The sequence below is a fragment of the Nonomuraea sp. NPDC049152 genome, assembly GCF_040648355.1.
GTDB lineage: Bacteria > Actinomycetota > Actinomycetes > Streptosporangiales > Streptosporangiaceae > Nonomuraea.
Genome location: NZ_JBEZDO010000014.1, coordinates 1 through 115,343 on the forward strand (window position 1 = coordinate 1; position 115,343 = coordinate 115,343).

Here is a 115,343-nt window from a genome sequence, read left to right on the forward strand (position 1 = left end):
GCGGGCTCCGTCACCCTCGACCAAAGTGACGGTGTCGAACCATCCCCGGCCCTTGAACCGGGGGTAGCCGGGCCTCTGCCCGGCCTTGACGCGGCGGAAGAACGCCTCGAACGCCCGGTTCAGGCGGCGCAGTGTCTGCTGCTGGGAGGTGAACGACCACCGCCCCTGACCTTCCGGATCAGCGGCTCGGATCTCCTTCAACTGGGCGGACTGCTCGCCGTAGCCGATGCTCACCTTGTGTCGTTTGTAGGCTTCCCGGCGCTCTTCGAGAGCGGCGTTGTAGAGCGCCCGATGATCGTCCAGCATCGCTGTCAGTGAGATTTCCTGATGCCGGGTCGGGCGGAGCACGAATTTGAACGACCTACGCACGATCGGCCCCCGCCTTCTTGGGGACGCGCTCGTGCTGGGTCTGGATGTAGCGCTGGATCGTCGCGGCGGAGACCGCGCCCACGCTGGCCACGAAGTAGGACCGTGACCACAGCGTGGGCAGCCGGGAACGCAGGTGCGGGAACTCGGCGCGCAGCACGTGCGAGGTGTAGCCCTTGAACTGGTTGGCCACATACGACGGCGAGTTCTTCGGATGCGGCTTGACGAACACATGCACGTGGTCGGGCATCACCTCCAAGGCGGTGATCTCCCAGCCGTGCTCTTCGGCCTTGGCGTGGATCAACTCCTCCAGCCGGTCCTTGACCCGCCCGACCAGAACACGGCGGCGGTACTTGGGGCACCACACCACGTGGTAGCCCAAGTCGTAGGCCGCAGCTGGGGAGGTGCGTACCTGACGAACCACACGATCATTATATGAGCGCTGTTCCTATAACTCGAGTGAATGCGTGACAATCGCCCTGGCCTGCGAGTCAGGGCACACTCAGGCCCGGACGGAGGCTCGCACGAATCGAAGGCAACCCACCCCAGGACGAAGCTCGTGCGAATCGATGGAGACCCCCGTCAGCGACGGAGAACCCGGGAGCGCGATCGGCGCAAACCGACAGAGAACCATCCGGAGATCGCGTCTGACCTGCCGCGACCGATGGAGATCCACCCATGGCGGCGCGGCCGGGCGAGATCTTGGAAACGTCCACCCCAAACCGGATCAAGAACCACCGGTACGGGTGGAACGGGATGGGGTTGGGATGCGTCGGATGAAACAGAGATCAAAGAGGCAGAGACGCGCAGGTAGGGCACATGGTTTACCCGCGACCAGCGAGATCTTTGTTACGAAAGGGACACATGGAGCCCCAGATTTTCGTGGTTTTTTCGTGACATTTCGGTTCTGCGCACACCAGAATGCCTCTTCGACCCAGTCTCTAACCCCCACGGAGGACAACGTGCGCAGACAGCTCCAGGCACTCGCCTGCCTCGGAAGTCTGGCGGCATTGAGCACTCCGGTCACCGCCGCACACGCGGAGACCCAGCCGAACTCCTGCCGCGTTGTCGCGGCTAAGCCATACCTCGACACCAACGGCGTCGTCAGGGGCGGCGCCGCCCGGACGGGCTGCGACGACCAGGCGCGGTTGCGCGTTCGCATCGTCGAGGTGCGTCCGGGGCCCGACCGGCTGGTCAAGAGCGGTTCGCAGCTCGTCACCAACGGCCGTGTCGTGGCCGGTGTCCGCTGCAGCGACGTGCCCCGCCGCCTCTACGTGACCGCCACCGACTACCGCGGCAACGCGCATCGCTCCGGCGTGGCCGCGCTGTCCTGCGACAGCACCCCCACCCCCACGCCCACGCCCACGCCCACCGCCACGCCCACCCCGTCCCCGACGACGACCAGCACCGCCACGCCGACGGCCACGCCGACGAGCACCCCCACCGGTGGCGGCTCGACCGTCGAGGACGAGGTCGTCAAGCTGACCAACGCCGAGCGCGCCTCCGGCGGCTGCAAGCCGCTCACCCACGACCCGCAGCTGCGCGCCGCGGCCGAGGGCCACTCGGCTGACATGGCGGCCAAGGGCTACTTCGACCACACCTCCCCCGACGGCCGCAACCCCGGCGACCGCATCAAGGCCTCGGGCTTCTCGCCCGTCAGCGCCTGGGGCGAGAACATCGCCAAGGGCCAGCGCACCGCCGCCGACGTGGTTCGGGGCTGGATGAACAGCCCCGGGCACCGTGCGAACATCATGAACTGCAACTACACCCACATCGGCGTCGGCCACGACTCGAAGGGCCCGCACTGGACCCAGGTCTTCGCCCGCCACTAACGCCACTCCCCTGCGTCGGGTAACCCACCACCCACCCGACGCCAGCGGGCCCGCCGCGCCTCCCCCTCCGCACGTGGGAGCCGCAGGCGGGCCCGCACCTTTTCCCTGGGTACGGCTTCCGCCATCCCGCCGACGCCACTCCCCCAGCCACCCCCAACCTCCGTGCCCGAGCGGAAGACAGAACGCGGCCAGATCACTGTGTTCCAACGCAGACCGCCTGGACCGCACGCCGCAGACGGAACGCGGCCAGACCACGTCTCCCAACGAAGAACGGCCAGACCACGCGCCACAGACGGGACGCAGTCGGACCACCGTCTTCCCGAGGAGACCGCCGGGAATGCGAGCGCGACAATTCACAACCCCCACCCACTGGATCTGCCCTGGGCCGCCGCCTCACAACCCGGCCTGCTGAACACAGAGTGGGCGCGATGCCTCACATCGTGACCGGATCCCGGGCGCCCGCCCTGAACTCGGCCATGAAGAGCTCCTCGTCGAGCGCCTCCACGGACCGAACCGTGATCCGGTCGACGTCTTTCCGCTCGGCCATCGGCAGCGGCCTGCCCACCGCCTCCCGCGCCGCCGCGGCCGCCCCGAGCAGCCTGGCCGCTCGCCGGTGGTCGCCCGCCAGCGACGCCGCCCCCGCCATCCCCTCCAGCGCCAGCGCGATCGCCCGGGGGTCGGAGGTGGCGCGGGCGTGGGCGTGGCTCTCGCGGTGGAGAGACATGGCCAGCTCGGCATCGCCCCGCAACTCGGCGATGAACCCCAGCTCGGCCAGCAGCAGTGCCGCTCCCGGCTCCCCCTCCGCCTTCATGATCCAGTCGAGCCAGGTGCGCAGGTGATTCTCCGCGGTGTCGAGCCTGCCCTGCCGCCTCGCGCTGAGCGCGAGCCCGATCTCGGCGAACTGCTGGGCATAAGGGTGCGCCTGCGCCGCCGCCAGCCGCCTGGCCCGTTCGTGCAGGTCGTCGGCCCTGGCGTAGTCACCCTTGAGCAGCGCGATACGGCCCAGCCCCGACATGCACCTGGAGACCTCGAACCACAGCTCCAGTTCCTCGGCCATCGCCAGCCCCTGGGAGTGAAGCGTCGCGGCCCTGTCGTAGTCGCCGTCGATCTCCGCGAGCATCGCCAGCGGCTCGACCGCCTGCAGCACGCCCCAGTGGTCGCCGAGCTCCTCGAACAGCGCCGCGCTCCGCTTGCCGTCACGTTCGGCGGCGGCAAATTCGCCCCTGATCATGGCATGGACGGAGCGGGCGGCCAGCGCGGCCGCCGTGCCCCACCGGTCGCCGATCGTCTCGAACGTCGCAAGCGAGCTGCCGACCAGCTTCTCGCTGCCGCCCAGGTCGCCATGGCCCCACGTGGTGAACCCGAGGAACCACTGCGCCCTGGCGAGGGCTTCCGGGTCTCCCGCCGCCTCGAGTACGGCGAGCGCGCACTCCGCTCGCTCGCCGACTTCGACGGCGATGCCCAGCCGCATCGTCAGCCCCATCTCCCAGATCTCGGCCTGCGCCCTGAGCGCCTCGTGTCCCTCGATCAGGACCGCCTGCCCGTCGCCCTGGACCGACGAACCGTGAACCAACGAGCCAGGGACCGAGGACCCGCGAGCCAACGAGCCAGGGACCAGCGAGCCCGGGACCGACGAACCCTGGAGCAACGAGCCCGCGGCCGACCCGCCGTGGGCAGGCCGCGTCTCACCCCGCACCGACAGCGCCAGCGCCAGGGCTCTGCGGCCCTCGTCGAAGCGGCAGCGCAGCAGGAAGTACCTGGCCATGGCGTTGGCCAGCCGCAGCGCGATCTCCGCGGCCCCCTGGCCGGCCGCGGTGTCGAGCGCGGTGCGGAGGTTGGCGCTCTCGGTGTCGAGCGTCGCCAGCCAGCGCGACTGCCCCTCCACCCGCTGATCGCTCCCCTCCGCGAGGGCGAGGTAGTGGCGGGCGTGGCGACGCCGTACGCAATCGAGCTCGGCCTCCTCCTCCATCCGCTCCAGGCAGTAGGCGGCCACGGACTCCAGCAGGCGGTAGCGGGTGCCCTGAGGTCCCGTCACGGTGACGACCAGGGAGCGGTCGACGAGCCTGGCCAGCAGGTCGAGCACGTCGGCGGGACGCACGCCCTCTCCCGAGCACACCGCCTCGGCCGCCTCCAGCGTGCAACCGTCGGCGTGGACGGCCAGGCGGCGCAGCACGACCCGCTCGGCCCCCGTGAGCAGCTCCCAGCTCCAGTCGATCATCGCGCGCAGTGTCTGTTGCCTGGCGGGCGCGTCGCGCCTGCCGGCGCCGAGCAGGCGGAACCTGTCGTCGAGCCGTTCGGCGAGTTTGGCGGGGTTGAGCACCCGCATGCGCGAGGCGGCCAGCTCCAGCGCCAGCGGCAGCCCGTCGAGTCGGCGGCAGATGGCCGCGACCGCCTCCGCGTTGTGCTCGTCGAGGGCGAACCCAGGCGCGGCGGCGGCCGCCCGCGCCGCGAACAGCCGCACGGCGCTGGAGGCGGCGGGGTCGCCCGCGCCCGAGGGCAGGTCGAGCGGCTGCACGGCCCACAGCCGTTCGCCGTCGATGGCCAGCGCCTCCTGGCTGGTCGCGAGGACGCGGAGCGAGGGCGCGGACCTCAGCAACGTCTCGGCGACGGCGGCGACCTGGTCGATGACGTGCTCGCAGTTGTCGAGCACGAGCAGGGCGCGTTTGGCGCGGAGCACGTCGACGAGCCGCTCGGTCGCGTCGGCGCCTCGCTTGCCCGCCGCCCTGTCGTCGCGGACGCCCATCACCGCGGCGATGGCGTCGACGACGCTGACGGTGGAGGGGCGGGCGCCCAGTTCGACCAGCCAGACCCCGTCGGGATGCGCCTGTTCGAGCTGCGCCGCGACCTCCAGCGCGAGCCGCGTCTTGCCGACCCCTCCAGGGCCGCTGAGCGTGACGAGCCTGTGGGAGGCGACCAGCGAGCGCACCTCGGCCGTCGCGCTCTCCCTGCCGATCAGGCCGGTCATGGGCACGGGCAGGTTGGTGCGCGTGGCGGGCGCGGGGTCGAGCGCGGGATCCTGCACGAGGATCGACTGGTGGAGCGCCACCAGCTCGGGCCCGGGATCGAGGCCAAGCTCCTCGGCCAGCAGGGCGCGCATGCGGGCATAGCTGTCGAGCGCCTCGCTCTGCCTGCCCGCGCGGTAGAGGGCGCGCAGCTGGACGGCCCGCAGCCGCTCGCGGAGCGGATGCCCGGCCACCAGGTCGGCGAGCTCGGCCGCGAGCTGGGCGTGTTCGCCGAGCACCAGCCTCGCCTCTGCCTGCTCCTCGATCGCCACCATGCGCTGCTCGGCCAGGCGGGCACGTGCCGGCCCGACGAACTCCTCGTCGGCCACGTCGGCGAACGGCTCTCCCCGCCACAACGCCAGCGCGTCGGCCAGCAGCGTGACCTTGGCGGCCGGGTCGTCGCTCGCCAGGGCCTGCCCGGTGAGCGCCTCGAACCGGTCGGCGTCGAGCGCGCCGGGGTCCACCCGCAGCACGTAGCCCGCCGGGGTGAAGGTCAGCCGTTGCCTGCCGTCCGGCTCCGCCTCTTCCAGCACCCTGCGCAGCTGGGACACCTTGACCCGCAGCGCCGCCGCCGGTTTGCCCGGCGGGCTGCCGCCCCACAGGTCCTCGATCAGGCGGTCGGCGGAGACCGGCCGCCCTGCGTGCGCGAGCAGGTCGGCCAGCAGGGCGCGGACCTTCGCCTCAGGTATGCGGACAGAACGCCCCTCCGTCGACCAGACGGCCAGCGGGCCGAGCACCCCGAATCGCATGTCGCTCAAGCTAACAAAGGCCACCGACGATTTCGGAGCGGCTACGGGATCGCCATAAGCCATCCATAACCACTCTTCTCCAGGCTGATCACCATGAATCAGAGCAAGAGGGCTGTGGTCACCGGCGGCATCCACCGCAGCGGCCTCGCCGTGGTGAAGGCTCTCCTGTCGGAAGGCGCCGAGGTGGTGCTCACCGGCGCCGACGAGAAGAACGTCATGGCCTGACCATGACCAGCAGCCGTTGGAAGGCACTGCCCATCCTGCTCGTCGCCGCGTTCGTCACCACGCTCGACTTCTTCATCGCCAACGTCGCGCTCCCCGCCATCCGCGCCGACCTCGGCGCGGGCGAGTCCGCGACCCAGTTGGTGATCGCGGGGTACGGCCTGGCCTACGCGGCCGGTGTGATCATCGCGGGACGGCTCGGCGACCTCCACGGGCCCCGCCGGGTCTTCCTCGCGGGCCTCGCCCTGTTCACGCTGGCCTCAGCCGCGTGCGGGGCGGCGCCTGGCCCCGCGTTCCTGGTGTCGGCGCGGATCCTGCAGGGCTGCGCGGCGGCGCTGATGGCGCCGCAGGTGCTGACGCTGATGAGAGCCCTCTACCAGGGCGCCGACGGGGCGAAGGCCTTCGGCTGGTACGGCACGGCGGTCGGCCTCGCGGGCGTCGGCGGCCAGGTCATCGGCGGCACGCTGGTCGCGACGGACCTGGCCGGGCTGGGATGGCGGACCTGCTTCCTGGTCAACGTCCCGATCGGCCTCCTCGCCCTAGCCTCCGCCCGACGCCTGCTCCCCAACCCGTTCACCACAGCTCCCGGAAGCCCCGCGCCCGTCACGAACGTCCCCGAACCGGTCACCGCCACCTCAAAACCCCCGGAACTCGCCAACCCCAGACCGACGCGCCACGGGCCAGCCCACCCCAGACCTGCGCACGTCAGCCCGACGCACCCCGAACCCACACACCCCCAACGCAAGCACCCCGAACCCATGCACCCCGAACCCACGCATCCCGGGCCGACGCACACCGGGCCGTCGGGCCGGAGGCTCGACCTCGTGGGAGCGGCCATGGTGGCCACGGGCCTGGTGGCGATCGTCTTCCCGCTTGCCCACGGCCGAGAAGCCGGATGGCCCGCCTGGTCATGGGCCTGCCTGGCCGCCTCGTTCCCGCTCATGGCCGCGTTCGTCGCCAGGCAGAAGCGCCTCGACGACCCCCTGCTCGACCTGGCCGTGTTCAGGAACCGCGGGTTCGTGCTCGGGCTGGCCGCCGTAGCGCTCCTGTTCGGCACCTCGTCGGGTCTGTCGTTCCTGCTCGCCCTTTACCTGCAGGACGGCAGGGGACTGAGCCCGATGGCCTCCGGCGCGGTGTTCACAGCGGTCAACGCCGGATTCTTCGCCGCCTCGCTCTGCGCCGGCCGCGGCACGAGCACCAACCGCGACACGGGCTCCAAGCGCGGCACACCGGTCCGGCCGGGCGGACGGCTCCCCGTGGCGGGTGCCCTCAGCCTCGCGGCGGGACTGCTGTGGAACTTCCAGGCGGTCGGCGGCCCGGCGGGCGCGCTGCTCCCCGGGCTCTTCATGGCGGGAGCAGGGATGGGCCTGGTGATGTCGCCGCTGCTGTCGATGGTCCTGGCCTCGGTACGGCAGGCGCACGCGGGCGCGGCGGCCGGTGTGCTGGGAACCGTGCAGGAGGTCGGCGGCGTTCTCGGCGTCACGGTGGTCGGCCTGGTGTTCTTCGGCGCGCTCGACGCCACCGGCTGGACGGACGCGGCCAGGGCAGGGCTCGCGGTACTGGTCGTGCTGGCGCTGGGATCCTCGGTGCTGATCTGGCGGCTGGTGGAGACGGGGGCCGCGGTCCGTGACGGCGAGCGGCCCCGCGCTCCCGAGGAGCGTCCCTTGGACAGAGGGCTGTCAGTGACCGCGGAGGCGCCAGGGCCCGCTTGCCGTACAGACGGGAGGAGGGAGAGCGGCGCGGACCTCGTCGGCGCCGCCCACCGGTGACCGGACGCCCTGGGAAGGGACGCCCGGATTCCGGGCGCCCTGAATGGGGCGCCCGGGTGGGGATCAGCCCTCGGCCTTGAGCCAGCTCATCATCGGCCGCAGCTTGGCGCCGGTCTTCTCGATCGGGTGCTCGGCCAGCTCCTCGCGGTAGCGCGTGAACTCCTTCTGCCCGCCCTCGAACTCCTCGACCAGCTGGCGCGCGAAGGTGCCGTCCTGGATCTCGGCCAGGATGCGCTTCATCTCCTTCTTGGTCTCCTCGGTGACCACGCGCGGGCCGCGGGTGTAGCCGCCGTACTCGGCGGTGTCGGACACCGACCAGTACATCTTGGAGATGCCGCCCTCGTACATGAGGTCGACGATCAGCTTCATCTCGTGGAGGCACTCGAAGTAGGCGACCTCGGGCTGGTAGCCGGCCTCGATCAGCGTCTCGAAGCCCGCCTTGATCAGCTCGGACACGCCACCGCAGAGGACGGCCTGCTCGCCGAACAGGTCGGTCTCGGTCTCCTCGGTGAAGGTCGTCTTGAGGGCGCCCGCGCGGGTGCCGCCGATGCCCTTGGCGTAGGACAGGGCCAGGTCGAAGGCCTTGCCGGAGGCGTCCTTCTCCACCGCGACGAGGCACGGCACACCGCGGCCCGCCTGGTACTGGCGGCGGACGAGGTGGCCGGGACCCTTCGGGGCGACCATGGCGACGTCGACGCCCTCGGGCGCCTCGATGAGGCCGTAGCGGATGTTGAGGCCGTGGCCGAAGAAGAGCGCGTCGCCCTCCTGCAGGTTCGGCTTGATGTCGTTCTCGTAGATGCCGCGCTGGAGGTGGTCGGGCGCGAGGATCATGATGAGGTCGGCCTCGGCGGCCGCCTCGGCGGGGGTGACCACGCGCAGGCCCTCGGCCGCGGCCAGGTCCCTGCTCTTGGAGGTCTCGGGCAGACCCACGCGGACGTCCACACCGGAGTCGCGCAGGGAGAGGGCGTGGGCGTGGCCCTGGCTGCCGTATCCGATGACGGCCACGACCCGCCCCTGGATGATCGACAGGTCGGCCTGGTCGTCATAGAAGATCTCGGTCACGTGCATATACCTTTCAGGCGGTACGGTCCAGTGCCCTGAGGGACCGGTCGGTGATGGAGCGGGCGCCGCGGCCGATGGCCACCATGCCCGATTGGACGAGTTCCTTGATGCCGAACGGCTCCAGCACCTTGATGAAGGCCTCGAGCTTGTCCGGGGTGCCGGTGACCTCGATGGTCACCGCGTCGGACGCGACGTCGACGCAGCGGGCCCTGAACAGCTGGACCAGTTCGAGGACGTGCGACCTGGTCTCGGCGTCGGCCTTCACCTTGATCAGCATGAGCTCGCGCTGCACCGACTGGGAGTTGTCGAGCTCGACGATCTTGAGGATGTTCACGAGCTTGTTGAGCTGCTTGGTGACCTGCTCCAGCGGGAGCTCCTCGACGCTGACCACGATCGTCATGCGGGAGATGTCGGAGTGCTCGGTCGGCCCGACAGCCAGGGAGTCGATGTTGAAGCCGCGCCTGCTGAACAGGGAGGACACACGGGCCAGGACGCCCGGCTTGTTCTCCACGAGCACGGACAGGGTGTGCCTACTCATCTTCGTTCTCCCACGTCGGCGCCATGTCCCGCGCGATCTTGATGTCGTCGTTGCTCGTGCCGGCGGCGACCATCGGCCACACCATGGCGTCCTGGTGGACCACGAAGTCGACGACCACAGGGCGGTCGTTGATCTCCATGGCCTCCTTGATGACGGCGTCGACGTCTTCGGGCCGCTCGCAACGCAGGCCCACACAACCATAGGCCTCGGCCAGCTTGACGAAGTCGGGGATCCGGAGTTTCGCCTGCAGGTCGGTGTTGGAGTAGCGCTGGTCGTAGAAGAGCGTCTGCCACTGCCTGACCATGCCGAGGTTACCGTTGTTGATGACCGCGATCTTGACGGGCACGCCCTCGATCGCGCAGGTCGCCAGCTCCTGGTTGGTCATCTGGAAGCAGCCGTCGCCGTCGATCGCCCAGACGGTCGCGCCTGGCTGTCCCATCTTCGCGCCCATCGCGGCGGGGACGGCGAAGCCCATCGTGCCGAGGCCGCCCGAGTTGATGAACCTGCCGGGGTTCTCGTAGTCGATGAACTGCGCGGCCCACATCTGGTGCTGTCCGACGCCGGCGACGAAGTAGGTCTCGGGGCCGGAGATCGCGCTCAGCCGCTCCATGACGTACTGCGGAGCCAGCGAGCCGTCGGCGAACTCCTCGTAGCCGAGCGGGTAGGTCTCCTTGTAGCCGTTGAGCGTCTTCCACCACTCGGTGTAGTCGCCCTTGCGGGCCTCCGCCTCGACGGCCCCGATCATCTCGGTGATGACCTCGCGGCAGTCGCCGACGATCGGCACGTCCGCGTGACGGTTCTTGGAGATCTCCGCGGGGTCGATGTCGGCGTGGACGATCTTCGCGTGCGGGGCGAAGGTGGACAGCTGTCCCGTGACGCGGTCGTCGAACCGCACGCCCAGTCCGATGATCAGGTCGGACTGCTGGAGCGCGCCGACGGCCGAGACGCTGCCGTGCATTCCGGGCATGCCCATGTGCTGCGGGTGGCTGTCGGGGAAGGTGCCGCGCGCCATCAGCGTGGTGACGACGGGGATGCCGGTCAGCTCGGCCAGCCGCAGGAGCTCGGCCGACGCGCGCGCCTTGTGGACGCCGCCGCCGACGTAGAGGACGGGCCGCCTGGACTCGGCGATGAGCTTGGCCGCCTCGCGGATCTGCTTGGAGTGCGGTCTGGTCACCGGGCGGTAGCCGGGCAGCTGCATGACGGGCGGCCAGACGAAGGCGGTGTCGGCCTGCAGCGCGTCCTTGGAGATGTCGACGAGGACGGGGCCTGGGCGACCCGTGGAGGCGATGTGGAACGCTTCCATGATCGTGCGCGGGATGTCGGCCGCGTCGGTGACCAGGAAGCTGTGCTTGGTGATCGGCATGGTGATGCCGGAGATGTCCGCCTCCTGGAAGGCATCCGTGCCGATCATGCTGCTGGCGACCTGGCCGGTGATGGCCACGATGGGCACCGAGTCCATGTAGGCGTCGGCAATGGGGGTCACCAGGTTCGTGGCGCCGGGACCGCTGGTCGCCATGCACACCCCGACCTTGCCCGTCGCCTGGGCATAGCCCTCTGCCGCGTGGCCGGCGCCCTGCTCGTGCCTTACAAGCACGTGACGGACCTTGGTCGAGTCGTAGAGGGGATCGTAGGCGGGAAGGATGGCGCCGCCAGGGATCCCGAACACGGTGTCGACTCCGACGTGCTCCAGCGCCCTCACAAGGGCCTGTGCACCTGTCATCCGTTCGGTCATCGCTCGTTCCTTGCGTGGCTTTGAGCACTGAGGACATAAAAAATGCCCCGCCCGCACAGTGGGTGCGGGGCTGGGGCGGCGCGCAGGTCGAAGTGCTTCGCTAACGGCCTGCGCGCCGGCGAAGTACTACGAGAATCTCACTGCGAAGCATGAGACACACCATAGCCGTTCCTAGGGCCACTGTGTCAATTTGGTGGAACACGAGTCTCACGATCCGAGACTGGTGAGATTGGTCCGCATGAGCGAGTCGACACCGCGCGCCGCCATCGGCCTGGCCACGAGGTAGCCCTGACCGCGGGTGCAGCCCATCTCCCTCAGCAGCTCCAGCTGCTCGGGCCGCTCGATGCCCTCGGCCACGACGATCAGCCCGAGATCGTGGCCGAGCCTGACGATCGTGCGGGTGAGCAGGGTCAGCGTCTCGTCACGGCCGAGGCCCGAGACGAACGAGGGGTCAATCTTGATCATGTCGACGGGCAGCTGGCGCAGGAACGCGAGCGAGGCGTAACCCGTGCCGAAGTCGTCGATGGCCAGCCGCACGCCGAGGGCGCGCAGCTCCGACAGCCTGCTGATCGTCTCCTCCGCGTCCTCGACCAGCATCTCCTCGATCACCTCGAGGGTGAGCGCGGAGGCGGGCAGGCCGCTCTCCTCCAGCGCCTCCGAGATGGTCTCGACGAAGCGGGGCGCGGTGATCTGCCTGGCCGACAGGTTGAGCGACAGCCCGATGTCCCACGAGGACGCGCGCCACGCGGCCACCTCACGGCAGGCCTCGCGCAGGATCCACTCGCTCAGCGGCACGATCAGCCCGGTGTCCTCGGCGGGGCCGAGGAACTGCTCGGGCGGCACGAACACCGACCCTCGCCACCACCGCACCAGCGCCTCGACCGCGGTCACCCGCGAGGTGGCCAGGTCGACGACCGGCTGGTACTCGATCGCGAACTGCTCTTCCACCAGCGCGCGGTGCAGGTCGGCGGCCAGTTCGAGCCTGCGCACCACGTCGGCGTGCATGTGCGCGGCGAACACCTCGACCCTGCGCCCGCCCAGCTCCTTGGCTCGTGCCATGGCCACGTCGGCGTTGCGGATCAGGTCGCCGGCCGGCACGCCGTCCTCGGCGAAGGCCACGCCCACGCTCGCGGTCAGGGCCACGTCGCGGTCGGCCACCCTGAACGGGTCCTGCGAGACCGCCCGCACCAGCCGCTCGGCCACGTCGACCGCGACCTGCGCCGCCTCGGGGCCCGTCTCCACCAGCACGGCGAACTCGTCGCCGCCCCAGCGCGCCAGCGTGTCGTCGGGCCGTACAGCGCCGCGAAGGCGACGCGCGGCCTGCCCGAGGAGGTAGTCGCCGCTGGCGTGCCCCACCGAGTCGTTGACCGAGGTGAACCCGTCGAGATCGAGGAAGATCACCGCGGTGCGCCCCGCCTGCCTGCCCTCCAGCACCTCGCGGGTGCGCTCCTCGAAGTAGGAGCGGTTGGGCAGGCCCGTGACGCCGTCGTGGAAGGTCAGGTGGGCGACCTGGTTGCGCAGCGCCTCCTCGTCGCTCACGTCGCGGGTGGTGACCAGCAGCAGCTCCTCGCCGTGCACGTGGCGGGTCGCCACGGACTCGGTGGGCCGCCAGGTGCCGTCGGCCGCCCGCACCCTGCAGGCGATCAGGCAGGCGCCGGGCGCCTCCGAGTCCTCCTCCAGGCCCATCTGGCGCAGCGCCAGCTGGATGCCGGGCACGTCTTCCGGGTGGATGTAGTCGAAGATCGACCCGCCGACCAGGTCGTCGGGGTGGTAGCCGTAGGTCACCTCGACGCCCGCGCCCATCTCGCGCACGACGCCCTCGTAGTCGCACAGCAGGACCACGTCGCCGGTGCTCTCGGCCAGCTCACGCAGCTGGCGGTCGCCGAGCACGACGAGGTGGCGCATGCGGGCGGTGGCGGTGATCAGCACGAACACGCGCACGGCCAGGATCACCACCACGGAGGCGGCGATCAGGGCGACGCCCGTGACGGGCGGGCCCTTCAGGTTGAGCAGCATCGCGCCCGCGGCGATCACGACCAGGCACAGCGGCACGGTGGCGATCAGGGTGGCGGCGACCTGGCCCGTGGGCGCCTTCGACTCCTCGTCGGCGACGTCGAGGAGCCTCGACGACCTGCCGCTCCACGGCAGGGCGGCCAGCAGCAGGAAGACGACGGGCGCGAGCAGGAGGGCCCACCTGGGCGGGTCGACGCCGCCGAGCCTGGCGACCGCGCCGGCGAGCTCGCCGATCGTCGCGGCAGCGAGCACGGCGAGGCCCGCGAGGGCGAACGGCCAGAGCGGGGACCGCGCGGTGACGACCACGGGCCCCACGGCGCAGGTCACCAGCAGGCTGACCAGCGCGGGCAACAGCGTGATCATGAAGGTCGAGGAGTCGCCGACGTCGACATAGAGCGGCTTGAGCGCGATCACCCAGCTGATCAGGAAGAGGGCGGCGGCGCACAGGTAGGCGTCGGTCAGCTGTCTCAGCACGACGCGCGCGTGCGTGGGCCGTCCCGCCGCCAGCACGCACCCCCCTGCGAGCAGCACGGTGGCGACGAGGACGAGGAGGTCGGAGAAGTTGACCGCCAGGCTGGAGCCTGCCGCGACGGGGCGCAGCACCACACCGAAGAGCCAGACCACCGCGGCCGAGCCGAGCCATCGCACGGCGGGCCTGTGCTGGGGCGCCATCCGCACCGAGGCGACCAGCAGCGAGACGGCGGCCAGCAGCGCGGCCAGCCCTCCCGCGACCGCGGCGGTCGCCAGGGCAGGCGCGCCCGCGAGGAGGGCGGCGGCCAGGCCCGCCACACCTGTCGCGGCTGCGCCGGCCAGCGGCGCCCGTGGATCACGCCAGCGGATCAATGTCGTTGCCCATCCCGTGTCAAGTCAGCTCACGTGACTGCCGGAGTTCGGCAGTCGCACATCGCCAGTGTGTGCTCTTCCGGGTGTGCGGGGGACGACAACCGGGGAGTCGTCACCGATCTGATAACCATGAGGACCACTTTGCTCCGAAGATCGCCTTGACAACGGGTCATGGATGGCTGTCGCGGAATCATCGATGACGACCACCGTACGCACCGAAGGTCACGAGGCAGACACGTTCGGGAATCCCTTTGTCAGTACGACTCCGTGATCACGTGATTCAGCGGCTCGCCCGCCAGGTATCGCAGCAGCTGAGAGCGGATCAGGCGCAGCGAGCGGCGGGTGGAGGCGGGTGTGCTGCCCGCCACGTGCGGAGTCAGCAGCACTCCTGGCGCGTTCCAGAGCGGGTGCCCCTCGGGCAGCGGCTCGGGGTCCGTCACGTCGAGCGCGGCGCGCAGCCGTCCGGAGACGAGCTCGGCGACCAGCGCGTCGGTGTCGACCACCGCGCCCCTGGCGGCGTTGACCAGCAGCGCCCCGTCCTTCATGCGAGAGAGGAAACCGGCGTCGACCATGCCTGTCGTGGTGGAGGTCGCGGGGACCAGCAGCACCACGACGTCGGCGTCGGGAAGGAGCGTGTCCAGTTCCTCCATGGGGTGGACGCCCTCGCGGGCCGTCCTGGCCACCCTGACCACCTCGACCTCGAACCCCTCGAGCCTGCGTTCGAGCGCCGCGCCAATGGATCCGTAGCCGACGATCAGCACCCGGGCGTCGGCCAGCACGTCGGTGTAGTGGTAGGTCCACTCGCCCCTGCGCTGCGCGTCCACGAAGGCAGGGAAGTCTCTCAGCACCGCGATCATCGCGCCGACCGCCCACTCAGCCGTGCCCGCGTCGTGCACGCCTCGCGCGTTGCACAGCGTCACGCCATGGGGCAGGTGCGGCCGGTACGGCTCCACGCCCGCCGTCACGGTCTGCACCAGCCGGAGCCGCTTCATCCTGGCCATGAGCCCGGGGGTGTCGCGCACGGGGATCAGCGGCGGGATCCACACCTCGACCTCGTCGGCCCCCTCGGGAGCCGGACCACGGCCGTCGAAGACGACGCACTCCACATCGGGCAGATCGGCCAGGACTTCAGCGGCGGCCTCGGACGGCACCCAGATCTTCATACGCGGAACTTTATGGGGAAGAGGCGAGTATGGGGCACATGAGGTCCATCTTCACGATCATGATCGTCGCGACACTGGCCGCGGGGTGCGCCGCGGCGCCCGCCGAGGTCGGCGGCGAGGTGCGCCCCGCCGGTACGGCGACGCCGACGACCACGCCCGGCCAACCCCGCACGATCGCCAAGGGACTGCGGGTGCCGTGGTCGATCGCGTTCCTGGACGGTGGCGACGCGCTGGTCGCCGAGCGCGACCGCGCCCGGCTGCTGCGCGTGACGGCCGCGGGCAGGGTCACCTCGCTGGGCGCGATCAAGGGGGTCCAGCCCGACGGCGAGGGCGGGCTCATGGGCGTGGCGGTGAAGGGCGAGCGGGTCTTCCTGTACTACACCGCGGCCTCCGACAACAGGATCGTCCGCTACCGCCTCACCGGCGGCCGGCTCTCGGACGCCAAAGTGATCGTCAAGGGGATCCCGAAGGGAGCCATCCACAACGGGGGGCGGCTCGCGTTCGGACCCGACGGGTTCCTGTACGCGACCACGGGCGAGACCGGCGACAGGAGGCTGGCCCAGGACCGCGGCTCGCTGGGCGGCAAGATCCTGCGCGTGACCGAGGACGGCGCGCCCGCGCCAGGCAACCCGTTCGGCACCCTGGTCTACAGCTACGGTCACCGCAACGTGCAGGGCCTGGCCTGGGACCCGGCAGGACGGCTGTACGCCTCGGAGTTCGGCTCCAGCTCCCACGACGAGGTCAACCTGATCAAGGCGGGAGGCAACTACGGCTGGCCGGAGGTGGAGGGCGTCGGCTCCGACCCCGGCTTCGTCAACCCGATCGTCACCTGGCGCACCTCGGCGGCCTCCCCTTCGGGCATGGCCTACGCGAAGGGCTCGCTGTGGGTGGGCGCGCTGCAGGGCAAGCGGCTGTGGCAGGTGCCGCTGGGCGAGGACGGCGAGGACGGCGCGGCCGGCACGCCGGTGGCCCGCTTCAAGGGCACGTACGGCAGGCTGCGGGCCGTCACGCCGGCCCCTGACGGGACCCTCTGGGTGGGGACGAGCAACTACGACGGCAGGGGCGACCCCCGTCCCGGCGACGACAGGATCCTCTCGGTCCCGCTGAGCTGAGGCCGGGCCCCTGACCGCTACTCCAGGTCGTCGGTCTGCGGCTTCACGCAGGTGACCTGCGGCGACATGCGGTAGGTGGTGGTCTTCCTCTCCCGCTTGACCTCGGCCCCGTCCTTGGTGATCACCCGCGTCACGTCGATCGTGAACCCGTCGTGCGCCTCCTGCGGCTTGCAGTCGGGGCTGTCGTCCTCCTTCTTCGTGAAGGGGACGTAGTTGCGCTTCGGCGAGGTGATGGACTCGACCTTGTCGTACCGCTTGGTGCTCCAGAGCGAGACCGTGATCGAACGGGCCGTGTAGGAGGTCTTCACCAGCACGCCGTACGGGGAGTCGTTCTTCCACTTCAGGTCCACGGTCGGCCAGAAGACCGTCGCCTCCCGCCCCGGCGGGTACCTGGAGATCCAGTAGATGTGCGCCAGGTGTTCGACGTCCTCGAACCCGCCGAAGTAGGCCGCGTTGTACATCGTGGTGGCGAACTGCGAGACGCCGCCGCCGACGCCGTCCTCCATCTTGCCCGCGACGATCTGCCCCGCGGGGACGTAGCCCTTGGCCGCGGTCCGCTCGCCGACGACGCCGTTAATGGAGAAGGTCTCTCCCGGCTTGACGATGTAGCCGTCAAGGGTCCTGGCCATCAGCTGGATGTTGGTCACGCGCGCCGCGCAGCAGGGGTGCTCGGTCGTGGAGAAGCTGACCTTCTCCTTGATGCCCATCCCGCGCAGCTCGCTGTCGGTCATGCGCGGCGCGACGACCGCCAGCTCCACCGGGATGGTACGGCTGCCGCCCGTCTTCAGCGCCTCGGCCACGTCGGCGGCGAGCTTCTTGTCGTCGACGCCCTTGCCCTTGCGCGCGTGAACGAGCTTGAGCCGGTCGCCCACGACGTCGTAGGTGGCATCGCGCGGCGCCTGGGCGGCGTCGATCAGCTGGCTCTCGATCCCCGCGATCGCCTGACGCGCGTCGAAGCGGGGTTCGAGCCCGCCCTCGCCGTCGGAGACGAAGGTGAGGTTGGCGGCGATGCCGGCGACGGGGATCTGCGCCTGCTTGCCGTCCCTGGTCAGGGTGATCGGCCCGGACAGCGCGTTGGCCGCGGTGGCGGCGGCGGCCTTGACCTCGGCGGGTTTGGTCGTGGGCTCGTCGGTCTTGACGGGCAGGGTCACGCTCCCGTGCGAGCCGAGGAAGGCCTCGCCGATCAGCTTGACCGCGGCCGCCTGGTCGAGGACGCGCCCTTCGCGCGGGGTGACGGTGACGGGCTGGAGTCCCTTGAAGGCGACCTTGCCCTCTCTCGCCTTCTGGTCGTACTTGGCGGCCAGCGCCTCGACCGTCCTGGCGAGCTGGGCGGACTCGATGGTCACCTTCGGCTCGATCTCCGTGGTGCCGGTCAGCGCCCGCCACACCTCGATGGGGCTGGGGAAGCCGCTCGGCGCCTGCTCGATCGTGCCGACGACGTTGAGCTCGACGCCCGCCTCGTCGGACTCGATGGTCTCCTTGCGGCCGTTCACCTCGACCTTGAGCGGCTGATCGATCTTGGGCGCCAGCTCGTCGCGGAGCTTGTCGGCGGCCTCGGTGACGGTCAGCCCGCCGATGTCGACGCCGTCGACCTTGGTGCCAGGCAGCACCGAATCCGACATGATCACCGCGGGGACCAGGTATGCCAGGGCCACCAGCACCGCGACCACGATGGCGATCGCGGGCAGCAGGCGGCCGCGCCTGGGCGGAGGCGGCGGCGGAGGCTCGGAGAAGGACTGGCGTTCCTGCAGGCCGAAGACGGGCGGTGGCGGAGGTGCAGGCTCGTAGTCCTGCCCTCCGGCCATCGGCCACGGCTGCGGCGGCGGCGCGACGGGAGGTAGCGCGGTGGGCCCGACGGGCCGTGGGTCCTGGCGGCCGGTGGAGCCGTAGATGTCGGGCGAGACGCCTGGAGGCAGCCCGCCGACGCGCGGCTTCCTGCCGCCGCCCGGCGGAGGAGTCGGCACCGAGGCGAACGGGTCGGTCGGTGGGTCGATCGGTCGGGCGTTCGCCACGCCTCAATCTCCTCCCAATCCGCTGCCTTTCCTCAGGAAACACTAAGGCACCGGTGATGCGATATGTACCTTGAATCAGGACATCCAGCGGTAGCGGTGCTCCGGTCGGCCCGTCGTGCCGTACCTGGGGCGTAGCTCCGCCTTGCCCGCGGCACAGAGGTATTCCAGGTAGCGGCGGGCGCTGACTCTGGACAACCCGGTCAGCGTGGCGGCCTCGCTGGCCGAAAGATCGCCCCCGGCCTCGCGCAACGTGTCGGCGACGAGTGCGCACGTCGCCGAGGACAGGCCCTTGGGCAGGGGCGCCCTCGTGACGCCGAACAGGCGGTCGATGTCGTCCTGCCGTACCTCGGGGCCGATGGTGGTGAACTGCTTGCGCGTGTCGGCGTACTGTGCGAGCCGCTCGGCCAGCGCGGCCGAGGTGAAGGGCTTGATCAGGTAGCTGATCGCGCCGCCGCACATGGCCGCTCTGACGGTCGGCAGGTCGCGGGCCGCGCTGATCATGAGGACGTCGACGCCGCTCAGCCTGTTCAGCACCTCCAGGCCCGACATGTCGGGCAGGTAGATGTCGAGCAGAACCAGGTCGGGATGGTGCTCGGCCACCGCGTCCAGCGCCTCGGCGCCGGTGTGGGCGCTGCCGACGACCTCGAAGCCCTGCAGCTTCGCCACGTAACCGCTGTGGATGCGGGCCACCATGAAGTCGTCGTCGACGACGAGCACCCTGACGGTCATGGCAGCAGCGCCGTGAACACGGCGCCTCCCGAGTTGTGGACACGCACCCAGCCGCCCCTGCGCAGGCACGCCTGCCTGGTCAGGGCGAGGCCGAGCCCGCGCGGCCCAGAGTGCGCGGCCTTGGTGGTGAATCCTTCCCTGAAGACCTCTTCGACCAGGTCGGGGGTGATGCCGGGACCGGAGTCGCCGACCCGCACGCGCAGTCCCTCCCGTGTGGCCACGACGGAGACCTCGATCGTGCCGGGCGCGCCGTCGAGCGCGTCGAGCGCGTTGGCCACCAGGTTGCCGACGACGAGCACGGCGTCCTGCGGGTCGTCGATCGCGTCCTGCGGCACGCAGGTGTCGTCGGCCAGCACGAGCGTCGCGCCGCGCTCGGCCGCCTCCGCCGACTTGGCCAGCAGCAGCGCGGCCAGCGTGGGGTCGGCGACGCGCTCGCGGATGCCCGTCGCGTAGGTGCTGCGCGTGGTCCTGGTGATGAAGCTGATCGCCGCGTCGTGCTCGCCCAGCTCCAGCAGGCCGACGACCGTGTGCATGCGGTTGGCGAACTCGTGGGCCTGCGCCCTCAGCGCCTCCGTCGTGGAGCTGGCCGAGTCGAGCTCGCGGGCCAGCCGTACGAGCTCGGTCCTGTCGCGCAGGGTGATCACCCAGCCGCGCTGCCGGCCTCGCACGGACACGGGGGTGCGGTTGAGCACCAGCACGCGCTCGCCGTGCAGCACGATCTTGTCCTCGCCCGGGTCGGCGCCGCCGAGCACGTCGCGCATGCGCTCGGAGACCGGCATGTCGGTCAGGTCGCCGCCCACCTCGCCGAGCAGCTCGCGGGCGGCGTCGTTGACCAGCGTCACCCCGCCCTTCATGTCGAGCGCGAGCACGCCTTCCTTCACGCCGTGCAGCACGCCCTCTCGCTGCTCCAGGAGCTTGGCGATCTCGCCGGGTTCGAGGCCGAAGATCTGCCTGCGGACCCTGCGGGCGAGGAGCGCGGCCGCGACCGATCCCGCCACCAGCACGGCCAGCGCCGTCCACAGCAGCGGCGCGAGTACGGCGGCGACCTGCGCGTCCACCTTCTCCACGAGCACCCCGACCGAGGTGAGCCCGATGATCGTGCCGTACTCGTCGAGGATCGGGGCCTTGCCCCGCACCGTCGTGCCGATCGTCCCCGTCTCCACCCCGACCCACTTCTCGCCCGTCCTCAGGACCGTCGAGCCGTCGGTGGACAGCCGCTTGCCGATGAGCGCGGCGTTGGGGTGGGCGTAGCGCTTCTGCTCCCTGTTGGCGATCACGACGTAGTCGGCGCCGGTCTCCAGCTGGACCCCGGCCGCGATCGGCTGCAGGAGCGCGGACGGATCCTGCGCGGCGAAGGCCTCACGCACCTGCGGCATGCCCGCCACCGCTTCGGCGATGGCCAGCGCCCGCTGCTGGTACTGCGAGTCGAGCTGCCTGCGGGTGTGCTGAGCCCACACGACGGCCGTGCCGCTGACGGCGAGCACGACGATCACCATCTGCAGCACGAAGAGTTGCGTGCCGAGTCTCACAGGGCCCATGGAAGCACCCGCAGGTCACACGAGGGTCGCGACCAATATGACCTTTACGACGGCAAACGCGTAAAGGCTGGACTGGAGGGGATGTCCGTTTCACCATCCAGTATTCGAGATTGTGACACCCCCCCTCCTTGGAGTGATCATGCGACTCCGCATACTCGCCACCATCGCCGCCCTCTCCGTCGCGGCACTGACCGGCTGCGGCCAGCAGGGCGCGGGCGGCGGCGGCACCGGCTCGCTGCGCATCATGGCGCCCGCCGCCGTCGGCGGCGGATGGGACCAGACCTCCCGTACGGCGGAGCAGGCGCTCAAGTCCGTCGACCCTCAGCGCAAGATCGAGGTCTTCAACGTGCCCGGCGCGGGCGGCACGATCGGCCTGGCCCAGCTCGCGGGCGAGAAGGGCAACGGCAACATGCTCATGACCATGGGCCTGGTCATGGTCGGCGCGATCGAGCAGAACAAGTCCAAGGTCACGCTCGCGGACACGACGCCGATCGCCAAGCTGACCGAGGAGTACGAGATCGTCGTCGTGCCCGCGGACTCGCCGCTGAAGACGCTGGCCGACCTGGTGGCCGCGTGGAAGGCCGACCCCGCGAAGGTGTCCGTCGCGGGCGGCTCGGCGGGCGGTACCGACCACATCCTGGCGGGTCTGATGGCCAAGGCAGGCGGCGTCGACCCCAAGCAGGTCAACTACATCGCCCACTCGGGCGGCGGCGAGGCGCTGAACGCGCTGCTCGGCGGCAAGGTCACGATCGGCGTGTCCGGTGTCGGCGAGTTCGCCGAGCACGTGAAGTCCGGCAAGCTGCGCGCGCTGGCCGTCTCCGCGCCCGACCGCATCGACTCCGTCGACGCGCCGACGCTGAAGGAGGGCGGGCTCGACGTCGAGCTGGCCAACTGGCGCGGGTTCGTCGCGCCCGCCGGGCTGAGCGACGCCGACAAGAAGGCGCTCACCGACCTGGTGACCAAGATGCACGACTCGAAGGCGTGGAAGGACGCGGTGGCCAAGAACGGCTGGATCGACGCCTTCCAGACCGGGCAGCAGTTCGCCGACTACCTGAACGCCGAGCAGGTCCGCGTCAAGGCCGTCATCGCCGAGATGGGGCTCGTCTCCTGATGTCCTCCCCGCACGAGCAGGACGGCGCCACCCCCCGTGGTGCCGTCCCCGCGCTCCCTGACTCGGGTTCGGCCGGCCGTACCGGCCCGCCGAACCCCCCGTCGGGCGACTCCCCCGCCCACCACGCATCCTCCGATGCCACCTCGGCCGGTGACCGGGGAGAGGCGCAGGGCAAGAAGCACGGGTGGTGGCGCCCGGAGATGGGACTGTCCCTCATCGTCCTCGTCCTCGGCGTGCTCGTCATCGTCGGCACCCTCGACGTCTCCGCCGCCAGCTCCGCTCTCGGCCTGGGCCCCAGGTTCTTCCCCATCCTGGTCGGCAGCGCCCTGATCGTCATCGGCGCCTTCTACACCCTCGACGTCGCACGCGGCGGCCGGGGCGACCCCGAGGAGAGCGAGGACATCGACGCCGACGCCCCCGCGGACTGGAAGAGCGTCGGCCTGGTCAGCGGCATCTTCCTGGCCTTCACCGCCGTCCTCACCACCCTCGGCTGGGTCATCTCCGCTTCGCTGCTGTTCTTCGGCCTCTCCGTCGCCCTCGGCGCCGAGAGCAAGGTCAAGGCCGCGATCGTCGCCGTCGTCATCGGTCTGGTCTCCTACCTGGCCTTCGTCAACGGCCTGGGCGTCACCCTGCCGGCCGGCCTGCTCCAGGGGGTGATCTGAGTGGATTCACTCCAGCTCCTCCTGGACGGCTTCGCCACCGCCCTCACGCCGATCAACCTGCTCTACGCGCTCGTCGGCGTCACCCTCGGCACGCTCGTCGGCGTCCTGCCGGGCATCGGCCCGGCCATGACCGTCGCGCTCCTGCTGCCGATCACCTTCACCGTGCCTCCGGCCAGCGCGTTCATCATGTTCGCCGGCATCTACTACGGCGGCATGTACGGCGGGTCCACCACCTCCATCCTGCTCAACACGCCAGGCGAGTCGTCCTCAATGATCACCGCGCTGGAGGGCAACAAGATGGCCAGGCGGGGCAGGGCCGCGCAGGCGCTGGCCACCGCCGCCATCGGCTCGTTCGTCGCGGGCACGATCGCCACGGCCCTGCTGGTCGTCGCCGCCCCCGCGGTGGTCGACTTCGCGATCTCCTTCGGCCCCGAGGACTACTTCGCGCTTGCCGTGCTGGCCTTCACCGCGGTCTCCTCGGTGCTGTCGCGCTCCATGGTTCGCGGCCTGGCCTCCCTCGGACTCGGCCTGGTCATCGGACTGATCGGCATCGACGAGCAGACCGGGCAGGCCCGTCTCACGCTCGGCATCCCCCAGCTGCTCGACGGCATCGACGTGGTGATCGTCGCGGTCGGCCTGTTCGCGCTGGGCGAGGCGCTCTACGTCGCCTCCAGGCTGCGGCACGCCAGCCCCGAGGTGGTGCCCGTGGGCCGCGCGTGGATGGGCCGCTCGGACTGGGGCCGCTCGTGGAAGCCGTGGCTGCGCGGCACCGCGCTCGGCTTCCCGTTCGGCGCGCTGCCCGGCGGCGGCGCGGAGATCCCGACGTTCCTGTCCTACGCCGCGGAGAAGAGGCTCGCCCGCGGCGTGGCCAAGGAGGAGTACGGCAAGGGCGCCATCGAGGGCGTCGCGGGGCCCGAGGCCGCCAACAACGCCTCTGCGGCCGGCACGCTCGTCCCGCTGCTCACCCTCGGCCTGCCCACCTCGGCGACGGCGGCGATCCTGCTGGCCGCCTTCCAGCAGTACGGCCTGCAGCCGGGCCCGCAGCTGTTCGACCACAACCCCGCCCTGGTGTGGGGCATGATCGCCTCGCTGTTCATCGGCAACACGATGCTGCTGGTGCTGAACCTGCCGCTGGCCCCGCTCTGGGCCCGTGTGCTGCGCATCCCGCGTCCCTACCTCTACGCGGGCATCGTGCTGTTCGCGGCGCTGGGCGTCTACGCGCTGAAGTCGTCGGCCGTGGACCTGGTGGTGCTGTTCGTGCTGGGCCTGCTCGGCTATTCCATGCGCCGCTTCGGGCTGCCGATCGCCCCCGCGGTGATCGGCATGATCCTCGGCCCGATGGCGGAGATCCAGCTGCGCAGGGCCCTGGCCATCGGTGCGGGCGACGTGACCGTACTGGTCAAGAGCCCGATCGCGGCCGTCCTGCTGAGCCTGGCCGCGCTCGCCCTCCTGACACCCCTGTTCAGGCGACTGTGGGCGCGACGTCATCCCGACGCGGTCATCGGTAACTCCCGATGAGACCCCGGGCATCAGCCCTGGGGAGGCATCGGGAGCGCGGGAGGGCCGTCAAGGCCCGAGCGGTGCGGCGACCTTTCCTGTTCCGCATCACAGCGACCCCTCTCTTGGTATGGTTCAGGTGTTCGGACGGGCTGGTGATAACCAAGCCGGCCTGTCCGGGCCTACCGCCGGGCTGGCGGGATGTGAAGCCTGTGGAGGCCACGTAGGACCGGTCGCCCACCTTCGGGTGTGTGTGGGCAGTCGCCTGTGAAGCAGGAAGATCCGATCCGTGAGGCTTGGAATCCCCCGGATTCATCCATGGGGAGGATGTCAACACACCTGGGTCGCAGCTGGAGTGACCGGCGGTCTTCCTGGGCATCACCCTGGTGGTTCTCGGGATGCGAACGTCGAGGCCCCGCCGGTCCGTCCACCCGGCGGGACCTCCGTCACGTCACCGTTGCCCCCCGCTCTACCGCCGGAAGGCGGTCAGGGTCGCGGGAAAGGTGACGGGTCCGTCCTCGGTTCCCACGGTGACGGTCCCGCCGTCGCAGGTGACCTGTGCCTTACCCGGCACGACGACGGTCAGCAGCGATCGGGCGGCGGGCGAGGTGATCGTGACCGAGGGGACCCGCTTGAGGTAGCCCGGTGAGATCTCGCCCTTGCCCTCCCGCCGGCCACCGATCTGCTTGCACGCGGGCATCTCCAGCTGCACCAGCGTCGGCCTGCTGCCGGGCGCGAGATGCCACAGGTTGCGCAGCGTGTGCCCTTCGGGCACCTCGTCCAGGACGGCCAGCACGTCGCGCCCGTGATTGACCAGCACCTTCCTGGTACGGCTCACGCCGTACGCGTCGTCGGTGAACTCGTAGCTCTGCCTGGTGCGGGTGATGGACGAGCCCACCAGCCGCGTCGCCGTGCCCGGGCGGAACGGCTGCCCCTCGACCACGGGCACGTTGTGCGCCTCGGGGGTCACGGTCCACTTGGGGTAGGCGCCCTTCTCGTAGGAGTGGAAGCCCGCCTCGACCAGGACGTCGCGCCCCTTGGCCTGGTAGGTGACACTCATGTGGTCCTCGTGACCGTGATAGCGGCGCGGCGGGCCGAACCTGATCGAGTAGAACGCCGAGTCGCGCGTCCAGCCGGTCCTGCCGAAGACGTAGCCGCCGTCGAAGACGCCGACGGTGGTCCTCGGGCGGGGGAAGCCGGTGGGCCGCATGTCGGCAGGGCCGTCCCCGATGGCGGTGAGCCGGCCGTCGGGTTGGATGGCGTGCCCGATGTAGGACTCCAGTGCCGCGCGCCTGGCCGACAGCGCGGACGGCACGCCGACGCCGCACTCCTTGATGCTGTGGAAGGCGACGCCGAGCCGCTGGTGGACGTAGACGCCGTAGCGGGGAGCCTGCTCGTGGAGCGTTCCCTGGCCGTCGATGGCGCGCTGCGCCGAGTCGGTCATCCTGCGCAGCGCCAGGTCGCGCCACTCGGCGACGCCGAGCCTGCAGCCGATCCCCAGCAGCGCGATGTCCTGGTCGAGACCGTGGTTGTGCCCGCCCTCGTAGAGCGCGGGGTCGGCCAGGACCTCGGCGTGCTCGACGAGGGAGTCGGACAGCCAGTCGGCCTTCACGTACGTGCTCAGGCAGACCAGCGCGGGCGCGCGCAGCGCGATGGCGTGCTCGGCCCACGCCCACTCGCTGATGCCCGCGCCACCGCGCGGGTTGTCCTTCACCCAGTCGTGGGCCGTCTGCTCGGCCCGCCGCAGAGGTGCGGCGTCGCCCGTGGTCTCGAAGGCCACGACAAGCCTGCCGATCCAGCGCAGCGAATGCAGGTTGAGCGCCCACGAGCGGTTGCGGTACGGATCCATCCGCCAGTCGACGTCGGTGCCGAGCTCGACCGGCGGGAGGCCGAGGAAGGAGATCGGGCCCTTCATGGCGTCGGCGGCGGCGAACTGGCTCCTGTCGCACATCGGCTTGCCTCTGGCGTCGGCCAGACTCGGGCCGCTCGGCCTGACCAGGCAGGAGGTCGCGAGCACGGCGAGCAGCGCCAGGACGATCAGGCGCTTCATGGCTTCTCGTCGGTCCATTCCGCCTCGAGGACGACCTCTGTCATGGCGCCCGTGATCGCCTTGATCACCTGGCCGTCGGCCTGGCTGACGGTCAGCTCGCGCTTCTCCCCACGCACCTCGTAGCTGAAGGTCCAGTTCCCCAGGTAGCGCACGCCCGGCAGGCCGGCCAGCGCCCGATAGGCGGCGGCCCGCACGTCAGGCGGGGCGGGCTTGCTCCACAACAGGCCGCTGAGCGCGTCGGCGACCACGCCGTCACGGTCCTTCTCCGGCACGTCGCGAACGATGCGCTCCACCTCGTCGCGCAGCGTGTCAGGGTCGCGGGGCAGCGCCTCGATCTGGGCCAGCGTCAGCTCGTGCCCGAACATCGTGAAGGGGCCCTTGCCGGTGAACGGAACGGGCTTGCCACCGCCCGCGCCCGGCACGCCGTGCTTGGGCCTGGTGGCGACCCAGGCGCGGCCGTCCCTCGCCACCCACAGTTCCGTGACCTCGGTGCCGTTGATCACACGCTTGATGTGCCAGTAGGCGCCCTTGGTCGCGGGCTGGCGCTCGGTCACGCTCGCCGCGGCCCGCAGGACGTCCGAGCCCTGGTCGGCCGGCCTTCCCGGTACCGCGAAGGCCACGGCGGCGACGGCCGCCACCGCGAGGCTCGCCAGGACCGGCGTCCAGCGCGGGCGTCTCCTGCCGGGTGCGGCCTCGAGCCTGGCCATGACCCTGTCCCTGGCACCGGGGCTCTCCTCGGGCTCGCCGTACAGCTCGCGGATCCGCCGCAGGTCATCCATGGTCGCCCTCCATCGGGTTGGTGCCGCCAAGGGCCTTGCGGAGCTTCTTCCTCGCGCGGTTCAGGCGCGAGCCGACCGTGCCGTACGGAATGCCGAGCGCGGTGGAGATCTCCTCGTGCGACAGTCCGGCGAGCGCGACGAGCAGAAGGACGTCGCGGTCGCCCTTGCCGAGGCGGGCGATGGCGCCGGCCAGGCTGGGTCCGAGGCTCTGCGCGCTGACCCGCACCGCGACCACGTCGGCGAGGCCGGAGACGTCGCGGTCGGCGGACACGCGGTCCATGGCACGCAGCGCCCTGATCTCCGCACGCCTGTGCTTGCCGACCAGGTTGGTGGCGATGCCGTACAGCCAGGACCTGACGCTCGCGCGGCTGGGGTCGTAGCGGTCGCGTTTTCGGAAGGCGGTGAGGAAGGTCTCGGCGACCACGTCCTCGGCGTCGTCGGGGCCGAGCCGCTGGGCGACGTACCTGTGGATCTCCCCGAAGTAGGCGTCGAAGATCTCTCTGAACCCCTCGGGCTCGGTGAGATCAGGGTCGCGCACCGCGGCTGCGGTCATGGGTGGCCCTCCGTGGACGAAAATGTCGATAGGTATCACCCGATCGACGGATTCGCTTTCACGGTCGTCTTCCAGCGGGCCCTCTCCCTTGGGCGCTCACGATCGTCGGCCTGGTCCGCGACGCCAAAAAGCGGGGAACGGCGACCGTTCCCCGCATCTGGCGCACATCATGACAGATGGGCGACTACCGGAGCCTCGGAACCCACCGAGAGCGTCTGAAAGCGGGGCGCGACCCACAGGCCCACCAGCGCCATGACGAGCGTGGCAGCGTAGACCGCCCAGTACCCCTGGCCGACAGCGACGAACAGCGCGCTGGTCACCGCCACCGACACCACCGAGAACACCGACTCGCCGACCTGGAGCGCCGCGCTGTTGACGCCCTGCTCGCCCGGCTTCGACAGCTCCAGCGTCAGCACCGACAGCGTCGGATAGAGCAGGCCCATCCCGAACCCGGTGATGATCCACGCCGGGTAGGCGAACGCGACGGGCACGGCGTCGAAGGTGACGACGCCCATGCTCAGGATGCCGAGCGCGACCGCCGCGGCGCCGCCCAGCAGGTTCGCCGTCCTGCTGAACACCTCACGCCCCTGCAGCCAGGAGGCGATCGACCAGGTCAGCGCGCCACCGGTGAGCGCGAACCCGGCCAGCAGCGGTGACATGCCGCGCTCACTGATCAGCATGAGCGGCACGATCACCTCGGCGGCGAAGAAGGCGCCGACGGCCAGCCCGCGCAGGGCCACGACGGACGGCAGTCCCCTGGCCGCGCGCAGCGTCCCCGCCGGCAGCAGCCTCGGCAGCGCGACCAGCAGCACCACGAGGCCCACGATGAGCAGCGGGAGCCTGCCGTCGCTGCCGTACTGCATGAGGCCCGCGCCCACGGCCGTCAGCGCCGCCCACGCGACCTTCTTGCCGAGGCCGGGGGCGGACTCGGCCTGCCCTCCCATGACCGGCTGGCCCGCCAGCCCGCGCAGCAGGATCAGCGCCGCGATCACGGTCAGCACGGGAACGGACAGGAAGACCCAGCGCCAGCCGAGCGTGTCGACCACCAGCCCGACGATCGCGGGACCGACCATCGACGGCACGACCCACGCCGTGGCGAACAAGGAGAAGATCTTCGGGTGCGACTCCTCGGGGTAGACCCTGGCCACCACCACATAGAGGGCCACACTGACCAGCGAGCCGCCGAACCCCTGCACGAGCCTGCCGACGATCAGCATCTCCATGCTTGAGGCCAGCCCGGCCAGCAACAGGCCGCCGATGAACCCGGCCACTCCCGTCCACAGCGGTGCGGTCGGGCCCTTCAGGTCCGCCCACCGGCCGCCGAGGACCGTGCCCACCACCGCGGCCGCCATCGCGCCGCTGAACGCCAAGCCGTACAGGTGGAGGCCGCCGAGCTCGCGGGCCACGACAGGCATGGCGATCGCCACCGCGATGTATTCGAAGGCCACCAATGAGACCAACGCCACCAGGCCCGCCGTCAGTGATTTGTGCGTCATGCCGATGACGCTACGGTCGAGCCCCTGGTCAGCACATCGTGCGCAGGTCCTAGGCCGCCTACGTACATGGCCCTAGGCACCCCGGCCTCCAGCCGTCCGGGTTCTCGCGCATGGCGACGGAAGGAAGACGACCGGCCCCGGCGCCGCCGGGCGCCGGGGCCGGTCGTCTCGCGGGTCACCTGACCCGCGTTTCCGGTTTCTCGGGGTTACTCGGAGACGCCGAGCTTCTCCAGGATCAGCTCGCGGGCCCGAGCGGCGTCGGCCTTGCCGCGGCTGGCCTTCATGACACCACCGACCAGCGCGCCCACAGCGGCGATCTTGCCGGAGCGGACCTTCTCCACCGCGTCGGCGTTGCCGGCCAGGACGCCGTCGATGATCCCCGCCAGCTCGCCCTCGTCGGCGATCTGCAGGCCGCGGGCCGCGACGACCTCGTCGGGGTCGCCCTCGCCGGCCAGCACGCCGTCGAAGGCCTCGCGGGCCAGCTTGTCGTTCAGCGCGCCCGAGGCGACCAGCTCGGTCACCCTCGCCACCTGCGCGGGGGTGATGGGCAGCTCGGCCAGCGACGTGCCGGTCTCGTTCGCCCTGCGGGCCAGCTCGCCCATCCACCACTTGCGGGCGTCGGCCGCGGGCGCGCCCGCGGCGATCGTGGCCTCCACGATCTCGATGGCGTCGGCGTTGTGCATCGACTCCATGTCGTGGTCGGTCACACCCCACTCGGCCTGCAGGCGCTTGCGGCGCACCGACGGCAGCTCGGGCAGCTCGGCCTTGAGCTTGGCCACCCAGGCGGTGTCGGGCGCGATCGGCACCAGGTCGGGCTCGGGGAAGTAGCGGTAGTCCTGCGCCTCCTCCTTGGACCTGCCGGGCGTGGTCGTGCCGGTGTCCTCGTGGAAGTGGCGGGTCTCCTGGATGATCCTGCCGCCCTCGGCGAGGATCGCCGCCTGCCGCTGGATCTCCCCGCGGACCGACCGCTCGACGCTGCGCAGCGAGTTGACGTTCTTGGTCTCGGTACGGGTGCCCCACTCGGAGGAGCCGCGCGGCATGAGCGAGACGTTGACGTCGAAGCGCATGGAGCCCTCCTCCATGCGCACGTCGGAGACGCCCAGCGAGCGCATGAGCTCACGCAGCTCGATGCCGTACGCGCGGGCCACCTCGGGGGCGAGCTTGTCGGTGCCGGGGATCGGCTTGGTGACGATCTCCACCAGCGGGATGCCCGCGCGGTTGTAGTCGACGATGGAGTAGTCGGCGCCGTGGATGCGGCCGGTCGCGCCACCCACGTGGGTGGACTTGCCGGTGTCCTCCTCCAGGTGAACGCGCTCGATCTCGATCCGCACGGTCTTGCCCTCGACCTCGACGTCGAGGTAGCCGTCGAAGCAGAGCGGCTCGTCGTACTGCGAGATCTGATAGTTCTTCGGCATGTCCGGATAGAAGTAGTTCTTCCGGGCGAAGCGGCACCACTCGGCGATGGAGCAGTTCAGCGCCAGGCCGATCCTGATCGTCGACTCGATCGCCTCGACGTTGGCCACGGGAAGCGACCCGGGCAGCGCGAGACAGGTCGGGCAGGTGTGGGTGTTGGGCGGAGCGCCGAAGGTGGTCGGGCAGCCGCAGAACATCTTCGAGACGGTGCCCAGCTCAACGTGGGTCTCCAGGCCGAGGACCGGTTCGAACCGGTCGAGGGCCTCGTCGTACGCCATGACGCTCACAGTGCGGGAGCCTCCTTCAGCAGCGGGCCGCCCCAGCGGCTCTCCAGGGCCTTCTCGACTGCGGCGCCGACCCTGTAGCAGCGGTCGTCGCCCAGGACCGGGGCCATGATCTGCAGGCCGACCGGCAGGTTGTCCTCGTCGGCGAGGCCGCACGGCACCGACATGGCCGCGTTGCCCGCCAGGTTGGACGGGATCGTGCACAGGTCGGCGAGGTACATCGCCATCGGGTCGTCGGCGCGCTCGCCGATCGAGAACGCCGTCGTCGGCGTGGTCGGCGAGATCAGCACGTCGACCTGGTGGAAGGCGGCCTCGAAGTCGCGCGCGATGAGCGTGCGGACCTTCTGCGCCTGGCCGTAGTAGGCGTCGTAGTAGCCGCTCGACAGCGCGTAGGTGCCGAGCATGATGCGCCGCTTGACCTCGGGGCCGAAGCCCGCCGCCCTGGTCAGCGCCATGACCTCTTCGGCGCTGCGGGTGCCGTCGTCGCCGACGCGCAGGCCGTACCGCATGGCGTCGAAGCGGGCGAGGTTGGACGAGCACTCCGAGGGAGCGATCAGGTAGTAGGCCGGCAGCGCCGTCGTGAACGACGGGCAGGAGACCTCGACGACCTTCGCGCCCAGCGACTCCAGCAGCTCGACGGCGTCGTGGAAGCGGTTGAGCACGCCCTGCTGGTAGCCCTCGCCGCCGAACTCCTTGACGATGCCGATGCGCATCCCCGCGATGTCGGGGTTCTTGGCCGCCGCGACGACGTCGGGCACGGTCGCGTCGATGGAGGTGGAGTCCATCGGGTCGTGGCCCGAGAAGGCCGCGTGCAGCAGCGCCGCGTCCATGACGTTGCGGGCGAAGGGCCCGGGGGTGTCGAGGGAGCTGGCGAAGGCGATCAGGCCGTAGCGGGAGGATCCGCCGTACGTCGGCTTCATGCCCACGATGCCGGTGACGGCGGCGGGCTGCCTGATGGAGCCGCCGGTGTCGGTGCCGGTGGACAGCGGCGCCTCGTAGGCGGAGACGGCGGCGCTCGACCCGCCCGACGAGCCACCGGGGATCTTCGCGAGATCCCAGGGGTTGCGCGTGACCTGGTAGGCGGAGTTCTCGGTGGAGGAGCCCATCGCGAACTCGTCGAGGTTGGTCTTGCCGAGGATGACCAGACCCGCCTGGCGCAGCCGCGCGGTCACGGTCGCGTCGTACGGCGGCCGCCACCCCTCGAGGATCTTGGACGCGGCCGTGGTCGGCATGTCCTTGGTGGTGAAGATGTCCTTGTGCGCGATCGGCACGCCGGCGAGCGGGCCGAGCTTCTCCCCTGCCGCCAGCCTGGCGTCGACGGAGCGCGCCTGCTCCAGCGTGACCTCGCGGTCGACGTGGAGGAAGGCCTGGACCTTCGGCTCGACCTGCTCGATACGGTCGAGGTGCGCCTCGGCGACCTCGACGGCGCTGGCCTCGCCCGTGGCGATCAGCGCGCCCAGCTCGGCGGCGGACTTGTGGATCAGACTCATGCTTCCTCCCCGAGAATGCGCGGAACCCGGAAGCGGTCGTCCTCGACGGCCGGAGCACCCGAAAGCGCCTGCTCGGGCGTGAGGGACGGTCGCACCTCGTCGGCACGGAAGACATTGGTCAGCGGGAGCGCGTGCGACGAAGGCGGGACGTCTTCAGCGGCGACCTCGGCCACCTTCGCGACAGCGGCGATGATGTCATCGAGCTGGGTCGCGTAGTGGTCGAGCTCGTCGTCGGAGATCGCCAGCCGGGACAACCGGGCCAGGTGCGCGACCTCGTCGCGGGTTATGGCGGACATGAGTCGTTGAACCCGTTTCGTGGATGGAGTTTGGACAGTGTCATCCTAGGGCTCTTGACGGAGGGTGGCCGAACCATTAGCGCGCCCGCAACATGATCACCCGGGCGCTCGCCCCTGGCCACCGCCCCCGACGCCCTCCACCCCCGAGACCGACACCACCCGACCCCGAACACCGTCGCCCCGAAGACGCCACCACCCCCAAGGAACGACGGCCACCCGAAAGACGCCGCCGCCCCCGAGGGATGAAGGAGGGGCGCAGCTCAGACGGTTTGGGAGATCTCCACGTAGTCGATCTCCCGGACCCCGACCCGCTCCCTCAGCCACGCCGTCGCGTCGGCCGGCGCCATCGCCCGGCCGAACAGCCAGCCCTGGCCCATGTCGCACCCCATGTCGGCCAGCTTGAGCGCGATGTCGTCCGACTCCACCCCCTCAGCCACCGACCGCAGCCCCAGCGACCGCACCAGATCCACGATCGAGCGCACGATCCGCTCGTCGTCCTCCGAGCACGACAGCCGCTGCACGAACGACGCGTCGATCTTCACCTCGGACGCGGCCAGCCGCTGCAACCTGATCAGCGACGAGTAGCCGGTGCCGAAGTCGTCCAGCGCCAGCGGCACTCCCAGCGCCGCCAGCGCCTTGATCGTCTCGTGGGTGTAGGCCTGGTCGCCCATCAGGATCCGCTCGGTGACCTCCAGCTGGATCGCCTGGGGCGGCAGCCTGAAGCGGGACAGTCCCGCTTCCAGCTGGTCGGGCAGGGCGCAGTCGAGCAGGTCGCGGGCGGAGACGTTCGCCGAGATCTGGACCTGCAGCCCGGTGTGCCACCAGCGGGCCGCCTGCTCCATGACCGCGTCGATGACGTACTCGGTGATCTGCCGCATCAGGTAGGACTGCTCGGCCAGCGGGATGAAGTCGGCGGGCGAGATCGGCCCTCGCACGGGATGGCGCCAGCGCAGCAGCGCCTCCATGCCGCGCACCTCGCCCGTGGTCAGATCGATCTTGGGCTGGTAGTGCAGGCGCAGCTCGCGGTTGTCGACCGCGCGGCGCAGGTCGCCGAGCAGGCTGAGGCGTTCGGGCGAGTTGCGGTCCTTGTCGGGCTGGTAGAGCTCGACGCCGGTGCGCCCCTCCTTGGCCAGGTACATCGCGACGTCGGCCCGCTGCAGCAGCAGCTCGAAGTCTGGCGCGTGGTCGGGGAAGAGCGCGATGCCGACCGAGCCGTCCATGTCGAACGTCATGCCTTCAAGGCGCACGGGCTCGGTGAGCGCGGCCCTGAGCCTGGCGGCGACCTCCCTGGCGGCGTGGATGTCCCTTATGGACGGCAGCAGCACCGCGAACTCGTCACCGCCGAGGCGCGCGACGACGTCGCCAGGCCGTACCGAATGGGTCAGCCGGTGGGCCACCATCTGCAGGAGCCGGTCGCCGACCGGGTGGCCCATGGTGTCGTTGACCTCCTTGAACCTGTCGAGGTCGATCAGGAACAGGCCCACCCGCTCGTCCTGGCGGCACTCGGCGAGCGCCTCCTCCGTCGAGACGATCAGCATCTTGCGGTTGGGCAGCCCGGTCAGCTCGTCGTGCATGGCCTGGTGGTCGCGGCGCATGGACAGGGTGGCGGTGAAGTAGACGGCCGCCAGCGGCGCCACGAACAGGGGCACCAGCCCCGGTGAGTCCTGCATGACGACGACAACCAGCGGCGCGAGCCCGAGCAGCCCGGTGTAGACCAGCGCCTGCGGGCCCACCGTCGCGCGCAGGACCCTGCTGATCGAGCGGCGTTCGTGCAGCGCGACCGCGCCGCACACCAGCAGCGCACGCGCGGTGAAGTAGGCGACCCCGGACAGCGCGATCGGAACCAGCGCGAAGCCGGCGGGCACCCACGGGGCCGAGGGGCTCGGCACGATCCCGAACAGCCCCAGCACCACGGCGCCGGCGGTGAACGCCAGCGTCGCCTGTGCGACGTTGAACATCACCCTGTGCCAGGCCTTGCGGGTGACGATCCCGTTGACGGCGATGCCGACCACCTGCAAGAGCACCGCCACCGGCAGCCCGAAGTGCAGTAACACGGCGAAGGTGAACATGGTCGCCGGGTACGTCCCGCCCACGGCGGTCGCCGAGGACACCATCACGGGGCGCAGCTCACCCAGCACCACCAGCACGGCCAGCACCCAGAACAGCGGTGTCCTCGCCAGCTGGACCAGGTCGGCAGGGTCGAGCCGCAGCTCGGCCACGAGTAGGGCGGTGAAGCCGAACACCGAGACACTCGCGAGGAAGGCCCAGAGCGGGCTTCCTACACGTGGTCCCGTGTCGCGCGTGTCATTTGGGTCGGTCATCGGTAACAGAACCCCCAAGAGGTCACTATGGGAGGGTACGACCTCCACCCCACTTCCCGAAACCACCCGCCTACGTTCCGTCACGCCAATCGCCCGGATTTACTAGCAAGAAGCCGCTTTTTTGCGTTCTTGTACGACACAAGTGCCCCCTGGTCACCACCGCCCCATCCGCCAGGGGCGCCCCGTTGACCTCAAGGGGCGACCGTGATCACAGCCGCCCCACCCTCCGGCTCACCCCACGAGCCGGACGAACTCCTCGAAGGAGATGCTCCCGTCGCCGTCGGCGTCGGCGTTCTGCTCCAGCGAGGCGAGCGCCTCGCCGGGAAGGCCGGGGAAGTGGCGAACGAACTCCGCCTGGCTGATGAAACCGTCACCGCTGACGTCGATCGCGTCAAAGGTCCGGCGGAGCTCCGCCAGCCGCTCACCGCTGAGATCCGACATATATGCACCCTTTCCGGTGGAGAGGGCTATTGTTCCGGTTTTACCGCTGCCTCGGCAGCGGCTTCCGCACCTTGGTCCAGTAGGACGTGGAACCCGGCCTCGTCGAGGATGGGCACCCCGAGGCTGACCGCCTTGTCGTACTTCGACCCCGCGTTCTCCCCCACCACCACGAAGGCGGTCTTCTTCGACACCGATCCTGCCACTTTGCCGCCCCTGCTGGTGATGGCCTCAGCGGCGGAGTCGCGGGTGAAGCCCTCCAGCGTGCCGGTGACCACGAAGGTGAGGCCCTCCAGGATCTGCGGGCCCTTCTCGGGAGCGGGCTCGTCCTCCATGCGGACCCCCGCCGCCTTCCAGCGATCGACGATCTCGCGGTGCCAGTCGACCTCGAACCACTCGCGGATGGTGGCGGCCACCCGCGGGCCGATGCCCTCGACCGCGGCCAGCTCCTCCTCCGAGGCGTTCATGACGGCGTCCATCGAGCGCAGCGCCCCCGCCAGCGCCTGCGCGGTGGGCGGCCCGACGTGGCGGATCGACAGCGCGACCAGCACCCGCCACAGCGGCACCAGCTTGGCCTTCTCCAGCTCGTCGATGAGCTTCAGCGCGTTCTGGCTGGCCTCGCCGTTGACGTTGGAGAAGAACGAGACGACCTTGGGCTCGCCGGTCTTCGGGTCGATCTTGGGCAGACCCGTCTCCTGGTCGCGCACCACGGACCTGATCGGGATCAGCTGCTCCAGCGTGAGGTCGAACAGGTCGGCCTCGGTGCGCAGCACCGGCTCCTGCTCGGGGACGGGCTGGCTGAGCGCGGTGGCGGCGACGTAGCCGAGGCCGTCGATGTCGAGCGCCCTGCGCCCAGCCGCGAAGTAGAGGCGCTCGCGGATCTGCGCGCGGCACTGAAGGGCGTTGGGGCAGCGCAGGTCGGCGTCGCCCTCCTTCTCGTACGCCAGCTCGGTGCCGCACTCGGGACAGTGGGTCGGCATGACGAACGGGCGCTCGGAGCCGTCGCGCAGCGCCGTCACGGGCCCGACGATCTCGGGGATGACGTCGCCCGCCTTGCGCAGCACGACGGTGTCGCCGATGAGCACGCCCTTCTTGACCACGATCGCGGCGTTGTGGAGCGTGGCCCGCTCGACCGTGGACCCGGCCACGACCACGGGCTCCATCAGCCCGTACGGCGTGACGCGGCCCGTGCGCCCGACACCCACGGCGATGTCGAAGAGCTTGGTGTTGACCTCCTCGGGCGGGTACTTGTAGGCGATCGCCCAGCGCGGCGCCCGCGAGGTGGAGCCGAGCTCCCGTTGCGTCCTGATCTTGTCGACCTTGACCACCACGCCGTCGATCTCGTAGGCGGGCTCGTGGCGGTGCTCGCGGTAGTGCTCGATGAAGTCGTCGATGCCCTTGACGTCGGGCACGACCTGGTAGAGGTCGCTCACAGGCAGGCCGAACTCGCGCAGCCTGTCGTAGACCTGCGACTGGGCCTGCGGCTCCGCCGCGCCCTCCCAGACGCCCACGCCGTGGACGAGCATCCGCAGCGGCCGCTGCGCGGTGATGCGGGGGTCCTTCTGCCGCAACGTGCCCGCCGCGGCGTTGCGCGGGTTGGCGAACGGCGGCTTGCCCTGCTCGACCAGCTGCTCGTTGAGCTTCTTGAACTCCTTGACCGGGATGTAGACCTCGCCGCGCACCTCGACCAGCGAGGGGATGTCGTCACCCTTGAGCCGGTGGGGGATGCCCTTGATCGTGCGGACGTTGGCCGTCACGTCGTCACCTGTGCGCCCGTCGCCTCGGGTGGCGCCGCGCTCCAGCTTGCCGTCCCTGTAGACGAGCGCGATCGCCAGCCCGTCGATCTTCAGCTCGCACAGGTAGGGGCCAGGGTCTCCCTCGGCCAGCCGCTCCGCCCTGACCTGCCAGGCCGCGATGTCGGCGTCGTTGAAGGCGTTGTCGAGGCTCTCCATCTTCTGCAGGTGCTGCACCTTGGCGAAGTCGCCGGAGACGGGCGCCCCGACCTTCTGCGTCGGCGAGTCCGGCGTCTGGAGTGTGGGATGCGCCTGCTCGAGCGCGAGGAGCTCGTTGAACCAGGTGTCGAACTGCGCGTCGCTCACGGTGGGCTGGTCGAGGACGTAGTAGCGCCAGCGCGCCTCCTCGACCAGCTCGCTCACCTCGGCGTGGCGCTTCAGCGCGTCCACGGACACGCCCTCGACCTCGGCGCTCATCGGCACACTCCCTCCTTCAAACCTGAGAGAACGCTATCTCGGAGCACCGACAGTTGGCTCCAGGCCGACCCTGCCGTTTACCCTCTCAGACCAGCCGCGTCCACGAGGTGGAGCACGCCTGGCCGGGGGGTGAGGCCGCGGGCCTGACGCACAGCTGCGCCCACGCGCGCTCGACGCCGTTCCTGGTGAAGGTGGGCAGCCCCTTGGGCCTGTTCGAGCAGTTGCGGTTGGTGGCGGCCTGCCACACGGGCACGACCCGCCTGGCCGAGTCGTCCTGGAGGCGGACGAGCAGGATCACCCAGGTGCACTTCACGTCGTGGACGTCGCTGACCCTGGGCAGCCTGACGGTCAGCCTGCCCGCGCTGATGGAGGCGTTGACGCTGGCCCAGTTGCCCGACGGCCCGTGGACCGTGGTGGCCGACGACGCGTGCGCGGGGGCGGTCGTGAGGACCAGGCCGGTCAGCAGAGCGGTGGCGAAGAGTCGCTTTCTCATGTCATCTCCTAGGGACACGATCGTTGGTGGGGAAGGCCGCCGGTCAGGCGCGTCCACTCCCCTTCGTCGAAATCTCCGTGGGCGATCCCGCAGGCGGCCGCCACGGGGTCGCGCAGCACGCCGGCATAGGGCGTGAGGTCCCACACCACGGCTCCGATCTCCGGGCCGACGGCGAACATCCGCCTGCCGTCGGCGCTCAGCGTGACCTCGTCGGCCGCCGGCAGCGCGGTGTACCTGCGGGCCTGGCCCGACGCCTCCAGGCGCCACAGGCTGACGGGTCCTCCGCCCGCGCCCGTGTACGCCACGGCCGAGCCGAGCGCGAAGCCGACGGACGAGACCACGGCGCCGTCGTTCCCCAGGTCGGCCAGGTGAGCGGGCCGTACGGGGTCGGAGACGTCCCACAACCTGGCCAGCTTCGCGCTGCCGCCGGTCAGCAGCCTGCGCCCGTCGGGTGACAGGGCGGCCGAGACGATCCCCGAGGGGTCGGCGGCGAACGCCCCCGCGGGCACCGGCTTCCCCGGGTTGTCGAGGTTCCACAGCCTGACCAGGCCATGGGCGTCACCCGTGGCGGCGAGCCGCCCGTCCCCGCTGAGCGCGACGGCGTCCACCGAGCCGGGGACGCCCGCACCCTGCGGCAGCCGTACGGGATCCGAGGTCGCGGTGGGCCACAGCGTCGCGGTGCCGTCCTCCGCGCCGACCACCGCCAGGCCGCCCACGGACGCGGCCGCGGTCACCCTGGCCCCTGGCGGCCGGGTCAGCGGGGTGGCGCCCGCCTTCCACATGACGGCGCTGCCGTCCTCCCTGCCCGCCAGCACCGCCGTGCCGTCCACCGCCAGCGCGGACACCTCCCCCGCGTCCTCGGCGAGGGCCCCGGCTCTCGTGAGGGAGGGGCCCAGCTCCCACAGCGTGACCGCGTGCTCGGCCGTCACCGTCACCAGGCGTCTGCCGTCGCGGGCGAGCGCGCCGCGTCCGACGTCCCGCTGCGGCACTCTCGCCAGTACGGCAGGCGCCCGCAACCTGCCGGTCTCCCACAGCACCGTCATGCCGTCGTTGTCGGTGGTCACCAGGTCGGAGGTGACGGGGTCGAAGGCCGCGGCCACGATCCCGCCCGTGCGCCCGCCGACCACCGCCCGTTGGACCGGCGCGCCCTCGCTCACCTCCCAGACGATCGTGCGCCCGTCGCCGCCTGCCGTGGCCAGAAACCTGCCGTCCCCGTCGAAGGCGACGGCGTTCACCGCGGAGGCGTGTCCCGCGAGATCGGCCACCAGCCTCGGACGGGCGCCCTCGATGTTCCACAGGTAGGCGCGCGAACGCTTGCCGCTGGTGGCGATCGACCTGCCGTCAGGGCTGACCGCGATCGCCCAGGTGACCTGCGCCTGCTCCCCCTCGACGGGCGCGGGCGAGGAGAAGCGCACGGCGCTCCCGTCGGCGGGCGTCCACAGCGTGCAGTCGGTGAACCTGTTGGAGGTGACGACGCGCCGCCCGTCCTCGGTGAAGGCCACGGACCTGACGGGGTCGTCCTTCCTCGTCTTCAGCACGGCCTCGGCCCTGTCGCCGCCGATCGGCCACACGAGCGCGCCCTCCGCCGCGCCGAGCGCGAGCCGCCTGCCGCCGGGGTCGAAGGCCAGCGCGTAGATCCTGCCACGGCCCGGTTCGAGCGTGGCGGTCCGCGCCCAGTCGGACACCCGCCAGATGATCACGGTGCCGTCGTCGCCGCCGGTGGCGAGCGTGCGGCCGTCGGGGCTGAACGCCGCCGCGCGCACGTGGCCCGCGTGTCCCCGCAGCGCGGCGAGCCGTACGGGGGCGTGGCGCTGCGAGGTGTCCCACACCTCGGCCGTCCCCTCCAGGCCCACGGTCGCCAGCATCCGGCCCGCGGGGCTGTAGGCGAGGCCGAGCAGGTCCTTGCCCGGCCCCTTCAGCCTGGCCGCGTAGGAGGTGCCGGCGAGCAGGCCGACCAGCGCGGCCTCGTGGCGTTCGCCTGGCTCGATGGCGAGCGCGGCGAGGGCGAGGCGGAGCGCTGCCGGCGGATCGGCCTGGAGCTGGGCGTTCGCCTGCAGGACGAGGGCGCGGGCGGTCGCGCTCCTTCGCGCGGCTTCGGCGCTGCCGTACAGGTGGAGCGCGACGCCGCCCGCGGCCACGGACAGGACCAGCAGGACGCCCAGCGCGGCCGACAGCAGCACCCTGCGTCTGGCGCGGCGGCGGGCGGCGAGGCTCTCGCGCTCCTCCATGGCGATCGAGGCGTCGAGGAAGGCGCGGGCCGCCGAGCCCACCGGCCTGCCCGCGGCCCATTCGCGGGCGAGCGACAGCCTGGTCCCCCGGTACAGGCCCGAGTCGTCGCCGTCCCACGCCGCCGCGGCCTCCACCAGGTGCTGCTCGACGAGCAGGCCCGTCCTGTCGGAGTCGAGCCAGCCGCGCAGCGCCGGCCAGGCCGTCAGCAGGGCCTCGTGGGTGATGGCGACGTCCGGCCCGTCGATGGTGATCAGCCTGGCGGTGTCGGCGGCGAAGGCGTCGACCACCTCGCAGGCCGCCAGCGCGTCGGGTACCTCGGCCAGCAGCCGGTCCAGCTCCACCCGCCGCCGGGTGTCGTCGGTGCCCTCGCCCACGTGGACCAGGCGCAGGAACACCGCGCGGGCCGCCTCCGGCGAGGGCAGGGAGGCGAGGACGTCGTCGGCGGTGGCCGCGAGGGCGCCGCGGATGCCGCCCGTGGCCTGGTATCCCGCCACGGTCAGCGTGTCCCCGCGCCGTCGCTGCCAGGTGACCAGCAGGGCGTGGGAGAGCAGCGGGAGCCGTCCGGGCTCCGCCCCGAGGTCGCTCAGCAGCAGCTCGACCAGGCCGGGTTCGAGGGTCAGCCCGGCGGCCAGCGCGGGCCGTTCGACGGCCGAGCGGAGCTCGTCGGCGCTCATCGGGCCCACGACGACGGGTCCGCGCTCCAGTCCCGCCCTCAGCTCGGGCACGGCGGCGCACCTGCCGAGGAAGTCGGCCCGCACACCCAGCACGACCTGCCCGCGGAAGCTGGGGAAGGTTCCCGCGGTGAACGCCTCCTCGAACTGGTCCACCACCAGCACGTCCACGTCAGGGGGGACGGGCTCCGAAGGAGTGATCACCGCCACCGAGGTGCCCGCCGCGCGCTGCCGCAGCGCGGGCACGAGGCCCGCCCGCAGCAGCGAGGACTTGCCCGAGCCCGACGCCCCTGTGACGATCAGCGGCGCCGGGTCGTCCAGGCGCCTGACCAGCGTCTCCACCAGGCGCTCCCGGCCGAAGAACAGCGCCGCGTCCGCCGTCCCGAACGCCTCGAGCCCCTTGTACGGCGAGCCGTCGAAGGGCGTCGCGGGCGCCTGCCGTACCGGGGAAGGGGCGGTCGAGGGGGCGCGGAGCAGCACCAGGTCGCCGACCCGCCCCGTGGTGCGGACGCGCGGCCTGGGGAAGCCCGCGGCGGGGAGTTCCCTGCTCAGGTGGCGGTGCAGGTCGGCGAGGGTCAGCACGGGCGGCGGCGCGGACAGCAGCCGCAGCAGCGCGCCGCTGAAGGCGGTGTGCCGCATCCCCTCGGGGGCGAAGGAGGGCTCGCTGCGCCCCGCCGAGGTCAGCACGTAGGCGCCGGAGATCTCCGCCACGTCCCACGGGTCCGACATGCCGTCGATGGCCCGCCCGGAGAAGCAGCAGTCGAGGACGACGACGAGCGGCCCTTCCACGTTGTCGAGCAGATAGCGGCGTAACAGGTCGTACGGCAGCGCGGTGTGCTCGAGACCGAGGGGGCGCGAAACGGTCTCCGCCGCCGCCAGGTGGAGCGCGCCACGCCTGCTGACCAGGCCGTGCCCGGCGTAGTAGACGATCAGCGGCCCTTCGCACGACGCGGCTGAGGCGATCGCGTCCCCCATCTCGCGCGGCGAGGCCGGATCGAGGACGACGCGCGCCGACGCGAGCCCGCACCTCGTCAGCAGCGCCTCGCGCAGGTCGTCGAGCGTGCGCGCCACCGAGGGCAGATCGGGCAGGTCGGACTCGGGGCCGTGCGTGCCGGTGCCCAGGAGCAGCGCGCTCGCGCCCGCGAAGTCACCGGCCATCACGTCGGCTCCCCTGCGCCTGGACCCCGTCCCAGCCGGAGCACCTGCCGGAGATCCTGGTGGGCGTGCCGCGGCAGACCCTGCCCTCGATGGAGGGAGCATCATGCCCTCATGGATAGCTCACCCCGCTTGCAGGGCTCTTGCCGTCTCCCTCAACTTCGACAAGGCCAGGCGGGCGTACGCCGGTGACGCTCCCGCCAGGCCGCAGGCGGGCGTGAGGACCACCCTGTTCGGAAGCTCCTCGGCGGCGAAGCCGAGCCGCTCCCACAGCTCCGCGGCGGGCTTGGCGATCACCTTCGGGTCGGGCAGCCTGCTGTCGACGCCCGGCACCACTCCGAGGAAGAAGCCGACGCCCGCCTCGACGGCCTCGCCGATCGGGTCATCGTCGCGCCGGGACAGCAGCGACGCGTCCAGCGAGATCGCCCGCACGCCCGCCCTGCGCAGCAGGGTGATCGGCACCCTCGGCGCGCAGCAGTGGACGACCGGCTCGGGGAAGAGCCGCAGCGAATCCTCCACCCGCCACTCCTCCACCGCGGCCAGGCGCCCGAATCCCGAGGCCGTCGGCACGGTGCCCGCCAGCACTCCCGGCAGCCCCGGCTCGTCGAGCTGCAGGACGATCTCCGTGACGCCGGGCACCCGCCTGCGCAGGCTCGCCACGTGGTCGGCCACCCCCTGCGCGAGCGAGGCCGTGAGATCCCTGACTGCGCCCGCGTCGGAGAGCATCTTGTCGCCGGAACGCAGCTCGATCGACGCCGCGAGCGTCCACGGCCCGCACACCTGCACCTTCAGCGGGCCCGCGTAGCCGTCGGCGACCTCTTCGAGGCCGTCGAGGTCGCGCGCCAGGTGGTCGACGGCCCTGCGGTGGTCGCCGCCCGGCCGGGAGGCGAGCCGCCAGCCCGAGGGCTGGACCTCCACCGGCAGCTCGACCAGCAGCGAGGCCGTGCGGCCGACCATGTCGGCGCCGACGCCCCTCGCCGGCAGTTCGGGCAGGTACGGCAGGTCGGGCAGCTCCCCGAACACCGTCCTGAGTGCCTCGAAGTGATCCTCGCCGGGGTGCGATCCGATACCGGTTGCGCCAAAAGACATGGGCCCAGCCTAGAGCGGCAGCCGGGCCGTCACTTCCGTGTCGCCTCCCGCGCGGGAGCCGTCGCTCCCAGCAGGTTCCTCCCCCATGTCGCGAATCCTGGAGGCGGGATGCCCGCCGTCATGGGACAGCAGCCCTGACCTATCGTGGGGAAGATGAAGCTCACCAAATACGGTCACGCCTGCGTCAGGATCGAGAAGGACGGCAAGGTCCTCGTCATCGACCCCGGCGTGTTCAGCGACGCCGCCGCCCTCGACGGGGCCGACGCGGTGCTGATCACGCACGACCACTTCGACCACGCCGACCGTGACAAGCTGCTGACCCTGTCGCCCGAGGTCACGGTGTGGACGTGCGAAGGAGTGGCGAAGGGCGCGGCCGAGGGACTGCGCGTCCAGACGGTACGGCACGGCGACGCGTTCGAGGACATGGGGTTCTCGGTGAAGGTGTTCGGCGAATGGCACGCGCCGAACCACCCCGACCTGCCGATCGTGGACAACGTCGGGTTCCTGGTCGACGAGGAGTTGTTCTACCCGGGGGACGCGTTCACCGTGCCGCCGGCCTCGGTCGGGACACTGCTGGTGCCGACGGGGGCCCCGTGGTTGAAGCTGTCGGAGGTCATCGAGTACCTGCGCACGGTGAAGCCCGCCAGGGCCTACTCCACGCACGACGCGTTGTACAGCGAGCCGGGGCTGGGGCTGGTGGACAACTGGCTGAAGATGGAAGCGGAGAAGCAGGGCGCCGACATTCGCCGCCTGACGGTCGGGGACTCCGTCACGCTGTCGTGACCCGCTGGTCAGGCGGCGGTGGAGATGGTGGCGGAGCCGATGACCGTCTCGCCCGCGTAGAGAACGGCCGCCTGCCCCGCCGCCACCCCGGTAGCGGGCCTGTCGAGCGTGATGACGACCTGTCCTTCCCGCTCCTCGAAGCGGCAGCCGTACACTTCGCCATGCGCCCGCAGCTGCACCGACAGGTCGTCGAACCGATCAGGCCCGTTCCACACGGGGCGGGTGCAGACGATCTCGGAGACCTGCAGCGCCTCCCTCGGCCCTACGGTCACCGTGTTGGACACCGGCTCGATCGAGAGCACGTAGCGCGGCCTGCCGTCGGCGGTGGGACGGTCGATGTGGAGGCCCTTGCGCTGGCCGACCGTGAACGCGTAGGCGCCCTCGTGCGAGCCGACGACCGCGCCCTCCTGATCGACGATGCTGCCCGGCTCCTGGCCGAGCCGCTTGGCGAGGAACCCACGCGTGTCACCGTCGGCGATGAAGCAGACGTCGTGGCTGTCGGGCTTGTCTGCGACGGTCAGACCGCGCCTGGCCGCCTCCTCGCGCACCTCCGCCTTGGTGGAGTGACCGAGGGGGAAGATGGCGTGCTTGAGCTGCTCCCTGGTGAGCACGCCGAGCACGTACGACTGGTCCTTGCCCTGGTCGACGCTCCTGGACAGCACGCCTTCCTCGAGCTTGGCGTGATGACCGGTCGCCACCGCGTCGAACCCCAGCGCCAGCGCCCTGTCCAGCACCGCCGCGAACTTGATCTTCTCGTTGCAGCGCAGGCACGGGTTCGGGGTACGGCCCGCGGCGTACTCGGCCACGAAGTCCTCGACCACGTCACGCTGGAAGCGCTCGGCCATGTCCCAGATGTAGAACGGGATGCCGATCACGTCGGCGGCGCGGCGCGCGTCGCGGGAGTCCTCGACCGTGCAGCAGCCCCTGGCGCCCGTGCGGTGGGATTGCGGATTGGCCGAGAGCGCCAGATGCACACCGGTGACATCGTGACCGGCCTCGGCGATCCGAGCGGCGGCCACGGCGGAATCGACGCCGCCCGACATGGCGGCAAGCACACGCAGTCCCATGACGTTTCGAGACTACCGTCCGTCGGCGGCTTCCCGACCACGCGGGGCGGGCGGTGGCGGGCGCCCTCGGCGGACGAGACCGCGTGAGCGCGCAGGTGCCTGAGCGGCTCGCCGTACGCACGGGATGGGAGAGATGCGGGCCCGCGCGGTGCGAGAATGCTGGGTTATGCGACTGTTCGGGCGCAAGGACGACGAAGAAGAGGCCGGCGAGACCGGCGACGGGCTGGCCGAGTTCTGGGAGTGGTGGCAGCAGGCCAGGCCCAGGATCGACGCGATGGTCGAGGCCGGTGAGGCCGAGCGGCTGTCGGAGTCGATCGCGCCCGCCGTCGCCGCGATCCATCCCGGCCTGGTCTGGGAGGTCGCGCCGGGCAAGCAGGCCCAGCAGGCGCTGGTGGTGACGGCCGCGGGCGACCCCGAGCTGCGTTCGCTCGCGCACCGGTGGGCGAAGGGCGCGCCGGAGAGCGACGCGCTGTGGGAGTACCACCCTTCGCGCCAGGCCAACCCCGAGGCGATGGAGCTCACGCTCGACGTCGGCGGCTACGAGTTCGCGCTCGACAAGCTGCTGCTCGGCCTGCGCGTCCCGAGGGGGAACCCGCGCATGGACATCGCGGCCTTCCACCCCGTCTTCGTCATGCTGGACGAGGACACCCGCATGGAGGCCACGCTGCTGTCCCTCGACTGGCTGCTCGGGGAGGACGACGTGGCCAGATGGGTCGGCGAGATCACCGCGGCGACATTCCAGCCGATCGACTCCGTCGAGGCGGTGCACCTGCCCGCGGTGATCGCCGACCTGGCCTCGGAGTTCGCCGAGGAGCAGTGGGCGCTGCTCGAAGGACAGACCGCGGGCGGCGCGCAGCTCATCGCGACGGCCCGCTATCCGCTGCGTCCCGTCGACTACCCGCTCTACGACCAGCACATCCAGATCACGCTCCCCTACGCGCACGCCGACGAGAACGGCCTGCCGGTGGGCGAGTCGCTGGTGTCGCTGCGAGAGTTCGAGGAACGGCTGGCGGCCAGGCTCAGCAGGCTGCACGCCGACGGGATACTGGCGGCGCACCTGAGCGCGGAGGGCGCCCGGGTCATCCACGTCTACGCCGACCCGACGGGTGAGGCGGCCATCCACGCGAAGGAACTGATCGTGAGCTGGGAGGAGGGCCAGCCGCTCGTCGACGTGGTCACCGATCCCGGCTGGACCTCGGTCGCCCCGTTCCTCTCCTAGGACGCGGTCACGCGGGCAGGTCACGCCGCTCCGACGGGAACGTCCTCCGCCATGATGCGCAGGGCCTCGACCAGTTGCCGGTACAGCTCGTCGGACTCCAGCAGCTCCTCGTGGGTGCCCTGGGCGCGCACGCCTCCGTCCTCCATCACCACGATCGTGTCCGCGTCGATCACCGTCGAGAGCCGGTGGGCGACCGTGACGACCGCGCCCGTCTCCGCGCGGGACCTGACGCACTCCTGGACGGCCGCCTCGGTCAGCCCGTCGAGCTGCGCCGTCGCCTCGTCGAGGAGCAGCACGTCAGGAGTGCGCAGCAGCGCCCTCGCCAGCGCGATCCGCTGCCGCTGGCCGCCCGACACCGAGGTGGAGGACAGCGGCGTGTCCAACCCGTCGGCGAGCTTGTCGACCATGTCGGCCAGCCGTACCTCCGACATGACCCGCAGCAGCTCCTCCTCCTTCGCGTCCGGGTGGGAGAAGAACAGGTTGTCGCGGATCGTGCCCGGCACGATCGGCGTGTCCTGCTCCACGTAGGCGAGCCGTTCCCGCACCCGCTCGTGCGTCAGCCCGGTGTACGGCACGCCGTCCAGCAGGATCTCCCCCTGCTGCGGCTCGAGGAAGCGCAGCAGCAGCGAGAACAGCGTGGTCTTGCCCGCGCCCGATGGCCCGACGATCGCGGTGTGGCCCCTGCGCGGGATGACCAGGTCGACGCCGCGCACGGCGGGGCCGACGCCTGGCCCGTAGGCGGCCGAGACCTGGCGCAGCTCCAGGATCGGACCGCCGGACGCGGCAGGCCCCTCCTGCCGCGTCACCGGCACGTCGCTCTCCAGCTCGAGGTCGTCGACCGCCCGGATGCGCTCGGCGGCGGCGAGCCCCGACTGGAGCTCGGTGATGTTCTGGCTCAGCTCGGTGATCGGGTCCATCAGCGCGAACGCGTACAGCAGGAACGCGATCAGGCTGGACACCTCCAGCAGGCCGGCCCCGACCCGCCAGGCGCCGATGCCGAGGATGAGGATGATCGCGAGCTGGATACCCGCCCACGCCAGGGTCCAGGCGATGGCCTCCCTGCGCACCGCCCGCACGCTGTGCCGGGTGGAGGCGCGCGCGTCGGCGATGATCCGGTCGGCCTGGCGGTCCTCCGCCCTGCTCACCTTGACCGTCCTGATCGCGCGCAGGGCGCTTTCCAGGACGCCACCGAGCCTGCCCACGTGCTCCTGAGCCTGCTCCTGCGCCCTGGCGATCGCCGGCATGAGGACGGCGAACAGCACGCCGACCACCAGCACCGCGGCGACCGTGGTGCCGAGCAGCACGAGGTCGAGCACGCCCATCAGAACGAGCGTGCCGATGAGCATGATCACTCCGTTGATCAGCCCGATCACGCTGGAGGACGCGGCCTCGCGCAGCAGGACGGTGTCGGAGGTGACCCTGGTGACGAACTCACCCGTCGGACGCCTGGTCACCTCGGGCACCTTCGCCCTGAAGAGCCTGCGGACCATCGACTCGCGGGCCTCAAGCACGACGCGCTCGCCGAGCGCGCCCAGCAGGATCCACTGGCACGACCAGATGACCGCGCCGATCACCAGCAGCACGAGCAGCGCCGTGACCGGGCCGTTGAGCGAGGCGGAGGCGCCGAGCGAGTCGAGCACCCACTTGGTCACCATGGGCGTCGCCAGGCTCAGCCCCGAGCCGACCAGCGCGAGCAGCAGGCCGATCGCCAGCCTGCCCTTGTGCGGCCTGGCGAACGACCACAGAACGCGGAGTCGCGGGAACATGAGAACACTCATGCTCTCCAGTGGAACATATCTGTTCCATTGTGGTCAATCAAGTCCTATTAAGGTTCACGGTGAGCTATCGTGGAACACATGACTGCCGTTGAGACCGGGATGCGCGCACGGACCAGGCGGGCGATCCTCGACGCCGCGGTCGCCACGCTGTCGAAGGACTCCGGCGCGTCACTGAGCGACGTCGCCGCCGCGGCAGGGGTGGGCCGCACCACGATCCACCGCTACTTCCCCGAACGGTCCGACCTGATCACGGCCATCGGCGACGACCTCCTGGAGAAGATCGCGGCGGCCACCGAGCGGGCCAGGCCGGGCGAAGGGCCCGCCCTCCAGGCGCTCGACCGGCTCTGCCAGCAGTACTTCGAGCTCGGCGACGGGCTCATGCTCGTCTACGCCGAACCGCACCTGATGACGGGCGAGAAGTGGGAGGTCGAGACCCCTGCGGACCTGGCGCTGATCGAGCTGATCCAACGCGGCCACACCGAGGGCGTCATCGACGCCCAGCTGCCCGCGGACTGGGTGCAGCAGCTCGTGTGGTCGATGCTCTACACCGCGTGGCAGCACATCCGCGACTCCGGCGCGTCCAAGCACGAGTCGCTGGGGCTGTGCCTCCGCTCGCTCAGGAAGTCCCTCGCGACCTGACACCCTTTGACGACGGCCGTAAGCGCTCTCCGGCCGCCGCGCCCCACCCGAAAACCGCGATTAGTTGAAATCCCACCCAAATCTCCCTTGGGCTGCCGGACTCGCCCCGCCGAATGGGCACAGCACACCCAAGAGGAGAGCCACCATGAAATCCGTCGATTCAGCCAGACCGTACGTCCTGTCCCTGTACCGCATCGTTCTCGGGCTGCTGTTCGCCTGCCACGGCGTGGCGAAACTCTTCGGCGTGCTCGGCCCCGCCACGGTGAGTCCCGGCGAATGGCCGGGGTGGTACGCGGGCATCATCGAGCTCGTCGGTGGCGGCCTGATCATTCTCGGCTTCTTCACGCGCATCGCGGCGCTCATCTGCTCGGGCGAGATGGCCTTCGCCTACTTCACCGTCCATCAGCCGAAAGCCCTGTGGCCGCTGCAGAACGAGGGCGAGCTGGCGGCCGTCTACTCCTGGTCGTTCCTGCTGATCGCGGTGATGGGCCCGGGAGCATGGGCGCTCGACACCTGGATGCACCGCGCCCGGGAACGAAGCACACCCGCAGCCTGACCTGTTTCCCGCAAAAGTCCGCATTGTCTCCAGCGGCACACCGAGGTGTCGAGCATCGTGGAGATCGACGCGATCAGCGGACCACCCTCTTGGTGGGCTCGGCCGTCAACCATCGCCCGGGTGACCAGCCACTGCGATCGAAACGGCCTACGACGAGGAGAGGTCCCCGCATGAAGATCATTGTCCCGGGCGGCCTGGCCGACACCGCCCGGCTGTTCGACGACATGGAGGGGACACCTCATGAACACGATCTACAAGTCCGAGGCAGGCGCGAGCGAGGAGGTACCCAGCTCTGGTTCGTGTCCGACAGCACTGCGTTCACGACTCACACAGAACTGACCGCGCCCCCGTCAGCCAGCCTCATGGACTCCTCCACAAGTGGATCGTCCTCCAGCCTCCTGGGGTCGAGTGCGAGATCGCTGTCCTTGGTCGTCTCAGCGAGTGCGACCGGGCTTCCGGCTGTGCGCAGATAGACGGCTTGTGCGCCGATCACGATCACCGCGTCTCGGTGGGCGTCCAGCGCACCCAATGCGTCGAGAAGAGCAGATCGAGAACGAACAAGGATGTCACTACTGCCTACGCCAGGAGGATTCATTGCGAGTCATCCATTCGATGAGTTCTTCGGCTTCGGATGGGCTGCGCCCAGGACCTGTCATCAAATCGACGGCAACCTGCGTCGGTGCCGCGATCGTGAGACCGGAAGCGGTGGCAAGAGTGCGGGTGAAGACGACGTCAGTTTCGGGCTCGGCCAACATCACGTTCGCTCCAGCATCGGCAGGGCGAAGATCCCAGAGCTGCGCGGCTCGCTCGGCATCCGCCGCGTAGATCATCGCGGAGCGAGCAGGCGCATACGAGGCCCATTCGGCAGCAGCCAAGGTCCCGGTTACAGCGTATTGAACGGGACTGCCCGCCCCCCGCTCCACAAGGTTCGATAGACCTCTCGGCGCTATCCAACGTGTGACCCGGCTGCTCCGTACGAACCCGTAGTCCTCGCTCCAGCGCCTCAGCAAGGCGACCCAATCGGGTACGACCATCGCACCCGAGTTGTTCCGCCTCGCGAGATCCTCGCTCTCGAGGAACACGGTCACCCGATAGGTCGACCCCGTAGAAACGCCGGCGACCCCGACCAGCTCGCGAATCGCCCACACTCTGTCGTGATCCAGCAGTGCACGGACGATCTTTGCCGCGGGAGCGCCTTTCAATGTCCCGCGTGGTCTGCCGGGGCCACGCCACGGGTCGCGGTCAGCTCCCCGGTCCGCGACGTACAGACCGGGCCGAAGCACGTTCAGGTGCATGTTCCCCGTCGCGTCGATGTAGGACAAGCCCGCATCTGAGAGCCGCTTACGGACGGGTGGCGACAAGTACCTGGCGACGACCACCCCGCAGCTGCCGGAGATCTCCCGCGTAGTGCGTTCAAGTCGGTGAAGCAACGCAAGGGCGTCGCGTTTTTCCACTACGCGCTTGGCCTCGACCACCAGCGTGGCCGAGGTTCCGTCCGGTGCCACCACCTCCCACAGTGCGTCGTAGTAAGCATCGTGGACCCCGTCGCTGAGCGACTGTACGGTCCACCCGGTCGGCAACCGATTGGCCAGCGCAGCTATCGCGGCGCGTAGAACTTCCGCCTCGTTCTGAGGCTGCGGCAACGCCTCCATGAGCTCATCAGCTCCCTTACGTTCGGGAAAAGGCCTACCTCCGCCGCCGACGGAAAGTAGTCATTTCCCGAACGCCTAATGATGAGCACGTTGGGTGGGGGCACTTGAGAGATCGAACCATTACGGGCCGGCTCGTGGGTCTCATCCGCCGTTCACCCACAGGTGGCCGGGGGTACGGGGTGGTACTTCGCCGCGGGGACCGCCCGACCGCCGAGGTCGGCGTCTCTTTGCGCGCGGGGAACATCCGGGCGGTCAAGGAACGCGCCGGATCGCGCGCACGAAGCAAGATGAGCGCGGGCACCGTGGTCCTGGACTGCGAAGCTCTTGTCCTGTGGCGCGAGGCCGATCAGAGGGTGACCGCGATCGTGTGAGGCCCAGCACAACGACTTCCCCGTCGTCGTCAGCGCGATGACACCCGATCGAGGCTTACGACGTCCGTGTGAAGGGTGACCGTCGCACGTGGCATCTGTCCAAGGTCGAGCCGGTGACCGAGGACGTCCGTTCGCGGGCGATCGAGCTTCTTCGCGAGGCCCGTTACACCGTCGGTGACCTGGTGGCCGCCGCCGCCCTGCGCACGATCAGACCGGTGATCATCACCTCGGACGAGGATGACGTGGACAGGCTCTGCGGAAAACGTCAAGGTCGTCGGAGTCTGAGCTTCAGGGGTCACCTGACAATGAACATCGGGCGGCATCGCAACGCCCGGTCGGCGTGCCCACCGATAAGGCGTAACCAACGGATAGCGGCGATTCGGCTGGCCACCATCGGTCTACACGATCGCGCGTGTCAGAACGTGTTCTGACTTACACTCGTGGAGTGAGCGCTAGCCATGCCGACTCGGTAACCTTCTCCGACTTGTCGAGAAATCCCCGGGCTGTTGCCGAACGTGCGGCAAGCCTGGGACGCGTGCGCGTCACTCACCGTGACGCCCCAGATTTCTACCTGACCGCAGCGGACCGTGAAGAGGAGCGCGAACGCACGCTGGCTACAGCGTCCCGACTGTTCCTCGCCTTGATCAAACATGACCCAACAGCGCGTGCGCTGGTCATAGCCATGCCTGAGGTCTTCCCTTGGGTGCGCCACCTTTCTTCGACCGAACTGCGTGCCTTCACGCTCGAACTGGTCGAGGCGCTCTCCGACGCCGCGGAGTTGGATGTCGATGCCACCACTCAGGAAGTCATCGCGGGCTGGCGGGCGACTGCACGGATCAAGGCCGACCCCGCGCACTACGCCGCGGCCCGCAAGCCCACGAGTGGCGACTATGGGTCGGTAGAGGTTTCGGCATGAGTCCGAAGCGCGGAGATCGAGTTTCCGTGCCACCGCCGGACGACGAGTGGGACGTCCGGTTCGTACCAGCGACGCGGTCAGGGGCTGGGAAGAGCTTTGCCGTCATGCTCTGGCCAATACGCGCCGATGCTTTGATGTGCTGCGTGCTGATCCCCGCTCACGCGTCAGCCACGACCGTCAACATCGCCTCCGCGGCGATCTCGCGACTCATCGTCACAATGGCAAGGACTTGGAGCAATGGGAGTTCGAGGTCACCAGCGGCGGACGTGTCCGCTACGCCATTGACGACGCCACTCGTATCGTCTGGGTGATCTACGCGTCGCCTCGACACCCGAAGGACACCGACTAGACGATCCCGTTTGCAGCAGTCAAGGCGCAGCTCATGGCGAACGGCCGGACCATGCGGAACCAGTGTGACGACCGGGGGTCCGGGGGCCGGAAGGCCACCGGCGAGGGGGCCGGGGGAGCTCGGCTCCCCGTTGGCGGAGCCCGGCCCGTGCGGTTAGCTGAGGCCGGCCCTGCGAGCTCGCTCGACCGCCGCGGGTAGCACCTCGATCAGCTGGTCGACGTCCTCCTGGGTCGAGGTGTGTCCGAGGGTGAACCGGAGGGACCCGCGGGCGGCCGCGACCTCCGCGCCCATCGCCAGCAGGACGTGGGACGGCTGGGCCACGCCGGCCGAGCACGCCGACCCCGTCGAGCATTCCACGCCCTTGGCGTCGAGCAGCATCAGCAGCGCGTCGCCCTCGCATCCGGGGAAGGAGAAGTGCGCGTTGCCCGGCAGCCGGTCGACGGGGTCGCCGTTGAGGACGACGTCGGGTACGGCCTGCCGTACCCGCTGGATGAGGTCGTCGCGCAGGGCGGTGAGGCGGCGGGCCTGATCCTCCTGGCTCTTCACGGCCGTGGACACGGCGGCGGCCAGGCCCGCGATGGCGGGGGCGTCGAGGGTGCCGGAGCGGACGTCGCGTTCCTGTCCGCCACCGTGGAGGACGGAGACGGGCGTCACGCCGCGCGCCAGGAGCAGCGCGCCGACGCCCATGGGGCCGCCGACCTTGTGTCCTGTGAGGGTGAGCGCCTCGGCGCCGGAGTCGGCGAAGGAGACGGGCAGCATGCCGACGGCCTGGACGGCGTCGGTGTGGAAGGGGATGCCGTGCTCGTGCGCGATCGCGGACAGCACGGGGATCGGCTGGACGGTGCCGACCTCGTTGTTGGCCCACATGACGCTGACCAGGGCGACGTTGGACGGGGCGCGTTCGATGGCGGCGCGCAGCGTGTCGGGGTGGACCCTGCCGTTGTCGTCGACCTCGAGCAACTCGACCTCGGCTCCCTGCCGGTCGGCGAGCCACGCGGCGGGGTCGAGCGAGGCATGGTGCTCGACCGAGCTGACGAGGATGCGCCTGCGCGGCTCGCGCGCCCAGTAAAGGCCCTTGATGGCGAGGTTGTCGGCCTCGGTGCCGCCGGAGGTGAAGACGACTTCGCTCGGGCGCGCGCCGAGGGCGTCGGCGATCGCCTCTCGGGATTCTTCGACCACCCGCCGAACCTGCCGTCCCGCGGCGTGGAGCGACGAAGCGTTTCCCACGCGGCCGAGCTGTCGGGTCATCGCTTCGATGGCCTCGGGAAGCATCGGAGTGGTCGCCGCGTGATCTAGGTAGGCCGGGCTCACCCGATCAGCGTATCTCGTTTGCAACTGTACCGTCCGGACGGTACAGTACACGGCATGAAGCGTGATGAGTTGCTGGATGCCGCGGAGGAGCTCCTCTGCGACCAGGGCTCTGCCGCGCTCACCCTCGCCGCCGTCGCCGACAGGGCCGGCGTGAGCAAGGGTGGTCTTCTCTACCATTTCAACAGCAAGGAAGCCCTGATCAAGGGCATGGTCGAGCGGCTCATCGCGGAGTTCGACGACCTGATGGCGGCACAGCCAGGCGATACCTACACCAAACGGTATATAGGCGCCACGCTCGCAGCCGTCCGCTCGGGCCGGCTGCGACGATGGGCGGTCGTGACGGGCGCCTCCGGCAACCTGTTCCTGCTCGCGCCGCTGCGCGACGCGATGGCCAGGTGGCACCGCGAGGGGCTGGCCGACGAGTCCGACCCCGTGGCTTCCCAGATCGTACGGCTGGCGTGTGAGGGCCTGTGGGACGTGGCGAGCCACGACCCCGACCTCAACACCGAGAGCGACCTCCAGGCCCTCGAGGCCCGCCTCCTCGCCCTGCTGTAGCGCGCCCTCCGCCGCGCCCCATCCCCCGAACCACCAGAACGACCACGCCCCCGCGCGCTGCCGCAGGGGCGTCATTAACGATCCCGAGAGGTGTTGACGATGACCCGCGACCTGAGGACTGCCCGTTATGGGTCGATCCTCACTTTTGTCCTTGCTGGCTTGATGGTGGGCACGATGACCGTGCGCATCCCCGCGCTGGCCGACAAGCTCGGCCTGTCCGAGGCGACGATCGGCGCGGTCCTCCTCGTGTGGGGGCTGGGCGCGCTCGTCACCATGCAGGCGATGCGCGGCATCATGAGCCGCGCGGGCAGCAGGACGGTGCTGCGGGTCGGCGGCCCTGCGACGGCGCTGTCACTGCTCGGCGTCGCCTGCGCACCCAACCTGCCGTCGCTGCTGGTGGCGGTCGCGGTGTTCGGCATGGCGTTCGGCACGGTCGACATCGCGATGAACGCCCAGGGATCCACGGTCGAGCAGGCCTACGGCAGGCCGCTGATGAACGGCATGCACGCCGGATGGTGCGTAGGCGCGATCAGCGCGGGGGGCGTCGGCAGCCTGTCGATCGCCCTCGGCCTGTCCTTCACCGCCAACCTCGCGCTCATCGCCCTCGTCTCGCTCCCGCTGGTCATGATCATCGGTCGCACCTACCTGCCCGAGGCCCCCGTGACCGTGACTGTCACGAAGGCACGCAGGCGGATGCCGCCGATCGTCTACCTGCTGGGCGCGATCATGTTCTTCGCGTTCATGGTCGAGGGCACGGTCGCCGACTGGAACGGTCTGTTCATGCGGAACGAGCTGGGCGCGACCGAGGCGGTCGCCGCGCTCGGCTACCCGATCTTCGAGGTCGGCATGCTGGTCGCCAGGATCGGCGGCGACAGGCTGCGCTCGCGCTTCGGCGTGCGGGGCATCATGACCGTCTCGGGACTGGCCACGGCCGCGACGTTCGCGATCGTGCTCACCGCCGCGACGCCGTTGATCGCCGTCCTCGCGATGTTCTTCGTCGGCCTCGGTGTGGCGACGATCTCGCCGATGACGCTCTCGCTGGCCGGCACCTCGACCGACAACCCCGGGCCCGCCATCGCCCAGGCAGGCGCGATGGGGTACGCGGGCCTGCTCCTGGGCCCCGTGGTGATCGGCTTCCTCAGCGACCTCACCTCGCTGCGGATGGCGCTGGGCATCGCGGTCGGGCTCGGCCTGCTCATCGCGCTGGCCGCCCGCTTCCTGCCGCGCGCCGAGCCCGAGATCGTCACGATCGCCCCCGTCGAGCGCCGCGAGCCCGCCGAGCTCGCCGCCTGACGCCCGGCCGTCACGGGGCCGCCCGATCTCCCGTACGGCCCCGCCCGCAGGGCAGAATCGGACGATGATCCGTTCCGAACGCATGGACCTGGACGCCTACGTCGAACGAACGAGAAACGGCCCCTGCTTCATCTGCGCGATCGTCGCCGGCGATCCCGCGCACGACCTGGAGGAGATCCTCTACGAGGACGAAGGACACCTGGCCTTCCTGGCCAGGTATCCCACCGTTCCCGGCTACACGCTCGTCTCGCCCAAGGCGCACGTCGAGCACGCCGTACGGGATCTCGACGAGGACGCCTACCTGGCCCTGATGGCGGTGGTCCGCAAGGTCGCCCTCGCCGTCGAGGCGGTCGTGCCGTCGGAGCGGACCTACCTGCTCACGCTGGGCAGCCAGCAGGGCAACGCGCACCTGCACTGGCACGTGGTGCCCCTCCCGCCGGGCACGCCGTACCGCGAGCAGCAGTATCACGCTCTGATGAGCGAGAACGGCCTCATCCCGTGGAGCCACGAGCAGGCCCGCGAGCTGGCGGACCGCATCAGGGCCGTCCTGGCGGGCCGGACAGACAGAAAGGCGGCGGCTCCCCTTGGGGGGGAGCCGCCGCCTTTCTCGTGAGCTACTTGCGCTTGCGGACCTCGTCGGCGAGCTGCGGGACGATCTGGTGCAGGTCGCCCACGACACCGAAGTCGGCCAGCTCGAAGATCGGCGCCTCAGGGTCCTTGTTGATCGCGATGATGGTCTTCGCGGTCTGCATGCCGGCCCTGTGCTGGATCGCGCCCGAGATGCCGGCGGCGATGTACAGCTGCGGCGAGACGGTCTTGCCCGTCTGGCCGACCTGGAACTGGTGCGGGTACCAACCGGCGTCCGTGGCGGCGCGGGAGGCGCCGACAGCCGCGCCGAGGACGTCGGCGAGGTTCTCGATGACCGAGAAGTTCTCCGCCGAGCCGACGCCACGGCCACCGGAGACGACGATCGCCGCCTCGGTGAGCTCGGGACGGGCGCCCTTCTCCTGCTTGACCCTGTCGACGATCTTCGAGGCCTTGGCGGCGTCGGAGAGGGCGACGGACACCTCCTCCTCGGCGCCCGCGGCGAGAGCCGGGGTGGGGGCGGTGGAGTTGGGGCGGACCGCGATGATCGGCGTGCCCTTGGTGACGCGGGAGTGGACGTTGACGCCGCCACCGAAGATGGACTGGTCGGCGACGAGGCCCTCGCCCACGCCGACCGCGTCGGTGATGACGCCCGAGTCGGTCTTGACCGCCAGGCGGCCCGCGACTTCCTTGCCCTCGGCCGTGGCGGCGACGAGGACGGCGGCCGGGGAGGCCGCGCCGACGAGCTGCGCGAGCAGTTCGGCCTTCGGCGCGACGACGTAGTCGACCACGTCGGCGGAGCCTGCGACGTAGACCTTCTCCGCGCCGTACTCGGCCAACTTGGCCTTGGCGTCGGCCGAGAAGCCCGGCCCCGCCCATACGGCCGAGGGGGTGCCGAGCGAGCGGGCCAGGGTCAGCAGCTCGAGCGTGACCTTCTTGACCTCACCGTCGACCTGCTCGACGAGAACGAGAATCTCCGACATATCAGCAAAACCCCCGTTCTCAGATGAACTTCTTGGACGCGAGGAAGTCGGCGGCCTTCGCGCCACCGTCACCCTCGTCCTTGACGATCGTGCCGGCCGCGCGCGGAGGAGCGGCGGCGAAGTCGACGACCTCGGACCAGGCCGCGCCCAGACCGACCTGCGCGGCGTCGATGGAGGCGTCGGCCACGGAGAGGGTCTCGACCGGCTTCTTCTTGGCCGCCATGATGCCCTTGAAGGACGGGTAGCGCGGCTCGTTGATCTTCTCGACGACGGAGACGACGGCGGGCAGCGTGGCCTCGACCTTGTCGTAGCCGTAGTCGGTCAGGCGCTGGATGGAGATCGAGGAGCCCTCGACGTCCACCTTGTTGGCCAGCGTGAGCTGGGCGGCGCCCAGGCGCTCGGCCAGCATGGCGGCCAGCACGCCGGTGCGGGCGTCTGTCGACTCCGAGCCGAGGATGACCAGGTCGAACCCGATCTTCTTCAGGGTCTGCGCCATCGCGTAGGAGGTCGAGAGCGCGTCCGAGCCGTGCAGGGCGTCGTCGCTGAGGTGGACTGCCTTGTCCGCGCCCATGGCCAGGGCCTTGCGAATGGTCTCGGTGGCCTTGCCTGGACCCATGGTGAGGACGGTCACCTCGCCGCCATGAGCCTCCTTGAGCTTCAGGGCCTCCTCGACCGCGTACTCGTCAAGCTCGTTGACGACGCCGTCGACGGCGTCGCGGTCGAGCGTCTTGTCATCGGACCGGAGCTTGCGCTCGGTCGCCGTGTCGGGGACCTGCTTCACGCAGACGACGATGTTCATGGCCGGTGGCCGACCTCCCGTAATCGCACGCTCGGATGAGTGCTGTCCAGACTGCCAGACTGCCCGGGGCGCCAGCTGCACGGCCCCTCGGGACGTCATGTTACCCATGAGTAGCTTTGACGCAAACCCGCAGCTCGCCCCACCCTACCGAACTATGTTCCGGAAGCCGGCTATGGCCCCGATCGGAAATCCCGATCAGGCGTTGAGCAGGAAGATCACACCCACGACCAGGGCGGTTACCGCGAAGAGCGCCAGCGAGAACGGGCTGAACAGAGCGCTCAGCGCCAGCCACAGCGCCACGGCCCCCGCCACCGACGTGAGGTCCGTCACCATGCGGCGAACCTTGAACAGGCCGCGCGACAGCAGCGCCACCGCCGCGTCGGCGACCACGACCAGCGCGTAGGTGGCCAGCAGGAGCAGCGAGACCTCGGGCAGCGGGGTCCGCGCGGCCGCCGCCAGCAGCGCGACGAACACCGCCGAACCGATCACCCACCGCCTGCGGACCTTCTCCCTGTGCAGGGCCCTCGACTCCTCGGACGACCTGCGGTGCTCGTCCGTGCCGGGCCGCCACTCGCGCGTCGACAGGTCGTGCACGTCCTGCTCACCCTGATGGGAGGGGCCGATGCCCGATCGCCTGCCCACCGAGAAGAACCGGCCCACGCCGGGAGCGCGGCCGCCCGACGCCTCGAGCACCGCCGCCTCCTGCTCCTGGCTCAGCGCGGGGCGGCGGCGTGCCGTACCCGCGCCTGTGACGCCGTGACGACCCCGGGCCGGGGCGTCCGCGCCCAGCACGGCGCAGATCTGCGCGGCCGTCGGCCGCGCCTCGGGGTCCTGCAGAAGGCAGTCGCGCAGCAGCGGCTCCAGCCACGCGGGCACCCCGTCCAGGTCCGCCTCGTGATGGACCACCCGGTAGGCGACGGCCGACAGCGGCCCCGTCCCGTACGGCTGGCGCCCCGTGGCCGCGTAGGCCAGCGTGGCGGCGAAGGAGAACACGTCGGCGGGCGCCCCGGCCTCGTGCCCCTCCAGCACCTCGGGCGCGAGATAGCCGGGCGTGCCGATCACCGCGCCCGAGGCGGTGACCGACAGCGAGTCGAGCGCGGAGGCGATGCCGAAGTCGATCACGACAGGATCGCCGTCGGCCATCATCACATTGGCCGGCTTGAGGTCCCGGTGGACGACCCCCGCCTCGTGCACGGCCAGCAGCGCCTGAGCCAGCCCCCTCGCCAGCCGCCGCAGGTCGGCCACGGGCACGGGGACGACGCTGAGCGGCCGCCCCTGCACGTACCGCGTCACCAGGTACGGCCTGCCGCCCGCGAGGGAGGCGTCGAGCACCTCGGCCACGAACGGCCCTGCGACCAGGCGCATGGTCTCGACCTCGCGTTCGAGCCTGGTCAGCGCCGAGGCGTCGGCGGCCACGTGCGGGTGCAGGAGCTTGACCGCGACCGTGCGCCCCTCGGGGTCGAGCGCGAGATGCACCTCGCCGAACCCCCCGGAGCCCAGCGTGGACAGCAGACGATAGGGGCCCAGGTGCTCACCGTCCGGCTCGCTCATGTCTCCATAGTGCCCCGCCAGGGGGCGGGAGACCACGCGTTATGACCAGGGTGACAGGAAGCCGAGCCCGAGACTGGTCATGAGCGAGTCGATGAGGCCTGTGACGAGGCCGCTCACGCTGTCCCTCGCGCTGCGGGTCAGCTCCCTGACCACGTCGGAGGGCTGCTCCCACGGGTGCCACGTCGGCTCCTGGCCCATCGCGAACATCACCGCGAGCAGCGCGGCCGTGCCGACGACCAGGGCCACCACCAGGCCCGCCCCCGGACTGCGGATGGTGCTGCTCAGCGTGCGGGTGACCGCCTTGCGCGGCGCTCCTCCGCCCGGCAGCACGAACAGGCCGGCGGCGAAGGCGCCAGCGGCGTAGGCCACGGCCTGATCGCTGTGGATCTTCAGCCCGTAGTGCAGCACGCCCCACACGCACACGCCCCACAGGATCGACAGCGGCACCTGCACCAGCGACACCAGCGCCGCCTTGATCAGCGCCCATGGCGTCCCGAGCAGGATCAGCGCGGGATCGGCCGCGCTGCTGCCGCGCAGCTGGCGGCGCGCGACGAGGTCGCCGAACAGGTACTCGCCCACGCGCAGCACCAGCGCGATCACCACGGCCGCCGCGCCCACCATCACCGGCATCATGACCGCGAGCGCGACCAGCAGGGTCAGCAGCAGCCCCGCGATGAGCGGGTGCCCGACCCGGTACCTCGGCCGTTCGGCCGCGGGAGGCGTGTAGGGCCTGGGCGCGGCTGCGGGCGCCGGCGGCGGCGTGTACGGCCTGACCGCCGCCTGCTGCGGCGGCGGGGCGAAGCCCGCCACCCGCTGGTCGGGGTACGGCGCGGGCGGCCGGTACTGCGGCACGTTCGCGGGCACGTACGGCGGCGGCTTGGGCTCGTCGCGCCGCCTCTGCTTCGGCTCCTTGCGGGGCTCGGGCCTGGGCGGCTTGGCGTACTCGACCGGCGGGAGCAGGTCGGAGTAGCTGTCGTCACGCCCGAAGGTCTTGGTCTGGCCCGGCTGCTCCAGCACGCGCGTGCCGTTCGGCGAGTGCGGCGGGGTCGGCGGCGTCTCGTTGAAGGCCGTCACCGACGGGTCGAGCTGCCGCGCCATCCGTAGCAGCTCCTGCGCGCTCGGCCGCGACTGAGGGTCGACCGCCAGCGCCCTGGCCAGCCAGCCGCGCAGCCACCCCGGCGCCTTGTCGAGCTGCGCCCGGCCTTCCATGATGTTGAAGCAGATGACCTCGAACGTGCCGGTGCCGAACGGCGGCGCACCCACCGCCGCGAAGAACACCGTCGAGGCCAGCGCGTGGACGTCGGCCGCCTGGGTGATCTCCGAGTCGCGGATGATCTCGGGGGCGAGATAGCCCGGCGTGCCGACGAACATCCCGGTCTGCGTGAGCCTGGTCGCGTTGACCAGGTGCGCGATGCCGAAGTCGATGACCAGCGGCTCGCCGTCGACCAGCATGACGTTGGACGGCTTGAAGTCACGGTGGATGACGTCGGCCGCGTGGATGGACACGAGCGCCGCGCACAACCCCTGCGTCAGCCTGATGAGCTCCTGGGCGGGCAGCGGCCCGTCGGTGAGCACCGTCTCCTCGAGCGTGCGCCCGGGCGCGAACCTGGTCACGACGTACGGCTGGCCCCCGACCAGCTCGGCGTCGAGCACCTCGGCCACGTGCCTGCTGCGCACCCTGCGCATGGTCTCGACCTCGCGCGTCAGCCTGTCGCGCGCCTTGAGGTCGGCGGCCACATGGGGGTGCAGCACCTTGATGGCGACCTCGCGCCCCTCCTCGTCGATCCCGAGGTGGACAACCCCCATGCCCCCCTCGCCGATCTTCCTGACGAGCCGGTAGGGTCCGAGACGCTCGGGCGCCTGGGTGTTGCCGGTGCTCATCTACTCATCCCCCTCCTTGGTCCGCCTTCCCCCTGAGGCCCTGGAGCTGGTCCGTGATCGGACTCACGCCGACCGGTGCCCATACGGACCGCCTGCCCGTATCCGGCACCGTGCCGTACGCCAGGACCAGGGAGAGCGCGGCTCCGACCGCGAGCACGCCCGCGAGCCCCATGGCCACGGTACGCGACGGAACCAGGGACGCGAGCGTCCTCCGCATCTGCCGCCCTGGAGCTTCTACCCCCGGACCGGCGCAAACCGTCCATAGCGCGATCGCTCCGCCCCAGGCCAGCGCGTTGGTCAACGGCATCCGGGTCAGCACCGTCAGCAGCAGCGTCACCGGCAGACCGAGGATCAGCGCGTACGGCACGAGCGCGATCGTGATGCCGATCGACTTCAGCAGCGCGGCCGGCTGGGCGAACACCCTCAGCACGTCGGCCGCCGCGGCGCCCGTCGGACGCCTGGCGTTCAGCTGCGGCTGGGCCAGGTCCGCCGCGCGCAGCAGCACGGCGAACGGGATCGCCACCGCGCTCACCACCACGGGCGCGAGGACGGCCAGCACGATCATGATGACGAGCAGCATGGCGCCCGCGACGCCGTACGCCTTGGAGCGCTGCAACGCCAGGCCAGGGCGCGCGCCGGGGATGCGCGGCTCACGCCACGTCTCGGGGTCGTGCGACGCCTGGTGGGCCTGCTGGGGCGCCTGCTGACGGCCCTGCAGGGGCACCGGCTGGTACGGCTGCTGGCCGTAGGGCGAGGGGAGGTCGGGCGCGTCGGGGCGGACCCTACGCGTGGGGATGTCGCCGTCCCTGTGCGGGTACGGCGGAGCCTGCGGAGGCACGCCCTGGTAGCCGGAACGCCCGCCCTGCGCGCCGGCCTGGCCGCCGGAGGGCGGGAACGAGCCCGCCCCTTGCTGGTAGCCGCCCGAGGGGTGGCCGGTGCCCTGGCCACCTGACGGGTGCCCGGTGCCCTGGGGCGGGGCGTTGTGCTGGGACGGGCCCGCCGCCGGCCACGGGCGGCTGGAGGGCGGGTCGGTGGCCGCGCGGGTCGGCACGTCCCACGGCTGCGCGGAGGCCTCCTCGCGCATCTGGCGCAGCTCCTCGGGAGTCACGCGCCGGGTCGGCCACGGGTCGCCGCCCGTGGTCGCGTGCTCGCCCTGCTGTCCTTGCTGACCCTGCTGACCGGCCGGCTGACCCGGTGCGCCGGCCTGCCGGCCCTGGTCGCCCGCGGGGGCCTGGCCCGGCCGGGCCTGTCCGCCGACCTGGTTCTGGCCACCCGTCGTGCCCTGGTTGCCGGTCGGCGGGCGCGCGGGGCTCTGGTTGCCCAGCAGCGAGACGTACTCCGGGCTGCCGGGGGCGGGCGTGCCGTACGGCCTGGACGAGGACGGCGGCCCGAGCGGCGGGCGCGCGGGCGGGATCGCCGGGGTGGGCACGTCGGCGGGGTCGGAGACAGGACGCTCGCTCTGCCGGTCGGGGCGCGGCACGGTGGAGATCTCGTCGGGCACCTTGGCCGGACCTGGCCCCAGCCCGGCGGTCTGCTCGGCCAGCTCCGCGGCCTTGGGCCGCTTGGCGGGGTTGCGCTGGAAGGCGGCCTTGAGCAGCGGCTGCAGCTCGCGCGGCGCCGCCGAAACCTCGGCCTTGCCCGCCGTGATGTTGTAGAAGATCATCTCGAGCGTGCCCTTGCCGAAGGGCGGCTGGCCGGTCGCCGCGAACAGCAGCGTGCCCGCCCACGCGTGGACGTCGACCTCGGGGCCCGCCTCGTGACCCTCGATGATCTCGGGCGCGAGGTAGCCGGGAGTGCCGATGAACATGCCGGTCTGCGTCAGCCTGGTCGCGTCGACCGCCTGGGCGATGCCGAAGTCGATCAGGACGGGGTCGCCGTCGAGGATCAGCACGTTGCCCGGCTTGAGGTCGCGGTGGATCACGCCGACGGAGTGGACCGCGGCCAGCGCGGACGCCACACCGTGGGCGACCCTGATCAGCGCGGGCAGCTCCAGCGGCCCGTCGTGCTTCACGATCTCGTCGAGGGGGCGTCCCGGGACGTAGCGGGTCACGATGTAGGGCCGGTGGCCCGTCACATCGGCGTCGAGGACCTCGGCGATGTACCTGCTGCGCACCCGCCGCATCGTGTCGACCTCGCGCGAGAGCCGCCGCCTGGCGACGTCGTCGCCCGCGACCTCCGCGCGCAGGACCTTGACCGCCACCTGCCGCCCCTGCGGGTCGACAGCGAGGTGGACAACGCCCATTCCGCCTTCGCCGAGCCGCCTGAGCAGCCGGTAAGGCCCTAGTCGGTCATCGTTCATGGCATGAAGCACCATACCGGCTCAAACCCCGCCCCAGAGATGAACCTCGAGGTCACATTCCCACGCATATGTAACGTCTGAAATGCCCCCATGGGTTTCCCAATCATCGGTATCGCATTGGTCTCAATTCGCTAGGTCAAGGACCTCCGCGGTTTTCAACCCGGCCAGCGCGGCCCCTGACAGGGCCAGCTTCGATCGCCTCACCCCACTGCCGATGACCACGTCGGGATGCGCGGCCACCCTGCTGTCGACCAGGATCGGCCAGTCGTCGGGCAGGCCGAGCGGCGTGATACCTCCATACTCCATCCCCGTGAGCGAAACCGCGTCGTCCATGGGGGCGAAGCTGGTCTTGCGCGCCTCGAGGTGCCTTCTCACCACGCCGTTGACATCGGCCCTGGTCGTCGCCAGCACCATGCAGGCGGCGTAGCGCACCTCGCCGCCGCGCTTGGCGGCCACCACCACGCAGTTGGCCGACGCGTCCATCGCCACCCCGTACTTGTCGCAGAAGGCCGCCGTGTCGGCCAGGTCAGGGTCGATCTCGGCCACGCGCACCTCCTCCTCCATCTGACGTACGGCGAGCGCCACCGGTTCGGCGAGCAGGTCGAGCCGGTCGGGCGCGGGAACCCAGTGCAATGTCATGACCAGGACCCTACGCCTCACGCGGACCTGACGGCCCGCTGGTGGAGCAGGGTCACGGCGCTCCTGGCCGACTCCATGGCACCCGCCTGCCAGGCCACCAGGTGAGTGAGCCAGTCACCCGCGAAGTACACCCTTCCCGACGGACGTTGCAGGAGAGTGAAGGACGAATCAAAGGCCGGCCAGCGGACCCAGCCTCCCTGCACGTGAGGCTGGCGCTCCCACGCGATGGAGACGCTCGACAGCAGGTCCGAGCGGTACTTCTCACCGTGGATCTTCTTGCCCTGGGTGAGCGCCCTGCGCTTGCGGTCCTCGGGGATCAGCGCGCCGTACAGCTGCGCGGCCTCGTCGGAGTTGTAGTAGCCGACGAGCAGGCCGCGCTGGGCGTGGTAGTCGTGGGAGGGATACCAGATGTGCGTGATGTCGAGGTCGGTCTCGGTGACGCCGCCGTAGATGCGGTCCTCGAGCTCCCACCAGCGCCTGCCGTACTCCAGTCCGATCTTGCCGGCGGCGACCGGAACGGGGGTTTTGAGGGCGATAGTTACCTTTTCCCCGAGATTGTGGAAAATCTTCGCCATCACGTGCGGTGGGAGCGTGGCCACGCAGAAGTCGGCGGTCAGCTCGCCGCCCTCCCATGCGACGGTGACACCGTGGTCCAGGTTGGTGATCTTGGTGACCCTGGCGCCCGTTCTGATGCGGTCGCGGCCGACGGCCTCCGTCAGCTTGACGACGATCGCGTCCATGCCGCCGACCGGCTGGAACATCGGGGTCGCCTGGTCGTAGCCGAAGTCGTTGGTGATCGCCCTGCCCACGCCCGCGGCGAGGACGTCGTGGATGCCGGCGGGCCCGGTGATCTCCGTGCCGCCGTCCATCCCCGGATAGGTGGTGAAACCGCGCCGCTCCGAGCCTTCGTAGGCCAGCCTGGGCCCCAGGTCGCCGAACCTGCGCAGGAACTCCAGCAGGCGCTCCCTGTCGTCCCGATTGAGCCTGCGGTCCAGCGTGCCCTGATGTGTGGCCTTGGCGAGCAGTTCCGCGATGTATCCGTACATGTCGGCACGAGCGGTCTTGTTGCGGACGGTGCGCCCGTTGGTGTGGACGTAGGCGGCGGCGTTGGTGTTGACGAATGTCTCAATGGGGATGCCGAGCTCGCGGCAGTAGTCCATCGTCACCATCCACGGCGCGATCCTGCCGGGGCCCGCGTTGAAGTAGACGCCCTCGCCGAAGCGGACGTCCTGCGCCGGGCCGTTCAGCTCCGTGAGCCGGTCGCCGCCACGCAGCGTGAGGTTGCGCCCTCCCGTCCTGTCGCCGGCCTCCAGCACGGTGCAGTCGTAGCCCGCCTTGCCCAGCTCGTAGGCGGCCGTCAGCCCGGCCACTCCCGCGCCGAGGATGACCACCGAGGCGGCGCCCCTGCCCTTGAGCGTGAAATCTCCCTGCCTGGGCGGGGTGAACGCCTTGTCCTGCTCCGAGGGGGCCAGGCCGAGCGCGCCCATCGCCGCGTACATCGCGCCGGCGCCACCCGCCGCGCCGATCCCGACCAGCAACCCCCGCCTGGTGAGCGCGGCCCGATCAGCCATAGGGGCCGCTGCCGCAGGCCACCTGCCCGCCGATCGTCGCGAACAGGCCCATCAGCGCCATGATCTCGGTGAAGTCGTCCGTCACGAACTCGATCTCCCGCGAGCCCGCCTGCTTCACCCCCGGGATCAGCGCGCACGCCGCCGCGATCGCCGTGGAGTTCCACTCCACACCCAGCGTGTACGGCCTGGCCGCCGCATAGGGCGTGAAGTCGCTCAACCTGTCCAACGCCCGCGCCGCGCTCTCACGGATACGCGACTGGGCAACGCTCGGCGGCAGCAACTCGGCGGAGAACTTGTCGATCCCCTTCTTCACCGAGACCGTCTCCACGTCGCCGAGCACGTCCCTGGCCTCCTCGCCGACCGCCTCGTCACCCGTGATGAGCGCGACGGGAACCCCGTGGAAACCGGCGCAGGCCGCGACCAGCCTGGTCTCGCCGCACGGCTCGCCGTTGAGGAAGATGTTCTGGATCTCCTTGCCCATCCACGTGTGGTTGAGCACGCCGTGCTGCACGCCGGCGCGGGCGTGGTAGCCGACGAACATCGCCGCGTCGAACGAGGAGTCGAGCCCCTGCGCCATGCGCTGCGACTTGCCGGGGCCGCGGATGAGGGTGGCGCGCGGGTCGAGCAGGTCGATCCGCAGGTTCTTGGTGGAGCCGTGGGCGTCGTTGACCAGCACGCTGGTGGCGCCCGCGTCGAAGGCGCCCGCGATGGCGGCGTTCGCGTCGGCGGTCATGAGCTCGCAGCCGCGCTCGTAGCCGCGCTTGCCCGCGTGCATCTCCTCCGGGTCGGTCAGCCCGGTCACGCCCTCCATGTCGACCGACAGGTAAACCTTCACCTCACCGCCTCCTCTCACTCACGGCCGAACCGCACGCTCTCCCGACGGACCCCGGCACGCCGACTGTCACGCGCCCCACGTCTCGACCCGCCGCGCCTGCGCCTCGTCCATGAACCCCACCCGCGCCGCCATGAACTTCGCCACCTGCCCCCGCCATGCCTGCGGGACCTCCTCGATCGCCGGCCGGTAGCAGTGGTCCAGCCACGCCGTCGACTCCTCCGTCGCCCGAAGGTAGTGGGCGGCCTTCGCGAAAGGCGTCTTCTCGATGCCCGGGATGCGCGCGCAGCCGTACTCGATCATCTCCTGCCCGCCGTACGGCGGCGGCTCCTGCCACTTGCGCGCCACGGGACGGCTCGCGGTGATCGGCGTGTCCATCGGCCTGCGTTCGACCGCGGCCTGGATGAGCTCCTTGTACAGGCACTTCCCGCACGTGCGGCACGGCCCGCCGGTGCCCCGCAGGCACCACCTGACCTGCGCCTTCAGCGGCGACTCCAGCGCGATGCGCATGGTGACCGCCTCGCTCACGCCGCCCACGGGCAGCACGATGTGCACGCCCACCGCCGCGAACAGCCGCCCCCACGCCCCGTGCGGCGCCCACATGAGGTTGTCGGGGGTGTAGCGCAGCAGGTAGCGGTCGCCGCCCAGCCAGCGCGAGCCCAGCTCGTAGCCGAACGCGAGCCCGCCCAGGTCCATGCGGTCGGCCAGCAGCAGCGCGCCCGCCGCGACCGCGTGGTGCTCCGGGTAGCCGGGCCTCGGCTCGGCGAGGGTGAACTCCAGGTCGGACTCGACCGTGGTCACCTCACGTCCGGTCTGTACGGCGAGCCTGGCCAGCACGTCCGACCTGTAGTGCGGCCACCGGTTCGGGACCCGCTGGTGCGACACCCTCCTGAAGTGCACGAACGGCGCATCAGGGAAGATCGTCGCCGCGGCCACCGAGTCGGCGCCGCCACTGTAGGAGATCGCCAGCGTCCCGCCCGCCTCGCGAGGCGTCCCGCCGACGGGCCCCGCCTCGACCCCCCACCCGTCGTGCAGCGCCCGCGCCAGCTCCGGCGAGACCGGCCGGTCGAACGTGATCCGCCTGCGCGTCCAAGGGGCCACGATCGTCCACGCGGCCACCGCCCACAGGTCGTCGTGCGCGTCGCCGGGCACGTCCTTGATCTCGCACGAGTTGGTGGCCAGCTTCACCGGGTGGTCGTCGGCGGCCCTGCCGGTGATCTCGTCCTCGGGGTCGAGCCTGAACGTCAGCTCGCCGCCGTTCCACCTCACGCGCACGAGCGCTCCCTGAGCTCGTCGATCGCCTGCCAGACGAGGACCTCGTTCTGGAGCACCCTGTCGAGCGCCTGCGCGGTCTCGAAAGCCAGCCGGTGCGCCTCCTCCGCCTTCGGGTCCTGCTTGTGCTCGGACCGGGCCTCGGACGGCCTGGGGGTGGTCCTGAGCCGCTGCACCTCGGCCTGGAGGGTGGTCACCTCACGTCGGAGCGTCTGGACTTCCCACAACGCGTCCTTGATGTCCTGCCGGTGGTCGGCGACCGAGATGTAGCGGGAGTCGAACCACGAACGCACGGCCTTCCTCAGCCGCGCCGGGACCAGGACGCGCATCATGAAACGCCACGATAGCGGCAAACCCTCTTCATCCTGGGCCGGTCGCCCACGTTCGCCCGCCCCACCTTCGAGCCGGCCCCCGACCCACCTGCGCATGATCGTCGGGCTCACTCCGGCCGTTCCTCGCCGGTGGGATCGGTTCCGCATTCGCCCTTCGGCCAGCCTGGGTCCCGGGGAGCTCGGCCCCCGGACAGGGGAGCCCGAGCCCCCTGAAGCGCGGAGCGCGAGACGGGCGAGGCCCATGCGGTGCGGCGGGTCAGCGGCCGGTGAACTTGGGCTTGGACTTCTCGGCGAAGGCCCGCATGCCGATCTTGGCGTCGTCCGTGGCGAACAGGCCGGAGAACTGCAGCCGCTCCACCTCGAGCCCCGTGTCCAGGTCGACCTCCAGGCCCTGGTCGACTGCCTGCTTGGCGGCGCGCAGGGCGACGGTGGGGCCGCCGACGAACGTGGCCGCCCACGTCAGCGCCGCCTCGTAGACCTCCACGTCGGGGACGACCTTGTCGACCAGGCCGATGGACAGGGCCTCGGCGGCGGTGATGTGGCGTCCGCTGAAGATGAGGTCCTTAGCGCGGGCGGGGCCGATCAGGCGGGGAAGGCGCTGGGTGCCGCCCGCGCCGGGGATGATGCCGAGCTGGATCTCGGGCTGGCCGAGCTTGGCGCCCTCACCCGCCACCCGGAAGTCCGCGCACAGGGCGAGCTCGCAGCCGCCGCCCAGCGCGTAGCCGGTGATCGCGGCGATGACCGGCTTGCCGATGCGCGTGACCGCGGTGAAACAGTCCTGGAGGATCTTCGAGTGGGCTGCCATGTCCGCATAGGACATGTCGGCCATTTCCTTGATGTCGGCACCGGCGGCGAACACCCGCTCCCCGCCGTACAGGACCACCGCATGGACGTCCTGGTCGGCGTCCACGGCGCGCGCGCACTCGGCGATCTCGCGCTGGACCTGCCCGTTGAGGGCGTTCATCTTCGGACGATCGAGCCTGATCGTGGCGATCTGGTCGGACACCTCGACGCGTACAAACTCACCCATGGGGCGACCCTATCCGGCGACGGCGAGAAACAGCACGGGCCGTCCACGCACGTCTTCCGGCAAAGCGGTGAATCTTTTGTGAAACTCGGAAATACCTCCGCGAGGTCGTCCCCCGCGGTGCATCGTGAGCTCAACAGGTGACAGTGGAGGCGCGATGTTACGGCTGGCACAGCTGGTCGCCGTGGTGGTCAGCGCGGGCTTCTCCTTCGGCGGGGTCATCGGCATCGTCTACTCCGCCGACCCTCCGGCGCGGAAGGCGGTCGCGTTCACGCTGCTGGCCGTCCTGCTCGCGCTGCACCTGCGCAACTGTGTGCGGCGGACCGACGGGCGCAGGCCGCGCTGGTGGCCGTGGACGCTCGCCGTACAGGCGGTGCTGACCGCGGCCGGCCTGATCTGGTTCGCGAGCACGTGGTACGGCAACACCGGCTTCCTGGCCGCCGCCGTCCTGCTGCTGATCAGAAGGCCATGGGCCAGGTGGACGGCGTTCTCGCTGGTGCTGCTCGCCCAGTTCCTCTCGGCGCTGACCGTGCGGCCCACCCTGAGCGAGGCGCTCTACCTCGTCGTCGGCCAGGCGGCCTTCGTCGGCGTCGCGCTGTACGGCGTGGTCCGCCTCTACGACCTGATCGTCGACCTGCGCAGCACGCGGGCGGAGCTGGCCGCGGCCGAGGTGGCCCGCGAGCGGCTGACCTTCGCCGAGGAGCTCAACGAGCGGGTCGGCGGCAGCCTGGAGCGCGTGGTCGGCGCTCTGCAGCGGCCCGACCTGACGCGCGACGAGCTGGAGACCAGCCTGGCGACGGCGCGAACGGCGCTCACGGAGGTCCGCTCGGTCTCCCACGCCCACCGCGAGAGCACGCCCGCCAGGACGCTGGCCGGAGACCTGACCATCAGGGTCGTGACCGTGCTCGTGGTCACCACCGTGCTGCTGATGATCGTCCCGCACGAGGTGCGCCACCTCCTCCAGATCCGGCCTTCGGGCCTCCAGCTCGCGGTGTTCGTCGCCGCGCTGGCCGCCTTCGTCGCCCTGTACCTGCGGGCGTGCCTGTCCGACGGGAGGCACCGGCTCTGGACGCTGGCCGCGATGGTGGTGCTCACCTACGCCCCGACGCTGGTGCTCGGCGTCAAGCTCTGGTACGTCGCCACGCTCCTCCCCGGCGCCGTCGTGGTGCTGCTGCGCGGCCACGCCAGATGGATCGGGGCGGCCGCGGTGATCACGGGTGACACGGTCTTCCACCTGACGCTCTCCGGGCTGGCCGGCAACACACTCGACGTCGCCTACGGCATCGTCTACGTGGTCGAGCGGGCGATCATCGTCTACGCGCTCTGGCGGATGGCCAGGCTGACCGTCGAGCTGCGCGAGGCGCGGGCCGAACTGGCCAGGGTCGAGGTGGCGCGCGAGCGGCTCCGGTTCGCCAGGGACCTGCACGACCTGCTCGGGTACGGCCTGTCCGTGGTGGTGCTCAAGGCTGAGCTGGCCTTCCGCCTGCTGGAGCGGGATCCCGTTGCGGCAGGGCGGCAGCTGTCCGACGGGCTCGACGCGGCCCGCCAGGTGCTCGCCGACCTCGGCTCCGTGGCCGCAGGGCGCACCGAGATCTCGCTGGCGGCGGAGGCCGAGTCGGCGCGGGCGGTGCTGGAGGCCGCGGACGTCGAGGTGAGCTGGTCCTTCACCGCCGTGCCGCTGCCCGAGGACGTGGACGCGGCGTTGGCGACCGTGGTGCGCGAGGGCGTGACCAACGTGATCAGGCACAGCTCGGCGCGCCACTGCACGCTGGAGATCACCGTCGACGACCTGCTGGTACGGCTGCGCCTGACGAACGACGGGGTGGCGGCGGCCGTACCCGGTCACGGTCCGGGCTCCGGGGTCGGCAACCTCACGCAGCGGCTGGCCGCGCTGGGCGGGCGGCTGCGCACCGAACGGGCGGCGGGCTCGTTCGAGCTGGTGGCGGAGCTCCCGCTAGAGCCAGCCCTCGTCGGCGGCGATGCGGATCGCGTCGACCCTGTTCCTGGCGTTGAGCTTCATGACCGCTGACGACAGGTAGTTGCGGACCGTGCCCCTGCTGAGCGAGAGCCGTACCGCGATCTCGTCGGCCTCCGCTCCGGTCGCGGCCAGCCGCAGCACGTCGACCTCGCGGACGGCCAGCGGGTTGTCCGCCTTGCGCAGGGCCGCGACGGCCAGCTGAGGGTCCACCACCTGCTCGCCCCCGACCACTTTCCTGATGGCGTCGATGAGGTCGCCCGGCGGCGAGTGCTTGAGCAGGAACCCGCTGACCCCCGAGGCCATCGCGCGGCGCAGGTAGCCGGGCCTGGCGAACCCCGTGAGCACCACCGTGCGGCACCCCGGCACCTCCTCGCGCAGCAGGGCGGCCGCGCTCAGGCCGTCGAGCTCGGGCAGCTCGATGTCGAGCACGGCCACGTCGGGCCGCGACTCCAGCGCGGCCGGCACGATCCGGTCGCCCCGCCCCACGGCCGCGACGACGGCCAGGTCGTCCTCCAGCTCGAGCACGGCGGCCAGCGTTTCACGCAGGATGCGCACATCCTCCGCGATCAAGACCCTGATCATCTGAATCCTTCACACGGAACCGGTGAACGTGGCACTACAGCGGTGCTTCCCGGATTGCGAATATAACGGCAAGAGAAGAGGAGCACACCATGCAGAAGATCTCCACGTACCTCTGGTTCGACAACCAGGCGGAGGAGGCGGCCAACCACTACGTCTCGATCTTCGACGACTCCAGGATCGTCGAGGTCACCCCGATGATCGTGACCTTCGAGCTCGAGGGCCATCGCTTCCTCGCACTCAACGGCGGTCCGCAGTTCAGGTTCAACGAGGCGATCTCCCTCTACGTCGACTGCGAGTCGCAGGACGAGGTGGACGAGCTGTGGGCGAAGCTCACCGCCGACGGCGGCGAGGACGGCTCCTGCGGCTGGCTCAAGGACAAGTACGGCCTCTCCTGGCAGATCATCCCCAAGGCCCTCCCCAAGCTGCTCAGCGACCCCGATCCGGCCAGGGCGGAGCGCGCCATGCAGGCGATGCTCAAGATGTCGAAGATCGACGTCAAGGCACTCGAGGATGCCGCCAACGGCTGACGGCTCAGCCCTCGACCACGTGCTCGGCGATGCGGGCGCGGGCCCCCGTCCAGGCGGCCCGCGCCCCAGCCCTCCCGGGTCAGCGCGTCAACGGCCCTCTTGGCCGGGGTCGCGAAGCACAGCACCGTGCGCTCGACCGGCCGACCCTGTGGTTGGCGGGCTGGAGGTCGTCGGCGAGCGCGTGTGACGGCGTGGCGGGATGCAACCGGTGGCTGCTGTGGTCCACTCTGATGCCTGCGACCTCGAAGCCGGCTGGTCGGAGCGTTACAACGCGGTGACTCGCACCCCCCTCAGGGCCGCGCGCCACGTGGCGCGGTCGCCCTGTCGGGTGAAGTCCTGAAAAATATCTTCTCAATCCTCTTCTAGAGGAAGGAAAATGTTGAGACGCTGACTCCCGTACGACCCCCCAGTCAAGGAGTCTTCGATGCGCAAAGCGTTGGCGGTCGCGTGCTTCTTACCGCTGCTGATCCCCGTAGGGGTCGCGCAGGCCGACGCGCCGGAGGACCGGCAGAAGGCGTTCGCGGCCGCGGCCGAGACCTACCAGGTGCCGGAGAGCGTCCTGCTCGGTGTGTCCTACCTGGAGTCCCGCTGGGACGCCCACGCGGGGCAGCCCAGCAACGACGCCGGTTTCGGCCCGATGCACCTGACGGACGCGGCGGCCTTCACCGGCTCCAACCACCACGGTGAGGGCGAGGAGGACCCGCGCGGCGACGACACCCGCCCGCTGGCCCTGCCTGCCGAACCGCCGGCGGTGCCGCAGGACATCCCCGTCTCGCTCAGGACCATGGAGAAGGCGGCGGAGCTCACCGGCGAGTCGCACGAGACGCTCAGGAGCGACCCCGCGGCCAACATCCGCGGCGGCGCGGCGCTGCTCGCCGACTACCAGAAGCAGCTCGGGGCGCCGCTCAGCGACGACCCCGCGCAGTGGTACGGCGCGGTGGCCCGCTACTCCGGCGCCACCGAGCGCGACGCCGCCAAGTTCTTCGCCGACGAGGTCTACTCGGTGATCGCCGAGGGGGCGACGCGCAAGACGGACGACGGGCAGCAGGTCACGCTCAAGCCGGTTCAGGGGCTCGGCAAGATCGTGGCGTGGCTCGACAAGCTCGGGCTCTCGCTCCCCCGCCGTGACGGTGTGGAGTGCCCGCTCTCGATCTCCTGCGAGTGGATCCCCGCGGCGTACGCGCAGCTGCCGAACAACGACTACGGCCACTACGACCTGGCCGACCGGCCGAACAACCAGAAGGTCGACTACATCATCATCCACGACATGGAGGGCTACTGGGCCCCGTCCGTCAAGCTGAACCAGGACCCGAAGTGGCCGGGCAGCTGGCACTACTCGGTCCGGTCGAGCGACGGTCACATCGCCCAGCAGATCAAGACCAAGGACGTCGGCTGGCAGGCGGGCAACTGGTACATCAACGCCAAGTCCATCGGCATCGAGCACGAGGGCTTCCTGGCCGAGGGCAGCACCTGGTACACCGAGGCGATGTACCGCACGTCCGCCAGGCTCGTGCGCTACCTGGCCATGCGCCACGGCGTGCCGCTCGACCGCGCGCACATCCTCGGGCACGACAACGTGCCGGGCACGCTGCCGACCACGGTCAAGGGCATGCACGAGGACCCGGGTCCGTTCTGGGACTGGGCGCACTACTTCCAGCTGATGGGCGCCCCGCTCCACCAGTTCGGCGGCCCGCGGTCGGGCTCCATCATGATCAAGCCTGACTTCGCGACCAACAAGCCGTACTTCTACGGCTGCGACCGCAAGAACCCCTCGGCGGCGTGCCCGCCGCTGCCCGCCTCCACGGTGTGGCTGCGCACCGAGCCGCGCGCCGACGCGCCGCTGGTCAAGGACATCGGCAAGCACCCCACGGGTGACTCCCTCTACAGCGTCTACGACCACAGCGCCCGCGCCACCACCGGCCAGCGGTACGCCGTGGCCGACCGGCAGGGCGACTGGACGGCGATCTGGTACCTCGGGCAGAAGGCGTGGTTCCACAACCCCGCCGACAACCCGACCGCGGTGCCGTCCATGGGATTCGTCGTGACCCCGCGCCCGGGGCTGGCGACCATCCCCGTGTACGGCAGGGCGTACCCGGAGCAGGAGGCCTACCCCGCCGGTATCCCGTACCAGGCGGTGACGCCGCTGCAGTACACGTTCTCTGCGGGACAGAAGTACACGCTGGGCGGTCCCGCGGCCACCGAGTACTACCGGGCCGTGACCTACGACCCCGCTCCGCACACGGTGGTGCGGGGCAAGACGCGGTACCTGGAGATCCAGTTCGGGCACCGGGTGATGTTCGTCAAGGCCGACGACGTCCAGGTGTCGTTCCAGTGAGCCGGTGATCGTCCGGGACCTCGCCCGCCAGGGCGGGGTCCCGTTCTTCTCACCGGCTGGTGAACCGGCGGCCCCTGGACCCGCGGGCGCTCGGGCTTCTGCCCCACCGCGTCGGGTCGGCGGGCGAACCCTCCAGTGGTGTCAGCGCTTGCGGGTGAATCCCGAGACCGCGCGCCTGGTGCTCTGCAGCGCCTCCTGGGAGGTGTCGAACGTGCGCTGCGCCACTCCCACGAACACGCAGTCGACGACGAGCAGCTGGCTGATCCTGCTGGCCAGTGCTCCAGGGCGGAACTCCGTCTCCCGCCCCGCCGAGATCAGCACGTGCTCGGCCAGCCCGGCGAGCGACGAGCGCGGGTTGTTGGTGATGGCGACGGTCGTGGCCCCCGCCTCACCGGCCATCCGCAACGGCTCCAGCACGTCGGGCGTCTCGCCCGAGGTGCTGATGCCGATCGCGACGTCGCCGTTCTTCAGCAGGACCGCGCTGGTCAGGGCGAGGTGGGCGTCCTGGAAGGCGTGGCTGGACAGGCCGATGCGCATGAGCTTCTGCGCCATGTCCTGGGCGACCAGGCCGGAGGCGCCCACGCCGTACGAGTCGATCCTGCGGGCGCCCGCGATGGCGTCGACGACCAGGCCGAGCCGTTCGGAGGTGAGCTGGGCGACGGTGTCGTTGATCGCCTCGGACTCCGCGCGGGACACCTTGAGTATGACCTCCGACAGCGGGTCGTCGGGGGCGAGGTCGCCGGGGACCAGGCGGTCAGGTTGCGCGGCGGCGGCCGCGAGGGCGAGCCTGAGCTGCGGGTATCCGGCGAAACCGAGCAGCCTCGCGGTGCGGACGATCGTCGCCTCGCTGGTGCCCGAGGCGGCTGAGAGCTCGGTGATGGTGCTGCGGGCGACGGTGGCGGGGTCCTCGAGGATGAGCCTGGCCACGGTCTGCGCGGCGGGGGTCAGCGACGGGAGGACGCCGCGGACGGTGGCCACGAGTGTGTCGGCCCTGAGACCGTTCCGGGTGTCTTCCACATACCGATTATGGGGCCTGTACGGGCGCGTCGACCGCTGCCGGGCTTCCTTCCCACAAACCACCAAAGCGGGACGCGCCTGCGGTCCTGATGCGCGGGACCGGGATCCGGTCCTGGCCCCGCGCGATCGTCAGCGGAGTGTGCCGTTGGTCATGCCGGCGGGCTCCTCGGGCAGGGCGATCAGGCCCAGCTCGGCCGGGTTGGCCATCAGCGGCTGGGAGGGAACGACGCGGACCGTGTACCCGAACGCTCCCGTGCTGTCGAGCGGGATCTTCCCGGCGAAGTGGGCCTTGCCGTCGTCGTTCGTCCCTTCCAGGGTCATGGCGTGGTAGCTCGGGTTCAGCAGTTCGTCGTGCGGGCCGACCTTGCCGTACGCCACCTGGACAAGCAGGTCGGACGGCTCGAGCTCGCCGAGCGCGATCGTCGCCCGCAGGTCGAGCGCCGCGCCGACCTCGGGCGTGTCGCCGACGCCCGAGGCTTCGACGTGCTCCACCCGGACCCCTGGCCATGCCTTGGCGACGCGCAGCCGCCAGGCGGCGAACGCCTTGGCGGGCGCGAAGGAGTCGGCCGACAGCGCGCGGGCGGAGGCGGAGGCGGGTGTGTAGAGCTCGACGACGTAGTCGCGGAGCATCCGCCCCGCCAGCACCTTGGGCCCGAGCGAGGTGAGCGTGTGGCGAACCATCTCCAGCCACCTGCGGGGCAGGCCGTCGGGCGCCCTGTCGTAGAAGCGGTCGGAGACCTCGTGCTCGATGAGGTCGTAGAGCGCGGCGGCCTCGAGCTCGTCGCGCCTGTCGGGGTCGGCGACGCCGTCGGCGGTGGGGATCGCCCAGCCGTTGGTGCCGTCGTACCACTCGTCCCACCAGCCGTCGCGGATCGACAGGTTGAGCCCGCCGTTCAGCGCCGACTTCATGCCCGAGGTGCCCGACGCCTCCAGCGGGCGCAGCGGGTTGTTCAGCCAGACGTCGCAGCCCTGGACGAGCAGCTGGCCGAGCGCCATGTCGTAGTCGGGCAGGAAGACGATGCGGTGCCGCACGTCCTCCTCGTCGGCGAACCTGACGATCTGCTGGATGAGCTTCTTGCCGCCCTCGTCAGCCGGGTGGGCCTTGCCCGCGATGAGGATCTGCACGGGCTTGTCGGGGTCGAGCAGGAGCTCCCGCAGCCGGACCGGGTCGCGCAGCATGAGCGTGAGCCGCTTGTAGGAGGGCACGCGCCGGGCGAACCCGATGGTCAGCACGTCGGGGTCGAGCGCGTCGTCGACCCAGGTCAGCTCGGCGTCGGAGGCGCCGCGATCGCGCCACGACGCGCGCAGCCGCACCCTCGCCGCCTCGACCAGGCGCTCGCGAAGGTGGCCGCGGATCGACCAGATGTCGGCGTCGGAGATCTTCTGGACGCCTTCCCAGCCCTGCGCCTTGTCGATCAGGGACGGCAGCTCGCGGCCCGCCAGCTCCATGATCTCGCGGCCGACCCACGTGGGTGCGTGGACGCCGTTGGTGATCGACCCGATCGGCACTTCGTGCAGGTCGAATCCTGGCCAAAGTTCCTTGAACATCTCCCGGCTGACCTCGCCGTGCAGCTCGGAGACGCCGTTGACGCGCTGGGCCAGGCGCATGCCCATGATCGCCATGTTGAAGCGGCCGGGCTCCTGCTCGGCGCCCAGCGCGAGGATGCGCTCGACGGGCACGGTCGGCCACGCGTTGTCGCCGCCGAACTGCCTCTCGATCATGTCGGAGGGGAAGCGGTCGATGCCCGCGGGAACCGGCGTGTGGGTGGTGAACACCGTGCCCGCGCGGACGGCCTCCAGCGCCTCGTCGAAGGACAGGCGGGACTCCGTCAGCTCGCGGATGCGCTCCAGGCCGAGGAAGCCCGCGTGGCCCTCGTTGGTGTGGAAGACCTCGGGCTCGGCGTGCCCGGTGATCTGGCAGTAGGCGCGGATCGCCCTGACGCCCCCCACGCCGAGCAGCAGCTCCTGCATGAGCCTGTGGTCGGTGCCGCCGCCGTACAGGCGGTCGGTGACGTCGCGCGCGGCGGCGTCGTTGTCGGCCACGTCGGAGTCGAGCAGCAGCAGCGGCACCCTGCCGACCTGCGCCACCCACACCTGCGCGTGCAGGGCCCTGTTGCCGGGCAGGCCGATCCTGATGTGTACGGCGGTGCCCTCCTCGTCCTTCAGCAGGCTGAGCGGCAGGCCCCCGGGGTCGAGGCTGGGATAGTGCTCCAGTTGCCAGCCTTCGGGCGACAGCGACTGGGTGAAGTAACCGTGGCGGTAGAGCAACCCCACCGCGAGGATCGGCACGCCCAGGTCGCTGGCCGCTTTCAGGTGGTCGCCCGCCAGGATGCCGAGGCCGCCCGAGTACTGCGGGAGGGCAGCGGCGATGCCGTACTCGGGCGAGAAGTAGGCGATCGCGTTGGCGGCATCAGGCAGCGTCTGGTACCAGCGCGGCGCGGTCATGTACTCGCGCAGGTCGTCGGCGGCGTCGGCGAGGCGACGCAGGAAACGGCGGTCACCCGCCAGCTGGCGCAACCTGGCGGGGTCGACGGCGCCGAGCAGCGCGACGGGGTCGTGCCCAACACGTTCCCAGACGGCCGGATCGACCTCGGAGAACAGGTCGGTGGTCTCTGGATGCCACGACCATCTGAGGTTGTGCACGAGCTCGCCGAGGGCGGCCAACTCCGTAGGGAGGACGGTGCGGACGGTGAACCTGCGGATAGCTCTCACGATTCCGACCCTAGGTGGTGAGCGGTGGTGGGCAAGGCGTACTCACGTAGATCGATCACTTCCCTCTCACAACCCTTCCATGAAGAGGCATTAATGGGGACTATTGGGGCACTCCCCACTTTGAGCCCGAAGCACCGTCCCGGGATGGCGTCCTCAGCTTCACGCGTGAAGGTGCGAGGATCGTCATAGCGACAGTCGGCCACTCGACCATGAGAACAGGACGCGATGATCGGTCGAATTCCCATCACGGACATCTTCCCAGTTGTCGACTGCGGGCAGTGGCCCGCGAAGGCGGTCGCTGGCGAGACCTTCGAGATCGCCGCGAGCGTGTTCCGCGAGGGACACGACGCGGTGGCCGCGGGGGTGGTGATCACCTCTCCCGACGGGAAGCGTGGCCACCTGAAACATATGCGAGAGATCGCCAAGGGCACCGACAGGTGGACCGTGCGCGTGTCGCTGCCCGACGAGGGCGACTGGCTGTTCAGGGTCGAGGCGTGGAGCGACCCGATCGGCACGTGGCTGCACGACGCGGAGATCAAGATTCCCCGCGGCATGGACGTCGACCTGATGTGCGAGGAGGGCGCGCGGCTGTTCGAGCGTGCCGCCCGTGCCGTACGGCCCTCGGACTGCCCGGCCCCGCACGCGGGCAACGGGACCACGCGCAACGGCAACGGCACGCTCAAGACCGGCGCCGTCAGGACCACGGCCCTGAAGACGGGCACGGTGAAGGCCTCCGCGCTCAAGGCGGGCGCGGAGCTGAAGCCCGCCGAGGTCTGCGGGCACAGGGCGGCGCTGCTGTCGGTGGCGGCGACGCTGCGTGACGAGGCGCTCGATCCCAGGGCGCGCCTGTCGATCGCCCAGTTGCCCGAGACCGCCGCGCTGCTGGAGGCCCATCCGCTGCGCGACCTGCTGACCAGGAGCAAGCAGCAGAAGGTCAGAGTGGAGCGGCGCAGGGCGCTGTTCGGCTCGTGGTACGAGTTCTTCCCCAGGTCGGAGGGGGCGATCGTCGACGAGGGCGGCGTCTCCAAGTCAGGAAATTTCCAGACCGCCGCCAAGAGGCTGCCCGCCATCGCCCGCATGGGCTTCGACGTGGTCTACCTGCCTCCGATCCACCCGATCGGCACGACGTTCCGCAAGGGGCGCAACAACACGCTCACGCCGCATCCCGACGACCCGGGCTCGCCGTGGGCGATCGGCTCGGAGGACGGCGGGCACGACGCCATCCATCCGGATCTGGGCACGATCGACGACTTCGACGACTTCGTCGGCAGGACCCGCGAGCTGGGAATGGAGGTGGCGCTCGACTTCGCGCTGCAGTGCTCGCCCGACCACCCGTGGGTCAAGGAGCACCCCGAGTGGTTCACGATCCGCGCGGACGGGTCGATCGCCTACGCGGAGAACCCGCCCAAGAAGTACCAGGACATCTACCCGCTCAACTTCGACAAGGACCCCGAGGGGATCTACGCCGAGGTCAAGCGCGTGATCAAGCACTGGATGGACCACGGGGTGCGGATCTTCAGGGTCGACAACCCGCACACCAAGCCCGTGCCCTTCTGGGAGCGGCTCCTGGCCGACATCAGGACGACCGACCCCGATGTGATCTTCCTGGCCGAGGCGTTCACGCGTCCCGCGATGCTGCAGACGCTCGCCAAAGTCGGATACCACCAGTCATACACGTACTTCACGTGGAAGAACTCGAAGTATGACGTGGAAACGTATTTTACGGAATTGTCGCATGAAACGTCGCACTTCCTGAGGCCGAACCTCTTCGTCAACACGCCCGACATCCTGCACGAGTACCTGCAGCACGGCGGCGTGCCCGCCTTCAAGATCCGGGCCGTCCTGGCCGCGCTCGTGTCCCCCACCTGGGGTGTCTACTCTGGGTATGAACTCGCCGAGAACCTCCCGGTACGTCCGGGTAGCGAGGAATATCTCAACAGTGAGAAGTATCAGTACAGACCGCGGGACTGGGTGGAGGCGGAGCGTGAGGGCCGCACTCTTGCCCCGTTCATCACGCATCTGAATTTGTTCCGAAGAGCGCACCCGGCACTTCAGGAATTGCGTAATCTGAGCTTCCACAGGGTCGACCACCCAGACCTGGTCTGCTTCTCCAAGCGGCTTCCCGGCGCCTACGACACGGCCACACGACGGCACGGACTCGGCGACGTGGTCCTGGCGGTCGTGAACCTGGACCCGCACAATACTCATGAGGCGACAGTCGATCTCGACCTGCCGGCCCTCGGTCTCGACTGGAACGCCGAGTTCGTCGTGGACGACGAGATGTCGGGCGAGTCGTACCGGTGGCGGCAGAACAACTACGTGCGCCTCGACCCTCACATCAATCCGGCGCACGTCTTCACCGTGCGAGCGGCTCATCGGTAATCAGCGATCGGGGAGTCCAACTTTGTCCGACACCGTGAACTCCGCTGCCATCCCGAACACCTTCGACGAGGACAAGCCCCGCGATCCCCAGTGGTACAAACGGGCCGTCTTCTACGAGGTGCTCATCAGGGGCTTCGCCGACTCCAACGGCGACGGCACAGGCGACATCAAGGGGCTCACCAGCAGGCTCGACTACCTGCAGTGGCTGGGCGTCGACTGTCTCTGGCTGCTGCCGCTGTACGAGTCACCGCTGCGTGACGGCGGCTACGACATCGCCGACTTCATGAAGATCCTTCCCGACTTCGGCGATCTCGGCGACTTCGTCAAACTGGTGGACGAGGCGCACAAGCGAGGCATGCGGGTGATCGCGGACCTGGTGATGAACCACACCAGCGACGCCCACCCCTGGTTCCAGGCGTCACGGCACGATCCCGAGGGCCCGTTCGGCGACTTCTACGTCTGGTCCGACACCGACGAGACGTACAGGGACGCCCGGATCATCTTCATCGACACCGAGACCTCCAACTGGACCTACGACCCGGTCCGCGGGCAGTACTACTGGCACCGTTTCTTCCACCACCAGCCCGACCTCAACTACGAGAACCCCGCGGTTCAGGAGGCCATGCTGGAGGTGCTGAGGTTCTGGCTCGACCTGGGCATCGACGGTTTCCGCATGGACGCCATCCCCTACCTGTTCGAGGAGGACGGCACCAACTGCGAGAACCTGCCCAGGACCCACGCCTACCTCAAGCGCGTCAGGGCGGAGGTCGACAGGATCTACCCCGACCGCGTGCTGCTCGCCGAGGCCAACCAGTGGCCCTCCGACGTGGTCGAGTACTTCGGCGACCCGGTCAACGGCGGCGACGAGTGCCACATGGCCTTCCACTTCCCGCTGATGCCGCGCATCTTCATGGCCGTGCGCAGGGAGTCCCGCTACCCGATCTCCGAGATCATGGCCCAGACGCCCAAGATCCCGGAGAACTGCCAGTGGGGCATCTTCCTGCGCAACCACGACGAGCTCACGCTCGAGATGGTCACCGACGAAGAGCGCGACTACATGTACTCCGAGTACGCCAAGGACCCGCGCATGCGGGCCAACGTCGGCATCCGCCGCCGCCTGGCCCCGCTGCTGGAGAACGACCGCAACCAGATCGAGCTGTTCACCGCGCTGCTGCTGTCGCTGCCCGGCTCGCCCGTGCTCTACTACGGCGACGAGATCGGCATGGGCGACAACATCTGGCTCGGCGACCGCGACGGCGTGCGCACCCCGATGCAGTGGACCCCCGACCGCAACGCGGGCTTCTCCGACTGCGACCCTGGCCGGCTCTACCTGCCGGTCATCATGGACCCGATCTACGGCTACCAGGCGATCAACGTCGAGGCGCAGCAGAAGAACGCCGGCTCGCTGCTCCACTGGACCAAGCGGATGATCGACATCCGAAAGCGGCATCCGGTCTTCGGCCTGGGCGAATTCATCGAACTCAACTCATCCAACCCCAGCGTGCTGGCATTCGTGCGCGAGCTGGGCGATGATCGCATTCTGTGCGTGAACAATCTGTCCCGGTTCCCGCAGCCCGTAGAGCTGGATCTGCGTAGGTTCGTCGGCGTCTCGCCCGTGGAGACCATGGGCGGAGTTCCATTTCCACCGGTTGGCGAACTTCCGTATCTTTTGACGCTCCCTGGGCATGGGTTCTACTGGTTCACCCTTCCGCCCGCTGTACCCCAGGAGGAGTAAGTCGTGCTTGAGGACCTCCTTGCCCGCTGGATCACCCATCAACGCTGGTTCGCGGGCAAGGGGCGCCCTCTGGACGACCTCCGCGTCGAATCGAGCACCACCCTGGGCACCGCCCAGGAGGCGGAGCTGTGGCACCTGGTCCTGTGCGTACGGCAGGCCGACGCGCTCGACCGCTACCAGCTCCTCCTCGGCCGCCGCTCCGAGCTGCCCGACAGGCTCAAGCACGTCCTGATCGGCATCACGCAGGACGGCGTCCACGTCTACGACGCCGCGCACGACTCGTCGCTGACGCACCTGCTGCTCGAGGGCATGGCCGAGGGGCAGGACCACGGGCCGATCAGGTTCCGCCACGCGCACGGGGTCGAGATCGACACCACGCAGCGCAGCCTGGTCCTCGGGGCCGAACAGTCCAACACCTCGCTCGTGTACGGCGACGCCTACATCTGCAAGCTGTTCCGCCGACTCATCCCCGGCATCAACCCCGAGCTCGAAGTGGTCGCCGCGCTGGCCGAGCGCGACGCGCCGCACATCGCCAGGCCGTACGGGTGGATCGAGACCGACCTCGACGGCGTCGCGACCACGCTGGCCTTCACCCAGAAGTACCTGTCCACCAGCAACGACGGCTGGGACCTGGCGCTGGCCAGCGTCCGTGACTTCTACGGGCAGTTGGACGACATCAGCGCCGCCGACGCGGGCGGCGACTTCGCCGCCGAGTCCCACCGCCTCGGCGCGGCGACCGCGGAGATCCACCGGCAGCTCGCCGCGGCCTTTCCCACCGACGTCGTCGAACCGCACGACGTCAAGCGGATGGTCGAGGGCTTCCGCCGCCGTCTGGCCAGGGCGATCGCCGAGGTGCCCCAGCTGGCCGAGCACGCCGAGATCGTGGAGCGGGCCTTCCACCAGGTGGAGGAGCTGACCGGCGAGGTCCGCGTGCAGCGCGTCCACGGCGACTACCACCTGGGCCAGGTCATGCGCACCCCCGCCGGCTGGTTCATCCTCGACTTCGAGGGCGAGCCCGGCCAGCCGCTCGACGAGCGAAGGGCGCTGGCCTCCCCGCTGCGGGACGTGGCGGGGATGCTCCGCTCGTTCGACTACGCCGCGGGTCACCTGCTCGCCGACCGCCCCGACGGCGCCGAGCTGCGCCCCAAGGCGAGCGAGTGGGCCGCGCGCAACAGGTCGGCGTTCCTGGAGGGGTACGCCGACGTCGACGAGGAGGACTCGGCGCTGCTGCGGGCGCTGGAGTACGACAAGGCGGTCTACGAGGTCGTCTACGAGGCCCGCAACCGCCCTTCGTGGCTGCCGATCCCGCTGGCCGCCTTCCGCTGAGGCAACTCAGGCGTTTTCCCCTCCGGAGCGCATCGAGCGCACTACTCTTCGCATGCATACATAAGCGAAGAGTAAGGGGGCGGCATGCGGCGAGGTTTGGTGTTCGCGGCCGCGGGGCTCGGCACGGCGCTCCTGGGCGGCTCGCTCCTGCTGGTCACCGGCGGGGAGGGGCCCGAGGCGGCGCAGGCCGTACAGGAGTCCCCCGCGCCCGGAGACCCGCTGACGCCTGAGGAGATCGCTCGCGCCGGTGAGATCGCCACGGCGACCACGCACCTGAAGAAGGGGCAGACCGAGCTGCTCTACGTCGAGCGCGACGACGACAAGGACGCCGAACAGGCGCGGCGCGCCGAGGCCTACCTCTACGACTACGCCGACGACACGCTGATCGTCAGGACCGTCGACCTCGGCCAGAGCAAGGTGGTCGAGGAGACCAAGGGCAAGGGGGTGCAGCCGCCGCCGTCCAAGCGGGAGGAGCTGCGCGCCGCCGAGCTGCTGCTGGCCGACCCGAAGCTGGGCAGAGGGGTGCGCCAGTCGTTCAGGAAGGCGGCGGGCAGGGAGCTCGCCTCGCCCTCCGACCTGGCGCTGCGCGGCCTGATCTACTCGCCGGGGCGGGGGCCCTGCGCGACGCACCGATGCCTGCGGCTGTTCGTGCGGCTGCCCGACGGCACCTTCCTCGACACCAGCCGCATCGCCATCGATCTGTCCGCCAAGAAGGTCCACACACTGGAGTGGTGAGTTGATCCTCCGTCTCATGCTCGCCGGCCTGCTCGCCGCACCCTTCGTGCCGCCGGCTCCGGTCTCGTTGGCGGCCCCCGCCGCTCAGCCGTGCGGCTCGCCGTACCTCGTGGACAAGACGCTGCCCAACGGCGCGCGCTGGCGGCTGTGCTGGGAGATGCGCACGATCGAGGGCCTGACCGTCACCAAGGTCGTCTACACGCCCAAGGGCAACAGGTCCATCAGTGTGCTGCGCAGCGGGGCGCTGGCGCAGATCCACGTGCCCTACGACAGCGGCGAGCCGCGCTATCACGACATCGGCTCGCTCGGCTCGGCCGCGGTGACGCTGACGGCGGCCGACTGCCCCGGCGGCGAGCTCGCCAAGAGCAAGGTGTGCGTGACGACCCGCCCGCGCGGCCACGCCTACCTGAAGGACGGCTGGGGCGACGAGACGCAGCGCGAGTCGGCGCAGGGTCAGGAGCTGGTCGTGCTGGCGGCCTACCAGGTCGGCTGGTACACCTACGTCTCCGAGTGGGTCTTCGGCGACGACGGCTCGATCACGCCGCGGGTGGGCGCGACAGGCTCGCTGGCGGGCACGACGACCGCGCCGAAGCACGGCTGGCCGCTCGGGGTGGGACGCAAGCACTTCGAGGAGTCCCACAGCCACAACATCTTCTGGCGGATGGACTTCGACATCGAGGGCAAGGCGCGTGACGTCGTCGAGCAGTACGACTTCGCGGGCGACCGCACCAGCAAGCGGTCACTGGCGCGCACCGTGCTCCGTCGCGAGACCAAGGCGCTCAACAGGAGGATGCGCTGGTGGCGGGTGGTGGATCCGCAGGTGCGGAACGCCGACAGGCACCCGGTGTCCTGGGAGATCAACAACGCCGAGAGCGCGGAGTACCGCGGGCCCGCCGACGAGGCGTTCACGCACGCGGACCTGTTCGTGACGCAGTACCGCGCGTGCGAGCGGCTCGCGACCGAGAACGTGGCGCCCAGGTGCGGCAAGTCCGTCGACCGGTACGCCAACGGGGAGCGGGTGACCGATCCGGTGCTGTGGGTGAACGTGGGCTTCCACCACGTCGCCAGGGACGAGGACGCCGACCCGATGCCCATCCACTGGCAGGGGTTCCGCGTCACCCCGCGCGACGTCACCGCCACCAACCCCCACTGATCTTCTCGGTACGGCCCGCACCCACGCGCCGCGAGCGGGGCTCGGCGACAAGCAACCCGTGTTGACTAACTCGAGATTAGTCAACTAGGGTTGCTTGCATGTCCGCTGATGAGATTCCCGCCTCCCAGGAGCGCGGCGGCAAGCGGCCCATCGCCGCGGGCGTCACGCTGAGGAGACGCCGACGATGACCACATTCGACAGATACCTCCAAACGATCATCGAGCAGGGTGCGCACGAGGCCCACAGGGACGGATCGGCGACGATCGAGGCGCACCACCTCCTGCTGGCGATCGCCGCCGACCGGGAGACCACCTCCACCCATCAGGTCCTGGCCTCGGCCGGGCTCGATCATCGAGCGATGCGCGCCGCGCTGGACCGGGAGTTCGAGCACAGCCTGAGCGCGGCGGGAGTGTCCCTTGCCGCCTTCGACCTCCCCCGGCCGAGCGGCGGCCGCGAGCGCCCTGCGAAGCTGGGGGCATCGGTCAGACTCGCGCTCGATCGCATCGCGTCCGTGTACCGCAAGAGAGATCTGCGACCGGCGCATCTGCTGCTCGGAATCGTGCAGGCGCAGGTCGGCACCGTGCCGCGCGCGCTCGCCCTGGCCGGGGTCGACCAGGCCGACCTGCTGACGCGCATCCTTCAGACGATCGCCGACGAGGGCGCGTGACGAACAGCCGCGGCTGAGCCCCGTAGGTTCGCACCACCCACTCTCAGACCCTCGAACTCCCCTGCCCGCGCCGAGACGCGGGCCGCCTTTCCCCTCGCCGGTCACCCGGTTCGAGACCGCGCGCCTGGCCACCACGCCCGCGCGCCGACACGGCTGTCCACGGCACGCGCCGACTCCCGGTCACCTGGCAGGCGCCGCCCATGGACCTCCTCACCCACGCGCGAGGCCGTGCGCTCCCGCACGGCTCGCGCCATCCGAAGGGAACGACCTCATGCGTACACGCACGACTCGAGCGGGCCTCGGCCTGCTCGTCACCGGGGCGATGATGGCGGGAACCGCCATGACGAACCCCGCTGCCGCCGCGACCACGCCCGGCCACGCCGGGGTCCAGGGCGTGCTCGCCCGAGCCGTGAAGGAAGGCAGTGTTCCCGGCATCCTCGCCGAGGTCCGCGACGGCCATGGGCGATGGTTCGGCTCGGCGGGCGTGGCCGACACCAAGACCGGTCGCCAGCGCCGGCCTCAGCACCGGTTCCGCGTCGGCAGCACCACCAAGACGTTCGTGGCCACCGTGATGCTGCAACTCGTGGCCGAACGCAAGGTGAGCCTCGACGACACCGTGGAGAAGTGGCTGCCCGGCCTGGTCCGCGGCAACGGTCACGACGGCGCCGCGATCACCGTCAGGCACCTGCTCAACCACACCAGCGGGATCTTCGACTACCTCCGGGACCAGGAGGCGGTCAACCGCCACGACAACCCCACGCCCGAGCAGCTCGTACGGGTCGCCATGTCCCATCCGGCCACCTTCCAGCCCGGCGCGAGCTGGGAGTACTCCCAGACCAACTACGTCCTCGCCGGAATGGTCATCGAGCGGGCGACCGGCAGTACGCTGGCCGGCGAGGTCGCACGGCGGATCGCCCGCCCGCTCGGCCTGTCAGGGACCTACCTGCCACGCGGCGCCGACACGAAGATCCGCGGCCCCCACTCGCGGCACTACTCCAGGCTCAACCAGACCGGCCCCGACGCCAAGACGTACGACCTGACCGAGCTGAACCCCTCGCCGTTCTGGGCCGCCGGCGGCATGATCTCCACAGCCGGGGACCTCAACCGCTTCTTCGGAGCGCTGCTGGGCGGCCGGCTCCTGCCGCCCGCCCAGCAGCGGGAGATGTTCACCATGGTCCCGACCAAGGACTGGATCCCCGGCACCGGCTACGGCCTCGGCGTCTCCTCGGTGAAGCTGCCGTGCGGCACGACGGTCTGGGGCATGGGCGGCGCCATCTTCGGTTCGTGGTCGTACACCTACGGCACCCGTGACGGCAGGCACATGGTCGCGACCAACACCAACGGCGACTGGGCCGGCGGCGGCTGGAAGGATCCGATCGGCATCTTCACCGATGTGCTCCAGGCCGAGTTCTGCCCGGACGACTCCCCGACGCCCTAGCCTGCCTCAGCGCTCTTCTCCCGCCGGACCGCGCATTTCCGGGCACCCGGCGGTCGGGTGGTGAACGTCCGCCGGGTCCGCGGGAAAGCCACGTCGTAGAGCGGACGTTCGTTTGCGGGGTTATCGCGGGGGTTATGGGTGTGGCGGCGGCCCGAGCGGGCGAGCGGTGGTTAGCATGGCCACAGGCGATCATCGGCGCCCGCACCGGGTGTGAGCTGCGGCGGCCGACGAGCCGCGCAGGTTTCACGTAGTGATCATCGGGGTTAATCCGATTTTTCTGAAATGCCCGGCTCCAGAATTCGCATGGTGAGAGCGGGCAAGGGCATGGGTTGGAAGGTCGCTGTAGGGCAGGGTAAGGGGCATGCCGATGAGGACAGAGCTCGACCGTCTCGCGGGCGGGGCGCACCACGACCCGCATTCGATTCTCGGAGCGCACCTGGGCCAGGACGGGGTCACGTTCAGGACGCTGCGCCCGCTTGCCGAAGAGGTCGAGGTGATCTTCGACGACGAGGCGCGGCCGATGAAGCATGTCGCTCACGGCGTGTTCGAGACGACGGTGCCGGGCCTGGACAAGGTCCCCGACTACCGCCTGCGGGTGCGCTACAGCGGCGGCGAGCCGTACGAGATGCGCGACCCCTACCGGCACTGGCCCACCCTCGGTGAGGTCGACCTGCACCTGGTCGGCGAGGGCAGGCACGAGCGGCTGTGGGAGGCTCTCGGCGCGCGGACGATGCACCACGAGGACGTCGACGGCACCGCGTTCTCCGTCTGGGCGCCCAACGCGCGCGGCATCAGGGTGGTCGGCGACTTCAACCACTGGGACGGCGTGGCCCATCCGATGCGCTCGCTCGGCAGGTCCGGCGTGTGGGAGCTGTTCGTGCCCGGCGTGGACGTCGGCGAACGGTACAAGTTCCAGATCCTCGGCGCCGACGGGCTCTGGCGCGACAAGGCCGACCCGATGGCGCGCAGAACCGAGGTGCCGCCGCAGACCGCGTCGGTGGTCGAGCGGTCCGACTACGTGTGGGGCGACGCCGACTGGATGACCGAGCGCGAGACCACGGCGGCGCAGAAGCAGCCGATGAGCACCTACGAGGTGCACCTCGGTTCGTGGCGGCCGGGGCTCGGCTACATGGAGCTGGCCACGCAGCTGGCCGACTACGTGCAGGACATGGGATTCACGCACGTGGAGTTCCTGCCGGTGGCCGAGCACCCGTTCGGCGGCTCGTGGGGCTACCAGGTGACCTCCTACTACGCGCCGACCTCCCGCTTCGGCACCCCTGACGAGTTCCGCCACCTCGTCGACGAGCTGCACCAGCGCGGCATCGGCGTCCTGCTCGACTGGGTGCCCGCACACTTCCCGATGGACGAATGGGCCCTGGCCCGCTTCGACGGCACGCCTCTCTACGAGCACGCCGACCCGGCCCGCGGCGAGCACCCCGACTGGGGCACCTACGTCTTCGACTTCGGCCGCAACGAGGTGCGCAACTTCCTCGTGGCCAACGCGCTCTACTGGATGAAGGAGTTCCACATCGACGGGCTGCGGGTCGACGCGGTCGCCTCGATGCTCTACCTCGACTACTCCAGGCGCGAAGGCGAGTGGACGCCGAACGTCTACGGCGGGCGCGAGAACCTCGACGCGGTGGAGTTCCTGAAGGAGATGAACTCCGTCTGCTACAGGGAGGCGCCCGGCATCACAACGATCGCCGAGGAGTCGACCGCGTGGCCCGGTGTCTCGCGCCCCCTGCACCTGGGCGGGCTCGGGTTCGGGTTCAAGTGGAACATGGGCTGGATGCACGACACCCTCGCCTACCTGCGCCACGAGCCGATCTTCCGGCAGTACCACCACCACCAGATGACGTTCTCGCTGATGTACGCCTACAGCGAGAACTTCGTCCTCCCCCTCTCCCACGACGAGGTCGTCCACGGGAAGGGCTCGCTGCTGGGCAAGATGCCTGGCGACGAGTGGCAGCGGTTCGCGCAGCTGCGTGCGCTGTTCGCGTTCATGTGGGCGCATCCGGGCAAGCAGCTGCTGTTCATGGGCGGCGAGTTCGGCCAGGGGTCGGAGTGGTCGGAGGAGCGGGGGCTCGACTGGTGGGTGCTCGACTTCGACGGGCATCGCGGGGTGCAGAAGCTGGTCCGCGACCTCAACGCCATCTACCGGCAGACGCCCGCCCTGTGGGAGCAGGACACCACGCCTGACGGGTTCAGGTGGATCGACGCCGACGACGCGCCAGGCAACGTCTTCTCCTTCCTCCGGCGGGGGGTGGACGGGTCCGCGGTGGCGTGCGTGGTCAACTTCAGCGGGAGCGCGCACGAGGACTTCAGGCTCGGCCTGCCGCACGGCGGGCACTGGGAGGAACTGCTCAACACCGACGCCTTCGACTACTGGGGCAGCGGGGTGGGCAACCTCGGTTCGGTGGAGGCGTTCGAGGAGTCGCACCACGGCCTGCCGTACTCGACGACGCTGCGGGTGCCACCGCTGGGCGCGATCTGGCTGAAGCACACGCCGTCCGAGCTCCCGGAGGAGAGCGTGTGACGATGAACATTTACTGAGAAACGCCTACGTCCTCTGGGATATCCGGACAAAGCTCTCTACACTCCGAGATCATCACCCCTCGGAGGACGTGTGCGATTTCGACGCCTGATCGTGTGCTCGGTCCTGCTGGCATTACTTCCCGCCGCTCCCGCCGGCGCAGGTGAACCTCCCGCCACGCCGACACCGTCGCCCACCTCCACGGGCGCCGAGGAGAAGCTCGAAGAGGGCTTAGCCGTCACCGAGGGCACCGCCAGGGTCATCGTCGAGCTCACGGACGCCGCGCAGACCGCGCCCGTCGCCGCGCAGGCCGCGGCCGAGGAAGCCCAGGTGGTGCTCCAGCCGGCCGCCCAGCCGTTCATCGTCGTCGAGGGCACCGCGCAGGAGCTCGCCGCGCTGGCCGAGGACCCGCGGGTCGCCTCCATCCACCGCGACCGCGCCTACCCGCCCGCCGCCATCTCCAGCCTCCCCGTGATCGGCGCCGACAAGGTCCACGCCGGCGGCGCGACGGGCACGGGACAGGCCGTCGCGATCCTCGACACCGGCATCGACCGCGACCACCCCTTCTTCGGCAACCGGATCGTCGCCGAGGCGTGCTTCTCCTCCACCGAGTACGACGGCGTCGAGTCGCTGTGCCCGAACGGCCAGAGCCAGATGATCGGCACGGGCGCCGCCGACGCCGAGTACGCCAAGTGCCTGCTCGGCAGCGAGAACCTCTGCGAGCATGGCACCCACGTCGCGGGCATCGCGGCGGGGAGCGGCGGAGTCGCCCCCGGAGCGGGCATCGTCGCCGTCCAGGTGTTCAGCAGGGTCAACGACGAGGACACGTGCGGCGCCGCGGCCTGCCTGATGGCCTTCGAGTCGTCGCTGCGCCTGGCCATGGACCACGTCGCCTCGCTCGCCCCCTCCACGCCCATCGCGGCGCTGAACCTCAGCCTCGGCGGCCGCCTGTCCGACACCTCGTGCGACAGCAGCGAGGAGGGCCAGGTCTTCAAGCCGAAGATCGACGACCTGCTGTCCAAGGGCGTCGCGACCGTCGTCGCGGCCGGCAACGAGTACTTCGCGGGAACGTCGTTCCCCGCGTGCGTCTCCACGGCCGTCGCCGTCGGAGCCAGCGACAACAACGACCAGATCGCCGACTTCTCCAACACGGGACCGCTGCTCGACCTGTTCGCGCCGGGCGTCGAGATCGAGTCGTCGGTGCCGGACGACGTGATGGCGACCCACAGCGGCACCTCGATGGCTGCCCCGCACGTGGCGGGGGCGCTGGCCGTACTGAAGGCGGCCTTCCCCGACCAGGCGATCGGCGCGCTGGTCGACAAGCTGAAGGCCACCGGCAGGCCGTTCTCCTACCAGGTGAACGGCGCCCAGGTGATCACCCCGCGCCTGGATCTCGCGGCCGCCACGACGGGGGCCGCGCCGCAGCCCACCGCCACCCAGAGCGCTCCCGCCCCCGCACCCTCGGTGAGCGGGCCCTCGCCCGCGCCCTCGGACGAGAACCCGCAGTCAGGCGACCTCGACGATCCCGCCGACACTCCCGCCCCGACCCCCATCCCGCTGCCGACCATCACGGTGACGGTGACCGTCACCGCGACGCCTCCCGCCGCGCCCGCCGCCGTGTGCACCCGCGGTACGGCAGGCACCCCGATGACCGCCAAGCAGTGGGCGGTGGAGCTCTACCGCGGCACGGGACAGCTCTCGGACGAGACCCTCACCTGCTACCTGAAGCTGGCCCACAAGACGAGCAAGGTCTTCCCCGAGCTGACCAAGGCCTCGTCGCTCGGCAAGGCCTACAGGGTGCTGAAGACGTCGAAGGGCGCGCGGGCCACTCTCGACGGGGCGCTGCTGACGGCCTGGCTCAACTGGGCGCACGGCGCGACCTCGACCCTGGAGAAGGTCGACGCGGCGGAGAAGGTCAGGCTCGGCTCCACCTCGAGCGCCGCGCTGAAGAAGGCCGCCACCTCCCTCGGCAAGTAGCCCGGCAGGCCGGTCCCGTGTAACGGGGCCGGCCTTCACCACGTTACCCAAAAGACATATCGTCTCTCTTCTGACAACAAATGTCACATCTGTACACTCAAACTTCACAAATTGGATCACCCCCCTCGGAGGCACAGTGAGACTGCGGTCTCTCCTGGCTACTGCGGCCACCCTCGCCGCCGTTTCTGCCGGGCTCATCCAAGCCCCCGCGCAAGCCGCCGCGGACGACCCCATCACGAAGATCGACCCCGCGGTCAGGCTCAGTGGCACCCACCGGGCGATCGTCCAGGTGCAGAGCCCCGCGCAGGCCAAGTCCCTCGCCGCGACGGCCGAGGCGGTCGCCCCCAGCGTCGACAACGTCGCCCCCACCCCCGAGGCGCTCGCCGGACGGCTGGACTTCTTCGTCTACGAAGGCACCGTCGACGAGTTCAAGAAGATCGCCGGTCAGGCCAACGTCGTCTCCATCAGGGAGGACCACCTCAACTCGCCGAACCTGGTCAGGAGCACCGCCATCATCGGCGCCGACAAGGCCCACGCCGCCGGCGTGACCGGCGCGGGCAAGGCGGTCGCCGTCCTCGACACCGGCATCGACGGCGACCACCCGTTCTTCGGCGGCCGCATCGCCGCCGAGGCGTGCTTCTCCGCCGAGAACGCGGCCGACACCGCCACCTCCCTGTGCCCGAGCGGCGCGCCCTTCCAGCTCGGCGCGGGCGCGGCCAACGCCACCACCGACGCGTGCATGAAGAACGTCCCGCCCTCCGACGCCGCCTTCGGGATCTGCGCCCACGGCTCCCACGTCGCCGGCATCGTCGCGGGCAAGTCGCACCCCACGCAGCGCGAGCCCTCCGACGGCGTCGCCCCCGGCGCGACCATCGTGCCCGTGCAGGTGTTCAGCAGGTTCGCCAACACCGAGTACTGCGGCGGCGCCGAAAACACCCCGTGCGCGCTGGCCTACGACTCCTCCATCCTCACCGGGATGGCCTACGTCAACACGATCGCCAAGCAGTACAACATCGTCTCGGTGAACCTCAGCCTCGGCGGCGGCAAGTACGACGCCGCCTGCGACACCGGTGACGGCGCCGACTTCAAGGCCCGCACCGACGAACTGCTCGCCCAGGGCGTCGCCACCGTCGTCGCCGCGGGCAACGAGGGACACGAGGCGTCGGTCTCCTGGCCCGCCTGCGTCTCCAGCGTCGTCACCGTCGGCTCGACCGACGTCGAGTACCCCCAGGTCGGCACCCACACCGACGACATCTCCTCCTTCAGCAACCGCGGCGAGATGCTCGACCTCTTCGCGCCCGGCTGGCCGATCTTCTCCTCCGTCCCCGACAACAAGTACGCGGGCTTCGGCGGCACCTCGATGGCCGCCCCGCACGTCGCCGGCGCCTTCGCGCTGATGAGGGAGAAGCTGCCCACCGCCACGGTCGACGAGGTCCTCGCCAAGCTCAAGGCGGCGGGCAAGCCGATCACCTACACCAGCGCGGGCAAGCAGATCACCACCCCGCGCCTGGACGTGTACAAGGCCCTGCCGCACGTCGAGTGCGCCGCGACCTACACCAACCGCGCCACGTGGCCCGGCGGATTCCAGGCGAACGTCACCGTCAAGAACACCGGCAGCCTGCCCAGCAAGAGCTGGAAGGTGAGCTGGACCTTCCCCGACGGCCAGAAGGTGCAGACCCTCTGGCAGGGCACGTACACCCAGAACGGTGCTGACGTCACCGTGACGAACGCCAGGTGGAACGGGAAGCTCGCCGTGAACGCGACGACCCAGTTCGGCTTCAACGGGAAGCTGCCGCGCGGCGGGGCCAACAACCCGCCCGCCACACTGACCTGCACCGCCGCCTGACCGCCACACCCCTCAAAGGCCACGCCCATTCCTCACGGGCGTGGCCTTTCCTGTCGCACGACATTCCGGCGCCCCGCCCGTTCCTCGGCGTCAGTACGGCAAGCGGGGTCGTTCGCCGCCGCGGGTTCTCACGGCGGCCCGTTCCTCGGCGTCCATACGGCAGGCGGGGTCACGCGCCACCGTGGGTGCGGGGCTGGCCTCTGTCCAGGGACACGCTTCACCGGGTGCGCGGGGCGGGCCGCCGTCACGGGCGGTTTCACCGGACGCCGTGAGGGCGGGCACCGCAGTGCCGGCCCCGGCCTTCGTCAAGCGCTTCCCCTGAGGGCACCGCCGCCTGAGGGCACCGCCGCCTGAGGGGCGCCGTGACGGCGGGGAGCGGTGTCCTGCTGGGCGGCGCGCCTTCGACGGACTGGACCGGGTGACCACGGAGGCGCCGGACCGGCTTGCCGTACGAGATGGGCCCTCGGCGGCGGGCCCCCGGATCACGAGCTCCCGGGACCCACGCGACCACGGGACGCATGGCCCTCGGACTGCAGGACCTCCGGCCCACGGGACCCACGAGACCTACGGAACCCACAGGACCCAGGAGACCCACAGGACCCAACGGGACCCTTGGACCACGGGATCACTGGATCGCGGGGCCGATGGGGTGTGGGAAGTGCCGGATTGGTCGGCTGTGCGAGATGGAGGGGATGGGGGCGCTCGCGGGCGCAGGGTCGTCGCTTAGGGTGACATTTATGGACGCGACCAAGGTGATCGTTGACAGCGTTGACCGGTTCAGGCAGCGGCGCACCGCGCCGCTCATCCTCGAACTGGATCTCACCGAGGGGCTGACCGACGGCCCGCCCACGGACCCGCTCGCCGCGATCCTCTCCATGCGCAGGCCGCGCCTGTCCGACGTGCTGTCCGGCCTGAAGCGCGCCAGGGACGACGCCCGCGTCAAGGCGCTCATCGTCAAGATCGGCGGCGCTCCGCTCGGCCTCGCGATGGTCCAGGAGCTGCGCCAGGCCGTCGTCCACTTCCGCGCGTCGGGCAAGCTGACCGTCGCCTTCGGCGAGACGTTCGGCGAGTTCGGCCAGGGCACGATCCCCTACTACCTGGCCAGCGCCTTCGAACGCGTCTACCTCCAGCCCAGCGGCGACGTCGGGCTCACCGGCATCGCGCTCGAGCAGCGCTTCCTCAAGGGCACGCTGGACAAGCTCGGCATCGGCTACGAGGTCGGCAAGCGCCACGAGTACAAGACCGCCGCCAACACCTTCACCGAAGACCACATGACCGAGGCCCACAAGGAGTCCTACGGCAGGCTCGCCGAGTCGATCATCGAGCAGGTCGTCGCGGGCGTGGCGGAAGGGCGCAGGCTCGACCCCACCAAGGTCAGCGAGCTGATCGACAAGGGTCCCTTCATCGGCGCCGAGGCGGTCGAGGCCGGGCTCGTGGACAGGCTCGCCTACCGCGACGAGGTGTACGAGGAGGTCAAGCAGGCCGCGGGCGCCGACGCCCACCTGCAGTACGTCTCCAGGTACGCGCGCGCACTCTCCATCCGCAAGCTTCCCCACCCGACCGCCGACAGCGTCGCGCTCGTTCACGGCCACGGCATGATCAAGCTCGGCCGCAGCGGACGCAGCCCGCTCGGTGGCGGCGGCGCCATGGGCTCCGACACCATCAGCGCGGCGATCAGGTCCGCGCGCAAGGACGATCACGTCAAGGCCGTGGTGTTCAGGGTCGACAGCCCCGGCGGCTCCTACGTGGCCTCCGACGCGGTGTGGCGCGAGATCGTCCTCACCCGCAAGGTCAAGCCGGTCATCGTGTCGATGGGGGACGTGGCCGCGTCAGGCGGGTACTTCGTCTCGATGGCCGCCGACGTCATCGTCGCCCAGCCCGGCACGCTGACCGGGTCCATCGGCGTGTTCGGCGGCAAGGCGGTCCTCGGCGGGCTGCTGGAGAAGGCCGGGGTGACCACCGACCTGATCACGCAGGGCGCGAAGGCGGCGATGTTCTCCTCCATCCGGCCGTTCTCGCCCGAGGAGTGGGACAGGGTCAACGCCTGGCTCGACCGCATCTACGACGACTTCGTGGGCAAGGTGGCCGACGGTCGCCACCTGACCAGGGAGCGGGCCCACGAGCTGGCCCGCGGACGCGTGTGGACCGGCGCCGACGCGCGCGAGCACGGCCTCGTGGACGAACTCGGCGGGCTCGAGGACGCGCTGGGGATGGCGCGCAAGCGTGCGGGCCTGGCGTCGGACTCGCCGGTGCGGACCTACCCCCGGGTGCATCCGCTGGAGCGGCTGCGCGGGGCCGAGTCCAGCGAGGACAAGGCGGCGGCGCTGACCAGGGTGCGGCTGGAGGCGTGGGGGCCGTTCGCGCGGCTCGCGGGCGAGCTGGGCCTCCCCGCATACGGCCCGCTCCTGCTGCCGGGAGAGTTCGTCATCCGCTGACCCGTCCGCACGACCGCCGGCCGCCCCAGCGAGAACCACCACCGTTCGCCCGTACGGCCGGCGGCGGCCCCAAGCCGCCACCGTCCGCACGGCCCGACAGCTGTTCCCCATCAGGACCGGCACCACAACCCACCTGCCGGTCCCCTATGAAGACCGCACTCCCGTCGCCCCGCACGTGGCCGCGCTGATGGCGAAGCCGGCCAGCAGAGCCTCCACCGCGAAGGCGAACCGCTCGCCGTCGTCGGTGCCTTCACCGGTGCGGGCCGCGCGAACCAGCAGCGGATACTCCTCCTCGTCCAGCCCCGCCAGCCAAGCCGCGGACCCCGCCTCGCCCGCACTTCGGGGAGTTCGGGGCGGAGGCGCAGCAGTTGATCGCCGAGGAGGACACGGTCGTCGCCCGGCTGCTGGTGCGCCCCATCGGGTGACCGTCCCCTGCGCAGGCGACAGCCGGGTGGTTCAGTTCTGGCTGACCTGCCGCGCCACGCGCGCCAGTTCGTTGCGATGGTGCTCCCACCACGACTGGTCGCCCTGTGGCATGAAGTCGTCGCCCTCCCGCAGTCCGGTGGCGCCGTCGATCAATTCTCTGACGATGTCGGAGTGCCCGGCGTGCCGGTGGGTCTCGGCGATCACGTGGACCATGACTCGGTGCAGCGTCGCCTCGCGGTGCTCCTCGGGCCACCACACCACGTGGCCGACCGCGTCCAGTTCCAGCGTCTTGATCGTGGCGTCCGAGTGGGCCCACGCCCGCTGGTACAGCCCGACGATGTACTCGCGGGACTGCTCAGGTGTGGCCCACATGTCCACGTTTGCTTCCACATCGGGACCGATCCAGGGCACCGGTTCGTCGAAGTGGCGGCCGAACACGTATCCCAGGTACCCCACCTCGACGCCGGTCAGATGCTTGACCAAGCCCAGCAGGTTGGTGCCGGTCGGCGTCAGCGGGCGGCGGATGTCGTACTCCGAGAGCCCGTCCAGCTTCCACAGCAGGGTTGCGCGGGCGTCCTGAAGGTAGTGGTGAAGATCTGCTTTCGGATCTGTTCCGGTCATGCTCGTCTGTCTCCTGTCGTCGGTCATGACCTCTCGCGCGTCCGCGACGGAGGGGTCAGGTGGTCGGCGTCCGGCGGGCCGGGAGGTCAGGGGCCCAACAGGCCCACGGCGTTGCCGTCGGGATCGGTGAACACGGCGATCCGCCCCTGCCCCGGCACGCTCGTCGGGTCCAGCGTCCGGCTCCCGCCGAGTTCCTCGGCCCGCTGGAGCGCGGCGTCGACGTCGTCGACCGGGAAATACGCGACGATCCCCGTGTACGGGCTGCCGGGCCCGGCCTGGCCGATCCCGCCCGCCGGCCGGCCGCCTTCCCCGGCCACCAGCGTGTAGGTCTCGTCGAGAACGTTCATCCGCCAGCCGAACATCTCCTGGTAAAAGCGTCGGGCTCGCGGGGCGTCGGGGGTGGAGATGTCGAACCACGCGGGCGCGGGGTGGTGTCCGGTCGGCGTCATGGGAGTCCTCCTGGCGGGGCGGTCATTGCTCGGTCGAAAGGGAGACTCCCGCCGTAGGGCAGAATCATCGCTCGTGAGCGACATTTCTTCGCCGACCGCGGACACGGCAGTGGAGGGTGCCGTGGACCCGGACCCGGACCCGGACCTGGCCCGGGCGCGCGACGGCGACGGCCACGCGTTCACCCGCCTCGTGGAGCCGCTGCGCAGGGACCTGCACGCCCACTGCTACCGCATGCTCGGCTCCACCCACGACGCCGACGACGCCCTGCAGGACGCTCTGCTGCGGGCGTGGCGGGGGCTCGCGCGTTTCGAGGGGCGCGGCTCGCTGCGCTCGTGGCTCTACACCGTGGCCACCCGTACCTGCCTGGACATCGTCGAGGCCCGCGGCAAGCGGGCCCTGCCCGTCGACCTCGGCCCGTCCAGCGACCGCGTCGTTGTCGGCCGCCCCGCTCACCGACGTCGCCTGGCTGGGCCCGTACCCCGATAGGGGCCTCACCGGCGCCCCTGCCGGCCCGGACGCGCGCTACGAGCAGCGCGAAGCCGTCGAGCTCGCCTTCGTCGCGGCCCTTCAACACCTGCCGGGCAACCAGCGGGCGGCGCTGCTGCTCTTCGAGGTTCTGGGCTTCTCCGCCGCCGAGATCGCCACCATGATGGACACCTCGACCGCGTCGGTGAACAGTGCCCTGCAGCGTGCCCGCTCGATCGTGGCCGAGAAGATCCCCTCCCCCACCCAGCAGCGGACGCTGCGGGAGATCGGCGACGCGCGCCTGCGCGAGATCGTCGCCGGATACTCCGCCGCGCTGGAACGCGGCGACGCCGACGCCCTGGTCGCGCTGCTCACCGAGGACGTCACCTGGTCGATGCCTCCGCTCGCGCACTGGTACCACGGCCTCGAGAACGTCATCGACTTCGCCGTGAAGGTCCCGCTGACCGCGTGCGGCTCCTGGAGGCACCTTCCGACCAGCGCGAACGGCCAGCCCGCCGTGGGCTTCTACCTGTGGAAGGACGAGGCCGGCGCGTACCTCAGCTGGTCGATCACCGTGCTGACCCTGCGTGGCGAGCGGATCGCCGAGATCACCACGTTCATCGGCCCCGAGCACTTCGCGCCCTTCGGGCTCCCCGCCTCGCTACCCTGACCCGGGCTGAAGGATCGGCGGCGGCCACGGCCCCGCCGGCGCGGGCCGTGCCGGTATTCGCGGCCGAGCCGCATGCCGGTCGTCGCTTTCGCTGCCGGTTCGCCTGAGACCCTGAGCAGGGGGCCTTCCTGGACGAGGCCGCGTATCGGTCAGTCGGTGGTCGGCGGGGTGACGAAGAAGGATTTGGCCCTGGTCAGCGCGTCGTGGTCGGTCGTCATCTCGCCAGGACGGTTCGCGAAGCCCAGCAGCGCGCCGCCCCAGCGCCCGCCGAAGTACTCCGCGCACAGCCGCAACGTCCCCACCATCGGGTCGGCCACCACCATGTCGTCCTCGCTGACCGCGCTGATCGCCCACGTCGTCTTGTCGGCCATGCGGCGCTTGAAGTCGACCCCGGGCACGCGCATCCACCCCGACCAGTAGTCGAGGTAAAGCTTGGTCGTCGCCGAAACGGTGTACCAGTAGAGCGGCGAGGCGATCACCAGGTCGGTGGCGTCGAGCGTGGCCTCCAGCAGTACGCGCTCGTTGCCCTCGGGCACCGGGTAGACGCCCTCGCCCGCGTGCCTGATGTCGCGGAACGGCGTCAGCGGAAGGTCGTCCAGGTTCAGCCAGCGTTGCTCGGCCCCCTCGGGAAGGTGCTCGGCCGCCGCCCTGGCCAGGGTTTCGGTGTTGCCACCCGGCCGGGCACTGCCCAAAACGAACAGGAACCTACGCTCGGTCATCCGCGCCTCCATCCCGAGATCTATGCACGTGCATGTTACACGCCCGCTCTCTCGGGACCCAGCCGCCTACACCGACCGATAGCGCCCGCGGAGCCGTACGAGAGGAAGGGGGGTCGGGTTGACGTAGTCGACCGCGAGCACCCTCGCCACGAAGAGGGTATGATCGCCCGCCGGCACCACCTGCGACGTCTCCGCCTCCAGCGCGGCCACCCCGCCGTCGACGACGAGCGCCTCGCTGCACGGGCCGCGGTGATGCGGGGCCCCGGCGACCAGATGGCGGGCGCTCGGACGGCCCGACGTGGCGAACCTGCTGGCGATGGCGGCCTGATCCGCCGACAGCAGCGACGCGGCCCAGCGGTCCTGCCTGAGGAGCACCTCGGCGAGGTAGCCGCGGCTGGCCAGGCTGGCGAGCACGAGCGGCGGCTCGACGGAGACGGACATCAGGGCGGACACGGTGACGCCCACGTCGTCCCTGCCATCCCGTACGGTTATCACGGCGACCCCCGCCGCGAGCTGGGCCATCGCCTCGGTGAACTCGCTCACCCGACCACTCTGGCACATATCGATCACCAATCCGCAGCCGGTCAAGCCCCTGGACCCCGCACTGCTCGCGGCCGCCAACTGCCGCACCCGGGTGGCGTCGAGCAACCAGCGGATCACCAGCACCGCCTGCTTGAAGCAGCTCAATGTACGGGTGCCGCTGCGGGTGCCCTGGGGTTTCGGGGGGATGCCCATGAAGAGCGCTGCCCGAGCCGCAGGCGAGGACCGCGCTCTACCCCGGTGAACGGCCATGCCGTTCACCGGGGGAAAGGGCTACAGGAGGCCGTTCGTGGTCAGCCAGTCCTTTGCCACCGTCGCCGGGTCGTCCTTGTCCACCGAGATCTTCTGCATCATCTGCGTCAGGGTCTCCGTGGTCAGCTTGGCCGACACCGCGTTCAGCGTGGTCTTGATCGTGTCGTTCGTCGCCGCCTTGTTCACCAGCGGCGTCACGTTCTGGGCGCTGAAGACGTTCTTGGGGTCCTTCAGCGACACCATGTTGTTGATGATGATCTTCGGGTCGGTCGTGAAGACGTTGCCCGCCTGCACGGTCCCGTCCTTGATCGCGTCGGCCGTGGTGTCACCCGTGGGCTTCCACTCCTTGAACTCCAGGCCGTAGACGTCCTTGAACTGCTGCTCGCGACGCTTCTTGAACTCGGGCGGACCGCCGACCGCCATGTTCTTGGACACCTTGGCGAGGTCCTCGATGCTGGTCAGCTTGTACTGGTCGGCCGTGGCCTTGGTGACCGTCAGCGAGTCGTTGTCCTGCGCGGGCGAGGAGTCGAGGATCTCGAGCTCGGCGGGCAGCTTGCTCTTGAGCTCACCGTTGACCTGCTCCATCGACGCCGCGGTCGACTTGGGGTCGACGAAGAACAGCAGCGCGCCGTTGTACTCGGGCAGGATGGTCAGCCCGCCGCTCTTGACCTGGCTGTAGATGACCTCGCGGCTGCCGATGTTCGGCTTCTCCGTGACGTTCACACCCTTGGCCTTGAGCGCCTGGGCGTAGATGGAGCCCAGCAGAACGCTCTCGGGGAAGTTGAACGAGCCCACGATCGCCGTTCCCCCGCCGGACGCGGGCGCGCTCCCTGACGGGGCCGCGCTGGCGGAGGTGGTGTCCAGCGGGTTTCCGCCGCTGCTGCCGCCGCCACCACAGGCGGACAGGGTGAGCATCGCCGAGAGCAGCACCGCCGCGGTGCCGAATATACGCCTCATGCTTATTTCCCTTCTAAACGGGGGGTATTGGAGAGATTATCGAACCCGCAGTCGCCGGCTCACCCCCGGGGACACCGTCACCCTCTGCGCGAGCGTGAACAGCCCCTGTACGGCGAGAGCGAAGGCGACGATCAGTACAGACCCGCCCACCACGCTCTCGTAGTCCTGTGTCGCCAATCCGTCGATGATGTAACGTCCGAGCCCGCCGAGCCCGACGTAGGCGGCCACCGCGGCCGTCGCCACGACCTGGACGGCCGCCAGCCGCAGCCCGAGCATGATGAGCGGCAGCGCCACCGGCACGAGCACCTTGAACAGCACCTGCGGCCCGCGCAACCCCATCCCGTAGGCGGCGTCGCGCAGCTCGGGGTCGACTCCCCTGATGCCCTCGAAGGTGTTGACGAGGATCGGCGGTACGGCCAGCGCCACCAGCGGGATCAGCACCGGCCAGATCGAGGCGGTGCCGAGCAGCAGGACGATCAGCACCAGCAGACCGAGCGTGGGAAGCGCCCTGGCCAGGTTGGCGCTGACGACCACGATGACCGAGCCGCGTCCCGTGTGCCCGACCAGCAGGCCGAGCGGGATCCCGATGAGCGCGGCGAGCACGAGCGCCGCCGCGGAGAAGCCCAGGTGTTCGAGCAGCCGCACGGGGATGGCGCCGGACCCCGACCAGTTGGCGGGATCGGTGAAGAAGTCGATGAGCCAGTTCACGACGCCCTCCTGGCCCGCACCCACGGCGTGAGCAGTCGTTGCGCGGTCAGCACGATGCCGTCGCCGACCAGGGCCAGCAGCACGATGAGCACGATGCCGGCGATGGCGGGGGTGTAGAAGTCACGCTGGAAGGCGTCGGTGAACAGGTTGCCGAGCCCGCCCTGCCCGATGAGCGCGCCGACGCTGACCAGGCTGATGCTGGAGACGGTGACCACGCGCAGCCCCGCGAGCACGACGGGCACCGCGATCGGCAGCTCGACCTGGACCAGGCGGCGCAGGGGCGTGAAACCCATGGCCACCGCCGACTGCCTGACGTGGTCGGGCACCGCCCCCAAGCCGTCGACGACGGCCGGGACCAGCACGGCGAGCGCGTAGAAGGTCAGCGGGATGATCACGGTCAGCTGGGTGAGCCCCGTCTCCGGGATCAGCAACATGAACAGCGGCAGCGACGGCAGCGCGTAGATCACGTTCATGATGCCCGCCGTGGGCTGGTAGAGGAAGCGCCAGCGCACGCACGCGAGCCCGAGCGGCACCGCGACGAGCAGCCCGAGCAGGACGGGCACCAGGGACATCACGACGTGCGCCTGGAGGAGGTTGACGATGCTGTTCGGCGAGTCCGAGTTCCAGTTGCTCTCGACCCAGCTCCACCTGAACAGCGGCTGGCCGTCGTCATCCATCGGCGGCCTCCGCCAGCGCTTCGTCGAGCGCTTCCCTGGTCGCGATGCCCACGACCTTGCCCTCGGCATCGACGGCCACCGCCTGCCCCGACGGTGACAGCAGGGCGGCGTCGAGCGCCGCGCGCAGGGAGTCCTTGCCGTGGACGTAGGTTCCGAACGGCTCGTCCCGCCCCTGCCAGCCGACCGGCCTGCCGTCCTCGGAGACGACCATGAGCAGGCCGTCGGACGCGGCGGCCGTACCCGGTGAAGAGGAGGAGACGACCAGGTCCGTGCGCAGCCGCAGGTGCTCGGTGGAGACGAACGACAGCCGCCTGATGCCGCGGTCCTTGCCGAGGAACTCGCGCACGAAGTCGTCGGCGGGCTCCGACAGCAGCGTCTTGGGCGCGGCGAACTGGGCCAGCTTGCCGCCGACGCGCAGCACGGCCACCCGGTCGCCGAGCTTGATCGCCTCGTCGATGTCGTGGGTGACGAAGACGATGGTCTTGTTCAGCTCCGACTGCAGCCTGAGCAGCTCGTCCTGTAGCGAGGTACGGACGATGGGGTCGACCGCGCTGAACGGCTCGTCCATGAGCAGCACGGGAGGGTCGGCGGCCAGCGCGCGGGCCACGCCCACGCGCTGCTGCTGGCCGCCGGAGAGCTGGAAGGGGTAGCGCTGGGCCAGCTTGGGATCGAGCCCGACCCGCTCCAGCAGCTCCATGGCCCGGTCACGTGCCTTCTTCTTGTCCCAGCCCAGCAGGTACGGCACGGTCGCCACGTTGTCGACGATCTTGCGGTGCGGGAACAGGCCAGCCTGCTGGATGACATAGCCGATGCCGCGCCGCAGTGTCGGGGGATCGATCTTCTTGACGTCGGCGCCGTCGAGCAGGATCTGCCCCTCGCTGGCGTCGATCATCCTGTTGATCATCCGGAGCGTCGTGGTCTTGCCGCATCCCGAAGGGCCGACCAGGACGGTGATCCGTCCGGTCTCCGCTTCAAGGGACAGGTTGTCGACGGCCACGAAGCCGTCGGGATACCGCTTGGTGACAGCGTCAAATGTGATCATGCGCGACCTCTCGCTCGACCGGCGGGGCCGCGGCCCGCCCCATGATCTCTGGGCGACAGACTACGGCGAGCGACCCCCTCGTGTCCCGCTGCCCCCCAGGTGAAACGCTTCACGCGACTATCAAATGGGTATCCAAGGGTGCATTCCGCCTCGGTAACCGGCATGATTGCCTGCAACACTCCGAAGCCGCCCCCTCATCCCCAGCGTTCACTTTTCTTTCAGAGGAATTCGGCCCCGTGACCCACCCGCTCACCGATCAGCGATCTCGCGAGGATCTGATCGCCGAGCTCTACGACCGTCACGCCGCCGGGCTGTTCGCTTACTGCGCGGACCAGCTCGGTGACCCGGGCTCCGCCTCCGACGCGCTGGACGCCGTCCTGTCCAGCGTGCCTTCCGTGGAGCCGCCGCGTGCCGCGCTGTACGCGCTCGCGCGGCGGGAGATCTTCCGCCGCGACATCGTCTACGCGCCTCCTGTCATCGATCCCCTGGTCGACCCCGCCACCGCACTGGTCGAGCGCGTCCTGCGCGATCTTCGCCCGCACCAGCGCGAAGTGCTCGTGCTCTCCATCGTCATCGGCCTCACCGACGCCGAGCTGGCCTGGGTGCTCGACGTGGCCAGGGACACCGCCGTCGAGCTGATCCAGAACGCCGCGCTCCGCTTCCGCCAGTCGCTGCTGTCCTCGCTGGCCGCCGCGGGCCCCCGACCGGCCCAGCCGGTGGCGGAGGTGTACGGCGCGCTGGGCGTGGCGCCGCTGCGTGACGTGCTCGGCCGCCTGCCGTGGCGTCCGCCGCCCGCCTCCGTCAGGGTGCGCCTGCTCGGTCCCCGTCCCGACCCATCGAGCACGGCTCCCGCACCCAGGACGGGCTCGCTGTTCGTCAAGCCGATGTGGCCGACGACCCCCGTCTGGCCCGTCCCGCTCGGCGACACCGATCCGGCCACCAGCACGGGGCTCTTCCCGACCGAGCTGCTCACCCCGCCGGACTCGTCGCGCGTCTCGCCCCACGAGGCGGCGACGGCGCCGATGCCCAAGCTGCGCGACACGCTGACCGCGCGTGCTCCCATGCTGTCGGCGCCCACCCCGGCCGACGTGCTCGACGCGCCGCCGACGTGGGACGCCTTCAGCAAGCCCACCACGACCGCCGAGCCGCCCAAGGCCCTGGCCGGCGGCGACATCCTGGACGACACGTGGACCGCGACGCCGCCTCCACCCGAGGTGGCCGCCGACCCGGTGAACGTGACCGCCGACCCGGTGGACGTGCCGATGCGCGCCCGCGACCGGACGGCGCTCGCCGACCTGCTCGTGCACAAGGGTGAGCCGCGCAAGGAGCCCGCCAGCCTGTTCGTGCCACGCAAGCCGGCGAAGGAGCCCGTCTATGTCCTGCCTCCCGCGCCGGAGGAGGTCGCTCCCCCGGTGAAGGAGGAGGCGGCGGCCCCGCCCGCACCCGCCGAGCCGGTACGGCCTGCCGTACCGAAGGCTCCGAGGAAGCCCGCGCCGAAGAAGGCGGCGGCCAAGACGGCCACGAGCAAGAAGAAGGGCAAGCGGCGCACGCGTCACCACGACTGGGCCTGGGAGCTGATCGGCTTCGTGGTGTGCGTGGCGATCGCGATGCTGGTGTTCTTCTGGATCCCGATGTAGGTCCGTGATGGCGGCGGCCGACGGGCCGCCGCCACCCGGTCAGGCGTCGCCGGTGAGGATCAGCCCGCTGGTCGGCACGCCCGTCCCCGCGGTGACCAGCACGTTGCTCACGCCCGGCACCTGGTTCACCGAGGTGCCCCTGATCTGGCGGACGGCCTCGGCGATGCCGTTCATGCCGTGGATGTAGGCCTCGCCGAGCTGGCCGCCGTGCGGATTGACCGGCAGATGCCCGTCGAGCTCGATGCCGCCGTCCTTGACGTACTCCTTGGCCTCTCCCCTGCCGCAGAAGCCGAGCTCCTCCAGCTGGTTGAGAACGAAGGGCGTGAAGTGGTCGTAGAGGATCGCGGTCTGGATGTCGGCCGGCGCCAGGCCCGACATTTCCCACAATTTCGTGCCAACCACTGACATCTCGGGAAGCCCGGTCATGTCGTCGCGGTAGTAGCTGGTCATCATCATCTGGCCCGCGGCCGAGCCCTGCGCCGCCGCGGCGATCACGGCGGGCGAGCGCCGCAGGTCACGGGCCCGCTCGGCCGAGGTGACGACGACCGCCACCGCGCCGTCGCTCTCCTGGCAGCAGTCGAGCAGGTGTAACGGCTCCACGATCCACCGCGACGCCTGGTGCTCCTCCAGCGTGATCGGCCTGCCGTGGAACCACGCCGCGGGGTTGGTGGCCGCGTGTCTGCGCATCGCCACCGCCACCCTGCCGAAGTCCTCGGAAGTGGTCCCTGACACGTGCATGTACCTGCGCGCGAACATCGCGACCCACGCCGCGGGGGTCATCAGCCCGTACGGCACGTGCCAGCTCATCTCGAGCCCCTGGGAGGACGGCTCCCCGCCCACCCTGGCGTCGGGCTGCCCGAACCTGCGCCCCGACCGCTCGTTGAAGGCCCGGTAGCACACCACGGTCTCCGCCGCGCCCGTCGCGACCGCCATCGCCGCGTGCATGACGGTGCCGCACGCCGCTCCGCCCCCATAGTGGACGCGGGAGAAGAAGGTGAGATCACCGATGCCGACCTCGCGGGCGACGGCGATCTCCTGGTTGGTGTCCTGGGTGTAGGTGACCATGCCGTCCACGTCGGACGGCGTCAGCCCCGCGTCGTCGAGCGCGGCGAGCACGGCCTCGGCTGCCAGCCGTAACTCCGAGCGCCCTGACTCCTTGCTGAACTCCGTGGCCCCGATGCCCGCGATCGCCGCCCGCGACCTCACGCGCCCTCCCGCGGCCGCGCCGTACCCGAGTCGGGCAGCCGGAAGGCGACAGTGGCGGTGGCGTGGTCGCCGAGGCTCACCTTGCCGCGCACCTCGACCGTGTACTCGCCGTCCTCGATCTCGACGACCGTACCGGTGAACGAGAGCCGGTCGCCCGCGTAGGCGGGCACGCCGAGCTTGACGTTGATCCGCTTGATCACGGCCTCAGGCCCGATCCAGTCGGTAACGTACCGCTCGACCAGCCCCATCGTGGTGAGGATGTTGAGGAAGATGTCCTTGGAGCCCTGCGCGCGGGCGCCCTCGACGTCGTGGTGGACGGGGGTGAAGTCCATGGTCGCCAGCGCCGTGGAGACGATCAGCGTGGGAGTGAGGTCGATAGACAGCTCGGGGAGGACCGAACCGATCTCGGCCTGTCCTTCGGTCAGCGTACGCATCACGGCTCCCGCGGTGCCCACAGAGGAAGGGTCAATTCATCGTCTATAGAGACGTAGGTCACGCGCAACTCCATACCGATACCCACGTCTTCAACCGGACAGTCCACGATGTTGCCCACAATCCTCACCCCTTCCTGCAGCTCCACCACACCCACCACAAAGGGCGTCTCCCTTCCCGGAACGGGCGGGTGGTGGTGGACGACGAAGCTGTAGACGGTGCCCTCTCCGCTCGCCACCACGAAGTCGCGGTTGGCCGACCGGCACGACGGGCACAGCGGTCCCGGCGGGTGCCTGAGCTCGCCACAGTCGCCGCAGCGCTGGATGCGCAACTCGCCCTGTTTCACGCCCTCCCAGAAGAAGGCGGTGTCCTGATTGATGGCCGGTTTCAGCGGATACGGCTTCTTCTTGGGCTTGGGCCGGAATTTCAGGACCCTGAAGAGCATCTCGGCGACCGCCTCGCCCCTCGCGTACCAGGTGACGTTCCAGGTCGCGAAGTAGCCCTCGCCGAGCGCCGTGGTCTTGGGGCCCTTCAGCTCGGTGAAGCGGGTCGTGGCGGTGACCCGCTCGCCCACCCGCAGGTAGCGGTGGTAGGTGTGGTCGCAGTTGGTGGCGACGACCCCGGTGTAGCCGGCGTCGTTGAGCGCCACCATGACCTCGTCGATCGGCGACGGCTGCCGGGGGCCGAGCCCCTGCATCGTCCACACCTGGGCCATCGCGGGCGGCGCCACCCCGTCGGCCAGGTAAACAGGGTTGGTGTCACCCATGGCGTCGAGCCAGTGCCTGATCATCGGCTCGTTGACCGCGTCGGGCGCGGGCGCGCCATCCACCTCGCCGAGCGCGACCTGCTTGCTCGCGAGCTCCATGAGCTCCTCGTGGACGCTCATCGGGGCGGCCTCGGCAGCGACAGGCCCAGCATGGCGATCAGCTCGCGCTGCACCTCGTTGACGCCGCCGCCGAAGGTGAGCACGACCGCGCCCTTCACCCCGTGGTCCACGCGCTCCATGAGCTGGGCGGTCTCGGGGTCGGCGGGGTCGCCGTACCTGGCCAGGACGTCGCAGACGATCCTGCCGATCTCCTGCATCCGCTCGGAGCCGTAGATCTTGGTGGCGGAGGCGTCGGGCGCGCCCAGCCAGCCGAGATCCATGTTGGCCGCGACCTGCCAGTTGAGCAGCTCGTTCGTGCGGTAGTAGGCGTAGATCCTGGCGATCGCGCGCCGCACGTCCTGGACCTCGAGCAGGTCGTTGGCGCGGGCCCAGGCCAGGAAGCGGTCGTAGGTCTGGGCCAGGTTGCCGGCCGGCCCGAGCGTGACGCGCTCGTGGTTGAGCTGGTTGACGATCAGGTCCCAGCCCTTGTCCACCTCGCCGACGACCATGTCCTCGGGGACCCTGACGTCCTGGTAGTAGGTGGCGTTGGTGTGGTGGCGGCCGTCCATGGTGACGATCGGCGTCCAGGAGAACCCGGGGTCGGCGCAGTCCACGATCATCATCGTGATGCCCTTGTGCTTCTTGGCCTCGGGGTTGGTGCGCGCGGCCATCCAGATGTACTGGGCGTAGTGCGCGCCGCTGGTGAAGACCTTCTGGCCGTTGACGATGTAGTGGTCGCCGTCCTTCACTGCCGTCGTGCGCAGCGAGGCCAGGTCGGTGCCCGCCTCGGGCTCGCTGTACCCGATGGCGAAGTGGCACTCGCCCGCGAGGATGCGCGGCAGGAAGAAGTCCTTCTGCTTGGGCGTGCCGTACTGCATGAGGGTGGGGCCGACGGTCTGCAGCGTGATGATCGGGTACGGCACGCCCGCCCTGGCGATCTCGTTGGCGAAGATCTGCTGCTCCAGGGGGCCGTATCCGGCTCCGCCGTACTCCTTGGGCCAGCCGAGCCCGAGCTTGCCGTCCCTGCCGAGCCTGCGGCAGTGCTCCATGTACGCGTCGCCGAACGGGTCCTCGGCGATCTTCTTGCGGTCCTCGGCGCTGAGGCAGGCGTGGAAATACGCGCGCAGCTCGTCGCGGAGTTCGCGCTGCTCAGGGGTCAGGCCGATCAGCATCAGAGGTGCGCTCCGATCAGGTCGAGCTGGGCGTCGGCGCCGCCGAGCAGGTGGGACAGGTGCTTGGCGTGCCCGAAGTAGCGATGCAGGGGATAGGTGACGTCGAGGCCGAGGCCGCCGTGCAGGTGCTGGCAGGTGAACAGCGCCTTGAACGCCTCGGAGACGTGGAAGCCCGCGATGGCCGCGTCGTCGCCGTCCATGCCCCACGCGGCCGACCACATCGCGACGTCGAGCGCGCGCGAAGCGATGTACACGTCGGCGATCTGCATGGTGACTGCCTGGAACTCGGCGAGCGGGCGGCCGAACTGCTTGCGGGTCTTGATGTAGTCGGTGGTGAGCTTCAGCGCTCCGGCGAGGACGCCGCCGGCCTGCGCGGCCACGGCGACGGTGACGATCTTCCGCAGGTCGTGGCCTGGGCCGGCGAGTCTCTCGCTCCGGCCAGGCATGATCGTGCCCGAGGGCTCCCCCGTGGAGGTGAACTCGGGGGTGACCGCGAAGTCGTCGGTGAGGAACAGGCCCTCGTCGGTGGCGTAGAGGACGTGCGTGGCCTGCTGGGCGTAGGGAGCGCTCATGCCCTTGACGGCGACGGTGGGCAGGCCTTCGACCTGCCTGCCGTACGCGGCCATGGCGAGGGTGGCGGCGAGGACGGGCAGCGCGGGCACGTCGACCGCCGCCGCGCCGACCTCGCGCAGGACGACGGCCATCTCCACCGCGCCCAGCCCCTCCTCGGGGGTGCAGATGGCGGCCAGGCCCGCCTGCTCCATGGCGGGCCAGGTGGGGTCCTTGGCCAGGAGGTCGGCGGTGAGGGTGCGCAGGTCCTGTTGGGTCTCGTCCAGGGTGAAATCCACTCAGCTCTCCAGTAGGTGCGTGCGGCCGTGCCGGGCGAACTCGTCCTCGATCACGCTGATGTCCTTCTCGGTCAACCTCCTGAAACCCGTCGGGTCCCGTGCGGGGGGACGCCACCAGACGGGCTCGGCGGTGCGCCAGGCCTCCTTGGCCAGGACCCGTTTGAGGATCTTGTGGGACGGCGTCTGCGGCAGTTCCTCGCAGAGCCGGACGTAGCGGGGCACGGCCTTGGCGCCGAGTGCCGCGGTGAACGCCGCGAAGGCGGCGGGGTCGAACGGCCCGTCGAGCACGAGCGCCGCCATCACCTGGTCGCCGGCCGCCGCGTCGGGCACCGGGTACACCGCGGCCTCCACCACGCCGTCGAACTCGCGCAGGACCGCCTCGATCGGCGCGACGGCCAGGTTCTCGCCGTCGACGCGCAGCCGATCGGTCCCCCTGCCGGCGAAGTACACATACCCCTGCGCGTCGGCGTAGGCGAGGTCACCCGACCAGTACGCGCCCTGCCTGACCCGCTCGACGTCGGCGGCCCGGTCGTTGTAGTAGCCGTCGAACAGGCCGAGGCCCGCCACGTTGACCAGCTCGCCGATCGCCTCGTCGGGATTGGCGGGCCTGCCGTCCACCATGACCGCGGGGACGCAGCGCTCGCCGGTGCCCGGGTTCCTGATCTCGATGCCGTCGGGGAGCCTGCCGAGCGCGCCGGGCGGGCCCGCGGGGTCGGGCGTGATCGACACGGCGCTCTCCGTGGAGCCGAACGCGTCGATCACGTGGCAGCCGAAGCGCTCGCCGAAGCGCCGGGTGGCGGTCGCGCTGCCCTCGTTGCCGAACGCGATCCGCAGCGGGTTGTCGGCGTCGTCCTGCCGCGGGGGCGTGGCGAGGACGTAGGAGAGCGCCTTGCCGACGTAGTGCAGGTAGGTGCAGCCGTGCCGGCGGACGTCGGGCAGCAGGTTCGAGGCGGAGAACCTTCTGCGCACGGCCAGCGCGGCGCCCGAGGCGACGGCGGGGGCGAAGGCGGCCATGAGCGCGCCGGAGTGGAAGAGCGGCATCGAGCAGTAGACGACGTCGTCGGGGGTGAGCATCGCGCCGAGGCTGAGACCGGGGATCGCGATCTTCCGCTGGGTGATCCGCACCGCCCTGGGGGCGCCCGAGGTGCCCGAGGTGAAGATCAGCATCACCAGCTCGTCGGGAGCGAGCGTACGGCAGGCCGTACCCGCTTCCGTGGGTCCTGCGACCGGCGGGGCGCCATGCGCCAGGTCGCCGAGCGGCATGGTGGGGAGGCCGAGGGACGCGGCGGCCGGGCCGTACGGGGCATCCCAGAGGACGAGGCCGACGTCGGTGGCGCGGGCGTCCCTGGCCAGTTCCTCCCCCGACCTGGTGGTGTTGAGCGCGACGACCACGGGCCCGCCCAGCGCCGCGGCGCCGATGAGGAAGATCAGATCGGGGACGTTGTCGCACAGGACGCCTACGTGCCCGACCCCCGACAGCGCGGCGGCACGCGCGCGACAGGCCGCGACGACCTCGCGCCACGTCCACGTGGCGTCTTCGAACAGCAGGCCAGGACGGTCGTCGGCGGCCCTGCGTTCGAGTAAGCAGGCGAGCGTGTCCGCGGTCATCCTGTCTCCCAGCAAGCGCTCGGTCAACCGTTCCGCAAACTAGAACAGATTCTAGTGCCTGTCCAGTGCCCGCCCACTGAGTGGATGAAGGAACCTCCGTGAACTGCTGGAGACATGCGCTTCTTTGTGACCCGTCAGTAACAAGCGGGACGAGATGGACATCGGATAACGTGTTCTCATGCGCCCTCCGCATGTGACTCTCCCCATACCTCCCGGCAAGGAGGACCAACCGGCCACCGGCGTCCGCACCAGAAGCCAGCACCAGCGCCGCAAGCGCATCGTCCAGGCCGCGGCCGCCCTGGCCTCGCGCGGTGGCGTCGAGGCCATGCAGATGCGCACGGTCGCCGAGCGCGCCGGGGTCGCCCTCGGCACCCTCTACCGCTACTTCCCCTCCAAGATGGACCTGGTCGTCGCGGTGGTCGGTGAGGAGATCGACCTGCTGGAGAGCAGCATCGAACGGCGTCCGCCGACCGCGACCACGGCCTCGGGGCGCGCGGTCGACGTGCTCATGAGAGCGACGCGCGGCCTCATGCGCGAACCCGAGCTGGCCGACGCGCTCATCCGGTCGTTGATCATGGCGGAGGTCGAGACCCCCTTCGGCGACAGGATGGCGGGGCTGCTGCTGCGGGTGGCGGGCGGCGAGCACGCCTCCGAGGAGGATCTGGTCCTGACCGGGCTGCTGTCCAGCGTGTGGGTGCAGGAGCTGCTCGAGATGCTGCGCGGACGGCGCACGCACGAGCAGATCCAGCGCCGCATCGAGATCGCCGCCACCCGCCTGCTGTCCGACTTCTGACCCGTCCATGCGCTCCAGGGGCAGGCGCCTCGCGGGCGGTCAGCCGCGAGGGGTCTCGGATCGGAAGCTGTGGCCCAGCTCGGCGCCGAGCCCGAAGTAGTGGCGGAAGTTGTAGATCAACGGGCTCCACAGGGCCGGGTCGATGTGCTGCGTGCCCGGCACGACGATGCGCGGATCGGCGTGCACCCTGAGCACGCGCGCCTCCACGATGAGGAAGTCGCCCGACAGGTCGGGCCTGACCCGCACGGCTCGGGCCTCCAGTTGGACCGGGCAACCGGCGACCCTGGGCGGGCGGACCACCTCGGACGGCTCGGGCCGCAGGCCCGCCGCCCCGAACTTGTCGGGCTCGAAGCGGAAGGCGCCCCCCTTCGACGCGGGCACCGGGTCCCGCCCGGTCAGCGGCGCGAGCCGCTCCACCGCGGACCACTGTCCCGGTTCCGGCAGGTTGATCACCAGATCGGTCCTCGCGGCCAGGTTGCGGCCCGTCTGCCCTTCGGATCCGAGCCCCATGACGACCACCTGTCCCAGCGCCCACGCGGAGGAGATCGGAGCGAGGTTGGCCGAGCCGTCCTCGTTCTCGGTCGACAGCAGCACGACCGGTGTCCCGAAGTACAGGATGCTCGGGGTGATCGCCAGATGGTCGACCGGCATGTCCGTGATGTTCATGATGTCGACCGTATGAGTGGGTCGCTTCGGTGGCGGCCGAAGCGACGCCTGCGCGGCCAGGTCGTCCAGCTGGAGCGGCTCGTGCAGCCGGGCCAGCGCCCACTGCCTGGCCTCGGCCGTGCCGGACGACGACGGTTCGGGGACGGGGCGCTCGATGTACTGCGATTGGCCGCCGTCGCGCCACGGCGGCACCACGCAGCGCCGCGGGCGGTGGCGAGCACGCCGGCGTCGTGCTCGACCGCGATGGAGTAGTCGGCGTGCGTCCGCGCGGGGCCGCCGTCCAGGGTGCAGGTGATGACCTCTTGACGCGCTCCCCGGGCTGAAGCCCAGGGATTCTCGCCCGTGCCGCATGGGTTCATGCGGCAGATGGCTTCCTGTTTCACAGCCGTGTGCCCCACTCGCGCGCTCGAAGGGGATGACGCCGTCCAGCGCCAGGACAACCACACGATGCATGGCCTGATCCTTACACATCTTGGCCATCGGGCCACTTGGCCCCTTGTCGGGGTCGCGGAAGGCTGGAACACATGAGAGCAATCAGCCAGGACGTTCTGGGCGGACCAGAGGTCCTCAAGGAGATCGATCTGCCCGTCCCGACGCCGGGGCCCACCGAGGTGCTGGTCAGGGTGCACGCCGCGGGGGTCAATCCGACCGACTGGAAGCACAGGTCCGGAGGGTACTTCCTGGGGCAGCCGCCGTTCGTGCTCGGCTGGGACGTCTCGGGCGTGGTCGAGGCGGTCGGCGTCGGCGTTTCCCTCTACCAGCCCGGCGACGAGGTCTTCGGCATGCTGCGCTACCCGTTCTCGAACGGCGCGTACGCCGAGTACGTCACCGCGCCCTCCAGGACCTTCGTCCCCAAGCCCGCCGGTGTCGACCACGTCCAGGCGGGCGCGCTGCCGCTGGCCGCGCTAACGGCCTGGCAGGCGCTGGTCGACACCGCGGGCCTGCGCTCGGGCCAGCGGGTGCTCATCCACGCCGCCGCGGGCGGCGTCGGCCACCTGGCCGTCCAGATCGCCAAGGCGCGCGGCGCCTACGTCATCGGTACGGCTAGCGCCGCCAAGCACGACTTCCTCCGCTCGCTCGGGGCCGACGAGCTGATCGACTACCGGACCCAGGACTTCGCCACCGCGGTGAAGGACGTCGACGTCGTGCTCGAGACCATCGGCGGCGACTACGGGCAGCGCTCGCTGGAGACGCTCAGGCCGGGCGGCACACTCGTCTCGATCGCGCTCTCGCGCCAGGACGGCGAGCTCGCCGCCAAGGCCGAAGCGCGGGGCATGCGGGTGGCGGGCATGCTCGTCGAGCCCGACTACGCGGCGATGAAGGCCATCGCGGCGCTGGTCGAGGCGGGGAGGCTGCGCGCGGAGATCGCGGCGGTGCTGCCCATGGAGGAGGCCGACAAGGCGCACGAACTCGGCGAGACCGGCAGGACCGCCGGGAAGATCGTCCTGGAAATCGGGCCTTCCGCGAAAAAGTAGAACGCGTTACATTCTGCTTCTAGAGCATCATTCTGGAGGCAGCTGTGAACGCACCGGTGATCGTCGAGGCCGTCAGGACGCCGATCGGCAAACGGAACGGATGGCTGTCGGAGCTCAAACCCCAGCAGGTGCTCGCGACCGCGCTCAACGGGCTCATCGACCGGGCGGGGCTGGAACCGCGCCTGGTCGAGCAGGTGTTCGCCGGGTGCGTCACCCAGGCGGGCGAGCAGGGCGGCCACGTCGGGCGGTACTCGTGGCTGTACGCGGGCCTGCCGTACCAGGCGGGGGTCACCACGATCGACGCGCAGTGCGGGTCGTCGCAGCAGGCCGTGCACCTGGTGGCCGCGCTCATCCAGGCGGGGGTGATCGAGGTCGGCGTGGCCTGCGGGGTCGAGGTGATGAGCAGGGCCCCGCTCGGCAGCAACGTGTTACCGGCCAAGCCCAAGCCCGACGACTGGGCGATCGACCTGCCCGACCAGTTCACGGCGGCCGAGCGGATCGCACGGAGGAGAGGGCTGACCAGGGAGCGGCTCGACTGGTTCGGCGCCAGATCGCAG

Annotated in this window: 92 protein-coding genes and 1 pseudogene (1 of these 93 running past the window's edge); 36 read left to right on the plus strand and 57 right to left on the minus strand. The window is 70.4% G+C overall.

The window, feature by feature from the left end:
* Together AB0B45_RS24725 and tnpA are read right to left on the minus strand one after the other, a co-directional pair.
* Positions 1–369, minus strand: a 369-nt coding sequence (locus tag AB0B45_RS24725) for a helix-turn-helix domain-containing protein (protein ID WP_358134543.1), incomplete at its 3' end; no start/stop codon positions are given.
* Positions 362–790 carry an IS200/IS605 family transposase gene (gene tnpA, locus AB0B45_RS24730; RefSeq protein ID WP_358134545.1) on the minus strand — a complete coding sequence of 143 codons (429 nt, stop codon included), beginning with the start codon at positions 788–790 and terminating at the stop codon, positions 362–364. The genes AB0B45_RS24725 and tnpA, both read right to left, overlap by 8 nt.
* 538 nt (positions 791–1,328) lie before the next feature.
* Here tnpA and AB0B45_RS24735 point away from each other — a divergent pair.
* A complete protein-coding gene (locus AB0B45_RS24735) occupies positions 1,329–2,198 on the plus strand; it encodes a CAP domain-containing protein (protein WP_358134548.1) in 870 nt (289 codons plus the stop codon).
* Positions 2,199–2,631: 433 nt separating this feature from the next.
* Here the strand turns inward: AB0B45_RS24735 and AB0B45_RS24740 are convergent, their stop codons facing one another.
* A complete protein-coding gene (locus AB0B45_RS24740; RefSeq protein ID WP_358134549.1) occupies positions 2,632–5,949 on the minus strand; it encodes a BTAD domain-containing putative transcriptional regulator in 3,318 nt (1,105 codons plus the stop codon).
* Between the two features lie 93 nt (positions 5,950–6,042).
* On the opposite strand from AB0B45_RS24740, the gene AB0B45_RS24745 reads away from it, so the two are divergent.
* Both AB0B45_RS24745 and AB0B45_RS24750 read left to right on the plus strand, forming a co-directional pair.
* Positions 6,043–6,174: a hypothetical protein gene (locus tag AB0B45_RS24745; protein ID WP_358134552.1), complete on the plus strand. Its 132-nt coding sequence runs from the start codon at positions 6,043–6,045 to the stop codon at positions 6,172–6,174.
* 2 nt (positions 6,175–6,176) lie between these two features.
* The gene (locus AB0B45_RS24750; RefSeq protein WP_358134555.1) at positions 6,177–7,940 is read left to right on the plus strand and encodes an MFS transporter; all 1,764 of its coding nucleotides are present in this window, start codon (positions 6,177–6,179) and stop codon (positions 7,938–7,940) included.
* A gap of 63 nt (positions 7,941–8,003) precedes the next feature.
* Here the strand turns inward: AB0B45_RS24750 and ilvC are convergent, their stop codons facing one another.
* From ilvC to AB0B45_RS24775, 5 genes are all read right to left on the minus strand, one after another.
* Positions 8,004–8,993, minus strand: a complete 990-nt coding sequence (gene ilvC, locus AB0B45_RS24755; protein WP_358135117.1) for a ketol-acid reductoisomerase — start codon at positions 8,991–8,993, stop codon at positions 8,004–8,006.
* A 22-nt stretch (positions 8,994–9,015) separates the two neighbouring features.
* The gene (gene ilvN / locus AB0B45_RS24760; protein WP_358134558.1) at positions 9,016–9,540 is read right to left on the minus strand and encodes an acetolactate synthase small subunit; all 525 of its coding nucleotides are present in this window, start codon (positions 9,538–9,540) and stop codon (positions 9,016–9,018) included.
* A complete protein-coding gene (locus AB0B45_RS24765; protein WP_358134560.1) occupies positions 9,533–11,272 on the minus strand; it encodes an acetolactate synthase large subunit in 1,740 nt (579 codons plus the stop codon). The genes ilvN and AB0B45_RS24765 overlap by 8 nt, the downstream gene beginning before the upstream one ends.
* Before the next feature lie 207 nt (positions 11,273–11,479).
* Entirely contained in the window at positions 11,480–14,128 is a 2,649-nt protein-coding gene (locus AB0B45_RS24770) for an EAL domain-containing protein (RefSeq protein WP_358134563.1), read from the minus strand.
* Between the two features lie 254 nt (positions 14,129–14,382).
* Positions 14,383–15,291 carry a 2-hydroxyacid dehydrogenase gene (locus tag AB0B45_RS24775; RefSeq protein ID WP_358134565.1) on the minus strand — a complete coding sequence of 303 codons (909 nt, stop codon included), beginning with the start codon at positions 15,289–15,291 and terminating at the stop codon, positions 14,383–14,385.
* Positions 15,292–15,329: 38 nt separating this feature from the next.
* Between AB0B45_RS24775 and AB0B45_RS24780 the strand changes: the two genes are divergently transcribed.
* Positions 15,330–16,403 (plus strand): PQQ-dependent sugar dehydrogenase, encoded by a 1,074-nt coding sequence (locus tag AB0B45_RS24780; RefSeq protein ID WP_358134568.1) that lies wholly within the window; start codon positions 15,330–15,332, stop codon positions 16,401–16,403.
* A gap of 17 nt (positions 16,404–16,420) precedes the next feature.
* Here the strand turns inward: AB0B45_RS24780 and AB0B45_RS24785 are convergent, their stop codons facing one another.
* The 3 genes from AB0B45_RS24785 to AB0B45_RS24795 form a co-directional block, all read right to left on the minus strand.
* The gene (locus tag AB0B45_RS24785; protein ID WP_358134571.1) at positions 16,421–18,415 is read right to left on the minus strand and encodes a VanW family protein; all 1,995 of its coding nucleotides are present in this window, start codon (positions 18,413–18,415) and stop codon (positions 16,421–16,423) included.
* Between the two features lie 75 nt (positions 18,416–18,490).
* Positions 18,491–19,144, minus strand: coding sequence for a response regulator (locus AB0B45_RS24790; protein WP_358134574.1), 654 nt, complete (start codon positions 19,142–19,144; stop codon positions 18,491–18,493).
* Entirely contained in the window at positions 19,141–20,682 is a 1,542-nt protein-coding gene (locus AB0B45_RS24795; protein ID WP_358134576.1) for a sensor histidine kinase, read from the minus strand. Before AB0B45_RS24795 ends, AB0B45_RS24790 begins: the two co-directional genes overlap by 4 nt.
* A gap of 139 nt (positions 20,683–20,821) precedes the next feature.
* Here AB0B45_RS24795 and AB0B45_RS24800 point away from each other — a divergent pair, with 139 nt between their 5' ends.
* The 3 genes from AB0B45_RS24800 to AB0B45_RS24810 are packed head-to-tail and all read left to right on the plus strand — an operon-like array spanning position 20,822 to position 23,973.
* On the plus strand, positions 20,822–21,793 hold the full coding sequence (locus AB0B45_RS24800; protein WP_358134579.1) for a tripartite tricarboxylate transporter substrate binding protein: 972 nt from the start codon (positions 20,822–20,824) through the stop codon (positions 21,791–21,793).
* Positions 21,793–22,455, plus strand: a complete 663-nt coding sequence (locus AB0B45_RS24805) for a tripartite tricarboxylate transporter TctB family protein (protein WP_358134581.1) — start codon at positions 21,793–21,795, stop codon at positions 22,453–22,455. The genes AB0B45_RS24800 and AB0B45_RS24805 overlap by 1 nt, the downstream gene beginning before the upstream one ends.
* The gene (locus AB0B45_RS24810) at positions 22,456–23,973 is read left to right on the plus strand and encodes a tripartite tricarboxylate transporter permease (RefSeq protein ID WP_358134583.1); all 1,518 of its coding nucleotides are present in this window, start codon (positions 22,456–22,458) and stop codon (positions 23,971–23,973) included. It abuts the gene before it with no gap.
* Positions 23,974–24,421: 448 nt separating this feature from the next.
* On the opposite strand, the gene AB0B45_RS24815 is transcribed toward AB0B45_RS24810, so the two are convergent.
* From AB0B45_RS24815 to AB0B45_RS24875, 13 genes are all read right to left on the minus strand, one after another.
* The gene (locus AB0B45_RS24815; RefSeq protein ID WP_358134585.1) at positions 24,422–26,002 is read right to left on the minus strand and encodes a heparinase II/III family protein; all 1,581 of its coding nucleotides are present in this window, start codon (positions 26,000–26,002) and stop codon (positions 24,422–24,424) included.
* On the minus strand, positions 25,999–26,781 hold the full coding sequence (locus tag AB0B45_RS24820; protein ID WP_358134587.1) for a CU044_5270 family protein: 783 nt from the start codon (positions 26,779–26,781) through the stop codon (positions 25,999–26,001). The genes AB0B45_RS24815 and AB0B45_RS24820 overlap by 4 nt, the downstream gene beginning before the upstream one ends.
* Positions 26,774–27,334, minus strand: coding sequence for an RNA polymerase sigma factor (locus AB0B45_RS24825; RefSeq protein ID WP_358134589.1), 561 nt, complete (start codon positions 27,332–27,334; stop codon positions 26,774–26,776). The genes AB0B45_RS24820 and AB0B45_RS24825 overlap by 8 nt, the downstream gene beginning before the upstream one ends.
* Before the next feature lie 167 nt (positions 27,335–27,501).
* The gene (locus AB0B45_RS24830) at positions 27,502–28,830 is read right to left on the minus strand and encodes an MFS transporter (RefSeq protein WP_358134590.1); all 1,329 of its coding nucleotides are present in this window, start codon (positions 28,828–28,830) and stop codon (positions 27,502–27,504) included.
* A gap of 206 nt (positions 28,831–29,036) precedes the next feature.
* A complete protein-coding gene (gatB, locus tag AB0B45_RS24835; RefSeq protein WP_358135120.1) occupies positions 29,037–30,521 on the minus strand; it encodes an Asp-tRNA(Asn)/Glu-tRNA(Gln) amidotransferase subunit GatB in 1,485 nt (494 codons plus the stop codon).
* Between the two features lie 5 nt (positions 30,522–30,526).
* Positions 30,527–32,017 (minus strand): Asp-tRNA(Asn)/Glu-tRNA(Gln) amidotransferase subunit GatA, encoded by a 1,491-nt coding sequence (gene gatA, locus AB0B45_RS24840; protein WP_358134592.1) that lies wholly within the window; start codon positions 32,015–32,017, stop codon positions 30,527–30,529.
* On the minus strand, positions 32,014–32,313 hold the full coding sequence (gene gatC, locus AB0B45_RS24845) for an Asp-tRNA(Asn)/Glu-tRNA(Gln) amidotransferase subunit GatC (RefSeq protein WP_358134594.1): 300 nt from the start codon (positions 32,311–32,313) through the stop codon (positions 32,014–32,016). The genes gatA and gatC overlap by 4 nt, the downstream gene beginning before the upstream one ends.
* A gap of 260 nt (positions 32,314–32,573) precedes the next feature.
* Positions 32,574–34,634 (minus strand): EAL domain-containing protein, encoded by a 2,061-nt coding sequence (locus AB0B45_RS24850; protein WP_358134596.1) that lies wholly within the window; start codon positions 34,632–34,634, stop codon positions 32,574–32,576.
* 231 nt (positions 34,635–34,865) lie between these two features.
* Complete coding sequence (locus AB0B45_RS24855; protein WP_358134598.1) at positions 34,866–35,075, minus strand: EF-hand domain-containing protein; 210 nt, start codon at positions 35,073–35,075, stop codon at positions 34,866–34,868.
* Positions 35,076–35,101: 26 nt separating this feature from the next.
* On the minus strand, positions 35,102–37,282 hold the full coding sequence (gene ligA / locus AB0B45_RS24860) for an NAD-dependent DNA ligase LigA (protein WP_358134601.1): 2,181 nt from the start codon (positions 37,280–37,282) through the stop codon (positions 35,102–35,104).
* 85 nt (positions 37,283–37,367) lie between these two features.
* Positions 37,368–37,775, minus strand: a complete 408-nt coding sequence (locus tag AB0B45_RS24865) for a hypothetical protein (RefSeq protein WP_358134604.1) — start codon at positions 37,773–37,775, stop codon at positions 37,368–37,370.
* A gap of 8 nt (positions 37,776–37,783) precedes the next feature.
* Positions 37,784–41,833 carry a hypothetical protein gene (locus tag AB0B45_RS24870; protein ID WP_358135123.1) on the minus strand — a complete coding sequence of 1,350 codons (4,050 nt, stop codon included), beginning with the start codon at positions 41,831–41,833 and terminating at the stop codon, positions 37,784–37,786.
* A 120-nt stretch (positions 41,834–41,953) separates the two neighbouring features.
* Positions 41,954–42,919, minus strand: a complete 966-nt coding sequence (locus AB0B45_RS24875; protein WP_358134607.1) for a methionine synthase — start codon at positions 42,917–42,919, stop codon at positions 41,954–41,956.
* A 153-nt stretch (positions 42,920–43,072) separates the two neighbouring features.
* On the opposite strand from AB0B45_RS24875, the gene AB0B45_RS24880 reads away from it, so the two are divergent.
* On the plus strand, positions 43,073–43,702 hold the full coding sequence (locus AB0B45_RS24880; protein ID WP_358134610.1) for an MBL fold metallo-hydrolase: 630 nt from the start codon (positions 43,073–43,075) through the stop codon (positions 43,700–43,702).
* 8 nt (positions 43,703–43,710) lie between these two features.
* On the opposite strand, the gene mnmA is transcribed toward AB0B45_RS24880, so the two are convergent.
* A complete protein-coding gene (mnmA, locus tag AB0B45_RS24885) occupies positions 43,711–44,769 on the minus strand; it encodes a tRNA 2-thiouridine(34) synthase MnmA (protein ID WP_358134612.1) in 1,059 nt (352 codons plus the stop codon).
* A gap of 166 nt (positions 44,770–44,935) precedes the next feature.
* Between mnmA and AB0B45_RS24890 the strand changes: the two genes are divergently transcribed.
* A complete protein-coding gene (locus tag AB0B45_RS24890) occupies positions 44,936–45,988 on the plus strand; it encodes a DUF695 domain-containing protein (protein WP_358134615.1) in 1,053 nt (350 codons plus the stop codon).
* A 20-nt stretch (positions 45,989–46,008) separates the two neighbouring features.
* Here AB0B45_RS24890 and AB0B45_RS24895 read toward each other — a convergent pair whose 3' ends face one another.
* Positions 46,009–47,766 (minus strand): ABC transporter ATP-binding protein, encoded by a 1,758-nt coding sequence (locus tag AB0B45_RS24895; RefSeq protein ID WP_358134617.1) that lies wholly within the window; start codon positions 47,764–47,766, stop codon positions 46,009–46,011.
* 78 nt (positions 47,767–47,844) lie between these two features.
* Here AB0B45_RS24895 and AB0B45_RS24900 point away from each other — a divergent pair, with 78 nt between their 5' ends.
* A complete protein-coding gene (locus AB0B45_RS24900) occupies positions 47,845–48,405 on the plus strand; it encodes a TetR/AcrR family transcriptional regulator (protein ID WP_358134619.1) in 561 nt (186 codons plus the stop codon).
* 145 nt (positions 48,406–48,550) lie between these two features.
* Positions 48,551–48,961: a DoxX family protein gene (locus AB0B45_RS24905; RefSeq protein WP_358134622.1), complete on the plus strand. Its 411-nt coding sequence runs from the start codon at positions 48,551–48,553 to the stop codon at positions 48,959–48,961.
* Positions 48,962–49,530: 569 nt separating this feature from the next.
* Here the strand turns inward: AB0B45_RS24905 and AB0B45_RS24910 are convergent.
* The gene (locus tag AB0B45_RS24910; protein WP_358134625.1) at positions 49,531–50,613 is read right to left on the minus strand and encodes a hypothetical protein; all 1,083 of its coding nucleotides are present in this window, start codon (positions 50,611–50,613) and stop codon (positions 49,531–49,533) included.
* A gap of 484 nt (positions 50,614–51,097) precedes the next feature.
* Here AB0B45_RS24910 and AB0B45_RS24915 point away from each other — a divergent pair, with 484 nt between their 5' ends.
* Together AB0B45_RS24915 and AB0B45_RS24920 are read left to right on the plus strand one after the other, a co-directional pair.
* Positions 51,098–51,415: a hypothetical protein gene (locus AB0B45_RS24915; RefSeq protein ID WP_358134628.1), complete on the plus strand. Its 318-nt coding sequence runs from the start codon at positions 51,098–51,100 to the stop codon at positions 51,413–51,415.
* A 104-nt stretch (positions 51,416–51,519) separates the two neighbouring features.
* Positions 51,520–51,900 carry a hypothetical protein gene (locus tag AB0B45_RS24920; protein ID WP_358134631.1) on the plus strand — a complete coding sequence of 127 codons (381 nt, stop codon included), beginning with the start codon at positions 51,520–51,522 and terminating at the stop codon, positions 51,898–51,900.
* Positions 51,901–52,402: 502 nt separating this feature from the next.
* On the opposite strand, the gene AB0B45_RS24925 is transcribed toward AB0B45_RS24920, so the two are convergent.
* Positions 52,403–53,560, minus strand: a complete 1,158-nt coding sequence (locus tag AB0B45_RS24925; protein ID WP_358134634.1) for a cysteine desulfurase family protein — start codon at positions 53,558–53,560, stop codon at positions 52,403–52,405.
* A gap of 54 nt (positions 53,561–53,614) precedes the next feature.
* On the opposite strand from AB0B45_RS24925, the gene AB0B45_RS24930 reads away from it, so the two are divergent.
* From AB0B45_RS24930 to AB0B45_RS24940, 3 genes are all read left to right on the plus strand, one after another.
* Positions 53,615–54,115 carry a TetR/AcrR family transcriptional regulator gene (locus tag AB0B45_RS24930; protein WP_358134636.1) on the plus strand — a complete coding sequence of 167 codons (501 nt, stop codon included), beginning with the start codon at positions 53,615–53,617 and terminating at the stop codon, positions 54,113–54,115.
* Between the two features lie 99 nt (positions 54,116–54,214).
* Positions 54,215–55,408 carry an MFS transporter gene (locus tag AB0B45_RS24935; protein ID WP_358134639.1) on the plus strand — a complete coding sequence of 398 codons (1,194 nt, stop codon included), beginning with the start codon at positions 54,215–54,217 and terminating at the stop codon, positions 55,406–55,408.
* Positions 55,409–55,472: 64 nt separating this feature from the next.
* Positions 55,473–56,021 carry an HIT family protein gene (locus tag AB0B45_RS24940; RefSeq protein ID WP_358134642.1) on the plus strand — a complete coding sequence of 183 codons (549 nt, stop codon included), beginning with the start codon at positions 55,473–55,475 and terminating at the stop codon, positions 56,019–56,021.
* A gap of 1 nt (position 56,022) precedes the next feature.
* On the opposite strand, the gene AB0B45_RS24945 is transcribed toward AB0B45_RS24940, so the two are convergent.
* The 11 genes from AB0B45_RS24945 to AB0B45_RS24995 form a co-directional block, all read right to left on the minus strand.
* Positions 56,023–56,976 carry an electron transfer flavoprotein subunit alpha/FixB family protein gene (locus AB0B45_RS24945; RefSeq protein ID WP_358134645.1) on the minus strand — a complete coding sequence of 318 codons (954 nt, stop codon included), beginning with the start codon at positions 56,974–56,976 and terminating at the stop codon, positions 56,023–56,025.
* Positions 56,977–56,995: 19 nt separating this feature from the next.
* Positions 56,996–57,775: an electron transfer flavoprotein subunit beta/FixA family protein gene (locus AB0B45_RS24950; RefSeq protein ID WP_358134647.1), complete on the minus strand. Its 780-nt coding sequence runs from the start codon at positions 57,773–57,775 to the stop codon at positions 56,996–56,998.
* Between the two features lie 195 nt (positions 57,776–57,970).
* Positions 57,971–59,326: a serine/threonine-protein kinase gene (locus AB0B45_RS24955; RefSeq protein ID WP_358134650.1), complete on the minus strand. Its 1,356-nt coding sequence runs from the start codon at positions 59,324–59,326 to the stop codon at positions 57,971–57,973.
* Between the two features lie 39 nt (positions 59,327–59,365).
* A complete protein-coding gene (locus AB0B45_RS24960) occupies positions 59,366–61,207 on the minus strand; it encodes a serine/threonine-protein kinase (protein ID WP_358134652.1) in 1,842 nt (613 codons plus the stop codon).
* A 4-nt stretch (positions 61,208–61,211) separates the two neighbouring features.
* On the minus strand, positions 61,212–63,506 hold the full coding sequence (locus AB0B45_RS24965) for a protein kinase (RefSeq protein ID WP_358134655.1): 2,295 nt from the start codon (positions 63,504–63,506) through the stop codon (positions 61,212–61,214).
* A 123-nt stretch (positions 63,507–63,629) separates the two neighbouring features.
* Positions 63,630–64,145, minus strand: coding sequence for a YbaK/EbsC family protein (locus tag AB0B45_RS24970; protein WP_358134657.1), 516 nt, complete (start codon positions 64,143–64,145; stop codon positions 63,630–63,632).
* A 17-nt stretch (positions 64,146–64,162) separates the two neighbouring features.
* The gene (locus AB0B45_RS24975; protein WP_358134659.1) at positions 64,163–65,716 is read right to left on the minus strand and encodes an FAD-dependent oxidoreductase; all 1,554 of its coding nucleotides are present in this window, start codon (positions 65,714–65,716) and stop codon (positions 64,163–64,165) included.
* Entirely contained in the window at positions 65,709–66,551 is an 843-nt protein-coding gene (locus tag AB0B45_RS24980; RefSeq protein ID WP_358134662.1) for a M55 family metallopeptidase, read from the minus strand. The genes AB0B45_RS24975 and AB0B45_RS24980 overlap by 8 nt, the downstream gene beginning before the upstream one ends.
* 66 nt (positions 66,552–66,617) lie before the next feature.
* Positions 66,618–67,823 (minus strand): DUF6395 domain-containing protein, encoded by a 1,206-nt coding sequence (locus AB0B45_RS24985; protein ID WP_358134664.1) that lies wholly within the window; start codon positions 67,821–67,823, stop codon positions 66,618–66,620.
* Positions 67,814–68,152, minus strand: a complete 339-nt coding sequence (locus tag AB0B45_RS24990) for a hypothetical protein (RefSeq protein WP_358134667.1) — start codon at positions 68,150–68,152, stop codon at positions 67,814–67,816. The genes AB0B45_RS24985 and AB0B45_RS24990 overlap by 10 nt, the downstream gene beginning before the upstream one ends.
* Before the next feature lie 256 nt (positions 68,153–68,408).
* Complete coding sequence (locus tag AB0B45_RS24995; RefSeq protein WP_358134670.1) at positions 68,409–69,182, minus strand: enoyl-CoA hydratase-related protein; 774 nt, start codon at positions 69,180–69,182, stop codon at positions 68,409–68,411.
* Between the two features lie 154 nt (positions 69,183–69,336).
* Between AB0B45_RS24995 and AB0B45_RS25000 the strand changes: the two genes are divergently transcribed.
* Entirely contained in the window at positions 69,337–71,208 is a 1,872-nt protein-coding gene (locus AB0B45_RS25000) for a histidine kinase (protein ID WP_358134673.1), read from the plus strand.
* On the opposite strand, the gene AB0B45_RS25005 is transcribed toward AB0B45_RS25000, so the two are convergent.
* Positions 71,134–71,739, minus strand: a complete 606-nt coding sequence (locus AB0B45_RS25005; protein ID WP_358134676.1) for a response regulator transcription factor — start codon at positions 71,737–71,739, stop codon at positions 71,134–71,136. The two genes, AB0B45_RS25000 and AB0B45_RS25005, sit on opposite strands and share 75 nt — an antisense overlap.
* An 89-nt stretch (positions 71,740–71,828) precedes the next feature.
* Here AB0B45_RS25005 and AB0B45_RS25010 point away from each other — a divergent pair, with 89 nt between their 5' ends.
* Both AB0B45_RS25010 and AB0B45_RS25015 read left to right on the plus strand, forming a co-directional pair.
* Complete coding sequence (locus tag AB0B45_RS25010) at positions 71,829–72,266, plus strand: VOC family protein (protein ID WP_358134678.1); 438 nt, start codon at positions 71,829–71,831, stop codon at positions 72,264–72,266.
* A 424-nt stretch (positions 72,267–72,690) separates the two neighbouring features.
* Positions 72,691–74,601, plus strand: coding sequence for an N-acetylmuramoyl-L-alanine amidase (locus AB0B45_RS25015; RefSeq protein WP_358134680.1), 1,911 nt, complete (start codon positions 72,691–72,693; stop codon positions 74,599–74,601).
* Between the two features lie 141 nt (positions 74,602–74,742).
* Here the strand turns inward: AB0B45_RS25015 and AB0B45_RS25020 are convergent, their stop codons facing one another.
* Positions 74,743–75,618: a MurR/RpiR family transcriptional regulator gene (locus AB0B45_RS25020; protein ID WP_358134683.1), complete on the minus strand. Its 876-nt coding sequence runs from the start codon at positions 75,616–75,618 to the stop codon at positions 74,743–74,745.
* Between the two features lie 129 nt (positions 75,619–75,747).
* Positions 75,748–78,330, minus strand: coding sequence for an alpha-glucan family phosphorylase (glgP, locus tag AB0B45_RS25025; RefSeq protein WP_358134687.1), 2,583 nt, complete (start codon positions 78,328–78,330; stop codon positions 75,748–75,750).
* A 225-nt stretch (positions 78,331–78,555) separates the two neighbouring features.
* Between glgP and AB0B45_RS25030 the strand changes: the two genes are divergently transcribed.
* The 11 genes from AB0B45_RS25030 to sppA all read left to right on the plus strand — a co-directional run bounded on the left by AB0B45_RS25030 (position 78,556) and on the right by sppA (position 96,557).
* Positions 78,556–80,712 (plus strand): alpha-1,4-glucan--maltose-1-phosphate maltosyltransferase, encoded by a 2,157-nt coding sequence (locus AB0B45_RS25030; protein ID WP_358134690.1) that lies wholly within the window; start codon positions 78,556–78,558, stop codon positions 80,710–80,712.
* 22 nt (positions 80,713–80,734) lie between these two features.
* Entirely contained in the window at positions 80,735–82,447 is a 1,713-nt protein-coding gene (gene treS / locus AB0B45_RS25035; protein ID WP_358134693.1) for a maltose alpha-D-glucosyltransferase, read from the plus strand.
* A 3-nt stretch (positions 82,448–82,450) separates the two neighbouring features.
* Positions 82,451–83,773: an aminoglycoside phosphotransferase gene (locus AB0B45_RS25040; protein WP_358134696.1), complete on the plus strand. Its 1,323-nt coding sequence runs from the start codon at positions 82,451–82,453 to the stop codon at positions 83,771–83,773.
* Between the two features lie 84 nt (positions 83,774–83,857).
* The gene (locus AB0B45_RS25045) at positions 83,858–84,508 is read left to right on the plus strand and encodes a hypothetical protein (RefSeq protein WP_358134699.1); all 651 of its coding nucleotides are present in this window, start codon (positions 83,858–83,860) and stop codon (positions 84,506–84,508) included.
* Positions 84,509–84,524: 16 nt separating this feature from the next.
* Positions 84,525–85,661, plus strand: coding sequence for a copper amine oxidase (locus AB0B45_RS25050; RefSeq protein WP_358134701.1), 1,137 nt, complete (start codon positions 84,525–84,527; stop codon positions 85,659–85,661).
* A 184-nt stretch (positions 85,662–85,845) separates the two neighbouring features.
* Entirely contained in the window at positions 85,846–86,328 is a 483-nt protein-coding gene (locus AB0B45_RS25055) for a Clp protease N-terminal domain-containing protein (RefSeq protein ID WP_358134704.1), read from the plus strand.
* Positions 86,329–86,599: 271 nt separating this feature from the next.
* The gene (locus AB0B45_RS25060; protein ID WP_358134706.1) at positions 86,600–87,766 is read left to right on the plus strand and encodes a serine hydrolase domain-containing protein; all 1,167 of its coding nucleotides are present in this window, start codon (positions 86,600–86,602) and stop codon (positions 87,764–87,766) included.
* 367 nt (positions 87,767–88,133) lie between these two features.
* Entirely contained in the window at positions 88,134–90,302 is a 2,169-nt protein-coding gene (glgB, locus tag AB0B45_RS25065; RefSeq protein ID WP_358134708.1) for a 1,4-alpha-glucan branching protein GlgB, read from the plus strand.
* Positions 90,303–90,392: 90 nt separating this feature from the next.
* Positions 90,393–92,276, plus strand: coding sequence for a S8 family serine peptidase (locus AB0B45_RS25070; RefSeq protein ID WP_358134711.1), 1,884 nt, complete (start codon positions 90,393–90,395; stop codon positions 92,274–92,276).
* Positions 92,277–92,412: 136 nt separating this feature from the next.
* Positions 92,413–94,122 (plus strand): S8 family serine peptidase, encoded by a 1,710-nt coding sequence (locus AB0B45_RS25075; RefSeq protein WP_358134714.1) that lies wholly within the window; start codon positions 92,413–92,415, stop codon positions 94,120–94,122.
* A gap of 737 nt (positions 94,123–94,859) precedes the next feature.
* On the plus strand, positions 94,860–96,557 hold the full coding sequence (sppA, locus tag AB0B45_RS25080; RefSeq protein WP_358134717.1) for a signal peptide peptidase SppA: 1,698 nt from the start codon (positions 94,860–94,862) through the stop codon (positions 96,555–96,557).
* 456 nt (positions 96,558–97,013) lie between these two features.
* Here the strand turns inward: sppA and AB0B45_RS25085 are convergent, their stop codons facing one another.
* Positions 97,014–97,604, minus strand: coding sequence for a DinB family protein (locus AB0B45_RS25085; protein WP_358134720.1), 591 nt, complete (start codon positions 97,602–97,604; stop codon positions 97,014–97,016).
* An 86-nt stretch (positions 97,605–97,690) separates the two neighbouring features.
* The gene (locus tag AB0B45_RS25090) at positions 97,691–98,053 is read right to left on the minus strand and encodes a VOC family protein (protein ID WP_358134723.1); all 363 of its coding nucleotides are present in this window, start codon (positions 98,051–98,053) and stop codon (positions 97,691–97,693) included.
* Between the two features lie 73 nt (positions 98,054–98,126).
* Between AB0B45_RS25090 and AB0B45_RS25095 the strand changes: the two genes are divergently transcribed.
* Together AB0B45_RS25095 and AB0B45_RS25100 are read left to right on the plus strand one after the other, a co-directional pair.
* Positions 98,127–98,540, plus strand: a complete 414-nt coding sequence (locus AB0B45_RS25095; RefSeq protein ID WP_358134726.1) for a sigma-70 family RNA polymerase sigma factor — start codon at positions 98,127–98,129, stop codon at positions 98,538–98,540.
* Entirely contained in the window at positions 98,488–99,189 is a 702-nt protein-coding gene (locus tag AB0B45_RS25100) for an RNA polymerase subunit sigma-70 (protein WP_358134729.1), read from the plus strand. The genes AB0B45_RS25095 and AB0B45_RS25100 overlap by 53 nt, the downstream gene beginning before the upstream one ends.
* A gap of 149 nt (positions 99,190–99,338) precedes the next feature.
* Here AB0B45_RS25100 and AB0B45_RS25105 read toward each other — a convergent pair whose 3' ends face one another.
* From AB0B45_RS25105 to AB0B45_RS25130, 6 genes and pseudogenes are all read right to left on the minus strand, one after another.
* Positions 99,339–99,908: an NAD(P)H-dependent oxidoreductase gene (locus AB0B45_RS25105; RefSeq protein WP_358134732.1), complete on the minus strand. Its 570-nt coding sequence runs from the start codon at positions 99,906–99,908 to the stop codon at positions 99,339–99,341.
* Positions 99,909–99,992: 84 nt separating this feature from the next.
* Positions 99,993–100,616 (minus strand): annotated as a pseudogene (locus AB0B45_RS25110) (flavin reductase family protein); the annotation flags it as partial.
* 105 nt (positions 100,617–100,721) lie between these two features.
* Positions 100,722–101,657 (minus strand): ABC transporter substrate-binding protein, encoded by a 936-nt coding sequence (locus tag AB0B45_RS25115; protein WP_358134734.1) that lies wholly within the window; start codon positions 101,655–101,657, stop codon positions 100,722–100,724.
* Between the two features lie 36 nt (positions 101,658–101,693).
* Positions 101,694–102,365 carry an ABC transporter permease subunit gene (locus tag AB0B45_RS25120; RefSeq protein ID WP_358134737.1) on the minus strand — a complete coding sequence of 224 codons (672 nt, stop codon included), beginning with the start codon at positions 102,363–102,365 and terminating at the stop codon, positions 101,694–101,696.
* Positions 102,362–103,042: an ABC transporter permease subunit gene (locus AB0B45_RS25125; protein ID WP_358134740.1), complete on the minus strand. Its 681-nt coding sequence runs from the start codon at positions 103,040–103,042 to the stop codon at positions 102,362–102,364. Before AB0B45_RS25125 ends, AB0B45_RS25120 begins: the two co-directional genes overlap by 4 nt.
* Positions 103,035–104,084: an ABC transporter ATP-binding protein gene (locus tag AB0B45_RS25130; RefSeq protein ID WP_358134742.1), complete on the minus strand. Its 1,050-nt coding sequence runs from the start codon at positions 104,082–104,084 to the stop codon at positions 103,035–103,037. Before AB0B45_RS25130 ends, AB0B45_RS25125 begins: the two co-directional genes overlap by 8 nt.
* A gap of 236 nt (positions 104,085–104,320) precedes the next feature.
* Between AB0B45_RS25130 and AB0B45_RS25135 the strand changes: the two genes are divergently transcribed.
* Positions 104,321–105,721, plus strand: coding sequence for a hypothetical protein (locus tag AB0B45_RS25135; RefSeq protein WP_358134745.1), 1,401 nt, complete (start codon positions 104,321–104,323; stop codon positions 105,719–105,721).
* Between the two features lie 39 nt (positions 105,722–105,760).
* Here the strand turns inward: AB0B45_RS25135 and AB0B45_RS25140 are convergent, their stop codons facing one another.
* From AB0B45_RS25140 to AB0B45_RS25165, 6 genes are read right to left on the minus strand one after another with little or no spacing between them, the layout of a single operon-like run.
* A complete protein-coding gene (locus tag AB0B45_RS25140; protein ID WP_358134748.1) occupies positions 105,761–106,927 on the minus strand; it encodes a lipid-transfer protein in 1,167 nt (388 codons plus the stop codon).
* Complete coding sequence (locus AB0B45_RS25145) at positions 106,924–107,361, minus strand: MaoC family dehydratase (protein ID WP_358134751.1); 438 nt, start codon at positions 107,359–107,361, stop codon at positions 106,924–106,926. The genes AB0B45_RS25140 and AB0B45_RS25145 overlap by 4 nt, the downstream gene beginning before the upstream one ends.
* Positions 107,361–108,245, minus strand: a complete 885-nt coding sequence (locus AB0B45_RS25150; RefSeq protein WP_358134754.1) for a bifunctional MaoC family dehydratase N-terminal/OB-fold nucleic acid binding domain-containing protein — start codon at positions 108,243–108,245, stop codon at positions 107,361–107,363. The genes AB0B45_RS25145 and AB0B45_RS25150 overlap by 1 nt, the downstream gene beginning before the upstream one ends.
* Entirely contained in the window at positions 108,242–109,396 is a 1,155-nt protein-coding gene (locus tag AB0B45_RS25155) for an acyl-CoA dehydrogenase family protein (protein ID WP_358134757.1), read from the minus strand. Before AB0B45_RS25155 ends, AB0B45_RS25150 begins: the two co-directional genes overlap by 4 nt.
* Complete coding sequence (locus AB0B45_RS25160) at positions 109,396–110,244, minus strand: acyl-CoA dehydrogenase family protein (protein WP_358134760.1); 849 nt, start codon at positions 110,242–110,244, stop codon at positions 109,396–109,398. Before AB0B45_RS25160 ends, AB0B45_RS25155 begins: the two co-directional genes overlap by 1 nt.
* Entirely contained in the window at positions 110,245–111,852 is a 1,608-nt protein-coding gene (locus tag AB0B45_RS25165) for an AMP-binding protein (protein WP_358134763.1), read from the minus strand. It abuts the gene before it with no gap.
* Positions 111,853–112,030: 178 nt separating this feature from the next.
* Between AB0B45_RS25165 and AB0B45_RS25170 the strand changes: the two genes are divergently transcribed.
* Entirely contained in the window at positions 112,031–112,645 is a 615-nt protein-coding gene (locus AB0B45_RS25170) for a TetR family transcriptional regulator (protein ID WP_358134766.1), read from the plus strand.
* Positions 112,646–112,684: 39 nt separating this feature from the next.
* On the opposite strand, the gene AB0B45_RS25175 is transcribed toward AB0B45_RS25170, so the two are convergent.
* On the minus strand, positions 112,685–113,506 hold the full coding sequence (locus tag AB0B45_RS25175; RefSeq protein WP_358134769.1) for a flavin reductase: 822 nt from the start codon (positions 113,504–113,506) through the stop codon (positions 112,685–112,687).
* A 329-nt stretch (positions 113,507–113,835) separates the two neighbouring features.
* On the opposite strand from AB0B45_RS25175, the gene AB0B45_RS25180 reads away from it, so the two are divergent.
* On the plus strand, positions 113,836–114,786 hold the full coding sequence (locus AB0B45_RS25180) for an NADP-dependent oxidoreductase (RefSeq protein WP_358134772.1): 951 nt from the start codon (positions 113,836–113,838) through the stop codon (positions 114,784–114,786).
* Positions 114,787–114,830: 44 nt separating this feature from the next.
* Positions 114,831–115,343 carry the 5' portion of a steroid 3-ketoacyl-CoA thiolase gene (locus AB0B45_RS25185; protein ID WP_358134775.1) on the plus strand. Its footprint extends 606 nt past the window's final position, so only the first 513 of its 1,119 coding nucleotides appear in the window; it begins with the start codon at positions 114,831–114,833; its stop codon lies off the right edge, out of view.

Excerpts from the sequence above, each read along its gene's own strand:
- AB0B45_RS25030 (WP_358134690.1), top strand. The coding sequence starts at position 78,556 with ATGATCGGTCGAATTCCCATCACGGACATCTTCCCAGTTGTCGACTGC.
- AB0B45_RS24830 (WP_358134590.1), bottom strand. The coding sequence starts at position 28,830 with ATGACGCACAAATCACTGACGGCGGGCCTGGTGGCGTTGGTCTCATTG.
- AB0B45_RS24850 (WP_358134596.1), bottom strand. The coding sequence starts at position 34,634 with ATGACCGACCCAAATGACACGCGCGACACGGGACCACGTGTAGGAAGC.
- AB0B45_RS25005 (WP_358134676.1), bottom strand. The coding sequence starts at position 71,739 with ATGATCAGGGTCTTGATCGCGGAGGATGTGCGCATCCTGCGTGAAACG.
- AB0B45_RS25055 (WP_358134704.1), top strand. The coding sequence starts at position 85,846 with ATGACCACATTCGACAGATACCTCCAAACGATCATCGAGCAGGGTGCG.
- ligA (WP_358134601.1), bottom strand. The coding sequence starts at position 37,282 with ATGAGCGCCGAGGTCGAGGGCGTGTCCGTGGACGCGCTGAAGCGCCAC.
- AB0B45_RS24880 (WP_358134610.1), top strand. The coding sequence starts at position 43,073 with ATGAAGCTCACCAAATACGGTCACGCCTGCGTCAGGATCGAGAAGGAC.
- AB0B45_RS24965 (WP_358134655.1), bottom strand. The coding sequence starts at position 63,506 with ATGAACGATGACCGACTAGGGCCTTACCGGCTGCTCAGGCGGCTCGGC.
- AB0B45_RS24855 (WP_358134598.1), bottom strand. The coding sequence starts at position 35,075 with ATGTCGGATCTCAGCGGTGAGCGGCTGGCGGAGCTCCGCCGGACCTTT.
- AB0B45_RS24940 (WP_358134642.1), top strand. The coding sequence starts at position 55,473 with ATGATCCGTTCCGAACGCATGGACCTGGACGCCTACGTCGAACGAACG.
- AB0B45_RS24815 (WP_358134585.1), bottom strand. The coding sequence starts at position 26,002 with ATGAAGCGCCTGATCGTCCTGGCGCTGCTCGCCGTGCTCGCGACCTCC.
- AB0B45_RS24790 (WP_358134574.1), bottom strand. The coding sequence starts at position 19,144 with ATGACCGTCAGGGTGCTCGTCGTCGACGACGACTTCATGGTGGCCCGC.
- AB0B45_RS24870 (WP_358135123.1), bottom strand. The coding sequence starts at position 41,833 with ATGGCCGGTGACTTCGCGGGCGCGAGCGCGCTGCTCCTGGGCACCGGC.
- AB0B45_RS24745 (WP_358134552.1), top strand. The coding sequence starts at position 6,043 with ATGAATCAGAGCAAGAGGGCTGTGGTCACCGGCGGCATCCACCGCAGC.
- AB0B45_RS24775 (WP_358134565.1), bottom strand. The coding sequence starts at position 15,291 with ATGAAGATCTGGGTGCCGTCCGAGGCCGCCGCTGAAGTCCTGGCCGAT.
- AB0B45_RS25155 (WP_358134757.1), bottom strand. The coding sequence starts at position 109,396 with ATGCTGATCGGCCTGACCCCTGAGCAGCGCGAACTCCGCGACGAGCTG.
- AB0B45_RS25125 (WP_358134740.1), bottom strand. The coding sequence starts at position 103,042 with ATGGATGACGACGGCCAGCCGCTGTTCAGGTGGAGCTGGGTCGAGAGC.
- AB0B45_RS25045 (WP_358134699.1), top strand. The coding sequence starts at position 83,858 with ATGCGGCGAGGTTTGGTGTTCGCGGCCGCGGGGCTCGGCACGGCGCTC.
- AB0B45_RS24955 (WP_358134650.1), bottom strand. The coding sequence starts at position 59,326 with ATGAGCGAGCCGGACGGTGAGCACCTGGGCCCCTATCGTCTGCTGTCC.
- AB0B45_RS24865 (WP_358134604.1), bottom strand. The coding sequence starts at position 37,775 with ATGAGAAAGCGACTCTTCGCCACCGCTCTGCTGACCGGCCTGGTCCTC.
- gatA (WP_358134592.1), bottom strand. The coding sequence starts at position 32,017 with ATGAGTCTGATCCACAAGTCCGCCGCCGAGCTGGGCGCGCTGATCGCC.
- AB0B45_RS25145 (WP_358134751.1), bottom strand. The coding sequence starts at position 107,361 with ATGCGTACGCTGACCGAAGGACAGGCCGAGATCGGTTCGGTCCTCCCC.
- AB0B45_RS25165 (WP_358134763.1), bottom strand. The coding sequence starts at position 111,852 with ATGACCGCGGACACGCTCGCCTGCTTACTCGAACGCAGGGCCGCCGAC.
- glgB (WP_358134708.1), top strand. The coding sequence starts at position 88,134 with ATGAGGACAGAGCTCGACCGTCTCGCGGGCGGGGCGCACCACGACCCG.
- AB0B45_RS24805 (WP_358134581.1), top strand. The coding sequence starts at position 21,793 with ATGTCCTCCCCGCACGAGCAGGACGGCGCCACCCCCCGTGGTGCCGTC.
- AB0B45_RS25015 (WP_358134680.1), top strand. The coding sequence starts at position 72,691 with ATGCGCAAAGCGTTGGCGGTCGCGTGCTTCTTACCGCTGCTGATCCCC.
- AB0B45_RS24905 (WP_358134622.1), top strand. The coding sequence starts at position 48,551 with ATGAAATCCGTCGATTCAGCCAGACCGTACGTCCTGTCCCTGTACCGC.
- AB0B45_RS24990 (WP_358134667.1), bottom strand. The coding sequence starts at position 68,152 with ATGATGCGCGTCCTGGTCCCGGCGCGGCTGAGGAAGGCCGTGCGTTCG.
- AB0B45_RS24970 (WP_358134657.1), bottom strand. The coding sequence starts at position 64,145 with ATGACATTGCACTGGGTTCCCGCGCCCGACCGGCTCGACCTGCTCGCC.
- AB0B45_RS25010 (WP_358134678.1), top strand. The coding sequence starts at position 71,829 with ATGCAGAAGATCTCCACGTACCTCTGGTTCGACAACCAGGCGGAGGAG.
- ilvN (WP_358134558.1), bottom strand. The coding sequence starts at position 9,540 with ATGAGTAGGCACACCCTGTCCGTGCTCGTGGAGAACAAGCCGGGCGTC.
- AB0B45_RS25115 (WP_358134734.1), bottom strand. The coding sequence starts at position 101,657 with ATGAGGCGTATATTCGGCACCGCGGCGGTGCTGCTCTCGGCGATGCTC.
- AB0B45_RS25180 (WP_358134772.1), top strand. The coding sequence starts at position 113,836 with ATGAGAGCAATCAGCCAGGACGTTCTGGGCGGACCAGAGGTCCTCAAG.
- mnmA (WP_358134612.1), bottom strand. The coding sequence starts at position 44,769 with ATGGGACTGCGTGTGCTTGCCGCCATGTCGGGCGGCGTCGATTCCGCC.
- AB0B45_RS25170 (WP_358134766.1), top strand. The coding sequence starts at position 112,031 with ATGCGCCCTCCGCATGTGACTCTCCCCATACCTCCCGGCAAGGAGGAC.
- AB0B45_RS24935 (WP_358134639.1), top strand. The coding sequence starts at position 54,215 with ATGACCCGCGACCTGAGGACTGCCCGTTATGGGTCGATCCTCACTTTT.
- AB0B45_RS24900 (WP_358134619.1), top strand. The coding sequence starts at position 47,845 with ATGACTGCCGTTGAGACCGGGATGCGCGCACGGACCAGGCGGGCGATC.
- AB0B45_RS25105 (WP_358134732.1), bottom strand. The coding sequence starts at position 99,908 with ATGACCGAGCGTAGGTTCCTGTTCGTTTTGGGCAGTGCCCGGCCGGGT.
- AB0B45_RS25090 (WP_358134723.1), bottom strand. The coding sequence starts at position 98,053 with ATGACGCCGACCGGACACCACCCCGCGCCCGCGTGGTTCGACATCTCC.
- AB0B45_RS24800 (WP_358134579.1), top strand. The coding sequence starts at position 20,822 with ATGCGACTCCGCATACTCGCCACCATCGCCGCCCTCTCCGTCGCGGCA.
- AB0B45_RS25150 (WP_358134754.1), bottom strand. The coding sequence starts at position 108,245 with ATGAGCGTCCACGAGGAGCTCATGGAGCTCGCGAGCAAGCAGGTCGCG.
- AB0B45_RS24945 (WP_358134645.1), bottom strand. The coding sequence starts at position 56,976 with ATGTCGGAGATTCTCGTTCTCGTCGAGCAGGTCGACGGTGAGGTCAAG.
- AB0B45_RS24995 (WP_358134670.1), bottom strand. The coding sequence starts at position 69,182 with ATGGGTGAGTTTGTACGCGTCGAGGTGTCCGACCAGATCGCCACGATC.
- AB0B45_RS24960 (WP_358134652.1), bottom strand. The coding sequence starts at position 61,207 with ATGAGCACCGGCAACACCCAGGCGCCCGAGCGTCTCGGACCCTACCGG.
- AB0B45_RS24975 (WP_358134659.1), bottom strand. The coding sequence starts at position 65,716 with ATGGCTGATCGGGCCGCGCTCACCAGGCGGGGGTTGCTGGTCGGGATC.
- AB0B45_RS24740 (WP_358134549.1), bottom strand. The coding sequence starts at position 5,949 with ATGCGATTCGGGGTGCTCGGCCCGCTGGCCGTCTGGTCGACGGAGGGG.
- AB0B45_RS25130 (WP_358134742.1), bottom strand. The coding sequence starts at position 104,084 with ATGATCACATTTGACGCTGTCACCAAGCGGTATCCCGACGGCTTCGTG.
- AB0B45_RS24750 (WP_358134555.1), top strand. The coding sequence starts at position 6,177 with ATGACCAGCAGCCGTTGGAAGGCACTGCCCATCCTGCTCGTCGCCGCG.
- AB0B45_RS25000 (WP_358134673.1), top strand. The coding sequence starts at position 69,337 with ATGTTACGGCTGGCACAGCTGGTCGCCGTGGTGGTCAGCGCGGGCTTC.
- AB0B45_RS24950 (WP_358134647.1), bottom strand. The coding sequence starts at position 57,775 with ATGAACATCGTCGTCTGCGTGAAGCAGGTCCCCGACACGGCGACCGAG.
- AB0B45_RS24780 (WP_358134568.1), top strand. The coding sequence starts at position 15,330 with ATGAGGTCCATCTTCACGATCATGATCGTCGCGACACTGGCCGCGGGG.
- AB0B45_RS25085 (WP_358134720.1), bottom strand. The coding sequence starts at position 97,604 with ATGACCGGAACAGATCCGAAAGCAGATCTTCACCACTACCTTCAGGAC.
- AB0B45_RS25060 (WP_358134706.1), top strand. The coding sequence starts at position 86,600 with ATGCGTACACGCACGACTCGAGCGGGCCTCGGCCTGCTCGTCACCGGG.
- gatC (WP_358134594.1), bottom strand. The coding sequence starts at position 32,313 with ATGTCCGCCATAACCCGCGACGAGGTCGCGCACCTGGCCCGGTTGTCC.
- AB0B45_RS24765 (WP_358134560.1), bottom strand. The coding sequence starts at position 11,272 with ATGACCGAACGGATGACAGGTGCACAGGCCCTTGTGAGGGCGCTGGAG.
- sppA (WP_358134717.1), top strand. The coding sequence starts at position 94,860 with ATGGACGCGACCAAGGTGATCGTTGACAGCGTTGACCGGTTCAGGCAG.
- AB0B45_RS24875 (WP_358134607.1), bottom strand. The coding sequence starts at position 42,919 with ATGTCTTTTGGCGCAACCGGTATCGGATCGCACCCCGGCGAGGATCAC.
- AB0B45_RS24895 (WP_358134617.1), bottom strand. The coding sequence starts at position 47,766 with ATGAGTGTTCTCATGTTCCCGCGACTCCGCGTTCTGTGGTCGTTCGCC.
- AB0B45_RS24910 (WP_358134625.1), bottom strand. The coding sequence starts at position 50,613 with ATGGAGGCGTTGCCGCAGCCTCAGAACGAGGCGGAAGTTCTACGCGCC.
- gatB (WP_358135120.1), bottom strand. The coding sequence starts at position 30,521 with ATGGCGTACGACGAGGCCCTCGACCGGTTCGAACCGGTCCTCGGCCTG.
- AB0B45_RS24825 (WP_358134589.1), bottom strand. The coding sequence starts at position 27,334 with ATGACCGCAGCCGCGGTGCGCGACCCTGATCTCACCGAGCCCGAGGGG.
- AB0B45_RS24890 (WP_358134615.1), top strand. The coding sequence starts at position 44,936 with ATGCGACTGTTCGGGCGCAAGGACGACGAAGAAGAGGCCGGCGAGACC.
- AB0B45_RS24795 (WP_358134576.1), bottom strand. The coding sequence starts at position 20,682 with ATGGGCCCTGTGAGACTCGGCACGCAACTCTTCGTGCTGCAGATGGTG.
- AB0B45_RS24820 (WP_358134587.1), bottom strand. The coding sequence starts at position 26,781 with ATGGATGACCTGCGGCGGATCCGCGAGCTGTACGGCGAGCCCGAGGAG.
- AB0B45_RS25050 (WP_358134701.1), top strand. The coding sequence starts at position 84,525 with ATGCTCGCCGGCCTGCTCGCCGCACCCTTCGTGCCGCCGGCTCCGGTC.
- AB0B45_RS24930 (WP_358134636.1), top strand. The coding sequence starts at position 53,615 with ATGAAGCGTGATGAGTTGCTGGATGCCGCGGAGGAGCTCCTCTGCGAC.